The 110,208-nt window shown below is 63.8% G+C and carries 114 protein-coding genes, 2 tRNA genes, 1 pseudogene and 1 riboswitch (2 of these 118 cut by a window edge); of the genes and pseudogenes, 61 read left to right on the forward strand and 56 right to left on the reverse strand.

All coding sequences use genetic code 11. The features are described 5' to 3' along the window. Positions 1–337, forward strand: partial view of a cupin domain-containing protein gene (locus AC56QP_RS22140; RefSeq protein WP_497103660.1) — the 3' portion only. Its footprint begins 68 nt before the window's first position; only the last 337 of its 405 coding nucleotides appear in the window; the start codon falls outside the window, past its left edge; its stop codon occupies positions 335–337. 123 nt (positions 338–460) lie between these two features. Here AC56QP_RS22140 and AC56QP_RS22145 read toward each other — a convergent pair. Both AC56QP_RS22145 and AC56QP_RS22150 read right to left on the reverse strand, forming a co-directional pair. Then, positions 461–537: transfer RNA gene (locus AC56QP_RS22145), tRNA-Arg, on the reverse strand. Positions 538–621: 84 nt separating this feature from the next. Continuing rightward, complete coding sequence (locus tag AC56QP_RS22150) at positions 622–1,785, reverse strand: M20 aminoacylase family protein (RefSeq protein WP_489858053.1); 1,164 nt, start codon at positions 1,783–1,785, stop codon at positions 622–624. Positions 1,786–2,001: 216 nt separating this feature from the next. On the opposite strand from AC56QP_RS22150, the gene AC56QP_RS22155 reads away from it, so the two are divergent. Together AC56QP_RS22155 and AC56QP_RS22160 are read left to right on the forward strand one after the other, a co-directional pair. Beyond that, on the forward strand, positions 2,002–3,168 hold the full coding sequence (locus AC56QP_RS22155; protein WP_489858052.1) for a D-alanyl-D-alanine carboxypeptidase family protein: 1,167 nt from the start codon (positions 2,002–2,004) through the stop codon (positions 3,166–3,168). A gap of 89 nt (positions 3,169–3,257) precedes the next feature. After that, on the forward strand, positions 3,258–4,382 hold the full coding sequence (locus AC56QP_RS22160; protein WP_489858051.1) for a CobW family GTP-binding protein: 1,125 nt from the start codon (positions 3,258–3,260) through the stop codon (positions 4,380–4,382). Positions 4,383–4,389: 7 nt separating this feature from the next. On the opposite strand, the gene AC56QP_RS22165 is transcribed toward AC56QP_RS22160, so the two are convergent. From AC56QP_RS22165 to AC56QP_RS22185, 5 genes are all read right to left on the reverse strand, one after another. Next, entirely contained in the window at positions 4,390–4,632 is a 243-nt protein-coding gene (locus AC56QP_RS22165; RefSeq protein WP_489858050.1) for a sulfurtransferase TusA family protein, read from the reverse strand. A gap of 11 nt (positions 4,633–4,643) precedes the next feature. After that, entirely contained in the window at positions 4,644–5,942 is a 1,299-nt protein-coding gene (locus AC56QP_RS22170) for a L,D-transpeptidase family protein (protein ID WP_489858049.1), read from the reverse strand. Positions 5,943–6,160: 218 nt separating this feature from the next. Continuing rightward, positions 6,161–7,111: an acetyl-CoA carboxylase carboxyltransferase subunit alpha gene (locus AC56QP_RS22175; RefSeq protein ID WP_091584785.1), complete on the reverse strand. Its 951-nt coding sequence runs from the start codon at positions 7,109–7,111 to the stop codon at positions 6,161–6,163. A 99-nt stretch (positions 7,112–7,210) separates the two neighbouring features. Continuing rightward, positions 7,211–8,128 (reverse strand): site-specific tyrosine recombinase XerD, encoded by a 918-nt coding sequence (locus AC56QP_RS22180; RefSeq protein WP_489858048.1) that lies wholly within the window; start codon positions 8,126–8,128, stop codon positions 7,211–7,213. 17 nt (positions 8,129–8,145) lie between these two features. Next, complete coding sequence (locus tag AC56QP_RS22185; RefSeq protein WP_256751812.1) at positions 8,146–8,298, reverse strand: histidine kinase; 153 nt, start codon at positions 8,296–8,298, stop codon at positions 8,146–8,148. Positions 8,299–8,507: 209 nt separating this feature from the next. On the opposite strand from AC56QP_RS22185, the gene AC56QP_RS22190 reads away from it, so the two are divergent. From AC56QP_RS22190 to AC56QP_RS22210, 5 genes are all read left to right on the forward strand, one after another. Beyond that, positions 8,508–9,119, forward strand: coding sequence for a shikimate kinase (locus tag AC56QP_RS22190; RefSeq protein ID WP_489858047.1), 612 nt, complete (start codon positions 8,508–8,510; stop codon positions 9,117–9,119). After that, positions 9,116–10,252: a 3-dehydroquinate synthase gene (aroB, locus tag AC56QP_RS22195; protein ID WP_489858046.1), complete on the forward strand. Its 1,137-nt coding sequence runs from the start codon at positions 9,116–9,118 to the stop codon at positions 10,250–10,252. The genes AC56QP_RS22190 and aroB overlap by 4 nt, the downstream gene beginning before the upstream one ends. Position 10,253: 1 nt before the next feature. Then, positions 10,254–11,150 (forward strand): HlyC/CorC family transporter, encoded by an 897-nt coding sequence (locus AC56QP_RS22200; RefSeq protein WP_489858045.1) that lies wholly within the window; start codon positions 10,254–10,256, stop codon positions 11,148–11,150. A 1-nt stretch (position 11,151) separates the two neighbouring features. Beyond that, on the forward strand, positions 11,152–11,958 hold the full coding sequence (locus AC56QP_RS22205; protein WP_489858044.1) for an alpha/beta hydrolase: 807 nt from the start codon (positions 11,152–11,154) through the stop codon (positions 11,956–11,958). Positions 11,959–12,121: 163 nt separating this feature from the next. After that, entirely contained in the window at positions 12,122–13,675 is a 1,554-nt protein-coding gene (locus AC56QP_RS22210; protein ID WP_489858043.1) for an acetolactate synthase large subunit, read from the forward strand. Positions 13,676–13,703: 28 nt separating this feature from the next. On the opposite strand, the gene AC56QP_RS22215 is transcribed toward AC56QP_RS22210, so the two are convergent. Next, positions 13,704–14,006: a BolA family protein gene (locus tag AC56QP_RS22215; RefSeq protein WP_489858042.1), complete on the reverse strand. Its 303-nt coding sequence runs from the start codon at positions 14,004–14,006 to the stop codon at positions 13,704–13,706. A 180-nt stretch (positions 14,007–14,186) separates the two neighbouring features. On the opposite strand from AC56QP_RS22215, the gene AC56QP_RS22220 reads away from it, so the two are divergent. The 6 genes from AC56QP_RS22220 to AC56QP_RS22245 all read left to right on the forward strand — a co-directional run bounded on the left by AC56QP_RS22220 (position 14,187) and on the right by AC56QP_RS22245 (position 20,056). Then, positions 14,187–14,816, forward strand: coding sequence for a J domain-containing protein (locus AC56QP_RS22220; protein ID WP_091584801.1), 630 nt, complete (start codon positions 14,187–14,189; stop codon positions 14,814–14,816). Positions 14,817–14,939: 123 nt separating this feature from the next. After that, the gene (gene cobS, locus AC56QP_RS22225) at positions 14,940–15,926 is read left to right on the forward strand and encodes a cobaltochelatase subunit CobS (protein WP_091584803.1); all 987 of its coding nucleotides are present in this window, start codon (positions 14,940–14,942) and stop codon (positions 15,924–15,926) included. A 61-nt stretch (positions 15,927–15,987) separates the two neighbouring features. After that, positions 15,988–17,886, forward strand: a complete 1,899-nt coding sequence (gene cobT / locus AC56QP_RS22230; RefSeq protein ID WP_489858041.1) for a cobaltochelatase subunit CobT — start codon at positions 15,988–15,990, stop codon at positions 17,884–17,886. After that, positions 17,883–18,911, forward strand: a complete 1,029-nt coding sequence (locus AC56QP_RS22235; protein WP_489858040.1) for an esterase-like activity of phytase family protein — start codon at positions 17,883–17,885, stop codon at positions 18,909–18,911. Before cobT ends, AC56QP_RS22235 begins: the two co-directional genes overlap by 4 nt. Positions 18,912–19,205: 294 nt before the next feature. Continuing rightward, on the forward strand, positions 19,206–19,574 hold the full coding sequence (locus AC56QP_RS22240) for an ArsR/SmtB family transcription factor (protein ID WP_489858039.1): 369 nt from the start codon (positions 19,206–19,208) through the stop codon (positions 19,572–19,574). Further along, on the forward strand, positions 19,571–20,056 hold the full coding sequence (locus AC56QP_RS22245) for an SRPBCC family protein (RefSeq protein WP_489858038.1): 486 nt from the start codon (positions 19,571–19,573) through the stop codon (positions 20,054–20,056). Before AC56QP_RS22240 ends, AC56QP_RS22245 begins: the two co-directional genes overlap by 4 nt. 51 nt (positions 20,057–20,107) lie before the next feature. Here AC56QP_RS22245 and AC56QP_RS22250 read toward each other — a convergent pair whose 3' ends face one another. From AC56QP_RS22250 to rpmB, 3 genes are all read right to left on the reverse strand, one after another. After that, entirely contained in the window at positions 20,108–20,779 is a 672-nt protein-coding gene (locus tag AC56QP_RS22250) for a spermidine synthase (protein ID WP_489858037.1), read from the reverse strand. A gap of 28 nt (positions 20,780–20,807) precedes the next feature. Next, positions 20,808–21,488, reverse strand: a complete 681-nt coding sequence (locus tag AC56QP_RS22255; protein ID WP_489858036.1) for a queuosine precursor transporter — start codon at positions 21,486–21,488, stop codon at positions 20,808–20,810. Between the two features lie 159 nt (positions 21,489–21,647). Continuing rightward, a complete protein-coding gene (gene rpmB / locus AC56QP_RS22260) occupies positions 21,648–21,944 on the reverse strand; it encodes a 50S ribosomal protein L28 (protein WP_091585249.1) in 297 nt (98 codons plus the stop codon). Between the two features lie 256 nt (positions 21,945–22,200). On the opposite strand from rpmB, the gene AC56QP_RS22265 reads away from it, so the two are divergent. Genes AC56QP_RS22265 through AC56QP_RS22275 form a run of 3 tightly spaced genes read left to right on the forward strand, consistent with a single transcriptional unit; the run spans position 22,201 to position 24,623 of the window. Continuing rightward, a complete protein-coding gene (locus AC56QP_RS22265) occupies positions 22,201–22,989 on the forward strand; it encodes a DUF3108 domain-containing protein (RefSeq protein ID WP_489858035.1) in 789 nt (262 codons plus the stop codon). A 48-nt stretch (positions 22,990–23,037) separates the two neighbouring features. Then, positions 23,038–23,952 carry an aromatic amino acid exporter YddG gene (gene yddG / locus AC56QP_RS22270; RefSeq protein ID WP_489858034.1) on the forward strand — a complete coding sequence of 305 codons (915 nt, stop codon included), beginning with the start codon at positions 23,038–23,040 and terminating at the stop codon, positions 23,950–23,952. Further along, positions 23,949–24,623, forward strand: a complete 675-nt coding sequence (locus AC56QP_RS22275) for a lysoplasmalogenase family protein (protein WP_489858033.1) — start codon at positions 23,949–23,951, stop codon at positions 24,621–24,623. Before yddG ends, AC56QP_RS22275 begins: the two co-directional genes overlap by 4 nt. On the opposite strand, the gene AC56QP_RS22280 is transcribed toward AC56QP_RS22275, so the two are convergent. Both AC56QP_RS22280 and gloB read right to left on the reverse strand, forming a co-directional pair. Next, positions 24,598–25,038 (reverse strand): cupin domain-containing protein, encoded by a 441-nt coding sequence (locus AC56QP_RS22280; protein ID WP_489858032.1) that lies wholly within the window; start codon positions 25,036–25,038, stop codon positions 24,598–24,600. The two genes, AC56QP_RS22275 and AC56QP_RS22280, sit on opposite strands and share 26 nt — an antisense overlap. Positions 25,039–25,060: 22 nt before the next feature. Further along, a complete protein-coding gene (gloB, locus tag AC56QP_RS22285) occupies positions 25,061–25,828 on the reverse strand; it encodes a hydroxyacylglutathione hydrolase (protein ID WP_489858031.1) in 768 nt (255 codons plus the stop codon). A gap of 200 nt (positions 25,829–26,028) precedes the next feature. Between gloB and AC56QP_RS22290 the strand changes: the two genes are divergently transcribed. From AC56QP_RS22290 to AC56QP_RS22300, 3 genes and pseudogenes are all read left to right on the forward strand, one after another. Continuing rightward, a complete protein-coding gene (locus AC56QP_RS22290; protein WP_489858030.1) occupies positions 26,029–26,817 on the forward strand; it encodes a class I SAM-dependent methyltransferase in 789 nt (262 codons plus the stop codon). A gap of 128 nt (positions 26,818–26,945) precedes the next feature. Further along, positions 26,946–28,768, forward strand: a pseudogene (locus AC56QP_RS22295) (ABC transporter ATP-binding protein/permease). 84 nt (positions 28,769–28,852) lie between these two features. Continuing rightward, positions 28,853–29,656 (forward strand): DUF1194 domain-containing protein, encoded by an 804-nt coding sequence (locus tag AC56QP_RS22300; protein WP_489858029.1) that lies wholly within the window; start codon positions 28,853–28,855, stop codon positions 29,654–29,656. An 89-nt stretch (positions 29,657–29,745) separates the two neighbouring features. Here the strand turns inward: AC56QP_RS22300 and AC56QP_RS22305 are convergent, their stop codons facing one another. Further along, the gene (locus AC56QP_RS22305) at positions 29,746–30,660 is read right to left on the reverse strand and encodes a glycosyltransferase family 2 protein (RefSeq protein WP_489858028.1); all 915 of its coding nucleotides are present in this window, start codon (positions 30,658–30,660) and stop codon (positions 29,746–29,748) included. 376 nt (positions 30,661–31,036) lie between these two features. On the opposite strand from AC56QP_RS22305, the gene AC56QP_RS22310 reads away from it, so the two are divergent. Next, complete coding sequence (locus tag AC56QP_RS22310; RefSeq protein ID WP_489858027.1) at positions 31,037–31,423, forward strand: DUF1330 domain-containing protein; 387 nt, start codon at positions 31,037–31,039, stop codon at positions 31,421–31,423. On the opposite strand, the gene AC56QP_RS22315 is transcribed toward AC56QP_RS22310, so the two are convergent. From AC56QP_RS22315 to metX, 4 genes are all read right to left on the reverse strand, one after another. Then, positions 31,420–32,412: a glycosyltransferase family 2 protein gene (locus AC56QP_RS22315; protein WP_489858026.1), complete on the reverse strand. Its 993-nt coding sequence runs from the start codon at positions 32,410–32,412 to the stop codon at positions 31,420–31,422. The genes AC56QP_RS22310 and AC56QP_RS22315 overlap by 4 nt on opposite strands. A gap of 165 nt (positions 32,413–32,577) precedes the next feature. Next, positions 32,578–33,408 carry a Stf0 family sulfotransferase gene (locus tag AC56QP_RS22320; protein ID WP_489858025.1) on the reverse strand — a complete coding sequence of 277 codons (831 nt, stop codon included), beginning with the start codon at positions 33,406–33,408 and terminating at the stop codon, positions 32,578–32,580. Next, positions 33,357–33,971 (reverse strand): methionine biosynthesis protein MetW, encoded by a 615-nt coding sequence (metW, locus tag AC56QP_RS22325; protein ID WP_269907823.1) that lies wholly within the window; start codon positions 33,969–33,971, stop codon positions 33,357–33,359. Before metW ends, AC56QP_RS22320 begins: the two co-directional genes overlap by 52 nt. Then, positions 33,968–35,137, reverse strand: a complete 1,170-nt coding sequence (gene metX, locus AC56QP_RS22330; protein WP_489858024.1) for a homoserine O-acetyltransferase MetX — start codon at positions 35,135–35,137, stop codon at positions 33,968–33,970. The genes metW and metX overlap by 4 nt, the downstream gene beginning before the upstream one ends. Before the next feature lie 120 nt (positions 35,138–35,257). Continuing rightward, positions 35,258–35,335, reverse strand: a riboswitch (SAM riboswitch). A 135-nt stretch (positions 35,336–35,470) separates the two neighbouring features. On the opposite strand from metX, the gene hisC reads away from it, so the two are divergent. Together hisC and AC56QP_RS22340 are read left to right on the forward strand one after the other, a co-directional pair. Continuing rightward, complete coding sequence (gene hisC, locus AC56QP_RS22335; protein ID WP_489858023.1) at positions 35,471–36,580, forward strand: histidinol-phosphate transaminase; 1,110 nt, start codon at positions 35,471–35,473, stop codon at positions 36,578–36,580. A 6-nt stretch (positions 36,581–36,586) separates the two neighbouring features. Then, positions 36,587–37,522 carry a prephenate/arogenate dehydrogenase family protein gene (locus AC56QP_RS22340; RefSeq protein WP_489858022.1) on the forward strand — a complete coding sequence of 312 codons (936 nt, stop codon included), beginning with the start codon at positions 36,587–36,589 and terminating at the stop codon, positions 37,520–37,522. 176 nt (positions 37,523–37,698) lie between these two features. On the opposite strand, the gene AC56QP_RS22345 is transcribed toward AC56QP_RS22340, so the two are convergent. Then, on the reverse strand, positions 37,699–38,628 hold the full coding sequence (locus AC56QP_RS22345) for a sugar kinase (RefSeq protein ID WP_489858021.1): 930 nt from the start codon (positions 38,626–38,628) through the stop codon (positions 37,699–37,701). Between the two features lie 7 nt (positions 38,629–38,635). After that, entirely contained in the window at positions 38,636–39,634 is a 999-nt protein-coding gene (locus tag AC56QP_RS22350) for a DUF2125 domain-containing protein (protein ID WP_497101018.1), read from the reverse strand. A 133-nt stretch (positions 39,635–39,767) separates the two neighbouring features. Here AC56QP_RS22350 and AC56QP_RS22355 point away from each other — a divergent pair, with 133 nt between their 5' ends. The 3 genes from AC56QP_RS22355 (at position 39,768) to AC56QP_RS22365 (ending at position 42,068) form a co-directional block, all read left to right on the forward strand. Continuing rightward, positions 39,768–40,289: a gamma-glutamylcyclotransferase gene (locus AC56QP_RS22355; RefSeq protein ID WP_489858018.1), complete on the forward strand. Its 522-nt coding sequence runs from the start codon at positions 39,768–39,770 to the stop codon at positions 40,287–40,289. 114 nt (positions 40,290–40,403) lie between these two features. Continuing rightward, positions 40,404–41,351: an aldo/keto reductase gene (locus AC56QP_RS22360; protein WP_489858017.1), complete on the forward strand. Its 948-nt coding sequence runs from the start codon at positions 40,404–40,406 to the stop codon at positions 41,349–41,351. A 90-nt stretch (positions 41,352–41,441) separates the two neighbouring features. After that, positions 41,442–42,068, forward strand: a complete 627-nt coding sequence (locus AC56QP_RS22365) for a LysE family translocator (protein WP_489858016.1) — start codon at positions 41,442–41,444, stop codon at positions 42,066–42,068. An 18-nt stretch (positions 42,069–42,086) separates the two neighbouring features. Here the strand turns inward: AC56QP_RS22365 and AC56QP_RS22370 are convergent, their stop codons facing one another. Beyond that, complete coding sequence (locus AC56QP_RS22370) at positions 42,087–42,875, reverse strand: lysophospholipid acyltransferase family protein (RefSeq protein ID WP_489858015.1); 789 nt, start codon at positions 42,873–42,875, stop codon at positions 42,087–42,089. A 77-nt stretch (positions 42,876–42,952) separates the two neighbouring features. Further along, the gene (locus AC56QP_RS22375; protein ID WP_489858014.1) at positions 42,953–43,099 is read right to left on the reverse strand and encodes a hypothetical protein; all 147 of its coding nucleotides are present in this window, start codon (positions 43,097–43,099) and stop codon (positions 42,953–42,955) included. Positions 43,100–43,437: 338 nt separating this feature from the next. Here AC56QP_RS22375 and AC56QP_RS22380 point away from each other — a divergent pair, with 338 nt between their 5' ends. Together AC56QP_RS22380 and AC56QP_RS22385 are read left to right on the forward strand one after the other, a co-directional pair. Beyond that, positions 43,438–43,908, forward strand: coding sequence for a nuclear transport factor 2 family protein (locus AC56QP_RS22380; RefSeq protein ID WP_489858013.1), 471 nt, complete (start codon positions 43,438–43,440; stop codon positions 43,906–43,908). A 24-nt stretch (positions 43,909–43,932) separates the two neighbouring features. Further along, the gene (locus AC56QP_RS22385) at positions 43,933–44,565 is read left to right on the forward strand and encodes a pyridoxamine 5'-phosphate oxidase family protein (RefSeq protein WP_489858012.1); all 633 of its coding nucleotides are present in this window, start codon (positions 43,933–43,935) and stop codon (positions 44,563–44,565) included. Positions 44,566–44,572: 7 nt separating this feature from the next. Here the strand turns inward: AC56QP_RS22385 and AC56QP_RS22390 are convergent, their stop codons facing one another. The 3 genes from AC56QP_RS22390 to ftsE all read right to left on the reverse strand — a co-directional run bounded on the left by AC56QP_RS22390 (position 44,573) and on the right by ftsE (position 47,033). After that, on the reverse strand, positions 44,573–45,295 hold the full coding sequence (locus AC56QP_RS22390) for a YdcF family protein (RefSeq protein ID WP_489858011.1): 723 nt from the start codon (positions 45,293–45,295) through the stop codon (positions 44,573–44,575). A 96-nt stretch (positions 45,296–45,391) separates the two neighbouring features. Further along, a complete protein-coding gene (locus AC56QP_RS22395; protein WP_489858010.1) occupies positions 45,392–46,381 on the reverse strand; it encodes a cell division protein FtsX in 990 nt (329 codons plus the stop codon). Continuing rightward, a complete protein-coding gene (gene ftsE, locus AC56QP_RS22400; protein ID WP_023757234.1) occupies positions 46,374–47,033 on the reverse strand; it encodes a cell division ATP-binding protein FtsE in 660 nt (219 codons plus the stop codon). Before ftsE ends, AC56QP_RS22395 begins: the two co-directional genes overlap by 8 nt. A gap of 305 nt (positions 47,034–47,338) precedes the next feature. Here ftsE and AC56QP_RS22405 point away from each other — a divergent pair, with 305 nt between their 5' ends. From AC56QP_RS22405 to AC56QP_RS22420, 4 genes are all read left to right on the forward strand, one after another. Beyond that, entirely contained in the window at positions 47,339–47,983 is a 645-nt protein-coding gene (locus AC56QP_RS22405; RefSeq protein ID WP_489858009.1) for a hypothetical protein, read from the forward strand. Between the two features lie 183 nt (positions 47,984–48,166). After that, positions 48,167–48,709 carry a hypoxanthine phosphoribosyltransferase gene (gene hpt, locus AC56QP_RS22410; protein ID WP_489858008.1) on the forward strand — a complete coding sequence of 181 codons (543 nt, stop codon included), beginning with the start codon at positions 48,167–48,169 and terminating at the stop codon, positions 48,707–48,709. A gap of 75 nt (positions 48,710–48,784) precedes the next feature. Continuing rightward, positions 48,785–49,156: a response regulator gene (locus AC56QP_RS22415; protein ID WP_489858007.1), complete on the forward strand. Its 372-nt coding sequence runs from the start codon at positions 48,785–48,787 to the stop codon at positions 49,154–49,156. A 138-nt stretch (positions 49,157–49,294) separates the two neighbouring features. Then, positions 49,295–50,893 carry a tetratricopeptide repeat protein gene (locus AC56QP_RS22420; RefSeq protein ID WP_489858006.1) on the forward strand — a complete coding sequence of 533 codons (1,599 nt, stop codon included), beginning with the start codon at positions 49,295–49,297 and terminating at the stop codon, positions 50,891–50,893. A 10-nt stretch (positions 50,894–50,903) separates the two neighbouring features. Here AC56QP_RS22420 and AC56QP_RS22425 read toward each other — a convergent pair whose 3' ends face one another. Next, positions 50,904–51,854 carry a DMT family transporter gene (locus tag AC56QP_RS22425; RefSeq protein ID WP_489858005.1) on the reverse strand — a complete coding sequence of 317 codons (951 nt, stop codon included), beginning with the start codon at positions 51,852–51,854 and terminating at the stop codon, positions 50,904–50,906. A 222-nt stretch (positions 51,855–52,076) separates the two neighbouring features. Between AC56QP_RS22425 and AC56QP_RS22430 the strand changes: the two genes are divergently transcribed. Then, on the forward strand, positions 52,077–52,940 hold the full coding sequence (locus tag AC56QP_RS22430; protein WP_489858004.1) for a LysR substrate-binding domain-containing protein: 864 nt from the start codon (positions 52,077–52,079) through the stop codon (positions 52,938–52,940). Here the strand turns inward: AC56QP_RS22430 and AC56QP_RS22435 are convergent. The 3 genes from AC56QP_RS22435 to AC56QP_RS22445 form a co-directional block, all read right to left on the reverse strand. Then, complete coding sequence (locus AC56QP_RS22435) at positions 52,937–53,308, reverse strand: glyoxalase superfamily protein (protein WP_091585317.1); 372 nt, start codon at positions 53,306–53,308, stop codon at positions 52,937–52,939. The two genes, AC56QP_RS22430 and AC56QP_RS22435, sit on opposite strands and share 4 nt — an antisense overlap. Before the next feature lie 52 nt (positions 53,309–53,360). Next, the gene (locus AC56QP_RS22440; RefSeq protein ID WP_489858003.1) at positions 53,361–55,952 is read right to left on the reverse strand and encodes a TIGR02302 family protein; all 2,592 of its coding nucleotides are present in this window, start codon (positions 55,950–55,952) and stop codon (positions 53,361–53,363) included. A gap of 116 nt (positions 55,953–56,068) precedes the next feature. Continuing rightward, positions 56,069–57,010 (reverse strand): threonine/serine dehydratase, encoded by a 942-nt coding sequence (locus tag AC56QP_RS22445; RefSeq protein ID WP_489858002.1) that lies wholly within the window; start codon positions 57,008–57,010, stop codon positions 56,069–56,071. A gap of 50 nt (positions 57,011–57,060) precedes the next feature. Here AC56QP_RS22445 and AC56QP_RS22450 point away from each other — a divergent pair, with 50 nt between their 5' ends. Continuing rightward, positions 57,061–57,363: an ArsR/SmtB family transcription factor gene (locus AC56QP_RS22450; RefSeq protein ID WP_489858001.1), complete on the forward strand. Its 303-nt coding sequence runs from the start codon at positions 57,061–57,063 to the stop codon at positions 57,361–57,363. Positions 57,364–57,386: 23 nt separating this feature from the next. Here AC56QP_RS22450 and lysA read toward each other — a convergent pair whose 3' ends face one another. The 3 genes from lysA to argH all read right to left on the reverse strand — a co-directional run bounded on the left by lysA (position 57,387) and on the right by argH (position 60,399). Beyond that, positions 57,387–58,655, reverse strand: coding sequence for a diaminopimelate decarboxylase (gene lysA / locus AC56QP_RS22455; protein ID WP_489858000.1), 1,269 nt, complete (start codon positions 58,653–58,655; stop codon positions 57,387–57,389). Positions 58,656–58,722: 67 nt separating this feature from the next. Continuing rightward, the gene (lptM, locus tag AC56QP_RS22460; RefSeq protein ID WP_256751764.1) at positions 58,723–58,929 is read right to left on the reverse strand and encodes an LPS translocon maturation chaperone LptM; all 207 of its coding nucleotides are present in this window, start codon (positions 58,927–58,929) and stop codon (positions 58,723–58,725) included. 69 nt (positions 58,930–58,998) lie between these two features. Then, a complete protein-coding gene (gene argH, locus AC56QP_RS22465) occupies positions 58,999–60,399 on the reverse strand; it encodes an argininosuccinate lyase (RefSeq protein ID WP_489857999.1) in 1,401 nt (466 codons plus the stop codon). Between the two features lie 35 nt (positions 60,400–60,434). Between argH and tlpA the strand changes: the two genes are divergently transcribed. From tlpA to AC56QP_RS22495, 6 genes are all read left to right on the forward strand, one after another. Continuing rightward, positions 60,435–61,115, forward strand: a complete 681-nt coding sequence (tlpA, locus tag AC56QP_RS22470) for a thiol:disulfide interchange protein TlpA (RefSeq protein WP_489857998.1) — start codon at positions 60,435–60,437, stop codon at positions 61,113–61,115. A gap of 548 nt (positions 61,116–61,663) precedes the next feature. Next, positions 61,664–63,016 (forward strand): extracellular solute-binding protein, encoded by a 1,353-nt coding sequence (locus AC56QP_RS22475; protein WP_489857997.1) that lies wholly within the window; start codon positions 61,664–61,666, stop codon positions 63,014–63,016. A gap of 142 nt (positions 63,017–63,158) precedes the next feature. Next, the gene (locus tag AC56QP_RS22480) at positions 63,159–64,043 is read left to right on the forward strand and encodes a carbohydrate ABC transporter permease (protein WP_256751759.1); all 885 of its coding nucleotides are present in this window, start codon (positions 63,159–63,161) and stop codon (positions 64,041–64,043) included. A gap of 7 nt (positions 64,044–64,050) precedes the next feature. After that, the gene (locus AC56QP_RS22485) at positions 64,051–64,965 is read left to right on the forward strand and encodes an ABC transporter permease subunit (protein WP_489857996.1); all 915 of its coding nucleotides are present in this window, start codon (positions 64,051–64,053) and stop codon (positions 64,963–64,965) included. 13 nt (positions 64,966–64,978) lie between these two features. Then, the gene (locus AC56QP_RS22490) at positions 64,979–66,079 is read left to right on the forward strand and encodes a sn-glycerol-3-phosphate import ATP-binding protein UgpC (protein WP_489857995.1); all 1,101 of its coding nucleotides are present in this window, start codon (positions 64,979–64,981) and stop codon (positions 66,077–66,079) included. Between the two features lie 62 nt (positions 66,080–66,141). Beyond that, entirely contained in the window at positions 66,142–66,972 is an 831-nt protein-coding gene (locus AC56QP_RS22495; RefSeq protein WP_489857994.1) for a phosphodiesterase, read from the forward strand. A gap of 29 nt (positions 66,973–67,001) precedes the next feature. Here AC56QP_RS22495 and AC56QP_RS22500 read toward each other — a convergent pair whose 3' ends face one another. The 3 genes from AC56QP_RS22500 to AC56QP_RS22510 all read right to left on the reverse strand — a co-directional run bounded on the left by AC56QP_RS22500 (position 67,002) and on the right by AC56QP_RS22510 (position 70,843). After that, positions 67,002–68,084 (reverse strand): ABC transporter ATP-binding protein, encoded by a 1,083-nt coding sequence (locus AC56QP_RS22500; protein ID WP_489857993.1) that lies wholly within the window; start codon positions 68,082–68,084, stop codon positions 67,002–67,004. Further along, the gene (locus AC56QP_RS22505; protein WP_489863543.1) at positions 68,081–69,661 is read right to left on the reverse strand and encodes an ABC transporter permease; all 1,581 of its coding nucleotides are present in this window, start codon (positions 69,659–69,661) and stop codon (positions 68,081–68,083) included. Before AC56QP_RS22505 ends, AC56QP_RS22500 begins: the two co-directional genes overlap by 4 nt. 174 nt (positions 69,662–69,835) lie before the next feature. Continuing rightward, positions 69,836–70,843 carry an iron ABC transporter substrate-binding protein gene (locus tag AC56QP_RS22510; RefSeq protein WP_489857992.1) on the reverse strand — a complete coding sequence of 336 codons (1,008 nt, stop codon included), beginning with the start codon at positions 70,841–70,843 and terminating at the stop codon, positions 69,836–69,838. Positions 70,844–71,169: 326 nt separating this feature from the next. On the opposite strand from AC56QP_RS22510, the gene AC56QP_RS22515 reads away from it, so the two are divergent. The 3 genes from AC56QP_RS22515 (at position 71,170) to AC56QP_RS22525 (ending at position 74,506) form a co-directional block, all read left to right on the forward strand. Beyond that, complete coding sequence (locus AC56QP_RS22515) at positions 71,170–71,721, forward strand: sigma-70 family RNA polymerase sigma factor (protein WP_489857991.1); 552 nt, start codon at positions 71,170–71,172, stop codon at positions 71,719–71,721. 1 nt (position 71,722) lies between these two features. Then, complete coding sequence (locus AC56QP_RS22520; protein WP_489857990.1) at positions 71,723–72,361, forward strand: NrsF family protein; 639 nt, start codon at positions 71,723–71,725, stop codon at positions 72,359–72,361. Between the two features lie 222 nt (positions 72,362–72,583). Continuing rightward, positions 72,584–74,506, forward strand: coding sequence for a PAS domain S-box protein (locus tag AC56QP_RS22525; RefSeq protein ID WP_497103662.1), 1,923 nt, complete (start codon positions 72,584–72,586; stop codon positions 74,504–74,506). A 198-nt stretch (positions 74,507–74,704) separates the two neighbouring features. Here AC56QP_RS22525 and AC56QP_RS22530 read toward each other — a convergent pair whose 3' ends face one another. The 7 genes from AC56QP_RS22530 to AC56QP_RS22560 form a co-directional block, all read right to left on the reverse strand. Next, entirely contained in the window at positions 74,705–75,583 is an 879-nt protein-coding gene (locus AC56QP_RS22530) for a 3-hydroxybutyryl-CoA dehydrogenase (RefSeq protein WP_489857989.1), read from the reverse strand. A gap of 117 nt (positions 75,584–75,700) precedes the next feature. Further along, positions 75,701–76,630 carry an electron transfer flavoprotein subunit alpha/FixB family protein gene (locus tag AC56QP_RS22535; RefSeq protein ID WP_489857988.1) on the reverse strand — a complete coding sequence of 310 codons (930 nt, stop codon included), beginning with the start codon at positions 76,628–76,630 and terminating at the stop codon, positions 75,701–75,703. A gap of 24 nt (positions 76,631–76,654) precedes the next feature. Next, positions 76,655–77,404, reverse strand: a complete 750-nt coding sequence (locus tag AC56QP_RS22540; RefSeq protein WP_477318204.1) for an electron transfer flavoprotein subunit beta/FixA family protein — start codon at positions 77,402–77,404, stop codon at positions 76,655–76,657. Positions 77,405–77,585: 181 nt separating this feature from the next. Further along, complete coding sequence (locus AC56QP_RS22545) at positions 77,586–78,383, reverse strand: rhomboid family intramembrane serine protease (RefSeq protein WP_489857987.1); 798 nt, start codon at positions 78,381–78,383, stop codon at positions 77,586–77,588. Positions 78,384–78,414: 31 nt separating this feature from the next. Further along, complete coding sequence (locus tag AC56QP_RS22550; RefSeq protein WP_489857986.1) at positions 78,415–78,996, reverse strand: cob(I)yrinic acid a,c-diamide adenosyltransferase; 582 nt, start codon at positions 78,994–78,996, stop codon at positions 78,415–78,417. A 25-nt stretch (positions 78,997–79,021) separates the two neighbouring features. Then, entirely contained in the window at positions 79,022–79,213 is a 192-nt protein-coding gene (locus AC56QP_RS22555) for a twin transmembrane helix small protein (RefSeq protein WP_256751747.1), read from the reverse strand. A gap of 24 nt (positions 79,214–79,237) precedes the next feature. Then, positions 79,238–80,104, reverse strand: a complete 867-nt coding sequence (locus AC56QP_RS22560) for an SDR family oxidoreductase (RefSeq protein WP_489857985.1) — start codon at positions 80,102–80,104, stop codon at positions 79,238–79,240. Between the two features lie 59 nt (positions 80,105–80,163). On the opposite strand from AC56QP_RS22560, the gene AC56QP_RS22565 reads away from it, so the two are divergent. Beyond that, entirely contained in the window at positions 80,164–81,012 is an 849-nt protein-coding gene (locus tag AC56QP_RS22565; RefSeq protein WP_489857984.1) for a YihY/virulence factor BrkB family protein, read from the forward strand. On the opposite strand, the gene AC56QP_RS22570 is transcribed toward AC56QP_RS22565, so the two are convergent. Next, positions 80,982–81,890, reverse strand: a complete 909-nt coding sequence (locus tag AC56QP_RS22570; protein ID WP_489863419.1) for a DMT family transporter — start codon at positions 81,888–81,890, stop codon at positions 80,982–80,984. The two genes, AC56QP_RS22565 and AC56QP_RS22570, sit on opposite strands and share 31 nt — an antisense overlap. Positions 81,891–82,040: 150 nt before the next feature. Next, positions 82,041–82,916: a tRNA glutamyl-Q(34) synthetase GluQRS gene (gene gluQRS / locus AC56QP_RS22575; RefSeq protein WP_489863541.1), complete on the reverse strand. Its 876-nt coding sequence runs from the start codon at positions 82,914–82,916 to the stop codon at positions 82,041–82,043. A gap of 73 nt (positions 82,917–82,989) precedes the next feature. Here gluQRS and AC56QP_RS22580 point away from each other — a divergent pair, with 73 nt between their 5' ends. Together AC56QP_RS22580 and AC56QP_RS22585 are read left to right on the forward strand one after the other, a co-directional pair. Then, positions 82,990–83,631: a DNA-3-methyladenine glycosylase family protein gene (locus tag AC56QP_RS22580; RefSeq protein ID WP_489863418.1), complete on the forward strand. Its 642-nt coding sequence runs from the start codon at positions 82,990–82,992 to the stop codon at positions 83,629–83,631. A gap of 128 nt (positions 83,632–83,759) precedes the next feature. After that, positions 83,760–84,317: an HNH endonuclease gene (locus tag AC56QP_RS22585; protein ID WP_008874122.1), complete on the forward strand. Its 558-nt coding sequence runs from the start codon at positions 83,760–83,762 to the stop codon at positions 84,315–84,317. Between the two features lie 161 nt (positions 84,318–84,478). Here AC56QP_RS22585 and AC56QP_RS22590 read toward each other — a convergent pair whose 3' ends face one another. Both AC56QP_RS22590 and AC56QP_RS22595 read right to left on the reverse strand, forming a co-directional pair. Next, positions 84,479–84,997, reverse strand: coding sequence for a disulfide bond formation protein B (locus AC56QP_RS22590; RefSeq protein ID WP_489863417.1), 519 nt, complete (start codon positions 84,995–84,997; stop codon positions 84,479–84,481). Between the two features lie 90 nt (positions 84,998–85,087). Next, on the reverse strand, positions 85,088–85,675 hold the full coding sequence (locus AC56QP_RS22595) for a YqaA family protein (RefSeq protein WP_256751741.1): 588 nt from the start codon (positions 85,673–85,675) through the stop codon (positions 85,088–85,090). Positions 85,676–85,938: 263 nt separating this feature from the next. Here AC56QP_RS22595 and AC56QP_RS22600 point away from each other — a divergent pair. After that, positions 85,939–86,023 (forward strand) — tRNA-Leu (locus AC56QP_RS22600). A 25-nt stretch (positions 86,024–86,048) separates the two neighbouring features. Here the strand turns inward: AC56QP_RS22600 and AC56QP_RS22605 are convergent. The 4 genes from AC56QP_RS22605 to secA all read right to left on the reverse strand — a co-directional run bounded on the left by AC56QP_RS22605 (position 86,049) and on the right by secA (position 92,071). Next, positions 86,049–86,480, reverse strand: coding sequence for a YncE family protein (locus AC56QP_RS22605; RefSeq protein WP_489863416.1), 432 nt, complete (start codon positions 86,478–86,480; stop codon positions 86,049–86,051). Between the two features lie 59 nt (positions 86,481–86,539). Beyond that, on the reverse strand, positions 86,540–87,820 hold the full coding sequence (locus AC56QP_RS22610; protein WP_489863415.1) for a GNAT family N-acetyltransferase: 1,281 nt from the start codon (positions 87,818–87,820) through the stop codon (positions 86,540–86,542). Next, positions 87,820–89,220 carry a lipopolysaccharide biosynthesis protein gene (locus AC56QP_RS22615; RefSeq protein WP_489863414.1) on the reverse strand — a complete coding sequence of 467 codons (1,401 nt, stop codon included), beginning with the start codon at positions 89,218–89,220 and terminating at the stop codon, positions 87,820–87,822. The genes AC56QP_RS22610 and AC56QP_RS22615 overlap by 1 nt, the downstream gene beginning before the upstream one ends. Positions 89,221–89,338: 118 nt before the next feature. Further along, a complete protein-coding gene (gene secA, locus AC56QP_RS22620) occupies positions 89,339–92,071 on the reverse strand; it encodes a preprotein translocase subunit SecA (protein ID WP_489863413.1) in 2,733 nt (910 codons plus the stop codon). Between the two features lie 264 nt (positions 92,072–92,335). Here secA and AC56QP_RS22625 point away from each other — a divergent pair, with 264 nt between their 5' ends. Next, positions 92,336–93,277 carry a peptidylprolyl isomerase gene (locus AC56QP_RS22625; RefSeq protein WP_489863412.1) on the forward strand — a complete coding sequence of 314 codons (942 nt, stop codon included), beginning with the start codon at positions 92,336–92,338 and terminating at the stop codon, positions 93,275–93,277. Between the two features lie 79 nt (positions 93,278–93,356). On the opposite strand, the gene AC56QP_RS22630 is transcribed toward AC56QP_RS22625, so the two are convergent. Next, a complete protein-coding gene (locus tag AC56QP_RS22630; RefSeq protein ID WP_489863411.1) occupies positions 93,357–93,956 on the reverse strand; it encodes a TetR/AcrR family transcriptional regulator in 600 nt (199 codons plus the stop codon). A gap of 172 nt (positions 93,957–94,128) precedes the next feature. After that, the gene (locus AC56QP_RS22635) at positions 94,129–95,358 is read right to left on the reverse strand and encodes a caspase family protein (RefSeq protein ID WP_489863410.1); all 1,230 of its coding nucleotides are present in this window, start codon (positions 95,356–95,358) and stop codon (positions 94,129–94,131) included. A 166-nt stretch (positions 95,359–95,524) separates the two neighbouring features. On the opposite strand from AC56QP_RS22635, the gene argJ reads away from it, so the two are divergent. The 5 genes from argJ to AC56QP_RS22660 all read left to right on the forward strand — a co-directional run bounded on the left by argJ (position 95,525) and on the right by AC56QP_RS22660 (position 98,704). Next, complete coding sequence (gene argJ / locus AC56QP_RS22640) at positions 95,525–96,766, forward strand: bifunctional glutamate N-acetyltransferase/amino-acid acetyltransferase ArgJ (protein WP_489863409.1); 1,242 nt, start codon at positions 95,525–95,527, stop codon at positions 96,764–96,766. A gap of 29 nt (positions 96,767–96,795) precedes the next feature. Next, positions 96,796–97,545 (forward strand): GNAT family N-acetyltransferase, encoded by a 750-nt coding sequence (locus AC56QP_RS22645; protein ID WP_489863540.1) that lies wholly within the window; start codon positions 96,796–96,798, stop codon positions 97,543–97,545. Further along, positions 97,542–97,964 (forward strand): (deoxy)nucleoside triphosphate pyrophosphohydrolase, encoded by a 423-nt coding sequence (locus AC56QP_RS22650; RefSeq protein ID WP_489863408.1) that lies wholly within the window; start codon positions 97,542–97,544, stop codon positions 97,962–97,964. Before AC56QP_RS22645 ends, AC56QP_RS22650 begins: the two co-directional genes overlap by 4 nt. A gap of 132 nt (positions 97,965–98,096) precedes the next feature. Continuing rightward, entirely contained in the window at positions 98,097–98,414 is a 318-nt protein-coding gene (locus AC56QP_RS22655; RefSeq protein WP_489863407.1) for a hypothetical protein, read from the forward strand. A 110-nt stretch (positions 98,415–98,524) separates the two neighbouring features. Further along, positions 98,525–98,704, forward strand: a complete 180-nt coding sequence (locus AC56QP_RS22660; protein WP_091585376.1) for a Flp family type IVb pilin — start codon at positions 98,525–98,527, stop codon at positions 98,702–98,704. A 29-nt stretch (positions 98,705–98,733) separates the two neighbouring features. Here the strand turns inward: AC56QP_RS22660 and AC56QP_RS22665 are convergent, their stop codons facing one another. Beyond that, on the reverse strand, positions 98,734–99,597 hold the full coding sequence (locus AC56QP_RS22665) for a methyltransferase domain-containing protein (RefSeq protein ID WP_489863406.1): 864 nt from the start codon (positions 99,595–99,597) through the stop codon (positions 98,734–98,736). Positions 99,598–99,661: 64 nt separating this feature from the next. Here AC56QP_RS22665 and AC56QP_RS22670 point away from each other — a divergent pair, with 64 nt between their 5' ends. Genes AC56QP_RS22670 through AC56QP_RS22685 form a run of 4 tightly spaced genes read left to right on the forward strand, consistent with a single transcriptional unit; the run spans position 99,662 to position 102,059 of the window. Further along, positions 99,662–100,462, forward strand: a complete 801-nt coding sequence (locus AC56QP_RS22670; RefSeq protein WP_489863405.1) for a ComF family protein — start codon at positions 99,662–99,664, stop codon at positions 100,460–100,462. A gap of 27 nt (positions 100,463–100,489) precedes the next feature. Then, on the forward strand, positions 100,490–100,759 hold the full coding sequence (gene grxC / locus AC56QP_RS22675) for a glutaredoxin 3 (protein ID WP_269907762.1): 270 nt from the start codon (positions 100,490–100,492) through the stop codon (positions 100,757–100,759). 11 nt (positions 100,760–100,770) lie between these two features. After that, positions 100,771–101,637, forward strand: a complete 867-nt coding sequence (locus AC56QP_RS22680; protein WP_489863404.1) for a carbon-nitrogen hydrolase family protein — start codon at positions 100,771–100,773, stop codon at positions 101,635–101,637. Beyond that, entirely contained in the window at positions 101,634–102,059 is a 426-nt protein-coding gene (locus AC56QP_RS22685; protein ID WP_489863403.1) for a DUF1178 family protein, read from the forward strand. The genes AC56QP_RS22680 and AC56QP_RS22685 overlap by 4 nt, the downstream gene beginning before the upstream one ends. A gap of 4 nt (positions 102,060–102,063) precedes the next feature. On the opposite strand, the gene AC56QP_RS22690 is transcribed toward AC56QP_RS22685, so the two are convergent. Further along, on the reverse strand, positions 102,064–102,549 hold the full coding sequence (locus tag AC56QP_RS22690; RefSeq protein WP_489863539.1) for a MarR family winged helix-turn-helix transcriptional regulator: 486 nt from the start codon (positions 102,547–102,549) through the stop codon (positions 102,064–102,066). A gap of 98 nt (positions 102,550–102,647) precedes the next feature. Here AC56QP_RS22690 and AC56QP_RS22695 point away from each other — a divergent pair, with 98 nt between their 5' ends. Continuing rightward, positions 102,648–103,553 carry a DMT family transporter gene (locus tag AC56QP_RS22695; protein WP_489863402.1) on the forward strand — a complete coding sequence of 302 codons (906 nt, stop codon included), beginning with the start codon at positions 102,648–102,650 and terminating at the stop codon, positions 103,551–103,553. 12 nt (positions 103,554–103,565) lie between these two features. Here AC56QP_RS22695 and ubiG read toward each other — a convergent pair whose 3' ends face one another. Both ubiG and AC56QP_RS22705 read right to left on the reverse strand, forming a co-directional pair. Further along, positions 103,566–104,315, reverse strand: coding sequence for a bifunctional 2-polyprenyl-6-hydroxyphenol methylase/3-demethylubiquinol 3-O-methyltransferase UbiG (gene ubiG, locus AC56QP_RS22700; protein ID WP_489863401.1), 750 nt, complete (start codon positions 104,313–104,315; stop codon positions 103,566–103,568). Between the two features lie 86 nt (positions 104,316–104,401). Then, entirely contained in the window at positions 104,402–106,243 is a 1,842-nt protein-coding gene (locus tag AC56QP_RS22705) for a CHASE3 domain-containing protein (protein ID WP_489863538.1), read from the reverse strand. Positions 106,244–106,490: 247 nt separating this feature from the next. Here AC56QP_RS22705 and AC56QP_RS22710 point away from each other — a divergent pair, with 247 nt between their 5' ends. The 3 genes from AC56QP_RS22710 to prfA form a co-directional block, all read left to right on the forward strand. Continuing rightward, complete coding sequence (locus AC56QP_RS22710; RefSeq protein WP_256751723.1) at positions 106,491–107,744, forward strand: aspartate kinase; 1,254 nt, start codon at positions 106,491–106,493, stop codon at positions 107,742–107,744. Positions 107,745–107,826: 82 nt separating this feature from the next. Next, on the forward strand, positions 107,827–110,097 hold the full coding sequence (gene ptsP, locus AC56QP_RS22715) for a phosphoenolpyruvate--protein phosphotransferase (protein WP_489863400.1): 2,271 nt from the start codon (positions 107,827–107,829) through the stop codon (positions 110,095–110,097). Positions 110,098–110,107: 10 nt separating this feature from the next. Beyond that, on the forward strand, positions 110,108–110,208 hold the start of the coding sequence (prfA, locus tag AC56QP_RS22720; protein ID WP_489863399.1) for a peptide chain release factor 1. Its footprint extends 979 nt past the window's final position; only the first 101 of its 1,080 coding nucleotides appear in the window; it begins with the start codon at positions 110,108–110,110; its stop codon lies off the right edge, out of view.

Consider the following 110,208-nt stretch of genomic DNA (forward strand, 5'->3'; position numbering starts at 1 on the left):
GCCGCAATCCGGCCCGCCTCGCCACATCCACCACAATGAGGACGAGATCATCCACATCGTTGAAGGGGAAGCCCGTTTCTGGCTTGAAGGCGAGAGCTTCATGCGTCAAGCGGGAGATACGGTGTTCATACCCCGTGGCAAGGAACACGCCTTCCTCGTTACCAGCGACACGGCGGCCCGCTTCGTGACGTGCGTGACGCCCGGAGGATTTGAGGGTTTCTTTGCCAGCGTCGCCAAGCAGGGACTCCAGATACCGCAGCACAAGGCGGAGATAGATGCGCTGGCATCTGCCTTCGGATGCGAATTCACCGGGCCGCCAATCCAGGCTGCCGCGTAAAGAAGCTGGAAAGCTGGATGTGCCGAGGCTGTGGGCTCAAATGCTCGCAGCTTCAACTAACCTATGGACATGTCGATCGAATTTTCGAGCCGACTGCCCTCGGTCATCTTTGCTGTGAAACCATGGTGATCCCGACAGGAATCGAACCTGTGACCTACAGATTAGGAATCTGCCGCTCTATCCTACTGAGCTACGGGACCACGCGGCCCGACACATAGACGCTTCGGATCGTTTCGCCAAGAGCCGGCCGAACGCAAATCGGCCAGCCCTTTCGGCGGATGGCATCAGGCAGCGAGTGCGGTTTCCGCCAGTTTCACCCAATAGCTCATGCCGTGCGGGATGACCTCGTCGTTGAAGTCGTAGGCCGGGTGGTGGAGGCCGGCGGTGTCGCCATTGCCGATGAAGATGAAGGCGCCGGGGCGGGCTTCCAGCATGTAGGAGAAATCCTCGCCACCCATCACTGGCTGGATGCCGCGGTGCACATGGGCATCGCCGGCGACGTTTGCCGCGACGTCGCTGGCAAAGACCGTCTCTTCGGCATGGTTGAAGGTCACGGGGTAGTTTGCCTGGTAGTCGACCTCGATCTTGGCGCCAAAAGCGGTCGCCAGCCCGTCGCAAATGGCGCGGATGCGTTCTTCCGCCTTCTTGGCGATTTCCTTCCTTAAGGTGCGCACCGTGCCGGCGATTTCGGCGGATTCCGGAATGATGTTGTAGGCATCGCCGGCGTGGAACTTGGTCACCGACACCACCACGGCCTCGACCGGGTCGGTGCTGCGCGAGGCGATCGTCTGAAGTGCACCGACCAGTTGGCTGGCGATGACGATCGGGTCGATCGTGCCGTGCGGCATCGCCGCGTGGCCGCCCTTGCCTTTCACGGTGATGGTGAACTCGGCCGTCGCCGCCATGATTGGACCCGGGCGGATGGCGAACTGCCCGACAGGCAGGCCCGGCATGTTGTGCATGCCGAACACCTTGGAGATGTCGAAGCGTTCCATCATGCCGTCCTTGACCATCTCGTTGCCGCCGCCGCCACCTTCCTCGGCCGGCTGGAAGATGACCGCCACCGAGCCGGTGAAGTTGCGTGTCTCGGCGAGGTATTTCGCGGCGCCCAACAGCATCGCCGTGTGGCCGTCATGGCCGCAGGCATGCATCTTGCCGGGAATGGTCGAAGCGTAAGGCTTGCCGGTGATCTCGTTGAGCGGCAACGCGTCCATGTCGGCGCGCAGGCCGATGGTGGGGCCTTCGCCCTGGCGGCCGCGGATGATGCCGACGACGCCGGTCTTGCCGAGGCCGGTCACCACGTCGTCACAACCGAAGGCTTTCAGTTTCTCGGTGACGAAGGCGGCGGTCTTGAAGACGTCGAAGTTCAGTTCTGGCGTCTGGTGCAGATGTTGGCGCCAGCCGGCGACCTCGTCCTGCATTTCGGCGGCACGGTTCAGGATTGGCATGATAATTCCATCTCGCTGTTCGAGCAGGCGGGTATTGCCCACCACCTTGCAATTGTGATCGTCAGGCACTTTGCCATGTTGGCGTCACATAGGGTAAATAGCACCGCAACGATGCGGTCCGGGTTTTGAGGGTCGGACCCATTATGCTGGCGATCGTGTAACGAAATCTTACGGAGCCAGGGGCGACTACGGCAAGAGGCGATTTCGGATTTGATCATGCGGCACAGGCATTTCCTCAAACTATTCTCGGCTGGCGCAATCGTGCTCTCGGCCGTGGCCGGGCCGGCGCAGGCCAATCCAGTGGTTCTGTTCGACCTGAACAGCGGCAAGATCCTGCAACAGCAGGATGCCTTCAAGCGCTGGTATCCGGCGTCGCTGAGCAAGCTGATGACCGCCTATGTGACCTTCCGGGCGATCGCGGCCGGCGAGGTCCAGCTTGATTCGCCGATCAAGGTGACGAAACACTCCGCCGCCGAGCCGCCAAGCAAGATGGGCTTCAAGCCAGGTTCGGTGATGCGGCTCGACAACGCGCTGAAGATGATGCTGGTCAAGTCGGCCAATGACATCGCGATGGCTGTCGGCGAGAATGTCGGCGGCTCGCAGGCTGCCTTCGCCGACCGCATGAATGCCGAAGCGGCCCGTCTCGGCATGACCGGCACGCATTTCGTCAATCCGAACGGGCTCTATTCGCCCGACCAGTACACGACGGCGCGCGACCTTGCCGTGCTGGTAATGGCGATCCGCCGGGAGTTTCCACAATATGCGCCATGGTTCTCGATCGAGGGTCTGGCCGTCGGCAAGAAGGCGATCCCGAACTACAATCTGCTGATCGGCCGTTATCCCGGCGCCGACGGCATGAAGACGGGCTTCGTCTGTCCGTCCGGCTTCAACATGATCGGCTCGGCGACGCGCAACGGGCGCACGCTGGTCGCGGTGGTGCTTGGCGAGAAATCGGCGGTCAGCCGCGCCGAAACGGCAGCGAAACTGCTCGATCAGGGGTTTGACACGCCGGCTGCCGGCTCGGCGACCATTGCCACGCTGGCGCCGTACGGCGACACCGTCTCGCCCAACGATATGCATGACGAGATCTGCAGGAAGAAGGCGCCGGAAGAGCAGTCCGAGGCACCGCCGGCTGCCGCCCCAAAAAACGTGCCGAAGTCGCCCTATCAGGAAAAACTCGACCATGTGCCGACGCTGGTTGCCGTCGGCCTCGGCGGCGCCACCGGCCCGGCGCCGAAGGCCATGCTTGACCAAGGCGGCCAGGAATATGCCGACGTGCCGATCCCAAGCTGGCGGCCTGACCGGCCGGCACCTGCCGGCGGCGATCCGACTGTGACGGGCTCGGCGGCCCAGGGCGACCAGCCGGTCAAGGTCGCGAATTAGAGCATGATCCCGAACCGAAGGTCCGCACCAGCGAAACTTGGAATCCGGTTTTCGGAAGAGATCATGCTCAAACAAAAAGTCAGAGCCTAATGGCGGACTTCCCGATCCCCGTCTCGGTGCTGACCGGGTTCCTCGGCGCCGGCAAGACGACCCTGCTCAACCGGCTCTTGAAGGATCCGGCACTGGCAGACACCGCCGTCATCATCAACGAGTTCGGCGAGGTGGCGATCGACCATCTGCTGGTCGAGCAGGCTTCCGACGGCATCATCCAGCTTTCGGACGGTTGTCTTTGCTGCACGGTGCGCGGCGAACTGGTCGACACGCTGGCCGATCTGGTCGACCGGCTGCAGACCGGCCGCATTGCCCGTCTCGCCCGTGTCATCGTCGAGACCACCGGCCTTGCCGACCCGGCGCCGGTGCTTCAGTCGATCATGGCGCATCCGGCGCTGGTGCAGGCCTTCCGGCTCGACGGCGTCATCACGCTGGTCGACGCGGTCAATGGCAATGCGACGCTCGATGCGCATGTCGAGGCGGTGAAGCAGGTCGCCGTGGCCGACCGCATCGTGCTGAGCAAAGCCGATCTGGTCACCGATCCGCGTGAACTGGAACCGCTGCGGGTGCGCTTGCGGCAAGTCAATCCGGGCGCCGAGTTGCTCGATGCCGCCGACACGGGGACGGGCGTGGCGGCTCTGTTTGACTGCGGCCTCTACAATCCGGCGACCAAATCCGCCGATGTGCGGCGCTGGCTTGGCGAGGAAGCGGCGCATGATCACGACCATCATGACGGCCATGATCACGCGCATGGCCACGACCATGACCATGGCCATGACCATGGCCATCGCCACGATCAGCGCGTGCGTTCCTATTCGCTGGTCCATGATGGGCCGGTGCCGTTTTCAGCGATTGAGATGTTTCTCGACCTTTTGCGCTCGGCGCATGGCGAACGCCTTTTGCGCATGAAGGGCGTCATCGAACTCAGTGAAGACCCATCGCGACCGCTGGTGGTGCATGGCGTGCAGAAGATCCTGCATCCGCCGGTGCAATTGCCGTTCTGGCCGGATGGCCAGCGCGGCACGCGGCTGGTGCTGATCACGCTCGACATGCCGGAAGACTATGTGCGCCGGCTGTTCGCCGCCTTCACCAACCGTCCGTCGATCGACACGCCCGACCGCGCGGCGCTGGAAAACAATCCGCTGGCGATCGCCGGGCGCTAGCTAAATTCTACGATCGCTGTTCGCCGCGCTCGACCAGAAAACGATGACCGCCCGCGACCGCCGCCGTTTCGACGAGGCGGTGGCCGCTGTCGGAACAGAATGCGGGGATGTCGATGACGGCCAGCGGATCGGTGGTTTCGATCCATAGCCTGCTGCCCGGGTGCATCCCTGCCAGCCGCTTCTTCGCCTTGAGTACGGGCAAGGGGCAGTTCAGCCCCTTGAGGTCATAGACAGCATCGCTCTTGGTCACGGCGGGAAAACTCAGCCGCCGAACATGCCGAGCAGCTTGTTCTTCAGCTTTGTTACCTTGCTCTCATCGGCACTCGCGGCCTGCGTTTCGGCTGCCGGCCCGGCCTCGGTGGGAGCGGTAATGGTGGCGGTGGCGACAGGCGCTTCCTTGGCGGCCTTGGCCGCTTCCTTCTCGGCCAGGGCCTGTGCCTTGGCGGCTTCCTTGGCCGCCTTGGCGGCCTCTATGGCAGCCAGCCTCTGCTCCTCGGCCTTCTGCTTGGCGGCCTTCTCGGCCTCGAGTGCAGCCATCTTGCGGCCGGCCGGCGAATCGATGCGGCCCATGCGCGCCGTCTCGGTGACCGAACCGTCGGAATTGAGCGACGGCGGATCGATCGGCACGCGCTCACCGCGAGCGCGGCGCTTCGACCAGTCGGAGACGATGCTGGCTTCCTTGATGCCGGCGATGGTCGGCTTGGGCGGCGGCACGCTGGCCTTGATCGCGCCGTTGAACGCAGCGTCGTAGGTGCTCATGTAGGAGTTGTAGGCGCTTTTCAGCGAATCCGGCTGCGTGGTCGCCGGGCAGGGACCCGTCGGATCGAACGTCTGGCCGTCGGCGGCAACCTGGTTGAAGACATAGCGCTTCTCGCAGACGTCGACCTTCGGCGGCACCTTGGTGATTTCGAAATTGTCGTAGCCGACCTTGAGCATCTTCCAGAATTCATAATTCGGGTCGTTGCGGTAGCGCGCCATGTTGGCGGCGGTCATGCGGAACGGAAAGGCCTGGATCTGGAATTCGGTCTGGCCACCCTGGAAGGCGTCGCGGCCGAAGGCATAAATCTGCTCGATCTGCGCGTCGGTCATCGAATAACAGCCGGACGATGAACAGGCGCCGTGCACCATCAGATTGGCGCCGGTGCGGCCATTGGCCCGGTCATAGGCATTGGGAAAGCCGATGTTGAAAGACAAATGGTAGTTCGAGCGCGGATTCATCTGCGACGGGCGGACTGTGTAGAAGCCTTCAGGCGCCTGACGGTCGCCTTCGGTGTATTTCGGCCCGAGCTTGCCTGACCATTTGCAGATATCGTAGCTCGCCACCATGTCGTAGCGGCCGTTGGTCTTGGCCTTCCAGATTTCGAGCTTGCCCTCTTCCTTGAAGATGCGGGCCATCACCGACGAGGTGCGGACCATGCCCTTGGCCTTCATATCGGCGAGGATCTTGTCGGGCAGCGGCTTGTTGGCCTCGGGCGCGAAATCCTTCATCGACGAATCGTTGCACCCGGCAACGCCGAGGGCGGCGATCAGGATTCCGGTGCGGGCAAGCTTTGCGAACATGGCTGCGGATATCGTCTTTTTCTCTGGCTCCGGGGCAATTCATGCCACGGCTACTGCACTGTGCGTGGACGGACCCTAAGCCCGTTAACCTTGAAAATTCCTTACCGCAAGTATCGACGCGTCCCCATACGGCAGTCTCATTGAGCCGAATGCAGCGGCATTTTTGTGGCAAAAATGCTCCGCGCCGCCACATTGCGGCGGGGCAAGGGTGCTTGTGGTCAGAGACTGCGGCCCATCGCTAGGTATTTCTCGCGGCGCTGCTCGCGGAAATCGGTGTTGGCGCCGGAAAATTCCTTCATCGTCTTGGCGATGAGATCGCCGGTCGCGGCGATCACGGTTTCGGCGCCACGATGCGCGCCGCCGAGCGGCTCGGGGATGATGGCATCGATGATCTTCAGCTCCAGAAGATCCTGCGCGGTGATCTTCATGTTGGTCGCCGCGTCCTTCGATCGCGTCGTGTCGCGCCACAGGATCGAGGCCGCGCCCTCCGGCGAAATCACCGAATAGATGGCGTGTTCCAGCATGTAGACGCGGTTGGCGGTGGCGATCGCGATGGCGCCACCCGAGCCGCCTTCGCCGATGACCACCGAGATCGACGGCACCTTGAGGCCGAGGCAAGCCGAGGTCGAACGCGCAATGGCTTCCGCCTGGCCGCGCTCCTCGGCGCCGACACCGGGATAGGCGCCGGCGGTGTCGACCAGCGTCAGCAGCGGAATCTTGAACCGGTCGGCAAGCTCCATGAGCCGCACCGCCTTGCGGTAGCCCTCCGGCCGCACCGAGCCGAAATTGTGTTTCAGCCGGCTGGTCGTGTCGGAACCCTTTTCCTGGCCGATGATCGCCACCGGCTCGCCGCGAAAGCGGGCGAAACCGCCGACGATCGCCTGGTCCTCGCCAAAATTGCGGTCACCGGCGAGCGGCGTGAAATCGTTGAAAAGGCCCTTGATGTAGTCGACGCAATGCGGCCGGTCGGGATGGCGCGCCACCTGCACCTTCTGCCACGGCGTCAGCGCCTTGTAGGCGTCGCGCAGCGCATCGCGGGAGCGCTTCTCGAGACGGCTGATCTCGTCGCCGACATCGACCGCCTCGCCATTCTCGGCAAGCTTCTTCAGTTCGAGGATCTTGCCCTCGAGGTCCTGCACCGGCTTTTCGAAATCGAGGTAATTGTACATGCTTGAGCGGACCGATACGTCGGAAGGCAATGGCTGACGGAACCCTGAAATGCGAGGCTCCGGGCGGTGAAACGTCGTCCTCACATAGCGATATGAGGCCTAGTCGGCAAGCGGATGATGATCGTTGACAAGCCGCACCAGCCGCTCCTCCAGCACATGGGTATAAATCTGTGTCGTCGATATGTCGGCATGGCCGAGCAGTTGCTGCACGGCCCTGAGATCGGCGCCGTTCTGCAACAGGTGGCTGGCAAAAGCATGGCGCAGCACATGTGGCGATATCTTGGCCGAGGCGATGCCGGCCCTGGCGGCCAGTCCTTTCAGGTCACGGGCAAAGACCTGGCGCGAGAGATAGCCGCTGTCGGAGGCGGCCGGAAACAGAAACGGACTGTCGCCGAAGGCCGGCACCCTGGAGCGGGCGGCAAGCCAGATCTTCATCGCCGTGCGCGCCTTGGCCGAGAGCGGCACCATCCGCTCCTTATCGCCCTTGCCGCGCACCATGAAGAAACGATCGTCGCGCTGCGCCACCGTCACCGGCAGGCCAACCAGTTCGGAAACGCGTAGGCCGGTGGCGTAGAGCACCTCGACCAGCGCATGCAGGCGCAGTGCCGCCAGACTGTCGCTGTCGTCGAGTCCGGCATCGCCGGCTTCGGTCGCGGCGCGGTCGATCAGCCGGCCGGTGTCGGCCTCGCTCATCGTTTTCGGCAGCGGCCGGCCCTTTTTCGGACTGTCCAGCGTGCCGGTCGGGTCATCGCCGCGCAGGCCCTCGGCATAGAGGAATTTGAAGAACTGGCGGATCGCCGACAGCTTGCGCGCCTGCGAGGTTGGCGCAAAGCCGCGCGCGGCGATATCGTCGAGATAGGCGCGGATATCGGCGACAGCGGCACCGGCGAGCCCGCCAGCGATCTCGTTGGAAGCGTCCTCGAGGTCGCGGCGATAGGAGGAAAGCGTGTTTTCGGCAGCGCCCCGCTCGACGCTCATCATTTCCAGGAAGGCTTCGATGCGGGCAGCGCTGTTCATTCAGCTTTTCTTGTCATTCAACTTTTCTTGGGATTGAGCTTTTCCGGCGGGATGCGCACGCTCATTTCCGCCTTCTTGGGCTCGACGAACATCACCAGCGCGAACATCGTACCATAGGCAATGCCAGCCAGAATCGCGAGTGTCACGACAAAGCGAAACAGTGTCGGCATCAATTTTCGCCCGTCTACTTGTTCTGCGTTTCCAAACCCTGTCCCCTTATGGGACGCCAATCCGGCCAATTCAAGGAAGAAGCTGAGGCCTGTCAGCAACTTCCGATGCGGACCTTGCCAGCTCATATCAGGCTCGGGTGCTTGCCAAGCTTGACGCAAACGGGCTTTTCATGTCGATACGCCGGCAAAGAGGGCCCTGGAAACATCCGATGAACGCGCTACCGGCAAATCCTCCAGGCGAGAACCACGCCGCGCTGCTTGGCCGGCTGGGCAGCCGTTCCATCGTCTTTGTCGGGCTGATGGGCGCCGGCAAGACGGCGATCGGTCGCAAGGTGGCGACGATGCTGGCGCTACCGTTCATCGACAGCGACCAGGAGATCGAAAGTGTCTCGCGGATGACTGTTCCGGAGCTGTTCGAGCGCTACGGCGAGACCGAGTTCAGGGCCCTGGAGCAGCGCGTCATCCTGCGCGTTCTGGAAAACGGCCCGCAGGTGCTGTCGACGGGCGGCGGCGCCTTCATGAACGCGCAGACGCGCGAGGCCATCGCTGCCCATGGCGTGTCGGTATGGCTGAAGGCCGAGCTCGACCTTTTGATGGACCGCGTTTCCAAGAAGCAGAACCGGCCGCTGCTGAAAAGCGCCGATCCCCGCGCCGTGCTGGAACGGCTGATGGACGAGCGCTATCCGGTCTACGCGACATCGGACGTCACCGTGCCGACCCGCGACGACCGCAAGGAGGTTATCGCCGCCGAGGTGATCGAGGCGCTGTGCCGGCATTTCGGCATTGATGAAATTGCCGCCACAGGCGAGGTACGATCGTGAGCACCGATGAACCCGTTGTTGTCGAGGTCGGGCTTGGCGACCGGACCTACGACATCCTGATCGGCTCGGGGCTGCTGTTGCGCGCCGGTGCCGAGATTTCGCGCCGCCTGCCAGGCACGCGCGCCGCCGTCGTCACCGACGCCAATGTCGCGGCGGCACATCTCGACGCACTGAAAGCAGGTCTCGAAAAGAGCGGCATCCAGCCAGCCGTCATAACGTTGCCGCCCGGCGAGAAAACCAAGAGCTTTGCCCATCTCGAAGAAGTGGTGGACGGCGTGCTGGCCGCCAGGCTGGAACGCGGCGACATCGTCATCGCCCTGGGCGGCGGCGTCATCGGCGACCTTGCCGGCTTTGCCGCCGGCATCGTGCGCCGCGGCATGAATTTCGTGCAGATCCCGACCTCGCTGCTGGCGCAGGTCGATTCCTCGGTCGGTGGCAAGACCGGCATCAACAGTCCGCGCGGCAAGAACCTGGTCGGCGTCTTCCATCAGCCGAGGCTGGTGTTGGCCGATACCGAGGTGCTCGACACGCTGCCGATCCGCGAATTTCGCGCCGGCTATGCCGAGCTTGCCAAATACGGGCTGATCGACCGGCCAGAGTTCTTCGGCTGGCTGGAGCAGAACTGGGGCAAGGTGTTCGCTGGTGGACCGGAGAGGGCGCAGGCGATTGCCGAAGCCTGCCGCGCCAAGGCCGACGTGGTCGCCCGCGACGAGTTCGAGACCGGCGACCGCGCGCTGCTCAATCTCGGCCATACGTTCGGCCACGCGCTGGAAGCCGCCACGCACTACGATGGAACCCGTCTCGTCCATGGCGAAGGGGTCGCCATCGGCATGGCGCTGGCGCATCGGTTCTCGTCGCGGCTCAATCTGGCCAGCCCCGACGACGCGGTGCGCGTCGAGGCGCATCTGCGCGCCGTCGGCCTGCCGTGGCGGATGGCCGATATTCCGGGCGACCTGCCGGATGCCGAGGCGCTGCTGGCCTTCATCACGCAGGACAAGAAAGTGTCACGCGGCGCGCTGACGTTTATCCTGACGCGCGGCATCGGCCAGGCGTTCATTGCCAAGGACGTACCGGCTTCCGAGGTGCTGTCGTTCCTGAAAGAGAACCATCCGGGCAACAGGAAAGCCGGCTGAGATGAACAACGAGACCGGCTGGATCGTCGTTGCTGTCCTTGCCGTCCTCATCCTGCTGGCCGTTGCCTTGCGCACGCGCCTGCTCGCCATGTTCGGCTATGAGCTGCTGCGCATCGAGCCGCAGCGGTCGAGCCAGGACGAGCTGCGCGGCGCGGTCGACGATTTCCGCCGCGACGGCCAGGTGGTGCGCGAGGATCGCGACCGTGTCGGCAGCCTGTTCGACCTCGAAGAGCTCGAAGTCTCCGACATCATGGTGCACCGCACCAACATGCGTTCGGTCAATGCCGACAATCCGCCGGAAGCGGTGGTGCGCGAGATCCTGCAGAGCCCGCACACCCGCATGCCCCTGTGGAAGGGCTCGCTCGACAACATCGTTGGCGTGCTGCACGCCAAGGACCTGCTGCGCGCGCTCAATGAAGTCGGCAACGATTTTTCCAAGATCGATGTGATGAAGATCGCCTCGAGACCGTGGTTCGTGCCCGACACCACGACCTTGCAGGAACAGCTCAATGCCTTCCTGCGCCGAAAGGCGCATTTCGCCGTCGTCGTCGACGAGTATGGCGAGGTCGAAGGGCTGGTGACGCTGGAAGACATCATCGAGGAGATCGTCGGCGAGATCGCCGACGAGCACGATGTCGATATCCAGGGCGTCAAGCAGGAGGCCGACGGCTCCGTCGTCGTCGACGGCAATGTGCCGATCCGCGACCTGAACCGGGCGCTCGACTGGAACCTGCCGGACGAGGAGGCGACCACCATTGCCGGCCTCGTCATCCATGAGACGCAGTCGATTCCCGAGGAGAAACAGGCTTTTACGTTCCACGGCAAGCGCTTCGTCGTGATGAAGAGAGACAAGAACCGGATTGCCAGGCTGAGGATAAGGCCAGCCGGCGATGCCTAGGATGATCGATCGGCGAACCCTTTTTTTGGCTTCGATGGCGGCTTTTCTGCCAGCCACGGCTTTCGCGGCTGGGCGCCAGCCGGCACCATCTCCCAAAACCTTCGACTATGGCCCTGCCAAGCTCGACATCTATGCGCCTGATGGCGCACGCGGCCTGCCTGTGGTCTTCTTCGTCCACGGCGGCGCCTGGCGGCTCGGCAAACGCAGCCAGGTGAATGCCAAGCCGGCTTTCCTGCTCGCCAACGGTTTCTGCTTCGTCTCCATCGACTATCGCATGCTGCCCGAGGCCGATGTCGCCACCCAGGCCAGCGATGTCGAAAAGGCCTATGCCTATGTGCGCGCCAACATCGCGCAGCATGGCGGCGACCCCAACCGCATTGTCGGCATGGGCCATTCGGCCGGCTGCCATCTGATTGCATTGACCGGCATGCGCGGCGGGCTGCCTGGCGTCGCAGCACTCATTCTCGACGACACCAGGGCCTATGATCTTGCGGCGCTTTCCAGGAATGGCGGCATGGTCCGGGCCTATGCGCGGGTCTTTTCCGATCCCGCGCAATGGGCTGCCCTGTCTCCGGCCAGCTATGTCGACGGCCGCCGGCATCCGCCAACCTTCATCGCCTATTCGCGGGCGCCTGGCCGTGGCGAGGACTCGAAGGTCTTTGCCCAGCGCCTGCGCGCCACCGGCACAAAGGTCACGCTGTTCGACGGCAGCGCCTATACGCATATGTCGATCGACCGCGATTTCGGCGAGGGCGGCGACGCGCTGACCACTGCTGCGCTGGCGTTCCTGAAAGCGACGGTCGGCTGAGCGGATACAAGAACTGGATCAATCAAAGATGGCGGCGGGATATTGCCGCGCGGGCGTTCGCAGGTGCAATTGCTCCATCTATTTGTTTCATCGCAATTCCGACGGAAGACCGCTCCACACTTTTCCTGGAATTGCTCCTAATCGTCAGATGGGAGAGAATTTCATGAATGGCGCCGATGTCCTGTGCGACGTGCTGCTGGCCAATGACGTGACGGTCTGTTTCGCCAATCCCGGCACATCCGAAATGCATTTCGTTGCCGCGCTTGACCGCAAACCCGAGATGCGTTGCGTGCTCGGCCTGTTCGAAGGCGTGGTGACCGGTGCCGCCGACGGCTATGCGCGCATGACCGACCGCCCCGCGGCGACGCTGCTGCATACCGGCCCGGGCTTGGCCAATGGCCTAGCCAACATGCACAATGCCCGGCGCGCCTTGAGCCCGATGATCAACATTGTCGGAGACCACGCTTCCTACCATCTGGCGCTCGACGCTCCGCTGACCAGCGACATCGAGAGCCTGGCGGCGCCAATGTCGAACTGGGTCGGCCGCGTCGACGGTCCGGCTGATGTCGCGCCGGCGGCCGAGGCGGCCTTCCGCGCTGCGCTGACACCTCCGGGCGTCGCGACGCTGATCCTGCCGGCGGACGCGGCCTGGGGCGAAGTTGGCGCGGCCTCGGTCGGCAAGGTCAAGCTTGCGCCGCCGCCCGCCGTCGACATGGATGCCGTGCGAAAGGTGGCCGCTGCGATCCGTGCCGCTCCAGGCCGTGCCGGCATGATCGTTCGCGGCCGAGCGGCGCGGGCCGACGCGCTTGAAATCGCCGGCCAGATCTCGACAGCCGGCGATGTCCGCCTGCTCAGCGAGGTCCTAATCGCCCGGATGCAACGCGGGCGCGGGCGTGTCGCGCCGAGCCGCATCCCCTATCCGGTCGATGCGGCGACTGCGGTGCTCAGGGAGATCGACGTCCTGATCCTGGTCGGGGCGAAGGAGCCTGTTGCCTTCTTCGCCTATCCGGGAAAACCCGGACGGCTCGTTCGCGACGGCTGCCAGGTGCTGACGCTTGCCGGCCATGGCGACGATCTGCAGGCGGCGCTGGAAGCGCTTCGCGACGAGCTCGGCATAAAGCCGTCGCAACAAACGGTGTTTGCCACCGCGTTCCCCGACGAGGCAACGCCGAGTGGCAAGCTGACGGAAGATGCCATCGCATTGTCGGTGGCGCGAAAGCTTCCCGTGGATGCAATCGTTTGTGATGAGGCGATCACCTCGGCGCGGCGTTTCTTCGCGCTATCGGCCTTTGCCGCGCCGCACGACTACATGATGGGCACGGGCGGATCGATCGGCGGAGGCATTCCGATGGCTACCGGGGCGGCGATCGCCTGTCCCGGTCGCAAGGTGATCAACCTGGAGGCCGACGGCAGCGGCATGTACACGGTGCAGGGACTGTGGACGCAGGCGAGGGAAAACCTCGACGTGGTGACGATCGTCTTTTCCAACAGGACCTATGCGATCCTGCATGGCGAAATGCGCAATGTCGGTGTCGGCGCGATCGGCGAGAATGCCAGACGAATGCTCGACCTCGACCATCCGTCGCTGGACTGGGTTTCGCTGGCGAAAGGCATGGGCGTGGAGGCGGCCCGTGCCGACACGTGCGAACGGTTCGACAGGCTTCTGGACGGTGCCTTGTCGCGGCGCGGGCCGTTTCTTATCGAAGCAGTGCTCTGAGCGCCGCGGAAGGCGAGGGCGGCCTGGCCTACCAGCGGGTCTTTTCGCCGGGAGCCGCCGGTTCGATCGCCAGCGCATGCACGCCGGCCTTCAGTTCGTCGGCAAGCAACTCGTTGACGGCGCGGTGGCGGTCGATGCGGCTCATGCCGGCAAAGGCGGAAGCGACGACGCGGACGCGAAAATGCGTCTCGCCGGTGCCATCATAGGTGCCGTGATGATCGGAGCCAGAATGGTGATGGCCGGCATGGAGATGGCTTTCGTTGATGATGACCAGCCGGTCCGGCGAAAATGCCCTGTTGAGCTTGTCTTCCATGGTCGTCTGTATGGACATCGCTGTCTCCCTTCACCACATATGGCTGGCGAGCAGCCCATAAAACCGGAATCGCTTCTGACAAAAGCCGCTGACGCGCAACAAAATCCGCCATTCGCCCGCTTTATGCCGCGATTCAGCGGTTAGGGCGATCATCGCGAAAATGTCAATTCTTGTTTCGCATCTGCGAACGCCCCATAAATGGGTGAGATGAAGCCGTACCCCAAATATTTCGAGAAGATTCGCATCCGCCCGGAGAAGGATGCGGAGCTGAAGTCGCATTCGCCGATCTGCCAGTGGGACGGCTGCAAGGAGGCCGGCACCCATCGGGCGCCGGTCGGGCGCATGAAGGAGGGCGAGTATTTCCGCTTCTGCTTCGATCATGTGCGCGAGTACAACAAGGGCTTCAACTATTTCTCCGGCGTGCCGGACACCGAGGTCGCGCGCTTCCAGAAGGAAGCGATGACCGGCCACCGGCCGACCTGGAAAATGGGCGTCAACGGCGCCTCGACGCGTTCGTCGCCCGATATGGCGCAGATGCGTTCCGGCCGCGCCGGCTACTACAATCGCATGCGTGACCCGTTCGACCTGTTCAAGGGGCCGAAGGATCCGCGCGAGGCGCGTGAGCGCAAGGCCAAGCCGCTTGAGGCCAAGGCGCTGGAAACGCTTGGCCTTGATACAAAGGCGACTGGCAAGGAGATCAAGGCGCGCTATAAGGAACTGGTGAAGCGTCACCATCCGGATGCGAATGGCGGCGACAGAGGTTCGGAAGACCGGTTCCGCGATGTGCTGCAGGCCTATCGCGTGCTCAAACAGGCGGGCCTGTGCTGAGCGACCTTTCGGTCGGGGTGTTTTTCCAACTTTCATAAGATTGGAAAAGGCTCTAAGACCGCCCCCGAACAAAATCGATTGCCGGCGAAATCAGGCGTTTCGCCCGTGGAGACGTTGAGAGATATGAACAAGGTCGATCGCGACATCGCCAACCTGCCCGACACCACGGTGTCAGTGAAGGAAAAATTCGGTTTCGAGTCCAAGATGGTGGTGCCGGCCTATTCGGCGACCAGCGAACATGTGCCCGACATCGATCCGGACTATCTGTTCGACAAGAACACGACCATGGCGATCCTGGCGGGCTTTGCCTACAACCGCCGCGTCATGGTGTCGGGCTATCACGGCACCGGCAAGTCGACCCATATCGAACAGGTCGCCGCCCGCCTCAACTGGCCTTGCGTGCGCGTCAACCTCGACAGCCATGTCAGCCGTATCGATCTCGTCGGCAAGGACGCGATCGTCGTCAAGGACGGCTTGCAGATCACCGAGTTCCGCGACGGCATCCTGCCCTGGGCCTATCAGCACAATGTCGCGCTGTGCTTCGACGAGTATGACGCCGGTCGCCCGGACGTGATGTTCGTCATCCAGCGCGTGCTGGAATCGTCGGGCCGGCTGACGCTGCTCGACCAGAGCCGCGTTATCCGCCCGCATCCGGCGTTCCGGCTGTTTTCGACCGCCAACACGGTCGGGCTGGGCGACACCACCGGCCTCTATCATGGTACCCAGCAGATCAACCAGGCGCAGATGGATCGCTGGTCGATCGTCACCACGCTGAACTATCTGCCGCACGACAATGAAGTCGCCATCGTGCTGGCCAAGGCCAAGCACTATCGCGACGGCAAGGGCAAGGACATCGTCAACAAGATGGTGCGCGTCGCCGACATGACGCGCTCGGCCTTCATCAATGGCGATCTATCGACCGTGATGAGCCCGCGTACGGTCATCACCTGGGCCGAGAATGCCGAGATCTTCGGCAATATCGGCATGGCGTTCCGGCTGACCTTCCTCAACAAGTGCGACGAATTGGAGCGCTCGGTGGTGGCCGAGTTCTACCAGCGCGCCTTCGGCGAGGATCTGCCCGAGAGCGCCGCCAACGTGGTGCTGGGCTAAGAGCGCGATGCCGGAAGGTCATATGACTTGTCCGGCAACATCGTGCTCCAGGGAATAATCGATGGCGGGTCCGGGCGACAACACGCGCAACAAGTCGAAGACGGGTTCTGAAGCCGACAGCTTCAAGCGCGCCGTCACCGTCTGTATGCGCGCCATCGCCGGCGACAAGGACCTGGAAGTCGCTTTCGCCAAGGATAGGCCGGCACTCGCCGGCAGCCGCGCCCGCTTGCCCGAACTGCCAAAGAAGGCGTCGAAGACCGACATCGCCATCACCCGCGGCCTCGGCGATTCCATGGCGTTGAAACGTGCCTGCCACGATGCGCGCATCCACACCAAGCTGGCGCCGGAAGGCAAGCAGGCCCGCGCCATCTATGACGCGGTCGAACAGGCCCGTGTCGAGGCGATCGGCAGCAGAGCCATGCAAGGTGTGGCCGACAATATCGGCTCGATGCTGGAGGACAAATACGCCAAGGCCAACCTCGTCGACGTCAAGGACAAGGCCGACGCGCCGATCGAGGAAGCACTGGCGCTGATGGTGCGCGAGAAGCTGACCGGCCGCCCGATCCCGAAGAGCGGCGAGCGACTGGTCGAGCTCTGGCGCCCCTGGGTCGAGGAAAAGGCCAAGGCCGACCTCGACGGGCTTTCAGCCAAGCTCGACGACCAGCAGGCTTTCGCCCGCGTCGTGCGCGAGATGCTCGCTTCCATGGAAATGGCCGAGGAGCTCGGCGACGACCAGGAGACGGAAGACTCCGACGATAATGACGACAACCAGCCGCAAGGCGAGGAGCAAAGCGAGGAAGGCGGCGAAGAGGATTCCGGCTCCGAACAGTCGCAGTCCGAGGATGCCGAGGCTTCGGCCGATGACGAGCAGTCGGCCGAGACGGAGGCGTCCGACGCCACCGCCGACGACCTGTCCGACGATGATGATGCGGATGCCGAGACGCCCGGCGAGGCGCGCCGCAACGACAATCCGTTCGCCAATCTGCCGAAGGAAATCGACTACAAGGTCTTCACCACCGCCTTTGACGAGACGGTCGGCGCCGAGGAGCTGTGCGAAGAGGAAGAGCTCGACCGGCTGCGCGCCTTTCTCGACAAGCAACTTGCCAATCTGTCAGGCGTCGTCGGGCGGCTGGCCAACCGGCTTCAGCGCCGCCTGATGGCGCAGCAGAACCGGTCCTGGGACTTCGACCTGGAAGAAGGCTATCTCGACCCGGCACGGCTGGTGCGCGTCGTCATCGACCCGATGCAGCCGCTGTCCTTCAAGCAGGAGCGCGACACCAAATTCCGCGACACCGTGGTGACGCTGGTGCTCGACAATTCCGGCTCGATGCGCGGCCGGCCAATCACGGTCGCTGCCACCTGCGCCGACATCCTGGCGCGTACGCTGGAGCGTTGCGGCGTCTCGGTCGAGATCCTCGGCTTCACCACCCGGGCCTGGAAGGGCGGGCAGGCGCGCGAGAAATGGCTGAAGGACGGCAAGCCGCCGAACCCGGGCCGGCTCAACGACCTGCGCCACATCATCTACAAGTCGGCCGACCATCCGTGGCGGCGGGCACGGCGCAATCTCGGCCTGATGATGCGCGAGGGCCTGCTCAAGGAAAACATCGACGGCGAGGCGCTGCTATGGGCGCACAATCGCCTGATCGCCCGGCCGGAACAGCGCAAGATCCTGATGATGATCTCGGATGGCGCGCCGGTCGACGATTCGACGCTGTCGGTCAATCCGGGCAATTATCTCGAGCGCCATCTGCGCGCCGTCATCGAGTTGATCGAGACGCGCTCGCCGGTCGAACTGCTGGCGATCGGCATCGGTCATGACGTCACCCGCTATTACAGACGCGCCGTCACCATCGTCGATGCCGAGGAACTGGCCGGCGCCATGACCGAGCAACTGGCGTCGCTGTTCGCCGAGGAAAGCGCGCGCGACACGCGGCGCGGCGGCATGCGGCGCGCCGGATGATCTTTTCGCGGGGCGGCTTTCGGCAGACGTTTTTCGCCGCCATCGCCCTGCTTGCCGGCGCAGCTTCGGCGCCGGCCGGTTCGGCTGGGCCGGCCTCGGTCGAACCAATCGAGATCTCGGCTCGCCCGATCACCGATTTCCGGATTGGCCGCGCCGACAAGCAGTTCGGACCGCTCGAATTCGTCGGCGGGCTGGAGATGACCTCGCCGTCGCGCGACTTCGGGGCGCTGTCGGCCTTCCGCTTTCTGAAAGCCGGCGGCGATTTCGTCGGGGTGGCCGACACCGGCTTCTGGTTCTTCGGCACGGTGGTCCGCGACGCCGACCGGCGGCCATCCGGCGTCCGGAATTTTCATATGCAGCAGATGGTCGACGGATCAGGCCAGCCGATCGACAAGAAGTGGGAAGTCGACGCCGAAGGTCTTGCGGTCAAGGACGGCATCGCCACGGTCGGCTTCGAGCGCAACCACCGCGTCGCCCAGTTCAAGATCGACCCCAACGATATGAAAGCGCCGTTCAAACAGCTGGATTTCCTGGTTCCGGCCCGGGAACTGCGCCAGAATCGCGGCTTCGAGACCGTCACCCATGCCGGTGCCAACGGCCAGCATCAGGGTGGGCTGGTGGTGGTGTCTGAGAAGAGCCTGGACAAGGCCGGCAACATCTATGCCGCCATCATCGAAGGGCCGCACAAGGGCGTCTTCACCGTCAAGCGCAACGGCGATTTCGACATCACCGACGGCGCCTTCCTGCCGGACGGTGACCTGCTGCTCCTGGAGCGCAGCTTTTCAATGGCCTCCGGCGTCAAGATGCGGCTGCGGCGCATCCATGGCGAGAGCATCGAGAAGGGTGCCGTCGCCGACGGGCCAGTGCTGCTGGAAGCCGACATGGGCTACCAGATCGACAATATGGAAGGGCTCGACGTCTGGACCCGCGACGACGGCGCGCTGATGGTGTCGCTGATCTCCGACGACAACCACTCGATCCTGCAGCGCAACCTCTATCTGGAATTCATCCTCCACAAGGATTGAGCAGCGCTCCAACCCGCGAACCTGAAGTTGAGGGCTTTCAACTGCGGCTCCGATTCGAGCGGACGCCTTCCCCCACTCCGTCACCGCTTCGCGGCTCCACCTCCCCCCCTCCGGAGGGAGAGGAAGGGTGCCTCCCGGCACAAGCTCGCGCCCTTCCTCTCCCCCGTCGAACGGGGGAGAGGTGTCGAGCGCAGCTCGACGGAGTGGGGTCGACTGGTCATCACTCGGCTACGCGAGCAAAAACACTTTAGTCTTGACTTGACAATTGCCTCTACCGACGCAATACTCAAGTCCATGCTTAACTATTCCGAGATCGACAGCATCCTTCGCGCTCTTGTCGAGCCGACACGCCGGCAGATCCTGGAAAGGTTGAGTCGCGGACCGGCCACCGTCAGCCAGCTGGCGGAGCCGTTCGGCATGACGTTCGCCGCCGTGCTGCAGCATTTGCAGACGCTGGAGGCCTGCGGGCTGATCCGCAGCGAAAAGATCGGGCGGGTGCGCACCTGCCGGATCGAGCCAGGCGGGCTCGCTCCGCTCGCCGACTGGATCACGGAACGCCGCATACCGGCGGAGCGGCACCTCGACCGGCTCGGCCAGATTCTGGCCGAGGCAGATCAATCGCCCCCGAAAGTTCAAGATCAGGAAAAGGACGAACAGACATGAACCAGATCGCCCCCGTGAAAGACGAGCCTTCCGTCATCCACTCCACATTCACCATCGAGCGGACCTATCCGCAATCTCCCGAACGCGTCTTCCATGCCTTCGCCGACAAGGCGACGGTGCGGCGCTGGCGGGTCGAAGGCGATGGCTTTGCCATCGCCGAATTCAGCTTCGATTTTCGCGTCGGCGGTGGCGAGGTGTCGCGCTTCAGCTATGCCGGCGGCCCGGAGGTCAGGCTCGACGCGCAGTTCCAGGACATCGTTCCCGACCAGCGCATCGTGTTTTCCTACCGGATGGCAATCGGGCCGCAGCCGATGTCGGCATCGCTCACCACCGTCGAGCTGACGCCTTCAGGCAATAGCACGCGGCTGACCTATACCGAGCAGGGTGCCTTTTTCGACGGTGTCGATTCGGCGAAGGGGCGGGAAGAGGGGACGCGTGGGCTGTTGGAAGCCCTCGCCGCGGAGCTTCAGAAGTCGAAGTAAACCTGAACACCACCTACGGCCGGTCCGCTGCCCGGCTTCCGGTCTGGGTCGTCAGCCGTTGGTGGCGATCCAGATGACATGACGCGCGCCACGCTTGCCGTTGGCGCGCGTGTTGACCTCCTCGATCGCGAAGCCCGCCTGCTTCAGTCGCCGTGTGAAGCCACTGTCCGGGCCTTGAGACCACACTGCCAGCACGCCGCCCGGCTTGAGGGCGGCGCGTGTGGCTGCCAGGCCCTGCAGGCTGTAAAGCGCATCGTTGGATTTGTGGACGATGCCTTCCGGGCCGTTGTCGACATCGAGCAGGATGGCGTCATAGCTTGATGCCGGCGACCGTATCAACTGCCCGACGTCGGTCTCCCGGACGGTGACGCGCGGATCGTCGAGGCAACCGCCAAAAACCTCGGCCATCGGGCCGCGTGCCCAGGTGACGACGGCTGGCACCAACTCGGCGACAACAATCTGGGCATCGCCGCCCAACTCGCCCAGTGCGGCGCGCAGCGTGAACCCCATGCCAAGCCCGCCAATGAGGATTCTCGGTTGCCGATGGCTGGCAATCTTCTGGCAGGAGAGTTTTGCCAGCGCTTCCTCGGAGCCGCTGAGGCGGCTGTTCATCAGCTCGTTGGTGCCCAGCATGATCGAGAATTCGGAACCGCGCCGCTTGAGGCGAAGTTCCTGCGCGCCGTCAGGCGTCTTCGCAGAATCCAGCTGGACCCAGGGGATCACTGCCTGATTCCACTTTTCGGAATCATGACTATGCGGCCAACGCCGGCTGGCTCCAACGGGTGGCGAGCAGCCGGTAGGGGATAAGCGCCACCACGGCAATGATCAGCTTCACACTGAGGTCGCCAAGCGCCCACGAAACCCAACGCATGGCCTCGACATGGAAGACTCCCATCAGCGGTGCGGTTTCGAGCGCGAAACTGTCGTTCGGGCCAGCGAAGGCGAAAGCGGCCGAGAACGCGACGGTGAAGAACACGGCGGTGTCGAACACCGAACCGACCAGCGTGCCGACGATCGGCGCCCGCCACCAGCTCTGCCGGCGCAGCCGGTTGAACACGGTCACGTCGAGCAATTGCGCGCTGAGGAACGCCGCGCCGGACGCCGCCGCGATGCGCACCAGCCGGTCGGCGGCGGTTTCGAATTCGATCAGGCCGTGGCGGAACAGGAAGGGCGGGACAAGGATCGAGCAGACCACCGCCGTCATGAAGCCGACAAACACGATCCGGCGCGCCACGTCAGGCCCATAGCGGCGGTTGGCTAGGTCGGTGACCAGGAAGGAGAAGGGATAGGTGAAGGCGCCCCAGGTCAACAGATCGGCCAGCGACAGGCCCCCGATCTGTCCCTGCATCGGGAACTGCACGAGAATGTTCGACGCCACGACGACAAGCGCCATGGCGGCCACGAATGGCAGGTATCGCGAGAAGAAATTCATTTTTTTATCCTGGGTAATGGAACCAGCGGAGCATCATGCCCATCCGGGCGATGCTCGCTTCGTATTTGAGCACCGGATTGCCGAAACCCTTGGGCTCGATCCGATGCTCAAGGCCAACAAGAGGTTGGCCAGGGCGGTCGTCCCCCGCCTTAAACGATATCAGGCAGCGGGCTGATCAGCCAGCTTCTTGGCGATCTGCTTCTTCAGCAGGCGCGCGCGCTGCGACAATTCCTTGACGTCGGCCTTGGCCAGGAAAGCATCGAGACCGCCGCGATGTTCGACCGAACGCAGCGCGTTGGCCGAAATGCGCAGGCGCACATTCTGGTTCAGCGCTTCCGAAATCAGCGTCACATTGACGAGGTTCGGCAGGAAGCGACGCTTGGTCTTGTTGTTGGCGTGGCTCACATTGTTGCCGGACATGACTGCCTTGGCAGTGAGTTCGCAGGTGCGGGACATTGTTCTAACCTTCAGTTCTCGGGGCTTGCCAAACCTTTGTGCCCACGCCGGGTGGCGCGCGGTTCTGGTCAGGCGGCCTTATGGAAAAAGTTGGCGTTCCATAGTTGCATTTCGCCGGTGCGTCAAGCTCCGGCTTGGCCACGGAAGCGCCCGGCATTTCATATTAAGGCCGGATTTCACCCTATAAGCGGTCTCATAGGGACATGCCAGGCCGGAGTTGCCCGCCTCCGGTCGAAAATCGAGGATCGATCCCGCCATGCTTCGTTCGTCACACGCCCTCGCCATCGCGATCGCTGTCGCGCTGCCTTCGCCAGTCTTCGCCGCCTCACCCCAGTCCTTCAAGGGCGAGTACACGGTGTCGTTCCTTGGTCTCTCGATCGCGAGATCGACGTTCTCAAGCCGCTATGAGAACGGCGCCTACGCGATCGAAGGCAGCGTCAGCGCTGCCGGTCTGGCCAAGCTGTTCGACGATACGCGTGGCACGGTCTCGTCCAAAGGCACGATTTCGGGCAAGAAGATGGTGCCGCAGGCGTTCCGCGCCGACTACACCTCCGGCAAGAAGGCATCGGTGGTCGATATCCGCTTTGCCAATGGCTCGGTCGCCTCGACGCAGGTCATCCCGGCGCCGGGCAAGCGCGATCCCAAGAGCTGGGTGCCGCTCGGTGCCAGCGACCTGGCGTCGGTGCTCGATCCGATGGCGGCTACCGTTATCCATGCCGACAGCCTCGACCAGGTGTGCGGCCGCACGGTGAAGTTCTATGATGGCGAGATGCGCGCCGATCTGACGCTGACCTTCGATTCGAAAGGGGCGATCTCGGTACCGGGTTACAAGGGCGACACCGTCACCTGCCGGATGGGCTTCGAGCCGGTGGCGGGCTATCGCAAGGGCCGCAAGGCGCTGAACTATCTGAAGAACCGCAGCCGCATGATGGTGACGTTTGCGCCGCTCGGCCAAACCGGAGTATATGCGCCGATCCACGCTACGGTCGGTACGCAGATCGGCACCTTGACGATCAGCGCCGGGCGTTTCGAAGCGGTACAATAGGCAAGGCGCATCACTGGAGACAGGATGGGGCGTGCCACTGGAGACAGAATGGGGCGCGCAACATTGATCGGCTTTTCGGCGGTCGCCATGTGGGCGCTGCTGGCGCTGCTTACGGACGCGTCCGGCAGGGTGCCGCCGTTCCTGCTGTCGGCGATCACCTTCTCGATTGGCACCGGGGTCGGGCTGGCCGCGCGGCTGTTCATGCCGGCCTCCGACAAGAGCCAGAAGATACCGCCGCAAGTCTGGCTGATCGGCATTGCCGGCCTGTTCGGCTACCACTTCTTCTACTTCACCGCGCTGCGCAATGCGCCGGCGGTGGAGGCGAGCCTGATTGCCTATCTGTGGCCGCTGCTGATCGTGCTTGGTTCGGCACTGATGCCGGGCGAACGGCTGGCCTGGAACCATGTCGTCGGCGCGCTTCTCGGCCTTGCCGGCACCGTGCTGATCGTCACCAAGGGCGGCGGTCTCGCATTCGACGCCCGCTATGCCTTCGGCTATGCAATGGCCGCCGTCTGCGCTTTGCTGTGGTCGTCCTATTCGCTTTTGTCGCGGCGCTTCTCATCGGTGCCGACGAGCATCGTCACTTGGTTCTGCGCGGCCACCGCGGTGCTGTCGCTCGTCTGCCACCTGGCGCTGGAACAAACCGTGCTGCCTGACGGTGTCGGCCAGTGGCTGGCCGTGCTCGGGCTTGGCCTGATGCCCGTGGGGGCAGCTTTCTATGCCTGGGACATCGGCGTCAAGCGCGGCAACATCCAGGTGCTCGGGGCGGCAAGCTATGCGGCGCCGCTACTGTCGACGCTGGTGCTGATCGCGGCCGGCGTCGCCGAGCCGTCGCTGCGCATCCTGGCCGCCTGCGTGCTCATCACCGGCGGGGCGGCCCTTGCGGCAAAATCGCTGTTCCCGCGCAAGCCGGCAGCAGCCGCAAGTGGAGCCGGGGCATCCGAAAGCGGAGCCGGGGCATGACGCTGCCATTTGCAGGCGGCATCGACGCCAACGCCAATGCGACGCTGATCTTCTCGCTGGTGGCGGCGGTGATCTACGCCTTCACGCTTGGCATGGCGCCGACGCTTGCCCGCTCGGCGGCAAAGACGCTCGCGGTGGCGATGCTTGCCGTGCTGGCGGCGTTGCAGGGCGGCCCGCTTCTGCTGGTCGCCGCTCTTACGCTCAGCGCCGTTGGCGACGCCTTCCTGTCGCGCGATGGCGAAAAGGCCTTTCTCGGCGGGCTGGCCAGTTTTCTCGTTGCGCACATCGTCTATGTCGCGCTGTTCCTTCGCAGCGGCGGTGGGTTGGGATTGCTTGGCGCCGAACCGTGGCGCGGGGCGATCGCGCTGGCGATGTCCGTGTTTGCGATCGTCATGCTGGCGGCGCTCTGGCGCCGCGTCGGTCCTGGACTGCGTGTCCCGATCGCCGTCTATGTCGCGGCGATCCTGGCGATGGGCATTTCTGCCCTGACGACAAGCAATGTGTGGCTGATCGGCGGCGCCGTGCTGTTCATGGCATCCGATGGGCTGCTCGCCACCGAGAAATTCCTGGTGGCCGCCATCTCGCCGCATCGCGTCTGGATGCGCTTTGCGGTCTGGGCGCTATACTACGCCGCTCAGTTGGGGATCACCCTGGGTTTCCTGCTGAGGTAGGACTCCAGCCTGGCTCGGCCAGTTCGAAGGCGGCAAAATCAAAGCCCGGCGCGACGGTGCAGCCGACCAGCGTCCACTCGCCGAGGCTGCGCGCCGATTGCCACCAGCCCGCCGGCACGACGATCTGCGGCCGCTCGCCCGCTGCCAGCCCGACGCCAAGCACCTGCTCGATCATGGCGCTGCCTTCCTCCCACATCGACAGTGCCAGCGGGGCGCCGGCGTGGAAATGCCAGACTTCGGCGGCATCCTTTACCCGGTGCCAGGCTGACAACTGGTCTTGTTCCAACAGGAAGTAGATCGCCGTCGAATGGCCGCGCGCGCCGCCGGCGTGATCGCGAAAGGTCTCCGCGTACCAGCCACCTTCCGGATGTGGCTTCAAACCGAGGATGGCGATGATTTCCGCGGAGCTCGTCATGGTTTCGACGATACCACCGGTCTCAGAAATTGTCCTTGCGCTTGCGGATCTCGGCGAACACCTCGGCATCGCTCGCCTTTTCCATGCCCAGATGCTTGCGGATCGCAGGGTCATGCCAGCGCAGGAAGGGATTGGTCGACAGCTCCTCGCCGATCGTCGTCGGCAGGGTCGGCTTGTTGTCGGCGCGCAGCGCCTCGATCCTGGCAACCCGCTCCTTCAGCGCCGAATTGGTCGGGTCGACGGTCACCGCGAAACGGGCGTTGGCGAGCGTATACTCATGACCGCAATAGATCGCCGTCGCGGCGGGAAGCGCTGCAAGCTTCTTCAACGATTCATGCATCACCGGCGGCTTGCATTCGAACAGACGCCCGCAACCCAGCGCAAACAGCGTGTCGGCGGTGAACGCCACATTCGATCCCGGCAAGTAATAGGAGACATGGCCGGCGGTGTGGCCGGGCGTGGCGATCACCTCGATCCTCTCGTCGCCGAGATGGATGACGGAGCCCTCTTCGACGGTTTCGTCGATGCCGGGAATCTTGGCCTTTTCCACTTCTGGTCCGACGACGCGCAGCTTGAAGCGTTCTTTCAACGCCAGATTGGCCTCGACGTGATCGACATGGTGATGCGTGGTCAGGATCATCGTCGGCGTCCAGCCGGTGCGCTTGATCGCGGCCAGAATCGGCGCCTCCTCGGGCGCGTCGATGATCGCGGTCTGGCCGCTTTTGGGGTCATGCACCAGCACGCCGAAATTGTCGCTGCGGCACATGAATTGTTCGATTTCGACCGGCATTCTCGTCTCTCCGTTGTCGCCGCACACATAGGGCCCCGGCACGCGGATGTCATCCCAGGGTGACGAACGTCTTCAGGGTGACGAATGTCATCCCACTGAGGCGACGAATGTCATCCCAGCATGCCGAATGACATCCCGGAATGTCGGGCTCATCAAGGCCTTTTATTGAAACCCGGTGATATCACGGCTACATCCCTCGCATGCATTCCGACATCGTCGATCTCCGCTCCTTCTATTCGACAACGCTCGGCCGCTTCGCCGAGCGCTCGATCACCATGGCGCTGTCATCGATATGGGCTGTTGTGCCCAATGAGCGGCTGGTTGGCCTCGGCTACACCTTGCCCTGGCTGGAACGCTTCGGCACTGACGCCGAGCGGGTCTTTGCCTTCATGCCGGCGACGCAGGGCGCCGTGGTCTGGCCGGCGACGGGGCCGACCGCGACGGCACTGGTCTTCGATGAGGAACTGCCGCTGGTCGATTCCAGCATCGATCGCATGCTGCTCGTCCACTCACTCGAGCATGTCGAAAACCCGCGCGAAACGCTGAACGAGATCTGGCGCGTGCTGTCGCCGGCAGGGCGCGTCGTCATCGTCGTGCCCAACCGGCGCGGCGTCTGGGCGCGCTTCGAGCACACGCCTTTCGGCAATGGCCGGCCTTTTTCGCGCGGACAGCTCACCGAATTGCTGCGCGAGGCGAATTTCACGCCCGCGGCCTGGTCCGATGCCCTGTTCTTCCCGCCATCGCGGCGGCGCTTCATGATGCGCTTTCACAATGTGCTGGAACGCGCCGGCCGGCGGCTGTGGCCGATCTTTTCCGGCGTCATCGTCGTCGAGGCGCAGAAACGGCTCTATCAGGGCGTGCCGGTCGCTCAGCGGACGTCTCGCCGCGTCTTCGTGCCGGTGCTGTCGCCGCACGGCGCCACGCGGCTCGGCCGCCGGGCCGAGGCCGACGGGGCAATGTCGTCGGTTCGCCAGGTGACACCTTCGTGATCATGGTGAAAACTTGCGGCGCGCGGCTTTTCCCGACCTATCTGTCATGCGCGGCTCGTTGAAGGACCAATGCCGTCAAGTCTCTCCATCCGGTTTCAGCACCGCTTCTGAACGCAAGGACCTTGGCCATGGCTGATCAACCGGACTTCGACGTTTTCGCCCGGCCGGTTGCGGCGGTCGAAGCCAGCAGCCTGCGTGATCAGGTGGTGACGATCAAGCAGGCGCTGATGGGGTCACCGGTTCGCAAGTGGTTGATCTGGACCTCGGTTGGCATCGTGGCCGTCATCATCGCAACGTCGATCGGCCAGGTTCTGCTCAACCGCTGGAACCAGCCGTTCTACGATGCGCTTGCACGCCGCGACATGTCCGCCTTCCTGCACCAGCTTCTCGTCTTCGCGGCCATAGCCGGGGGACTTCTGGTGCTCAATATCGGCCAGACCTGGCTCAACCAGATGATCAGGCTGAAGCTACGTGAGGCGCTGACGCTCGACCTGATCGACCAGTGGACGCGGCCGGCGCGCGCCTTCCGGCTGGCCAATGCCGGCGCCATCGGCGTCAATCCCGACCAGCGCATGCAGCAGGACGCCGCGCATCTGTCCGACTTGTCGACGGACCTCGGCGTCGGACTGCTGCAGTCCTTCATCCTGCTGGTGTCCTTCGTCGGCGTGTTGTGGGAACTGTCTTCGGGCTTCGTGTTCCACATTGGCGGGACCTCCCTGGCGATCCCCGGCTACATGGTCTGGGCCGCCATCCTCTATGCCGGGACCGCCTCGTGGCTGAGCTGGCTGGTCGGCCGGACGCTGATCCGCCTCAACAGCGACCGCTACACGCGGGAAGCGGAACTGCGCTCCTCGATGGTGCGCGTCAACGAGAATGTCGATGCCATCGCGCTGTACCATGGCGAGGCCGACGCCAGGCGGCGGCTCGAACTCGACCTCGGCACGGTGCTCGGCGCCATGCGGCGCATCTACACCGCCCAGATCAACCTGTCCTGGGTCACCGATACCTATGGCTGGATCACCGTCGTGGCACCGATCCTGGTCGCCTCGCCGGTCTATTTTGCAGGTGATATCAGTTTTGGCGGGCTGATGATGGCGGTCGGCGCCTTCAATCAGGTCCATTCCTCCTTGCGCTGGTTCATCAACAACATCGGCAGCATCGCCGATTGGCGCGCCACACTGATGCGCGTTGCCGATTTCCGCATCGCGCTCGGTGAAACCGATGTGCTGCACGACACGGAAAAACGTATCGAGTTCGTTGAGAACCCTGGTGGCAGCCTGACCTTCGAGAAACTCGAAGTGGCGTCGCCGGAGGGGTGCACCAGGCTCGCCGACCAGCATGTCGAATCCGCGCTGGCGAGCGCGTCATGATTACCGGCGACCCTGGCGCCGGCAAGACGCTGTTCTTCCGCGCCATCGCCGGGCTGTGGCCATGGGGGCGCGGACGGATCGGCCTGCCGGCAGGGGAAACCCTCATATTCGTGCCGCGCGTCCCGTATTTCCCTGCCGGTACGTTGCGCGAGATCCTCGATCATTCGAACGGACCCGCGCCGGCGAGTGATGCCCAGATTTCGGAGGTGCTTGCCGAGGTCGGGCTCGAGCGCCTGGCGTCCTCGCTCGATCGTTCCGCGCGCTGGGAACACGAACTGGGCGATGACGAACAGCGCTCGCTGGCCTTCGCCAGGCTCGCCTTGCGACAGCCGAAATGGGTGATCATCGACGAAGCCATGGACGCGTTCGACGGACCCTCGCTGCGGCGGGTGCTGTCGATGCTGGAGAAGCGCTTGCCCGGAGCCGCGATCCTCAACATCGGACGCGGCCAGCACAACATCCGGTTCTTTCCACGCGCATTGACCATCATGAAGGATACCGCTGCACCGGCCCTGAAACCTGCCCGTATCAGGGCCGGCGCGATCGAACCGCCGCCGGTCGCCGCGCGCCGCAAGAGGTAGGCCGCGTCCGGGCCACGGCGCAGAGCTTTATTTCGCCGTGATCGCGAGGGAAGCTTCCCAGCAGAAACAACCTCGGCGCTGGCCATGCTTGATGCTCTCCGCCTGCTTGCCTGTCTTGCCTGCGCCCAGGCAGCTCCTGTTGCCTCGCCGCCCGATGCGCTGGCCGTGGACGTCGAGCTGGTGCTGGCTGTCGATATCTCGCTGTCGATGGACGAAAGGGAATTCGCCCTGCAGCGCGCCGGCTATGTCGAGGCGCTGCGGCATCCCGATTTCATCAAGGCGATCCGCGCCGGCAACACGGGCCGTATCGCGCTCGCCTATTTCGAATGGGCGGGCACGGTGCGCGATGACGGGGTCATCGGCTGGCAAATCATCGACAGCGCCGAAAGCGCCAACAGCTTTGCCGACAAGGTCGCGGCTCGCCCGTTCCGCAGCTTTCGCGGCACCTCGATTTCCGGGGCGCTTGCCTTCGGCGCAGAGCTTTTCGATCGGACTGCCTTCCGGGGCGAACGCAGCGTCATCGATATTTCCGGCGATGGCCCGAACAATATCGGGCCGCCGGTGACCACGACACGCGATGCCGCCATCGCCAAAGGCATCGTCGTCAACGGCCTGCCGATCCTGATCAGCCCGTCGCCCACCTTCAGCCATCTCGATCAATATTATGCCCAGTGCGTGACCGGAGGACCCGGTTCCTTCGTGCTGCCGATCCACGCGGCCGCCGAGTTTTCCACGGCCATCCGGCGCAAATTGATCCTCGAGGTCAGCGGTGTTCAGGATAGGGGCAGGGTCGTTCCCGTCGATGCCGCGGCTGCCATCGACTGTCTGCAAGGCGAACGGGACAGACGGTTCTATTCCGATCCGTTTTTTCCGGAACTCGACCGATGAGCTCGCGCCGTACCTGCTTGGGCATGTCGCTGTCCAAGGCCGCTGCCCACCCCCGGATCAGGCCCGAGGCACGCTTTCGGGGCCATGTATCAGGCCGGACGAGCACCAAGCCTTTTAAGATCACGGCGCCAGCGCCGGCCACGGACATAGCCGTGCATCAGTTCCGGCAGCGAGTAGCCGAGCGCTGTCGACGAGCGGTTGGCCATATAACCCGCAAATGCCTCCGGTATCCGGCCTCTGAGGATATCGGCAATGATCTGCCGCGAGATCATGTAGGGCGGAATGTGCGGGTAGGAGCGGGCAATATGCGGGTGTTTGCCCATCAGGTTCGCATAGGCTTCGACATAGCCGTCGCGGCGGCCCGAAATCGAATTCTCCGAATTGTATTTGGTCCAGTCCATGTCCTCGGACAATTGCGCGCCGAAGCGCCGGGCAAGACGCAACAGCAATTCCCGATCCTGCATCCGGGTGATGTCGCTGTCGTAGCCACCAATGCCCAGCAAGGCCTCGCGACGGGCCGTTATCGCTGAACCGGCAATGAAGATCGTCTGCGCGACCAGCGCCCGTTCCAGCATCGTCGGGCTCAGGAACACATCGCGGTTGACGCAGTTGGTGGCGCGATTGCCCTTCAGGGAGACAAACGAGCTGATCAGGACCTGAAGCACCGGATTGTCATCAAACCAGGCCAGGGTTCGTTCGAGCCGGTGCGGCAGGTAGACATCGTCGGAATCGAGGAATGTCACCACAGGCGCCCGCGCCCGCTCGATGCCGGCATTCCTGGCGGCGTTGGCGCCTCGCCATTTCGCGCCGACATAGATCAGCCGCGGGTCGCGAATGCGGGCTAGCGCGGCCTCGGTTCCATCGGTCGAGCCATCGTCGACGACAATATGCTCAAGTCTCGGCATGCTCTGGGAAAGCACGCTTTCCACCGCGCGCAGCACTGTTTCGCGCCGGTTGTGCGTTGGCGTTATGACCGTGATTAGGGGTTCGGTGATTCCGACCATGTCGCGTCAGCTGTTTCCCGCGCAAGGATGCGCGATCCAGGACTTTTCGATTTTCACAACGGTCGAATGGATCGGACTTCCCCCTCCGCCACACCTGAATCGTATTCGACGCGACGCTATATAAAACAGCCGCCCCTGTCACTCACCGCGCCGGTGCCCAACCCCGCGTGAAATGACGAATTCCTGCCCCTAGCGTTCCAATTGCAACAGCCTTGCCGGAAAAAGGGGGCGAATCACCAACGAAGAGGTCGGTCCACCCTCTGCCAGACCGCATGCAATTCCATTACCTCGGGCGTAATCGCCTTGGGGTCGGTGTTTCGGCACATTGCCCTTGCGAGGCCGGGCTGATCGGCCTCGATGCAGAGGGAGTACAGTCATGATCGCCTACGCCGTTGCCCATATGCGCCACGTCACGCCAGGACCGTGGATCGTCGAATATCTCGAGAAGATCGATGCCACGCTGGAGCCCTTCGGCGGTCGCTTCGTCGTCCATGGCGGCGAGTTCGAGGTCGTGGAGAACAGTTGGCCGGGACATCTGATCGTCATCGAATTCCCGGACAGACAACATGTGAGCGCATGGTACAAATCGCCCGCCTACCAGGCGATCCTGGGGCTGCGAACCGAGAATTCGGAATCCGACGTGATCTTCGTTACCGGCGTTGGACATCCGCACAGGGCCACGGATGTCCTGAAGCAGTCGGTTGCTCCTGGACCAATTCGACATTTGCAGGCGCAATTCGAAGAACCGCCGCAAAGCATCTAGCTGTGTCCGACATAGTCCGGCACGAGTTCGATTTCGTCCCGGACGATACCAGCTGCGAAACTGAACTGACCCCAAAACGCCAGGCCATAAAATGCCTGACCGACGACAAGGGAGAAGGGAATTTGCCAAAGGGGCATCCCTGTCTCGCGGGCATGGCCCACAATACGCCGCGTTGTACGCCAGGACATGGTGAACCAACGGCTGAATGACTTGACCACTCGTTGCATGCGGCTGGGTGAACTAAGCTCGACAAATTTCCGATCGGCATCGCGGCCGGTTACCAGCGCACGCCAGTAAAAGAATTTCCAGCCGCGCGGCGCGTAATGGTAGACACGCGCGTTGACGTTTTGAATTTCATGGCCTTCGCGTTGCAGTTTACGCATAAGCAAAGTGCAGGAAACCTTGAAGCCATTGTGCTTCGGAAAAGGGTTGTCTGTAATCCAGAGACGTCGAAAGGCTATATTGTTGGCGTTGATGGCCCGTTTCGACGCAAATCGCTTGTCTCCCCGCGCCATCGGGAAAAACCAAATCAAGGCAAACGTCCTTGAAAAGAAATCGTCGTACAAAAGATATGTGTAGCCGTTTACGCAGACAATCTCCGGGTCCTCAAAAGGTCCAAGGAGAGCCGAGAGCCACCCCGGCTCCGGAACCGTATCGGAATCGGTTAAGACAACCACATCTCCATCTGCCCTCAGGACTCCATTGTTCTTGAGGTCATAATATCGTCCCCCTGGGCAAGCGGCAAAGATCAGGTCGGCAACCTGTTCCAGTTGCGGCGCTTCCGCCGTGATGTCGTCAAGAAGAGATTTTGCATCCGTGTCACTGCCGCCGTGGGCAATGACAACCTTGGGTCTTGCCAAGCCGTTCGAAGAAACGACGGCAATTTCACGCGCCAAGGCCTTCAGCCCAACGCCGACCTCGGCCCAATCGATGGACCTGGCGTTCTCCATTTCCACGACGAGTGAATATGTTGTGCGTTCTTCAGCCATCTCTGCACCGACCAGTTATCAGTGCCTGGGTGGCTATAGTTCCCGCAACCCAATGTAAAGGCAACCCCTGCCAATCGAGCGACATCGTTTTCACATGGCGCTCCGCGATCAGGTGTACTCTGGCGGATTGCCTTTACGATCAAATCGGAACCTGAGCGCGGATTACTATCGAAAAACTCGAACACGACGATTGCTGGCCAGAAATCTCGAGGTGTCGGAATACTGCGACAAGAAACGCTCCCTCCATTCCGCATTGACGGTGTCTCGTTGAATTTCGAGACCAGAGTTGGGGACAGAGGTAGGCTCAAAGGTGATCTTGGTATCAGCCAGATATGCGATCTTCTCGAGACTCGCCCGTGGGGCCTCCAAGATTTCCTCGTATATCAATGACAGGAAGGGCAATCCGTTCTTCGCCAGCCAGACATCCCAGGCCAGATTTTCGAGCGCGATTTTTTCAAGCGACTCCGCGATCGCCGCACCGTCGTAGCGTGGGGCCTGCCGACTGGCCTCGGTCGAGCGGAACCGACCGGTTTGACGAGCGCGCGTCCACGAAATTGCCTGACCAAGCAGATCGCGGCGAGTCAGACGGACATAGCGCGATCTTGGAAGGCTGGCAGGGAGATCCACAGTCTTGGCCACCTGGGAAAACTGGCTGGCAAACAGTTTGACTGCGTAAACTCCGGATGTAGATCGCCCGTCCGTCAAGGCACGGAGGACCTGGGCACGGGGATCGCGAGGATAGTTCGGCAATTCGAGAACCCGGCGGCCGCCGAACCATTCCAGGGGGTTGCCAAGTCCGACGGCTGCCATCAACCCAGCGAGGTGATTGCTGCCGCTACGCGGTGAGGTGCAGATCAAGATTCCGGCTTTTATCCCAGCCAGGATGTCTGGCGGAATTTCAACTGGCAAAGGACGTTTGCGAAATAGGTTCATGGCGAACAAAGCTACCGTCTCAGCAAAAACACCGCCTGCTGGCCGAAGAAATTCCAGAACCACCACGGCATCGACAGACCGATCTTCTGGCCGTTGGCGTCGAGCGCGGTTGCCTTTTCCACCGTCGCGCCAAGCTCGTCGCACAGGTTGACGAAGTCGCGGATGGTGCAGAAGTGGATGTTGGGCGTGTCGTACCAGGAATAGGGCAGGTCCTTGGTCACCGGCATGCGGCCGTTGAGGAACAGTGACAGGCGCACCCGCCAGTGGCCGAAATTGGGGAAGGACACGATCGCCCGATTGCCGATCCTGAGCAGTTCGTCGAGCACCAGCTTCGGGTTGCGGGTGGCCTGCAGCGTCTGCGACAGCACGACGAAGTCAAAGCCCTTGTCGGGATAGAACTGGAGATCCTTGTCCGCATCGCCCTGGATGACCGAGAGGCCGCGCGCCACGCATTCGTTGACGCCGCGCTGCGACAGTTCGAGTCCACGGCCGTCGACCTGCTTGGTGTCCTGCAGCAGTTCGAGCAGCGAGCCGTCGCCCGAACCGACGTCGAGCACACGAGACTGCGGCGGGATGAGGTTGGCGACGACCTCGAGGTCGACACGCTGGTCGCGGTTGACGCTCATGATGCGAGCCCTCTCGCCCGTGCCGCAGAACCGATGAAGCCGTTGATGGCTGCAAACAGCTCCGGCTCGTCGAGCAGGAAGGCGTCGTGGCCACGGTCGGTCTCGATCTCGACGAAGGACACCGATGCGCCGGCGGCGTTGAGCGCGTGCACGATCGAGCGGCTCTCCTCCGTCGGAAACAGCCAGTCCGAGGTGAAGGACACCAGGCAGAAGCGGGTTTTCGTGCCGGCGAAAGCATCGGCCAATCGACCGCCATGGTCGGCAGCGAGGTCGAAATAGTCCATCGACCGAGTCATGTAGAGATAGGAATTGGCGTCGAAGCGGTCGACGAAGGTCATGCCCTGATGGCGCAGATAGCTTTCGATCTGGAAGTCGGCATCGAAGCCGAAGGTGAGCGCTTCGCGGTCCTGCAGATTGCGGCCGAATTTCCGGTGCAGGGCGGCTTCCGACAGATAGGTGATATGGGCGGCCATGCGTGCCACCGCCAGCCCCTTTTCCGGGCGTTTGCCATAGTCGAAATATTTGCCGCCATGCCAGTCCGGATCGGCCATCACCGCTTGCCGGCCAACCTCATGGAAGGCGATGTTCTGCGAGGAATGGCGGGCGCCGGTGGCGATCGGCAGTGCCGAGAAGACGCGCTCCGGATAGCTCGACGCCCATTGCAGCACCTGCATGCCGCCCATCGAGCCGCCGAGCACGCAAAACAGCTTTTCGATGCCGAAATGGTCGATCAGCATCTGCTGCGCGCGCACCATGTCGCGGATGGTGATGATCGGCAGGTCGAGCCCATAGGGCTTGCCGGTGGCGGGATTGGTCGAGGCTGGGCCGGTGGAGCCCAGGCAGCCGCCGATGACGTTCGAGCAGATGACGAAGAAGCGGTTGGTGTCGATGATCTTGCCCGGGCCGATCAGCACTTCCCACCAGCCCGGCTTGCCGGTCACCGGATTGGTGTTGGCGACGTGCTGGTCGCCGGTCAGCGCGTGGCAGACGAGGATGGCATTGGAACGCGCGTCATTGAGCGTGCCATAGGTCTGGTAGGCGATCTGGAACGGCGACAGCAGCGTGCCGGCGTCGAGCTTGAGCGGCTTGTCAGGTCCAAAACGCAACACTGGGCTCGACGGTTGGTCGGCCTCGTTGTTGGTCTTTCCAGCGCGCAGAGCGGCCATCACATCTCTCTACCATTCCGCATCATGCTTTTCGAAAAATCGCTGCCGATTTTCGGGCCGATGCGCTCATCCGCCCGGTCGCGGACAATAAAAAACCGGCAATGCCTTCGCAAAGCCGGTTACGTCACGCAAACGGCCCTTTAGCGAATTGTTTAACGTGGCTGCAAGCCGACCGGCCAAATCACCACGGAACTGTCGCTGCCCTTCTAGAACTCGCCCGCCTTGCCGTCAATGCCGGCCACTGGCACCACCGCCACCTCTCGACATTGCCGGTCATGGCTTGTATTTCCGCTGCGGCTCCCGCCGGGAGCCTTTCTCGATGGATATCTCGAAATGAAGCAGACACCGGATCAGGCACGTCCAACCCCGCGCGCGGGCATCATGGACATCGACGCCTATGTGCCGGGCAAGAGCACGGCGCCGGCCGGCGTCGCCAAGGTCTACAAGCTGTCGTCGAACGAGAATCCGCTTGGGCCCTCGCCGAAGGCGATCGAAGCCGCGCGGGAGATTGCCGGAAAGCTCGACATCTATCCCGACGGCACCGCCAGGCGGCTGCGCGAAGCGATCGCCGAGGTGCATGGCCTCAACGCACAGAACATCATCTGTTCCAACGGTTCCGACGAGATTCTGGGCCTGCTGGCGCAGACCTATCTGGCGCCCGGCGACGAGGCGATCTTCACCGAACACGCCTTCATGGTCTACAAGATCTATATCCAGTCGGCAGGTGCCGTCCCGGTGGCGGTCAAGGAGACCGATGAGCGCGCCGACATCGATGCCATCCTGGCCGCCGTCACGCCGCGCACGAAAATCGTGTTCCTCGCCAATCCCAACAATCCGACCGGCACCTATGTGCCGTTCCAGGAGGTGCGCCGCCTGCATGCCGGCCTGCCCAGGCATGTGCTGCTGGTGCTCGACGCGGCTTACGCCGAATATGTCCGCCGCAACGACTATGAAGCCGGCATCGAGCTGGTCGGCAGCGCCGAGAACGTCGTGATGACCCGTACCTTCTCCAAGATCGGTCTTGGCGGGGCGCGGATCGGCTGGATGTACGCGCCGATGCACATCGTCGACGCCATCAATCGTGTGCGTGGCCCCTTCAACGTCAATGCAACGGCGATCGAGGCCGGCATCGCGGCGATCCGCGACCGCGCCCATGTCGAGCGCAGCGTCGCGCACAACGAGACCTGGCTGGCCTGGGTCAGCGAACAGATGACGGGGCTTGGGTTGCGGGTGACGCCCAGCGTCGGCAATTTCGTCCTCATCCATTTTCCCGACGACCAGAAACACTCCGCAGCGGCGGCGGACGACTATCTCACCGCGCGCGGCTATATCTTGCGGCGCGTTTCCGGCTATGGCTTTCCCAACGCGCTGCGCATGACCATCGGCACCGAAGAGGCCAATCGCGGCGTTGTCGCCGCACTCACGACATTCCTGAAAAGCTAGAGCACCATGGCATCACCGATGTTTGAGAAGATCGCGCTGGTCGGCATCGGCCTGATCGGCTCGTCGCTGGCCCGCGTCATCCGCCGCGAGGGGCTGGCCGGTCACGTCGCCATCTCGACCCGCAGCACGGCGACGCTGGCGCGGGCGCAAGAGCTTGGGCTAGGCGATTCCTACACCACCGACGCGAAAGAGGCGGTCCGCGATGCCGATTTGGTCATCGTCTCGGTGCCGGTCGGCTCATCCGGCGCGGTGGCCGAGGAAATCGCGCCGGCACTGAAGCCGGGCGCGATCCTCACCGATGTCGGCTCGACCAAGGCATCGGTCATCGCGCAGATGCAGCCGCACGTGCCGGCCGGCGTGCATTTCATTCCCGGCCATCCGCTGGCGGGCACCGAGAAGTCGGGGCCGGATGCCGGTTTCGCCGACCTGTTCGACAATCGCTGGTGCATCTTCACGCCGCTGCAGGACACCGATCCGGATGCGCTGGAGAGGCTTTCCGAATTCTGGCGCCGCTGCGGCGCCAACATCGACACGATGGACCCCCAGCATCACGACATGACGCTGGCCATCGTCTCGCACCTGCCACACATCATCGCCTACAACATCGTCGGCACCGCAGATGATCTGCAGTCGGTGACCAAGTCCGAAGTCATCAAATATTCGGCTTCCGGTTTCCGCGACTTCACCCGTCTCGCTGCCTCCGACCCGACCATGTGGCGCGACGTCTGCCTGCACAACAAGGACGCCATCCTCGAAATGCTGGCGCGGTTCTCGGAGGATCTGGCGTCGCTGCAGCGGGCGATCCGCTGGGGCGACGGTGAAAAACTCTTCGATCTGTTCACCCGCACCCGGGCCGTGCGCCGCTCGATCATCGAGGCCGGCCAGGACATCGACGTACCCGACTTCGGCCGCCAGGCGATCGAGCACCCGGCCAAGAGCTAAGGTCTATTGAGATTCAGGTGAGGCCGGCCTGCAAACGGCGCTTTCCTGCGCTTCCGGTGCTCACGTACCCGAAAGTACGCTCCGCTCCGGCTCTCGGAATCCACCTTGTTTGGTCGCTTCGCGCCCGTCTTCGACTCCGACTCGGCCTGACCTGAATCTCAACAGACCTTATGACGCTATGGTGGCGCAGGCCAGGTCGCCGCAACCATGGCCAGCGTCTCGGCCCTGTCCGGGGCGCCGAGCCTGCCACCGAAGCGCAGGCATTTGAGCGCGGCGGCGGCACTGGCAAAACGCAACGCCTGCTCGACCGGCATGGCTTCCGCCAGCCCGACGGCAAAGGCACCGTGGAAGACATCGCCGGCGGCAAGCGTGTCGACCGCCTTGATCCTTGGCGCCGCCACATGACGGGTTGATTCCGCCGCGCGATCGAACCACCAGGTTCCCGCCGCGCCGCCGGTGACCGCGACAAAGGCGTCGGTGCGCCGGGCAAGTGCCTCGCAGGCCCGGCGCGGGTCGAGATCCTGTTTGCACAGAATGCGCGCCGCCGGCTCCGAGGCCACGACGTGGGACGCCAGCGGCAAGAGCTGCTCCAGCACATCGCTTGACGCGGTATCGGCATCGAGAATCGCCGGCCGGCCGATGGCACGCGCCGCCTTCAGTGCAAGCGCTGCTGCACCCGGCCAGCGCACGTCGACCAGCACGGCATCGAATGCGGAAAGGTCGGCCGCTGGCAGGGCCTCGGGATCGGCCTGGGCATGGCTGTCATAGAACGGCACGATGATGCGCTCGCCCTGCGCGTCGACCAGGATCGAGGCCAGCGCGGAGCGGGCGCCGCCGACACGGCGGACAAAGCCGCAATCGACGCCCTCGGCCTCGATCGCGGCAACCAGATGGTCGCCGACCGGATCATCGCCGGCACTCGCCCACAGCGCCACGTCGGCGCCCAGGCGATGCGCGGCGCAGGCGGCGCTCGTCGCCATGCCCGAGGCGATCTGGACGCCGTCGGAGGCGATGAATTTTCCCTGATGCGCCGGTAGTGTCTCGACACGCAGGATTGTGTCCAGCGTCAGCGCGCCAACACTCAGCAGCTTCACCGGTCTTGCCATGGAAGGGTTATTCAACCGGCTTGATCTTGCCCAGCGGGATGAAGCCGAGCGAGGCCTTGCCCTTGACCACCTTCAGCGGCATGGACGGTTCGTTGCCGAGCATCGCCAAAGCGCCAAAGCCCTGTTCGATCTGGCTTTTCTGCTCGGGGATGGCGGTGCCGAGGATTGCCGCCACGGCCTTCGGATCCTTCAGCCTGATCATCAGATCGGCATCGATCAGGCCGTCGGCATCGACCGACAGCGGTCCGGAAACCGTAACGCGCGCCGTCCCCGATGACAGGTCGAGGTTGCGGATCTCGATCTTCTGGCCGCGCAGGCTCTGCACGTGGGTGCCGATCAGCGCAATGCCGTTCTTCAACGTGGCGTCACCGCTGGCATCGAGGGGCGGCAGGACGCGCCCGCCGATTGCGTCGGGGTTGATCTCGAGATCGCCAAAGCTGCCGAGATAGTCGATATCGCCGCTGTTCGGCTGCAACTGGCCGGCCGCCTTGCCGGCGCTGAACAACTGCACCGGATCGGTGTCGTCGGCCGGGTCGGTCTGGCCTGACAGGCCCTCGGCCTGCAGCGAGATCCGTCGTGGCAGCGGCCATGACAGTTTGACCTTGGCTTGCAGATTGTCCCAGTCGATCCACAGCGGCACCATGCCCGGGACCGAGGTCCTGAGCGGACCACGCAGATCGGCGACCGGCGACAAGGGTTGGGTGATCTGGGCGACGGCATTGAAACTGCCGGCCGAGGCGGCGATGTTCCTGGCATCGTCCTCATAAGCGAGGTTGTCGCAAGAGATGACAAAGCTCAGGGGGTAGCCGCTGACCTGGAGATTGGCGCAGCCGGCCTCGACGCCACTCTTGTTGAGCGTGGCAACTGCCTTGTCGGCCTCGCTTCTGACCCGGTCCGCCAGATAGAACCAGCCGCCGCTGTAGATGGCGAACAGTATGACGATGAACGCCGCAAGCCACCACAGGCGGCGACGGTTACTCGGTTGGCGTTCGTCACTTGACGTCATGCTTTGGCTCTCATTAACGCATGGGTATTGGTGGACGGAGCTTCGATTCCGACAACAATAGGTAGACAGAGACGGGCGGAAAAAACACCGATTCGGTGCGGTGTTGGCATCTTTTGCAATCAGGCGCGGCGATATGGGCGATTTTTGGGTGTTTGGCTATGGTTCGCTGATCTGGCGGCCGGGTTTCGCGCATGTCGAGACACAGCGCGCCCGCCTGCACGGCTACCGGCGCTCGCTTTGCGTCTACTCCTTCGTGCATCGCGGCACGCGTGAACGGCCGGGGCTGGTGCTCGGCCTCGACCATGGCGGCTCCTGCGTTGGCCTGGCGTTCCGGGTTCCCGGCGAATTGCGCGCCGAGGTGATCGCCTATTTGCGCGAGCGCGAGCTGGTCACCAACGTCTATCTCGAGCGCACGCTCAAGATTCGCCTCAGCGGTGGCGGGATGGTCGAGGCGGTGGCATACATCGTCGACCGTGGGCATGAGCAGTATGCCGGTGCACTGGACGCAGCGCATGCGGCGGCCGTGGTGCGCGGCGCGGTGGGCCAATCCGGTAACAACGAGGACTATGTGTTCAGCACGCTGGAACACCTCGAGGCGCTGGGCATTCGCGACCACTGGCTCGAGGATGTCGCCAGGCGGGTCGCGCCTTTGTGAAGCGCTGGATCTGCGGAAAAGGCGGCCAGGCCTTTGACCTCGATGAGGCAAGACCTAGGTTAGGTCCCGAAGCTGGGCGGCCATCCGCCCGTCCAATCATCACGGAGATCCGTCTTGCAGAAACGCCGTCTCGGTCGTACCGACCTTTCCATCGCGCCGCTGGTTCTGGGGGGCAATGTCTTCGGCTGGACCGCCGACGAGAAAACCTCTTTCGATCTGCTCGACCGCTTTGTCGGCGCCGGCCTCAATGCCGTCGATACGGCCGACGCCTATTCGCGCTGGGTGCCCGGTAACAAGGGCGGCGAATCGGAAACGATCATCGGCAAGTGGATGAAGGACCGCGGCAACCGCGACAAGGTCATCGTGGTCACCAAGGTCGGTTCGGATATGGGGCAAGGCCACAAGGACCTGTCCGCCGCCTATATCGAAAAGGCGGTCGACGCGTCGCTGAAGCGGCTGCAGACCGACGTCATCGACCTCTATCTCTCGCACTGGCCGGATCCGGCTACCCCCTATGAGGAAACCCTTGGCGCCTACGAGAAGCTGCTCGCCAAGGGCAAGATCCGCTATGCCGGCTGTTCAAACCTCGATGCCGGGCAGTTGCGCGCGGCGCTCGACGTGGCGAGCCTGCGCGGCCTGCCGCGCTACGAGGTGCTGCAGCCGGAATACAATCTCTACGATCGCTCTTCCTTCGATGGGCCGTTGCGCGATCTGTGCGTGGCCGAGGAGATCGGCGTCATCACCTATTTCAGCCTGGCCAAGGGTTTTCTGAGCGGCAAATACCGCAGCGAGGCCGATCTTGGCCAAAGCGAGCGCGGCGGCGGGGTTAAAGACTACCTCAATGCGCGCGGCATGCGCATCCTCGCCGCACTGGATGCGGTATCGGCCAGGCATTTGGCCAAGCCGGCGGAAGTGGCGCTTGCCTGGGTTATCGCGCGGCCAGGTGTCACCGCGCCGATCGCCAGTGCCACCAAGCCCAGTCAGATGGACAGTCTGATCAAGGCGGCGTCGTTGAAGCTGACGGCCGATGACATGGCCGAACTCGACAAGGCGAGTGGCTGAGGTTTCGGCGAGCGCCACGCGCACGAACGTCCAAGACGACCCTCCTGTCTTGCCATAGCGTCCTGCGCTCGTGGCAAGACAGAGGGTGCAATGACTGAGCCGCTTCTCTCGCAACCGGAGTTCTGGCGACCGCTGCTCGCTCTGGTGCTGGCCGCCACTGTGGTCATGGGCAGTCCGGGTCCGGCAACGATAAGCGTTACCGCTGTTGGCGCGGCCTTCGGCCTGCGCGATTCGCTACGCTATACCTGCGGGATCGTTCTTGGCACGGCCGCGGTCTTGCTCGTTGTGGCGACCGGGATCGTGGCGATGCTCGGGTCGATGCCGATGCTGGCGCCGATGCTGGTTGTCGCGTCCGCTGCCTACATCCTCTATCTCGCCTTCAAGATCGCTACGGCACCGCCCTTGGCGGTGCGCGCGGCCGAGGCTGCGCGCCCGACATGGCTGGCCGGGTTTCTGCTGGCGGTCGCCAACCCCAAAGCCTATGTGGCGATCGCCGCTGTCTTTGCCGGAGCCTCTTCGAACCAGGGCGGAGCTGAGCTTGGCCCATGGCTGAAGCTGACGGTTCTGGCAGGGATGATCGTTGTCATCCACGCAGTGTGGCTTCTCGCCGGCGCGGTGTTCGCGCGCTTCCTGCGCAAGCCTGTCACTTCCCGGATCATCAACCTGGTTTTTGCCGCGACGCTGGTGCTGACCACGGTGCTGGCTGTTTACGGCTGATTGCCCGGCCGAGGGCCTTCACGGCTTCGCGCCGAGCTCCCGCAGCCGCTTCACCGCCGTTGGCGGCAGGGCAGGCGGGTTTGGGGCGCCGGATGCCTCGATGAGGAACTGGTCGCAGGCAGCCTCGGTCTCACCGATCAGCCGCGCCATGAATTCATCCTTGCTCAGGCCAGGCGGGATCGGCGGCAGGAAGCGCGCCTTGATGGTGCCGGGATAGCGCAGGAATTTGCGACGCGGCCAGTAGAGGCCGGCGACATGGGCTACCGGCACCACCGGGACGCCAAGCTGCGCATAGATTTCGACGATGCCGTATTTGTAGGCCGGCTCGTCGCCCGGCGCCCGGCGCGTGCCCTCGGGATAGATGATCAGCTGGCGCGGATTGCGCGCCATCTCTTCCTTGGTCGCGGCAACCACCGCCTTCAGCGCCTTGGAACGGCTGCCGCGGTCGACCGGGATCATGCGCATCTTCATGATGTACCAGCCGAAGAACGGGATCCAGGTCAGTTCCCGCTTGAGGATGTAGAGCGGATCCTGGAGGAAGGGGAAGAAGGCAATCGCGTCCCAGAACGACTGGTGCTTGGGCGCCAGGATGAAGGAGCCTTCAGGCAGGTTTTCCTGGCCGGTGATGTCGTTCTTCGTGCCGGCGATCTTGTCATAGAGCCACATCGAGGTGCGCGACCAGAATTTCGGCACGAACCAGGCGCGGTGACGGGGTGACAGGAAATAGTAGGGGGTCCAGAGGATCATCTGGACGATCAGATTGACGTAGAAGACGAAATTGAACGCCAGCGATCTGACATAGAGCATGGGGGAGGTCCGGTGAGGAGGTGTGCGTTGGTTACACCAAGCGCGGGCAAAAAGGAAACAGGGCGATACGGCTCATTCTACCAGCTTGCTTGCGCCAGACGTTCCCTCAGGCGTGGCGCCGCGAAATCGAGGAACGCGCGCAGTTTCACCGGCAGCCGGCCCTGGCCGGTGTGCACCCCTGACTGTAGAACGGCGACGATCTGGTCGGAAAGCACTCGCGTCATACCCCACGTCGGCAACCCCAGCATCGATCGGCTGACGCTCGCAAGCGGAATGCCCGAGCGGCTTGCGGCGGAAAGGCTGCCGGCCTCCACCGTCGCGGCGGCCCATCACTTCTTCCGGAAAATGGAATGGTTGATTGCAAATATGACGTCTACATCCATCAAATGGAAAGGTGCATATAACGCCGGCGTGTCGCTCTGAACACCTGGACCAACTCTATCAATGAGGTTGCCGGCACCGAAATCGATTTTCTGGTTATTTCTGTCCGCGATGCTGCCTGAATCCGGAGCGGGTCAGCGTTATTCTCCGGTCTCCACTTATTCATCGCAGAGGAGTTGCCATGTCCCAAGCCCGCCCACCGCTTCCGCCTTTCACCGCCGAAACCGCCGCGCAGAAAGCCCGCATGGCCGAGGATGCCTGGAATTCCCGCGACCCGGCACGCGTCGCGCTCGCCTACACGACAGACAGCCGCTGGCGCAATCGCGCTGAATTCCTGCAGGGGCGCGATGCCATCCAGGCCTTTCTGACACGGAAATGGAGCCGCGAGCTCGATTACCGGCTGATCAAGGAGGTCTGGGCCTTTCACGGCAACCGCATCGCCGTGCGGTTCGCCTATGAATGGCGCGACGACAGTGGTTCATGGTTCCGCAGCTATGGCAACGAGAACTGGGAATTCGACGAACATGGCCTGATGCGCCTGCGCATCGCCAGCATCAACGACCTGCCGATCGGCGCGGCCGACCGCAAATATCACTGGCCGCTCGGCCGCCGGCCGGATGACCACCCGTCGCTGTCGGAGCTCGGGCTTTAGCACCTTTCCCTAAGGAGGCTTTCGATGAACGCGCATGCTTTCACCAGCGACGTCGCCTTCACGCCGACCGTCAAGGCGATCCAGGCCCGCAAGGGCTCACGTCAGTCCTATGCCCGGGTCGAGGAGCGTGGCGGCTGGCAAGCTGATATCACGCCAGACCTTGCCGCCTTCATCGAGATGCAGACCAGCGTGTTCCTGTCGACGGCCAATGGCGATGGCCAGCCCTACATCCAGCATCGTGGCGGCCCTGCCGGCTTCCTCAAGGTGCTGGATGACCACACGATCGGCTTCGCCGATTTTTCCGGCAACAGGCAGTTCATCACCCAGGGCAATCTGGCCGACAATCCGCGAGCCTTCCTGTTCCTGATCGATTACGCCCACCGCCAGCGCATCAAGATCTGGGGCTCCGCGCGGGTCGTGGAAGGCGACGCTGAACTGATGGCAAGGCTGATGCCGCGGGATTACAAGGCGCGCCCGGAGCAGGTCATCCTGTTCACGGTTTCGGCCTGGGACGCCAATTGCCCACAGCACATTCCGCAACGGTTCGAGGCCGCCGATGTGGCGGCGGCACTTGCCGAGCGGGATCGGCGCATCGAACAGCTTGAACAGGAAATCGTGCGCCTTCGAGGCGCCTCGAAGGTCGGCGCCGGGGAATGAAACGGGTTTAGCCGCCGGCCGCTGTCTCGGCCAGCGCGATGCCGTCGGGTGTTGGCTTGACCGGCACGATACCCCGCGCCAGCGCCAGCAGATACTTGTTGTACTCGGTGAACAGCACGCGTAGCGCCCGTGGCTTGGTCAGCCAGCCGCCATTGTCGAGGTTGGAATTCACCACCGGATAGGGCTCGAGCTTGGCGCCATGCAGCAGCCGGCGCATTTCCAGCAGGCTGCGAGGCATATGATAATTGTTGGTGACGAGGATCACCGTGCCATAGGCATGGCTTTCAATCCATTTGGCGCTTTCCTCGGCATTGCCGATCGTGTCGAGCGCGGCGCGGTCGATATCGACGCAGCAGGAAAACAGCCTCTTGTCGCCGCCGGTCGCGGCCTGAAGCTGGCGGCGGCTGGCCGAGGGATGCACGCCGCTGATCAAGAGCCGCTCGCCTTTTCCGGACGCCAGCAGATCCATCGCCGCATCGAGGCGTGACTGACCACCGGTCAACACGATGATTGCATCGGCCTTGGCCGGGTTGGCGGGCGTCGTCAGATGGCTGACCTTGTTGGCGAACCAACCGAAACCGCCGGCAAACAATGTCGCGAGCACCAGCAGGGACAGGGCGGAAATGCGCAGGACAGTCTTCAAACGGCCGGCCTTGCCGTGGTCGTGCAAACAAGCAACCACTGGCATCTGTCCAGCCGTCCCGGTCGAATCCCGCGCGTCCATCTCCATATGGTTAACCCCGAAATGCGGCCTTTGGTAGGTAAAAGACGCACTTTGCGTTACGCCAATTCTCCATCCGTGATCACCCGAGCTTTTTCCATGTCGTCAGCCTGCATCCGGTTGCCGGACGTCGATGTCGCTGAGATAGGCGACGACGGTGGCGTGCGAGGTTGCCGCCGTCAGCGCGCCGATCACCAGCACCATCAGCACGACACCGAGATAACCTGCCGAACCGATGGCGAAATTGCCGAACAGGGCGGCTGCCTGGTCGGCCTGCGGTGTCGCGATGTTGCGCGACGACCACCAGGAAAAGACGATGAAGACAAGCACGGCCGCCGCCCCACCGGCGGTGGCGCCCTTCATGCCGGTGACCAGGAAATGCCGGCGGAATTCGCGCGCGATGAAGCGCGCCTCGGCGCCGACGAAATGCAGCACCTCGATGATGTGGCCATTGCCGGCCATGGCGCCGCGCGTTGCGAACACCACGGTCAGCACCGTCGCCGACAGCATCAGCGCCAGAACGGCGATGCCGATGGTCACCGTGGTGCGGGCCATGGCCACCAGCCGGTCGACCCAGGTGCGGTGATCGTCAAGCGACGCGCTCGGCAGTTTCGGCGTGATCGCGGCGCGCATGGCGGCGAAATCTGGCGGGCTGTTCTCGTCGATGGTGACGATGATCAGGCGCGGTACTGGTAGCTCGTCGATGTTGAGGCCGGAACCCAGCCAGGGTTCCAGCAGCCTTGCCGTCGCCTCGCGGTCGATGATTCGGGTCGCCTTCACGCCGGGAAACTCGCCGGCGATCTGCGAGGCCTGGGCAAGGGCCGCCTCCATGTCGAGGCCATCGGCCGGTTTGATCTGGATCGTCGCCTCGCGCGAGATCTGGTTCTCCCAGACCGAGGCGGTGTCGCGCACCAGCGTCACCGCGCCAAAAGTCAGGCAGGACAGGAAGGTCATGATGGCAATGACCAGCACCAGCGCTCGCCCGGCGATGTTCTGCGCCGGCACGATAGGCGCCATCTTGCGCTGGGCACGCGGTCTTGCCACGGCCGCTTCGGCGTCGTGGTCGTCAAGATGTTCGGCGGACAGCTCAGTCATAGATGTCCAGCCTTCCGCCAGCCAGGATCATGCGGCGTGCGTCGACCTGCTCCATCAGGCCGAGGTCGTGGGTCGCGATCACCACCGCCGTGCCGAGGCGGTTCAACTCGATGAACAGCCGCAGCAGGCGTCGCGCCAGCGGCGGATCGACGTTTCCGGTTGGCTCGTCGGCCAGCAGGATCTCCGGCTGTTCGATCAGCGCACGGGCGATCGCGGCGCGCTGTTTCTCGCCGCCGGACAGGACCGGCGGCAGCACATGCATGCGCTCGCCAAGGCCAACCCATTTCAACAGCTCGGTGACATCGGTGCGATAGCTTGCTTCCTCGCGCCCGCGCACGCGCAGCGGCAGCGCGACATTCTCGTAGGTGGTCATGTGGTCGAGCAAGCGAAAATCCTGGAACACCACGCCGATGCGACGCCGCAGATGCGGCAGTTCGCTTCGCGAGATGCGCGAGCGGTCCTTGCCGAAGATGGTGATCAGCCCGCGCGTCGGCTTCAGCGACATGAACAGCAGACGCAGCAAGGTCGTCTTGCCGGCGCCCGAAGGTCCGCTCAGGAACTGAAAGGAGCGCTCCGGGATGTGCAGGGAGATGTCGCGGAGGATTTCCGGACCCATGCCATAGCGGAGGCCGACATTTTCGAAGCGAATCACTTTCGACGACCTGAAATTTCTAGAGCATGATGCCGAAAAGTGTGAGGCGGTTTTCAGACGACATCATGCTCTATCTCTTAGTTTAGAGGCGGATTCAGATTTCAGGTCGATTTGACCTGAAATCATCCGGCTCTGGCGGCGGCAAGCCAGCCTGCTCTGGGAAAAGACCATCGGCCGGCATGGTTAACCGTCGGTTAATTCCTGGGCTCTTTCGGCTCGTCACGAGGGCTCCGGTGGGGAAGCGTTAACCATTTGCGTTTACGCAAAAGAAACGAAAAGCGAACACGTGCTGCAATGCTGGGGCCATGATGGCTGAGGATCGAACCGCGCGCCCGGTTTCCGGCGAAATCATGACCGATCCGCCGGCAAATGCCGTCGCGGACCGGATCATGCGCGGATCGGCGGCCGATATCATCGACGCCGACTATGAGGTGATGCCACGCCTTGTCCCTGCCGCTGAAAGCGCATCGCCACCGCCGCGGGCGATCATTCCGCCGTCCATCGAGGGCATGGACATGCTGCGCAAGCCCGAGGCCCCGGCTGAGCGGCCGCCGGCCGCGCGCGGCGGACCGATCTTCTGGATCGCCGGCATCGGCGCCGCCCTTGCCGCTTTCTGGGTCTCCGGCGGGCATGCGCTGGTGCGCCAGGCGCCGTTCCTGTCTGGAGGGCAAGTGTCCGCGCTGACCATTTCGGGGGTCACGTCACGCGTCGACGCCTCGGGGCCGAACCCCGTACTATTCGTCGACGGCGAGGCCGCCAATGACGGAACGAAACCGGCGCTGCTGCCGCCGCTCGAAATCCGGGTGACCGGCAATGACGGACGCTTGACCCGCTATACGTTGGGGACATCCGGCCGTTCGCTGGCATCGGGCGAAAGATTCGGCTTTGCCAGCCGCCTCGACGTGCCTAAGAACGGCGTAAGGACTGTATTGGTCACCTTCGCCCAATAGCATGTGTCGATATTCAGGTGAGGCCGGCCTGCAAACGGCGGTTCCCTGCGCTTCCGGTGCCCACGTACTTTAAGTACGCTCCGCTCCGGTTCTCGGAAACCGCCGTTCTCGGCTTGGCTGACCTGAATCTCACACACGCAGGGCGTGAAGGCGTCTTGGGTAAAAATCTTGAGGGGGCGAAAAATGCCAGTTGTACGCGGCAAGGACATCGAAGTCCTGTTCTCAGCATCGGCGATCGCACGCCGCAATCTCGAACTCGCCAAGGAGATCGCAGAGCATGACTATCACGACCTGCTAGTGATTTCGGTGCTGAAGGGCTCGTTCATCTTTGCCGCCGATCTCATCCGCGCCATGCATGATGTCGGCCTGTCGCCGGAGGTCGAGTTCATCTTCATCTCCAGCTACGGCGCCGGCACCACCAGCGGTGAGGTGAGGGTGCTGCGCGATATCGACAATGAGGTTGCCGGCCGTGACGTGCTGCTCATCGACGACATCCTCGAATCGGGAAAGACGCTGAGCTTCACCCGCGACCTGATGCTGTCGCGCGGCGCGAAAAGCTGTTCCATCGCCGTGCTGCTCGACAAGCGCATGCGCCGCCAGACCGCGCTCACCGCCGACTATGTCGGCTTCGACTGTCCCGATTATTTCGTCGTCGGCTACGGCATGGACGTTGCCCATGCCTTTCGCGAACTGCCGTTTGTCGGTGTCGTCAAAGGTGACGTCTGAGCGACTTCCAAAAAGGCTCGTCGACCCGCCGCGCCTTCAGGAAAAGTCAACTTTTCGCCGCCAAAAATGCCGGCCATGGCAAAGCTTCTGATCGTAGAGGACGATGAGTCCGTCCGCACTCTCGCAGCCCGCGCGCTCGAACGCGCCGGGCACACAATCGATATCGCCGCGGACGGCGCGCAAGGGCTTTCGCTGATCCAGGCCGCGCATGGCCGCTACGATCTCGTCGTCTCCGACATCCGCATGCCGGAGATGGACGGCATCGAGATGGCGATTGCGGCGGCAGCGCTGTTCCCGTCGATGAAGATCATGCTGATGACCGGCTATGCCGACCAGCGCGAGCGTGCCGAGGAGTTGAACGGCATCATCCTCGATGTCGTGCAAAAGCCTTTTACACTCGCCGAAATCCGCGCTCGGGTTGAAAAAGCGATCGCCTGCTTCGCTTAGGGCATGCTCGCGCATCCAGGTCGGCGGTGTCTTCGATCCGGACGGGGCGCTAACCACGTCGCCGCAAAAAAACCGGACCACGTGACAATCTATCTTCGCATCCCCTAATATGCTCTGGGGCAGATTGGGGTGGGCGGCATGACGCGGCAGCGTCGCAAGGTGGAATCGACGGGCGAGCAGCCTGCAATGGCGGGAATTCCGGTATCGCCGCCGCCGCGACCACGCCGTCTGCACGAGCGATTTTCGCTTGCCGGTTTCGACACGTGGTCGACGACAGTCCGCAGCATCTTCCTGAATGCGCTCTTCTTGGTCGCGGTCATCATTGTCTTCCCGGTGCTGGTGAGCCAATTTCGCCGTGACGAGGTGGTCATCGAGCCGGTCGCCGTGCCGGACGCGCTTGCCAAGGAAGGGTTGACCGCCGATGTCGCTGCAAGCCGTGTTTGGGACGGCCTGCAGGACGTCACAGCCAAGGCCAAGACCAGCAAGGCAAGCATAAGTGCCATCCCACAGTCTCGCCGCGTCGAGTTTTCCTTCCCCGATTCCGGCTTCTCGATCGAATCGCTGATCTTTCACGTGCGCCGGCTGTTCAACGCCTATGAGACGCGCATTTCGGGAGAATTCGTCTGTTCCGACAGCGAGTGCGCCCGCGCGGGCCTGCGCTTGCGGCTGAGGGTCGTGCGCGACGCGGTCGAGATCATTGATCTGCCAGCGATCGGCGACCAGGCCGAGCGGCAATATTTCACCGATGCGGCCTCCAGCATCATGGCAAGCCTTGATCCGTTTATCGCCATCGCGGCTGATGCCGAAAAAGAGCCGCTGCGGGCGACCACATTGGCGCGGCGGCTGATCCGCTCGCACCACAAGGATGCGAAATGGGCCTACAATCTCGTCGGCCTCATCCGCTACAACGCCAATGACTTGCCGGCGGCGATCGAGGACTTTCGGGCTGCCATAGCGCTCGATGCCGGTTTTTTGCCGGCGCGCCTCAATCTGGGGAATGTTCTGCGCGTCTCCGGCGACCTCGATGGGGCGCAGGCGGAGTTCAACGAGGTGCATGGCCGCGACACGAACAACGCCCTTGCCATCGAAGGCTTCTCCGACATAGCGACGGCCCGCAAACAGCCCGACGAGGCGATAAAGTTCCTGGTCGAGGCGGCGGATCTCGATCCGGAAAATCCACGCTACTATGCCAAGGCCGGCAAGATCGAACTCGATCGCGCCCACAAGGAGCAAGGCGTCAGCCTGCTGCGCCGTTCGCTGGAACTCGATCCCGGCTATCTCGTTGCCTTCGCCTATCTGGCTTCCATGTATATCGGCGATGGCAACTACGAAGAGGCGGAAAAGGTTTTCCGCGACGCCGCCGACTATTCGCCGTCAAATGCCGAGGCCCAGGCGCAGGATGCCAATCTGCTCGCCTTGTTGCATAAATGGGATGCCGCTGCCGAGCGATATGACCGCGCCAAGACCATCGAGCCTGGCAACGCCGCGTATTGGCTGGAATATGCCCGTTGCCTGCAGGCGCTAGGCAAGCAGAAAGAGGCGTTGAAGGCGCTGGACGCAGCCGTGAAACTGGCGCCGGACAAGGCCGAAATCTACAGCGCGCTCGGCGACAGCTATCGCGACGCCAACCGCAAACCCGATGCGATCGCTGCCTACAAGAAGTTTCTCGAACTGGACAAGACGAACTCGCCCACTCGCCCTATCATTCAGCGCTTCATCGAAATTCTCTCCGGCTGATCAACCGGCTTCACGCGGTGTCTCTGGTTACGGCCAGCACCGGCGCGGCGCCCTTGCGCGGTTCCGTGCTCAGCGCCAGCAGTCCGGCGCCGATGATGAGGGCGGCACCGATTACGGTCGTCGATCGCGGTACCTCGGCGAAGAACAGGAAACCCCACAGCGGCGACCACAGGATGCCGGTGTATTCGAAGGTGGCAACGCGATTGGCCGGCGCCATCCGGTAGGCCTGCGACAACAGGATCATGCCGGCGGAGGCGACGAAGCCGCAGGCCGCCATCTTGAGAAAATCCGGCAGCGTCGGCCACAGCCACGGCCGCACCAGGAATTCCAGGCTCGGATGGACGGCGTGGGTTATGCCGGCAAGGTGAAACGCGCTGGCAACCACGGCAGCGCCGACCAGATAGGCGCCGTTCTGATAGAAGGCCATGACGGTGGACGATTCGGTATCGCCGATCTTGCGCGCCATCAGCTGCGAGAAACCGTAGAGCGCCGCCGAGCCCAGTGACAGCAGCGCCGCCCAGTCGAACAGTCCGGCGCCGGGGCGCAACATCACGACGACGCCGAGCAGTCCGATCAGCACGGTCGCCAGCGTCCGCCAGGAGACGCGCTCGCCAAGATACGGTCCGGCAAGCGCCATGATGAACAGCGGCGCCATGAAATAGAGCGCCACCGCGTCGGCCAGCGGCAAGGCGGCGATGGCCAGATAGTAGACCGTGTAGGAGGTGAACTGGATGAAGGCGCGCATCGTCAGCAGGCCGAACCGCCGCGACAGGATTGCATGCAGCCCGACATCGGCGTGGACGAGAAGGATCAGGATCGGCAAGGCGACGATCGAGCGGATCGCCATCACTTCGGTCACCGGATAGCCGCTCGACACGGCCTTGACGAGCGGATCCTGCAGCGAGAACACCAGCACGCCCAGGCACAGGCTCAGGATGCCGAGCACCATCCGATTCCGCATGAGGATCCAGGCTCCAGTACCAGGGCCGCAAGCGCGCTTGCCGCAAGCTAAAAAGAACCCGCCACCGTTTCGGGCAGCGGGCACGAGTGAGGACTCTTGATTGGTCCGCGGCTGATTTCACAGCCGCATATCCAATGGGTGCAGCGACTATCATCCGGCGTTTGACATGTTGCAAACGAATTGGAATGATACCAGTGATCAAATTTCCTTATGGCGGATAGAATGCGGCCAACCCTCGACAGTGATCTCCTGCGCACCTTCGTGGCCATTGCCGAGGCCGGCAATTTCACCAAGGCGGCGGAGCTCGCCGGCCGCACCCAGTCGGCGGTGTCGATGCAGATGAAGAAGCTCGAAGGCCTGGTCGGCGACAGCCTGTTCGAGCGCGGTTCACGCGGCGTCGCGCTGACGCGGCGTGGCGGCGAACTCATCGTCAATGCCCGCCGCATTGTCTCGCTGCTCGATGAGACGGCTGCCTCGATGACGGCAGCGCCGCTCGGCGGGCCGGTGCGCATCGGCATCCCGGAGGAATATGGCCAGGCCATCCTGTCGCGCGCGCTGGGTGCATTTTCGAAACGTCACACAAAGGTCGAGGTCACCGTACGCTATGCGCATTCGGGGGCGCAATTGGCGGCGCTCGCCGCCGGGGAACTCGATCTCTGCGTGGTGTTCGAATGGCAGGATCCCGCCGGCGGCGAAGTGCTGATGCACGACCCGACCGTATGGGTGACATCGAACCTGCACCACATGCATGAGGAGCGGCCGGTGCCGATCGCGCTCTACAACCGGGCCGGCTGGTGCAAGGACTTCGCCATCAAATCGCTGGAGCAACTCGGTCTTGCCTATCGCGTCGCCTATACGAGCGACACCACTGGCGGGCTCAAGCTCGCCGTCACCTCCGGCCTGGCGATCGCGCCGATCTCGCGCAGCAACATTCCGGCCGACTGTCGGGAACTGACTTCGGCGGACGGGTTCGGCCACGTCGATTCCTCGAATGTGGTGATGCATCGCAACCCGAATGCCTTCGGCGAGGCGATCGACGGCATGGAAGAGGCGATCCGTGAGGCATTCGTCAACAGGCAAGGCTAGCCCGCCGCTTCCTCATGGAAATGCAGCCGGTTGCCGAACGGGTCGCTCACCGATATTTCGCGGGTCTTCCACGGCGTCTCCTCCAGGCCTGGCCTGGCGAAACGGTACTTCTTGGCCGTCAGTTCGCGATGCAGGGCCGCGATGTCCTCGACCTTGATGCGCACGGCAATGCCGGGTGCGCCGTCGCCGTGATGCTCGCTGAGATGCAGGACGCAGTCATCGCGGCCGACCGCCATGTAGAGCGGCGCATTGTCGTCGAAGCGATGTTCCCATCGCACGTCGAAGCCGAGGAAACCGACATAGAATTCGCGTGCCTTGGCAATGTCGAAGATGCGCAGGATGGGCGTGACAGTGCCAAGTTTCGGCATGGTGCAACCGTTCGGGAAGTCTTCGGGTGAGGTCGGAAGCGGGCGGCGATCCCTATTTCAGCTCGAGCAGCCGTTCCAGGTAGCTGCGTTCGATGTCGGGGCTGAGCGCGTTGCCGAGCCGCTTGCGGATCGCTTCCAGGATCTGGCGCGCGCGCTGCACGTCGATCTCGTCGGGTACCTTCACCGAATCGCCGAAATCCGGGCCTTGGCTGGCGCGCGGCCGGCCGAGCGGGTCACGATCGGCGTCCTGCTGGCGCCCACCGTCCTGGCTGCCGCCCTGGTCGCCCTGCATGGCCTGCATCTGCTTCATCATGTCCTTGGCGCCCTTGCGCAGCGCCTCCAGAGCCCGGCCCTGGTGGCCAACGGCCTCATCGCCCTGGCCCTCGCCGAGCGCCTGTTCGGCGTTGCCCATGGACTTGCCGGCCTCGCCAAATCCTTCATTGGGCTCCATGCCCATGCCTTCGAGCCCCTTCTTCAGCTGCTCGAGGTCGCTTTTCAACTGGCCCTGACCCTGCTGCAGCTGTTTCAGCGCATCGGCGAATTCCTGTGGCGTCATCGGCTTCGGCCGCGCAAGCGGATCGCGGTCCTGGCCCACACCCGGCAGGTTCTCATCCTGGCCGCCACCAAGCTGCTCATCCCGGTTCTGTCCGCGCTGACGCTCGCCGCGCTGCATCTGGTCCATGCGGAAGGTGTCGTTCATCATCTCCTGCTGGCGCCGCAGGATCTCGCCGAGCTTGTCCATCTGCTGGCGCATCTGGCTGTCCTGCTCGCCGCCTTGCTGCTGACGGCCGGCCTGCAGATTGTTCATCATGTCCTGCAGTTGCGACAGCAATTGCTGCGCCTTGTCACGATCGCCCGACTTCGCCAGGTTTTCGATCTGGTCCATCATGCGGTCGATGTCGCTCTGGCGCAGTTCCTGGCCGTTCTGCTGCATCTGCGGTGCGTTCGGGTTCTGCTTGGCGCGCTCGGCGAATTCCTGCAGGAACTGGTTCATCGCCTCGCGCAGTTCCTTCATCGCCTTCTCGATTTCCGCGTCGCTGGCGCCATTCTTGATGGCGTCCTGCAGCGCTTGCTGCGCCTGGCGCAGCCGCTTTTCCGCGGCCGAGAGATTGCCTTCCTCGATGCCGAGCGCGATTTCCCAGAGATAGGAAACCTCATTGCGCAACTGATCGTCGCTGGCGGCCATCTTCAGCCGGCTGCGGGCGCTCGTGATGGCGAGGTAGTGCGCCATGTTGTCGAAGGTATCTTCGGGCCGCAGCGTGATCGCGTCCATCAGGTCGAGCACACGCGGCTTGGCGTTGGCGTCGAGCGCCAGCAGGCGGCGTTGCTCGATCACCGCCCGCGCCAGCGGGTTGGCGAACGGCCGCTCCGGCATCGTCAGCGTCTTGGTCTCGCTCGACGCGGTGTGTCCGGCATCGTCGGTGGCGACGAGCGTCAGCTTGATGCTGCTGCCGGCCCAGACATGCTCGGTCAAGTCCTTCGACGTCCTGGCGGCATTCGACTTGCCGCCGCGGCGCGGCAGCGTCAGCGGCATCTCGGGCGGACCATAGAGCGGATGCGCATTCGGCGCCTGCGGATCAGCGAGGGCGAAAACCGCCTTGGCGGTGGCGGCGCCATAGTCGTCGTCGATCTGGTAGTTGAGTTCGAAGGCGCCGTTGGCGGCGCGCTTCGGCTCGCCGACGAAGCGGATCTGCGGCGGCTTGTCGGGCACGATCGCGAAGGCCCAGCGACCAAGCTCGTCATCGCCCGACTTCAGGGTCAGCGTGCCGTCGCCGGTCAGCTTGCCGGTGAATTGGCGCACTTTGGATGGCGTCGCCTGGCTTGCCGCCGGCTTGGCCGTGGCGGCGGCCTGCGGGCCGGCCGGGTCGATGGGACGGGAATTGCCATCCTTGCCGGCATAAGCCAGCGTTTCCTCGCCCGAGCCGCCGGTAACGCGCAGCGAGACGTCGCTGCCATCGGGAACGGTGAAGGTCGGCGTCATCTGGTTGGCATCGGCGGTCAGGAAGATCGGCGGCTTGCCGGTGTAGGCCGGCGGCGTCACCCATGCGTCGATGCGCGGCGGCACGGCATCATGCGCGCCGTGGGCATTGAACCCGTCGCTCAGTTTGCCACCAGTCGGTCCGAAGGAGAAGGCAAAGGCGGTAACCAGCAGAAGTGCCGCTACCGCGCGCAACCCCCAGGGGTCGCGCTCCGGCACGCGCGTGCGCGGCAGGTCGGCGCCGAGACTGTCGAGCTTTCCGGCCATGCGCTTCTGGTGTTCTCGCCAGAGCGCCCGCGAGAAGCTGCTTTCCCTGCCGCTTGGCCGGTCGGTCTGCACCAGCACCGGGCTGTGCAACAAATGATTGGCCGCCTCGATGCGGCGGTCGACCTCGGCGGCGCCGGGCATGCGGAAGAAGCGCAGCGGATAGAGCGCGGCCAGTGCCGCGATGCTGAATGCGGCGACCGCGCCGATGCGCGCGATGTCCGGCAACCGCGAAAAGATGCCGAACCAGGAGACGCTGAGGAAGAGGCTGGCGACGATGACAAGCGGCAGCAGCAACGGCCAGCCACGCTCGACCATCATCGAGACCCGCGTCGCCAGCCGGCTCAAGGCAAGGCGCCCGGCCAAGCCGCGATCGCTGCTGAAGGTGGGTCGTTCCGTCATCGGCCCTTCCATGGGGCGGGCAGGATAGCCCATGCCTCACGACTCGAAGAATACCAGCAAACACGGCAAAGGCGAGGCGGTTCCAAAAAACGTGAAGTCCGCCGCGGTGGTTGCGGTCAGAAGGTCGCGGGATTCGCGTTCGCGCCGCAGACCAGAACGGCGACCCGTTCACCGGGCTCCGGCGCGTAGCGTCCGGACAGAACGGCCGCGAAAGCGGCGGCGCCACCCGGCTCGGAGATGATGCGTACCCGGTTCCACAGTGCCTTCTGCGCGGCGATGATGTCGTCATCGCTGACCAGGATGGAGCGCTCGACAAAGGCCTCGGCGATCGGGAACATCATCTCGCCGACGCGCTTGGGTGCCAGCGAATCGGCGGCGATGCCCTCGGCCGGGGCGTCGACGGGCCGTCCGGCCTCGAAGGCGCGATGAAGCGTCGGCGCTCCTTCCGGCTCGACGGCGATGATGCGGATGCGGCCGGCAAACCAGGCGGCGATGCCGCCGATCAGGCCGCCGCCGCCGACGGCGACCAGCAGCGTGTCGATATCGGGCAGATCGCTCTCGATTTCCAGCCCAAGCGTGCCCTGGCCGACAAGCGTTTCCTCCTGGTTGAAGGCATGGATCTGCAAGGCACCGGTTTCCTCGGCGAAACGTTCGCTGGCGGCCAGCGCCTCGGCATAGCGAGCGCCGCCGACGACCAGTTCAGCGCCGTAGCTTCGGATCCGCTCCAGCTTGGCCGGCGGGCTCACCTCGGGAACGAAGATGGTCGCCTTGTGGCCCAGCCGCATGGCGGCATAGGCAACGGCGGCGCCATGGTTGCCGCCCGACGCGGCGACGACGCCGGCCTCGGGAACCGGCCGTTCCAGGAGGTTGGTGAAGGCACCGCGCGCCTTGAACGAGCCGGAATGCTGCAGGCATTCGAGCTTCAGGTCGACCGCGAGCGGCGCGCGGTCGAAGTCGGCCATGTCGACGCGCAGCACCGGCGTGTGGCGCACATAGGGGCGGATGCGCGGTTCCATCGCGGCAATGCGTTCGCGTGTGATCGTGTTGCCCTGCGACATGGGTATCTCCCTGGGATTGACAGTAATTAGTAACTTGGCAAAATGACTAAATGCAAGAGGTCGATGTCCTCAAGGCGATCGCCAACGAACGCAGGCTGCAGATCCTCGATTGGCTGAAGGATCCGCGCGCGCATTTCCCGCGCCAGGTCGACGGCGATCTGGTCGAGGATGGCGTTTGCGCGCTGTTGATTGCCGAGAAGCTCGGCATCACGCAAGCAACGCTCAGCGAGCATATGCGCGTGCTCACCCAGGCTGGCCTGCTGCGAACCAGGCGCATCAAGCAATGGACGTTCTACCGCCGCGACGAGGACAGGATCGCCGACACAAGGGCGCTCATCCAGAGCCGGCTGTAGGTGCGTTCCGGACTGAACAGCTTTTATGCAAGCCAGTCGGGCACGGAATCCAGCCCGATCAGATCGTCATAGGTCAGGCGCGGACGCACGACGTGGAAACGGTCGCCGTCGACCAGCACCTCGGGCACCAGCAGGCGGGTGTTGTAGGTGCCGGCCTGCACCGCGCCATAGGCGCCGGCGGTGGAGACGGCAATCAGGTCGCCGGCCTTCAGCCTTGGCAGATCGCGGTCGAGGCCGAGATAGTCCCCGGTTTCGCAGACCGGGCCGACCACATCGACCATCATGCGCGGCGTGTCGCCTGGCGGCTGCACCACAGGGCGGATGTCGTGGAAGGCGTCGTAGAGCGTCGGCCGGATCAGGTCGTTCATCGCGGCGTCGACGACGAGGAAGTTCTTGGCGTCGCCTTCCTTCACGAAGATCACTTCCGAGACGAGGATGCCGGCGTTGCCGACGATCAGCCGGCCTGGCTCGAACATCACCTTGAGCCCGAGCTTGGTGACATGCTTCCTGACGATCTGGGCATAGGCGTCGGGGAGCGGAGGCGGGTTGTTGTCGACGCGATAGGGAATGCCGAGGCCGCCGCCGAGATCGACATGCTCGATGGCGTGACCATCGGCGCGCAGCGTATCGACCAGATCGACAAGCAGCGCGAAGGCATCGTCGAAGGGCTGCAGTTCGGTGATCTGGCTGCCGATATGGGTGTCGATGCCAGTGACCCTGATGCCCGGAAGCTGTGCCGCGCGGGCGTAGACCTGCCGCGCCCTCTGCCACGGGATGCCGAATTTGTTCTCGGCCTTGCCGGTGGAGATCTTCTTGTGGGTCCTGGCGTCGACGTCGGGATTGATGCGCAGCGAGATCGGCGCCACCTTGCCAAGTGCCGCGGCACGCGCCGACAAGAGCTCGAGTTCGGGCTCGGATTCGACGTTGAAGCAGAGGATGCCGGCGGTCAGCGCAAAGTCCATTTCGCGCGCGGTCTTGCCGACGCCCGAGAACAGGATCTTGCCGGCCGGAATGTCGGCGGCCATCGCCCGGCGCAATTCGCCCTCCGACACCACGTCGGCGCCGGCGCCGAGCCTGGCCAGCGTTCTCAGAACCGCCTGGTTGGAATTGGCCTTCATGGCGTAGCAGACCAGCGCGTCGAGCCCGGCAAAGGCCTGGGCAAAGACCCGGTAGTGCCTGGTCAAGGTGGCCGTCGAATAGCAGTAGAACGGCGTGCCGACCTGTGCGGCGATATCAGGGATCGCCACGTCCTCGGCATGCAATACGCCGTCGCGGTAGTCGAAATGGTTCACGAGGATGGTTCCGGAAAGTTGGAGCACGATGAGATCGGGTTCAGAAGGAAACCCAGTCTCATCGGCGCTAGATCAGCGGGTCGAGGATGAACTTCTTGTCCTGGACCGGTTTTTCCGGCTCCGGCGGCACGGGCTGATGGGCCTTCGAGGCATCCTTGCGCGCTTGCACGGCGGCCTCATAGGGCGTGTCGAGAGCGCCCCTCCGGCCGCAGGCCGAGACGGCCGCAATCGCCACCAGCAGCGTCAGCGTCACCAAAATCCTGCTTCCGGTCATCGATCCATCCGTCCGAAACTTTTGCCAGCCGCCGCTTTTAGCCGAGTTCTCTGCGTATTGCACCCTAGCTCACGCCTTCGTCAGCCGCTTTTTCCAGGCGCGGATTTGCTTCCGCACTTCCGACGGCGCCGTGCCGCCGAAACTGGTGCGGCTCTTGACCGAGTTCTGCACCGCCAGCACCGAAAATATGTCCGCGGTGATGCCAGGATTGATCGACTGCAAATCCCCCAGCGAAAGCTTTTCCAGCCCGACCTTCTTCTCTTCCGCCAGCGCCACCGCCCGGCCGGTGACATGATGCGCCTCGCGGAACGGCAGGCCGAGCGTCCGCACCAGCCAGTCGGCGAGGTCGGTCGCGGTCGCGTGGCCGGAGCCAGCGGCCTTTTTCATCGCCGCTGCGTTCACCGTCATGTCCGAGACCATGCCGGTCATCGCCGCCAGCATGAGATCGAGCGTCTCGGCGGCGTCGAACACCGATTCCTTGTCTTCCTGCATGTCCTTGCCATAGGTCAGGGGCATGCCCTTCATCACCGTCAGCAGGCCGACAAGATGGCCGGTGACGCGGCCGGTCTTGCCGCGCACCAGTTCGGCGGCATCGGGGTTTTTCTTCTGCGGCATGATCGAGGAGCCGGTGGAGAAGCTGTCCGAGAGCCTGACGAAGCCAAATTGCGGTGTCGACCAGATGATGATCTCCTCGGCCAGCCGCGACAAATGCGTGGCACAGATCGCCGCCATGCCAAGGAACTCCAGCGCAAAATCGCGATCCGAAACGCTGTCCAGCGAATTGCGCATCGGTTCGCGGAAGCCGAGCGCCTTGGCGGTTCTGTGACGGTCAATGGGGAAGCTGGTGCCGGCAAGCGCGGCCGCACCGAGCGGGCTCTCATCCATGCGTTCGATCGCGTCGCGGACGCGCGACAGGTCACGCGAAAACATCTCGACATAGGCCATGCAGTGATGGCCGAAGGTCACCGGTTGCGCCGCCTGCATATGGGTAAAGCCCGGCATCACGGTCGCCGCATGCTCCTCGGCCCGCTCCAGCAGCGCCTTGATCAGTCCTTTCAGCGCCTCGGCGACGCGAAAGCATTCGTCCTTGACCCACAACCTCAAGTCGACAGCCACCTGGTCGTTGCGCGAGCGGGCGGTGTGCAGGCGGCCGGCCGCCGGACCGATCAGGTCGGCGAGGCGAGCCTCGATGTTCATGTGAATGTCTTCCAGCCGGGTCGAGAACTCGAACGTGCCGGCTTCGATCTCTTTCAGAATCGTGTTCAGCCCGTGAGCGATTTTTTCTTGATCGGCCGCCGAAATAATGCCCGTTTGCGCCAGCATCTCGCTGTGGGCGATCGAGCCTCTGATGTCCTGCGCATAGAGTTTGCGGTCGAACGAGATCGACGCGTTGATCGCTTCCATGATCGCGGCCGGACCCGAGGCAAAACGTCCGCCCCACATCTGGTTGCTGGTCTTCGTGTCGCTCATCGCTATAACCCGTGCTTCGGAGCAGTTTTGAGAAAATGGCAGACGGTAATAGATTCTTCCCGGCCCCACGCCTGATCCTCGCCGCCTTGGTGGCGGGCGTGCTGGCCGGCGCGGTCGCGGTATATGTCAGCGAGAGCCGGTCTGGCAACAATGCCGCGAACCAAGTCGCGGTCGGCGACAGCAAGGACGATGTCGCCTGCGCCGCCAAGGGCGACCGTGCCAAGAAGATCGCGGCCGCGGCGACAGGCGAGGTCGCGGCACTTTTGCCGGCCGATCCGCCGCAATCCCTGAAGAACCTCGCCTTCAATGGCCCGGACGGCAAGCCGATGACGATCGCCGATCATGCCGGAAAGACGATGCTTCTCAATCTGTGGGCGACGTGGTGTGCGCCGTGCCGTGCCGAAATGCCGGCGCTCGACGCGCTGCAGAAGGAAAAGGGCAGCGACGCCTTTCAGGTGGTCGCCGTCAATGTCGATGCCGGCGACGATGTGAAGCCGAAGAAGTTCCTCAAGGACACCGGCGTCGAGACGCTCGGCTACTACCGGGACTCGACGATGGCGCTGTTCAACGACCTCAAGACGCGCGGCCTGGCGCTTGGCCTTCCCGTCACCATGCTGATCGACGGCGAAGGCTGCCTGATTGCCCACATGAACGGCCCGGCCGAGTGGTCGGGGCCGGACGCCAAACGGCTGGTCGAGACGGCGCTGGGCAGCTGAGGCAGGCTGGCCGTCGTCGGTATAGCCGCCGCGCCTCATTGTTCTTGGGACTGCTCGGCGATCTGATCGACGATTTGCTGGAAGGCCTCCATGTCGATCTTCCTCGGATAAGCGATCTCGTTCAGCGAAAAATCAACCGGCTGCCGACCGCTTGGTTGAAAGCGACGGCGTCGCCCTCACTTATTTTGATCGGCCAAAGCCTTGATCGGCCAAGCCTGGCTGGTGCTGTCTCGCATGGCCTGGCTGTCGGTGAGGGGAACATGTTCGGCCGCGGCACCAGCATTTCATCCATCCATTTCGGCTCGATATCCACGACCGCTTGCCTCTGGTCTCGCTCAGGCCTTTACGCCGAAGCACGACGCTCTAGCTACCCAGGGCGCCGATGTGACGGGTTCATTTCATGTTGGCGCAAGCTGTCGAGGGAGGAGAGATTGGCTGTCCACAGGCCTGAAAAGGCACAACAGAACTGTCACATACTTTCTCTAAGAGACGGCCGGGGACCTGCGCAACGATCCTTGAAACGAGCCACTCAACAGGGAATGAGATTCATGTCGATGATCAAAAATGGTCTGGCGGCTCTGGCCGCCGGCGCAATCAGCGTTTCCATGGCGCTGCCAGCGGTCGCCGCGCCCACCAAGTTCGACTTCTGGTTCGGCCTTTCGGGCGACCTCGCACGTGTCGTTGACACGCTGTGCAAGAACTTCAACGCCTCGCAGTCCGACTATGAGGTCGTTTGCACCAGCCAGGGCAATTACGACGCCACGCTGCAGAACACCATCGCCGCCTTCCGCGCCGGCAAGCAGCCCGCGATCGTCCAGGTCTATGACGTCGGCACCGCCACCATGATGCTGTCGGGCGCCTACAAGCCGGCCGACAAGCTGATGGAGGAAAACGGCTACAAGATCGACTACGCAGACTATTTCCCCGGCATCGCGCGCTACTACGCGACGTCGAAGGGCGAGATGCTGTCGTTCCCGTTCAATTCCTCGACGGCGCTGATGTACTGGAACAAGGACGCCTTTGCCAAGATCGGCAAGACCGAGGCGCCGAAGACCTGGGAAGATGTCGGCGCAGACCTCAAGGCGATGAAGGACGCCGGATACGACTGCCCGATGGCGATCAACATCTCGGCCAACGAAAGCTGGCAGTTGATGGAGCAGTTCTCGGCCCTCCACAACCAGCCGATCGCGACCAAGAACAATGGCTATGACGGCCTTGACGCCCGTCTTGAAGTCAACAAGACCAAGTTCGTGCAGTACGTCACCGATCTGAAGAAGTGGTATGACGCCGGCCTTATCAAGATCAAGTCCAAGGACCTTGGCCAGGACATGGTCCAGGCCTTCGCTTCCGGCACCTGCCAGGTGATCATGACCTCGGTCGGTGATCACGGCACCGTCGGCAAGACGCAGAAGGAAGGCATGAACTGGGATGTCGCCGAGCTGCCGGTCTATGCCGGCACCGAGCGCAAGAACTCGCTCGTCGGCGGTGCTTCGCTGTGGGTTCTCTCCGGCAAATCGGATGCGGAATACAAGGGCGCGGCCGCGTTCCTCAACTTCATCCACGACCCCAAGACCGCTTTGTTCTGGTCGACCAACACCGGCTACATCCCGGTGACCAAGTCGGGCTTCGAATACATGAAGTCCAATGGCTTCTACGACAAGGCGCCCTATAAGGGCCGTGAAACCGCGATCGCCAGCCTGACCGCGACGGAGCCGACCGAAATCACCCGTGGCATCCGGCTGGGCAACTTTACCCAGATCCGCGCCGAGTTCGGCACGCAGATGCAGGCGATCTTCGCCAACAAGGTCAGCGTCCAGGAAGGCCTCGATACGCTGGTCAAGAACGGCGACGCCATCCTCGATCGCTTCCAGCAGACCTATCCGGGCAAGACCTTGCCCTGATCGCTGAAAACTCCAGGGCCGCCCGTACGCTTGCGAGCATGATCACTTCCGAAAACCGGTTTCCACTTTCGGGATCATGCTTGGATCGACGGGCGGCCGTTTCATAATCTAGACTGCCGTGTGAACGGCGTCGGCGGGACCGATGGAAAAACGGGTAACCTTCAGCAGTTGGACGATCGGCATCCTCTTCGCGGTGCCGCAGATCCTCCTGATCTTCACGTTCTTCTACTGGCCGGCGGGCCAGGCTGTCTATTGGTCGCTGACGCTGCAGCAGCCATGGGGTGGCGGCAACATCTGGGTCGGGCTCGACAATTTCCGCTCGATCCTATCCAGCGCCGACTACTGGAACTCGATCACCGCCAGCCTTGTCTTTGCCGGCATCAGCACCGGTCTTGCGATGTTCATCGCGCTGGTGCTCGCAGCCTTGACCGATCGCCAGCTCACTGGCTCGCGTCTTTACCGCGTGGTGCTGATCTGGCCCTACGGCATCGCCGCGCCCGCGCTGGCGATGGCGTTCCGCTTCATCCTGGCGCCTGAAGCCGGCTTCATGGCTGTTGTCAACCAGATCTGGCCCGGCTTCTGGGACCCCGGCCTCGACGGCGCCGATGCCATGGCTTCGATCATTGCCGCCTTTTCCTGGAAATATGTCGGCTACAACTTCATCTTCTTCCTCGCCGCGTTCCAGGCCATCCCGCGCTCGCTGATCGAGGCGGCTGCGATGGACGGGTCCGGCGTCATCAGGCGTTTCTGGGACATCCAGTTCCCGCTGATCACGCCGACGATCTTCTTCCTGTTGGTCATCAACATCACCGAGAGCTTCCAGGATTCCTTCGGCATCGTCGACATCATGACCGCTGGCGGCCCGGCGAACGCCACCAATTTGATGGTCTACAAGATCTATTCCGACGGCTTCAAAGGCCTCGACTATTCAGGTGCCGCCGCACAGAGCATCATCCTGATGCTGCTCATCATCGTGCTGACCATCTTCCAGTTCCGCTTCATCGAGCGGCGCGTGCACTACCGGTGAGAATGACATGGTCGAGCGCACCCCAATCCTCGATTTCTTCACGCATCTGATCCTGTTCGTCGGCTTCGTCTTCTGCGTCGCGCCGTTCGTGGTCGTGGCGATCGCCGCTTCGCATAATCTCAGGGATGTCAACGATGTGCCGATGTCGCTGCTGCCGGGCCGTGACTTCTGGGTCAACATCAAGACCGCCTGGACGACGGCCGACCTCGGTCCCAAGCTGCTCAACAGCTTGATCATGGCGACCGGCGTCGCCGCCGGCAAAGTGATCATCTCGGCGCTCACTGCCTTCTCGATCGTGTACTTCCGCTATCCCGGCCGCATGCTGATCTTCTGGCTGATCTTCATCACCCTGATGCTGCCGCTCGAAGTGCGTATCGTGCCGACCTACGCTGTGGTCGCCAACGTGCTCGAGCCTTATCAGGCGATCCTGGACCTGACCGGGCTTTCCTGGCTGATCGAAAAAGTGTCGGGTGTGCAGGTCTCCCTCAGCCTGGGACTGCTCAACTCCTACAGCGGCCTGATACTGCCGCTGGTCGCCACCGCGACCGGCACGTTTCTCTACCGCCAGTTCTTCCTGACCGTGCCGGACGAACTGACCGAGGCCGCGCGCATGGACGGCGCGGGCCCGCTGCGGTTCTTCATCGATGTGCTGCTCCCGCTGTCGCGCAACAACATGGCCGCGCTCGGGACCATCATGTTCCTGTGGGCCTGGAACCAGTATCTGTGGCCGCTGCTCATCACAACCGACCAGTCGCATGCGATGGCGGTGACCGAGCTCAAGCAGCTCATCCCCAATGTCGGCGGTGCCCCTGAATGGCATATCGCCATGGCCGGCACGCTGATCGTCATGCTGCCGCCGCTGGTCGTCGTGGTGCTGATGCAGCGCTGGTTCGTGCGCGGCCTGATCGCCACCGAGAAATAACAGGAGACGAAAAATGGCCTCCATCGCGATACGCGGCGTCAAGAAGAACTATGCCAAGACCCAGGTCGTGCACGGGGTCGACCTCGATTTCGCGTCGGGCGAATTCGTCGTCATCCTGGGACCGTCCGGCTGCGGCAAGTCCACGCTTCTGCGAATGATCGCCGGGTTGGAAGAGATTTCCGATGGCGAGATCGCGATCGACGGCACCGTGGTCAACAAGCTTGAGCCGCGCGAGCGCGGCTGCGCGATGGTGTTTCAGAACTACGCGCTTTATCCGCATATGAGCGTGGCGCAGAACATCGGCTATTCGCTCAAGGTCGCCGGAGTTCCCTCGGCTGAGCGCACGCAACGGATCCAGGCGGTTGCCCGCACGCTGGAACTGGAACATCTGCTCGACCGCAAGCCGATGGCGCTTTCCGGTGGGCAGAGGCAGCGCGTCGCCATGGGCCGCGCCATGATCCGCGAGCCGAAGGTGTTCCTGTTCGACGAACCGCTGTCCAATCTCGACGCCAAGCTGCGCGTCCAGATGCGCTCGGAAATCCGCAAGCTGCATCGCCGGCTGAACGCCACCTCGGTCTTCGTCACGCATGACCAGGTCGAGGCGATGACGCTCGCCGACCGGCTGGTGGTGATGAATGGCGGACGCGTCGAACAGGTCGGTACTCCCGGTGAAATCTATACCCGCCCAGCCAGCCGCTTCGTCGCCACTTTCGTCGGCGCGCCGGCGATGAACATTCTGGAAGGCACGGTCGAACTCGACGGGTTGTCGTTGCTCGGTGGCAGCGGGCGCCTGGCCATGACACGTGCCGGCCTGCCGGTCGGCACGAAGGTCGCGATGGGCATCCGGCCCGAAGCCGTCCGGCTGGTGACACCTGGCACGGCCGGCGCGCTCAAGGCCACCGTCGACCTGGTCGAGGAACTGGGCGCGGGGCGGGTCATCTATGTCGATCTCGACGGCGCGCCGTTTTCGGTGATGACGTCGGAGGCGGTCCATCCCGAGCCCGGCAGTGCCGTCGGCCTGAAGATCTTGCCCGAGGATATGCATTTCTTCTCGTCGGAGACGGGAAGCCGCCTCGATGTCTTCAAAGCATCCGTACCCGAGCCGGCGCTCTGATCCCGACCCCCCAACATCGCGGTGATGAATCCGCTGGCCCTCGGCAAGTCCAGGAAAGCATCATGAAAATCATCCAGGTCACCGATGTGCATCTCGACCAGCGCGGCGAGCGCCGCTTTGGAGCCGACCTGCATCAAAGGCTGGCGTCATGCATCGCGCACATCAATGCGCATCACGCCGATGCCGCGCTTTGCGTCTTCACCGGCGACCTGACCGAGACCGGCGCGCCGGAGAGCTATGCCGATCTTCGCGCTGCCCTGAGCACGCTGTCGGTGCCTTACAGGCTGTTGCCGGGCAACCATGACCGGCGGGCCAATCTTGTCGCGGCGTTCCCGGAAAATCCGGTCGACGAGAATGGCTTCGTGCAGTCGGTCCATGACACCGGCAACGAAGTGCTGCTGTTTGTCGACTGCCTGGCGGAAGGGCGCATCGAAGGCGAATTGTGCGAAAGGCGGCTTGCCTGGCTCGATGCCCGGCTCGAACAATCCGCCGGCAGGCCCGCTTATATTTTCCTGCATCATCCACCGGTCGAGCTCGGCCTGCCGCAGCTCGACCCGCTGGGTCTCGAGGATGCTGAGCGGTTGCTCGGCCGGCTTCGGCGCCACGGAAACGTCCGCCATATCTTCTTCGGTCACGTCCATCGCGACATCGCAGGCTCGGTCGCCGGCATCCCGTTCTCGGCGCAGCGCGGCCTGCATGCGAGGTTCGCGCTTGCCCTCGAGAGATCGAGCGAGATCGTCGAGCAGGCACCGCCATCCTACGCGGTCATCCTCATCGACAGCGCAGGCGGGCGCGTGGTGGTGCATGGCTGCGATTTTCTTGAGCAGTGGCCGGCCTATTCCGCCGAAACCGGTGAACGCATCACCGCGGACATGGCAGCCGACCGAGCCTGAATCCACAAATGTGTTAACGCGCGCGGGATTCAGGCGAACACGTGAGCCTTGCCCAACACGGTCAACCGGACAATTTCGCCGACCGCAGGGGCATCCATGCCCGGCTTGCGCAGGATCAGCGGCGTGTTGCCGATCGCGGCCGCATCGGGCGGGTCGGCATTGTTCAGGAGCCGCACCGCGATCATGCACATCGAGCCGCCGAATTCCAATTCGGTCACTTCGCCGAACAGCATATCAGGCGTGCCCGACATGCCCTCGCGCGACGTTCTTTTCAAGGCGATCTGCTCCGGCCGCAGCATGATGCGGGCCACGTCGCGATTGTCGGCGGTGTCAACCGGGATGCGGCCGAGCGGCGAGTTGGCGAAACCGCCCGATATCTTTGCCGGCAGGATGATGGCGTCGCCGAGGAACTCGGCGATCATCCTGTCCCTGGGTCTGAGATAGAGCTCGCGCGGCGTGTCGACCTGCGAGAACTTGCCGTCGCGCATTACCGCCACCTGGCTGGCGAAGGAGAGCGCTTCGGCCTGGTCGTGCGTCACCAGGATGGTGGTGATGCCGGCCGCTTCCAGAAGCTCGGCCACCGCCTTGCGCATCGAGGCGCGCAGGCCGGTGTCCAGCGCCGAGAACGGTTCGTCGAGAAGCATCAGCCGAGGCTTCATCGCCATGGCGCGAGCCAGGGCCACACGCTGCTGCTGGCCGCCGGAGAGCTCATGCGGGCGGCGTTTGAGGATCGCCTTGTCCAGTCCGACGATGTAGGCGAGCTCGACGATGCGCTCGGAGCGCTTGTCGTCGCCGCGGCTGATGCCGAAACCGATGTTGTCGCCGATGGTCAGATGCGGGAACAGGGCGCCGTCCTGCGCCACCACGCCGATGCCGCGGCGATGCGCCGGCACGGCATTGCCGCCATTGGCCAGCACTTCGCCGTCCAGCGCGATGCGGCCCTGGTCAGGCGCCTCGAAACCGGCGATCAGCCGCAGCAAGGTCGTCTTGCCGCAGCCGGACGGGCCGACGATCGCCGTGCGGCTGCCGCTGGCGACACTCAGATCGACACCGGCAAGTGCCGCGACCGGGCCATAATGCTTGTGCAGGCCACTGATTTCGAGAAAGCTCATCGTCCGGCCATCCGCTTCGACTGGACATAGAGCAGCCAGGTCAGGGGCAGCGACATCGCCACCATGATGAAGGCGTAAGGCGCCGCCGAGGCATAATCAATCTCGCCGCTGTAGGACCAGAACGCCATCGCCAGCGTGCGGGTGCCGTTCGGCGCCAGCATCTGGGTTGCGGTCAGCTCGTTCATGATGCCGAGCGCCACCAGCGCCATGCCGGCCGCGGCACCCGGCGCCGAAAGGCGGATCGTCGTCGACCACAGCGCATTGAGCGGCGGCCGGCCGAGACTTGAGGCGGCGCGTTCGAGCTCGACCGGTGCCTGGGCGATCGAAGCCCGCAGGCTGACCAGGGCACGCGGCAGGAACATCAGCGCATAGGCAACCAGGATGGTGAACAGGGTCTGGTAGAGCGGCAGCGCGATGCGCACGGTGATGGTGACCAGCGCCAGCGCAATGACGACCCCGGGCAGCGAGCCGACAATGTAGTTGCAACTCTCCAGCAGGCGCTGCAGCGGTCCCGGCGCGCGGATCGAGATCCAGGCCATCGGCATGGCGGCAACGGTGGCCAGCAACGCACCCGCAACCGCCAGGAACAGCGTCTGGCCGAGCGCCAGGCCAATCTCGTCGAAGCGCCAGACTTCCATGCCGCCGGCGACAAGCCAGCGGCCGATGGTGACGAACGGCACGCCAAGTGCCAGCAGTGTGGTGGCGAAGAGCAACAACAGGCTGGGGATGGTGGCGCGACCGAGACGCACGCGCTGCTGATAGCGCGCGGCGCCGGAGCCGACGCGGGCATAGCGCTCTTCGCCGCGCACGAGCACTTCGATACCGAGCAGCACGAAGCAGCAGCTCACCAGCACCCCGGCCAGCATGTTGGCTGCCGGTCCGTTGAAGGTCGACTGGAACTGGTCGACGATCGCCGTGGTGAAGGTATCGAAGCGGATGAAGACATAGAGGCCATACTCGGCCAGCAGATGCAGTCCGACCAGCAGCGAGCCGCCGCATATGGCGAGACGCAGTTGCGGCAGCACGACGCGCAGGAAGACACGCCAGGGTCCAAGGCCGAGCGCCGCCGCGGCGTCCTCCAGGGCGGGATCGAGACGGCGCAGAGCCGCCGATATCGTCAGATAGAGGAACGGGAAATAGGCGATGACGGAAACAAGCACGCCAGCCCAAAGACCATGCAGCCGGGGCACCATGGTGATCCACGCATAGCTGTGCACGAAAGCGGGGATGGCCAGCGGCGCCACGCACAGCCAGGACCAGAGCCGGGCGCCAGGCAGATCGCTGCGTTCGGTCAGCCAGGCCAGCGCAACCGACAGCACGATGGCGATCGGCACGGCCAGCAACACCAGCAGGCCAGTGTTGACCAGAAGCTCGCCGACGCGTGGCCGAAAGACCAGCGCCGAGACGGTTTCCCAACCGGTTTGCACCGCGATCCAGACAATGAAGGCAAGCGGCAGCAGCGACAGCAACGAAACGAAGACGGCAGCGATGACTATCCATGGCGCCATGCGCCGCAGCGTTCTTTGGCCTGTGCCCGAAGGCAGGCCCGAGCGCGCGAGATCGACCGCGGACTGCATCAGTTCAGGCGCCGCGCCGCTGCCGCCCGGTGGCAGCAATTGAAGGACCGCGATTGCGGTCGGGAACACAGCGTGTCGTCATGGACGAATGCCATCTCGAAAAACAAAGCACTCCCGCGGAAGGTGAATTCCCCGCGGGAGCGCGGTCGGTTGTCCTTTTAGGACGAACGGCAACTAAAGCAAGCCGGCTGCGGTCATCAGGTCGGTGACCTTCTTGGAGTTCAATGTCGTTGCGTCGACCTTCGGCGCCTGCAGATCGGCCAGCGGCACCAGCTTCGGATTGGACTCGGCACCCTTGCCGACCGCGTATTCGAAGGAATCGCCGGTCTTCAGGATGTCCTGGCCACCCTTGCCGGTAACCCATTTCAGGAAGGCCTGGGCTTCCTTCGGATGCTTGCTCGAGGCCAGCACGCCGCCGCCGGAAATCGAGACAAAGGCACCCGGGTCCTGGTTCTTGAAGTAGTGCAGTTCGACATTCTTGCTGTTTTCGCCCGTCTTGGCCTGATCGCCGAAGTAGTAATAGTGATAGATCACGCCGCCTTCGATCTCGCCGGCATTGACTGCCTTCATCACCGTGCTGTTGCCCTTGTAGGCGGTGAAATTCGTTTTCATCGCCTTCAGCCAGCCCGCCGTGGCGGCCTCGCCCTTGAGCTGAAGAAGCGCGCTGACGATGGCCTGGAAATCGGCACCCGATGGCGAGGCGGCCCAGCGGCCTTTCCAGCTTGGGTCGGCGAGATCGAGCAGCGACTTGGGCAACTGATCGGCGTTGAGCTTGGTCTTGTTGTAGGCGAAGACGGTGCTGCGCGCCGCGATGCCGACCCATTTGCCGCTGGCCGGCTGATAGTCCTGCGGAACCTGCGCCAGCGTGTCGGCGTCGACGGGTGCGAACAGGCCGGCACTCTCGACCAGCACCATGGCCGGCGAGTTTTCCGTCAGGAACACGTCGGCCGGCGAGGATGAGCCTTCGGCGACGATCTGGTTGGAGAAGTCGCTGTCGCCGCCATTGCGCACGGTGACCTTGATGCCGGTTTCCTTGGTGAAGCCTTCGGCCCACGCCTTGGTCAGGTTTTCGTGCTGGGCGTTGTAGACAATGATGCCATCGTCTTCCGCCATCGCCGGGCCGGCGATCAGGCCGATTGCAAGCGCTGCCGCGCCGGCAAGGGTGGAAAGAGCGTATCTCATGGCGTCGTCCTCGGTCTCGTTGGTCTTGGTCTCGCAGGCTGCACCTATCGATACCTGACAGCGATAGTCAAGATTGATGATCTGCTTCAATCGGTCGCTGAGGCGCAAAGGCCGGTGCCAGAGGGACAATTCCGCGTGATGCCAGCTCGGCGGATTGGCGCGTGATGTGCCCGCGAAGCTGTTGCCGGTGGAGGGCGAAGCGGTTTGCGGTCGCCGCTAAAGAACCCGCAAACTTTCGTGATTTGCCCGTAGTTTGCCTTGGACATTATTTCGCCGGCCACGTAACAAATCAGCGCCGAGACGCGAAAACCGGGGGAGTAACTCTTGTGAGCGGCAAGGACGAGGCCGAGCTTTCCCGGCTGATGCGAGCCGCGATCGCGGGAGACGAAAAGGCCTATGGCGACTTTCTGCGCCGGATCGCCGCGCTGGTCCGCGGTTTTGTCAGGCGCAAGATCGTACAGGGCGGGGTCGATCCCGAGGATGTCGTGCAGGAAACCTTGCTGGCCATTCATGTGAAACGGCATACCTGGCGCCAGGACGCGCCGGTGTTGCCGTGGATCTATGCGATCGCCCGCTTCAAGCTGATCGATGCCTTCCGGCGGCGCGGACGACGTATCGAGATCGATGTCGACGATATCGCCGAAACTTTCGCCGAGCCGGAAACGGAGACCGTCAGCGAGCGCGATATCAACCGGGCCCTGGACGGGCTGTCGCCGGCACAGCGTTCCGTGGTTTCGGCCGTATCGGTGGAAGGACGGTCAATCGGCGAGACGGCGGCGAAATTCGGCATCAGCGAAACGGCGGTGCGGGTGTCGCTGCATCGGGGGCTTGCCGCGATAGCGAAGCGATTTGGGCAGGGGCGGTTCGGGCGGGAATGACATGAGGACGGACGATCTCATCAAGGCGCTGGACGCCGATGCCCGCGGCAGGGCGATGCCGCTGAGCTCGGCCTGGTGGCTGGCCGCCGGTGCGGCCGCCATCGTCGCGGCAGTCGTTTTCCTGCTGACGATCGGCCCGCGCCCGGACTTCATGACAGCGATGCACACGATGCGCTTTGTCTCAAAGTTCCTTTTCACCATCGTGCTTGCTGTCAGCGCCTTCGCGCTGATCCGTGTCTTGTCGACGCCTGGCGCGGCCACCGGCCGGGCGATGGCCTGGATGATGGCCGCTCCACTGCTGGTCGCTGTGGCGGTGGTTCTGGAGCTTTTCGCTGTGCCGGAAGCCGACTGGGGAACGCGCCTTGTCGGCTCCAACATGATGATCTGCATGGGTTTCATTCCGCTGATCGGCATCGGCCCGCTTGCCATCTTCCTGTGGATGCTGCGCTACGGCGCGCCGACACGGCCGGTGCTTGCAGGGGCGGTCGCCGGCCTGCTCGCCGGCGGACTGGCGGCGACCTTCTACGCCGCGCACTGCTTTGACGATTCGCCGCTTTTCGTCGCCACCTGGTACACTATCGCCATCGCGGTGCTCGCGCTGCTCGGCGCGCTCGGCGGGCGGCTATTCGTGCGCTGGTAAGTGCCCGTCGCGATCACGCTGCGCGCACACTGATTCTTAATCATGCCGGCAATGTTTGTCGGTTGGCGATGGCGCCGGCGTGCCCTACGCAACCTTTCCTTAAAGCCAATCCATCAGGGTCAGCGCGACAACATCGGCTTGCGCACGGGGGTGGCACGTATCGCGATGTGGCGAGGATTGATCGGCCGACGATTTTTTGGGCACGCAGGGTCGGCGCTGCTTGTGGCCGGCCTCTGTGCCGCGGTTGCCTCGATGGTGTTGTCGCGACTGGATCCCGGTGCTGACGCGCTGAAACTCGGCTTGCGGATATCGGTAGCGGTGGCGGTGGGTGGCCTCTTCCTCGCCGCCCTGTTCGCTCGCCGGATCACCAAGGACCGCCGGCAGATCGCGCAGAGCGAAGAGCGCTTCCGCCGCGCCATGAAGGATTCGGCGATCGGCATCGCCGTTGTCGGTCTCGACGGGAGCATTCTCGAGGCCAATCCGGCCTTCGCCGCCATGCTTGGCTACAGCCGCGAGGATATCGAGGCGCTGACCTTCTTCCAGATCACCCATCCCGACGATCTGCAGATCGGGCGGGAAACGATGGACGGTCTGAAGGCGGGCACCGTCGACGCCTTCCAATTCGAGAAGCGTTACCTGCGGAAGGACGGCACGCCCGTCTGGGCCCATCTCGCCGGTTCCGTCATTCGCGACGAGAAAAGCGGCCGTCCACTCTATCTCGTCTCGCAGATCGAGAACATCGACGCACGCAAACAGGCCGAGGCGCGTGTCGCCGAAGCGGAAACGCGCTGGAATTTCGCTCTTGCCGGCGCCGGCCAAGGCGTCTGGGACCTGGACATGCGCAAGGGCGGCACGACCTATTCCTCGACCTGGGTCAGGATGCTTGGTTATGCGGATGGCGAGCTCGATGGCGATCCCGACCATTGGCTGACGATGATCCATCCCGACGATCGCGAGACCGTCGCCGAGGCGGATCGGGCCCATCTCGACGGCAAGACGCCATTCTTCGAAGCCGAGTTCAGGATGCGCCACAAGGACGGCCACTGGATGTGGATCCTCGACCGCGGCAAGGTCATCGAGCGTGACGCCGAGGGGAGGCTGATCAGGGCCATTGGCAGCCTGACCGACATTACCCGGCGCAAGGAGGTCGAAGAGCGCCTCGCTGTGTCGGCGACAATGCTCGCCGATGAGAAGGAGCGACTCAGAGTGACGCTCCAGTCGATCGGTGATGCCGTTATCTGCACCGATGCCGCGAACCGCGTCACCTTCATGAATCCGGTCGCTGAAAAGCTGACCGGAGTTTCCGGCGGCGAGGCCCTCGGCAAGATGCTCGGCCATGTCTACTGGGCGGTAGACGAGGAGACGGGTCACAGGATCGGTGTAACCCGGCCGGTGATCGGCAACCAAGCCCCCTCCGATCAGAACAGCCGCGCCGTCCTCATCCGGCGCGACGACACGCGATGCAGCATCCGTCAGGTCGTGTCGCCGATCATCAACGAGCGGAACGAGTTCTGCGGACTGGTCATCGTCTTCCAGGATTTCACCGATGCGCGCGCGCTGCAGCGACAGCTTGCCCACGCCGCCGCGCATGACGCGCTGACCGGCCTGGCCAATCGCTCGAGCTTCATCCGCACGATGGAGGAACTGGTCGATCAGGCGCGCAAGGACGGCACGACAGTGTCGGCCGGAGGCGGCGGACATCAGTTCATGTTCATCGACCTCGATCACTTCAAACTGGTCAACGACACCGGTGGCCACGCGGCTGGGGACGCCTTGCTCAAGCGGGTGGCCGAGGCTATCCGCGGCGTCCTTGGTCTCGAAGACATCGTCGCGCGTCTGGGCGGCGACGAATTCGCGGTCATCCTGAAATCGGGTTCGGCTGCCCGGGCCAAGATCGTGGCGCGATCCATCATCGATGCGATAGCCGGCCTGGATTTCACCTGGGATGGCCGTCCCCACCTGATCGGCGCCAGCGTCGGATTGGCTGCGATCGGCGCCAATTGTGGCGAGGTCGACGAAATCATAGCGAGTGCCGACGCTGCTTGCTATGCCGCCAAGGCGGCCGGCCGTGGATGCGTTTCCGTGGCGCCGGACAGGGTCGACAACAGGACAGAACCGTCCGAGCCGCGGGCTGCCGCGTCCTGACCAGGGTCAATCGGCCGGCGGCCTGTTCGCTGACGCGGACCTGACCAGAGCTCTTTGTTTTCACGCAATTCCCAAGAGCAGTTCACCGTTTCACGGAAACGGCAAACCGCTCCAACTCTTTGTTTTGACGCAATTCCCAAGGGAAAGCGCTGTGCGCTTTTCCCGGGAAAACCGTTTCACACTTTTCCTGGAATTGCTTTAGCGCGTCGGAACGGGCTGTTCGCCGCGATAGTCGTAGAAACCACGCCCGGTCTTGCGGCCGAGCCAGCCGGCCTCGACATATTTGACCAGCAGCGGGCAGGGGCGGTATTTCGAATCCGACAGGCCGTCATGCAGCACCTGCATGATCGACAGGCAGGTGTCGAGGCCGATGAAATCGGCGAGCTGCAGCGGCCCCATCGGATGGTTGGCGCCGAGCCGCATGGCAGTGTCGATGGCGTCGACCGAGCCGACGCCCTCGTAGAGCGTGTAGATCGCCTCGTTGATCATCGGCAGCAGGATGCGGTTGACGATGAAGGCCGGAAAATCCTCCGAAACGGTGATCGTCTTGTCGAGCTGCTTCACATAGGTCTTTGCCGCCTCGAAGGTCTGGTCCTCGGTGGCAATGCCGCGCACCAGCTCGACCAGCTTCATCAGAGGCACCGGATTCATGAAATGGATGCCGATGAAACGCTCCGGCCGGTCGGTCTGCGCGGCGAGCCGCGTGATCGAGATCGACGAGGTGTTCGTCGCCAGGATGGCTTCGGGATTGAGCAGCGGACAGAGCTGCGCGTAGATCTTGCGCTTGACCGTCTCATCTTCGGTCGCCGCCTCGATCACGAGATCGGCGCCGGCAAGGTCGGCCATGGCCGGTGCTGCCGAAATGCGCGCCATCGCGTCGTTGCGCACCTTCTCGTCAAGCTTGCCGGACCCGACCTGACGGGCCATGTTGCCGCTGATGGTGGCGATGCCCTTCTCGATACGGTCGGGCGATATGTCGTAGATCAGCACCTTGTAGCCCGAAAGCGCGGAGACATGGGCGATGCCGCCGCCCATCTGGCCCGCGCCGATGATGCCGATCGTCTCGATCTTGCTCATTACACCGATCCCGTCAAAAGGCCTTTGCAGCCTGCTTTTTGTGCGGTGCAAACTAAAAGGGCGGGGCGACTTCGTCTACCCCACCCCTCACAATTTAATACGGTTTGGCAGAAAGCGTCAAAGCGCCTTTTGCAGTTCCGGCAGGATGACGAAGAGGTCGCCTACAAGGCCGTAGTCGGCGACCTGGAAGATCGGTGCCTCCTCGTCCTTGTTGATGGCGACGATGACCTTGGAATCCTTCATGCCGGCAAGGTGCTGGATGGCGCCGGAGATGCCGACCGCGATGTAGAGATCGGGCGCCACCACCTTGCCGGTCTGGCCGACCTGCCAGTCGTTCGGCGCATAGCCGGCATCGACCGCTGCGCGGGAAGCACCAACGGCGGCCCCGAGCTTGTCGGCGACCGGCAGGATGACCTCCTGGAACTTCTCCGAGGAGCCGAGCGCGCGGCCGCCCGAGATGATGATCTTGGCCGAGGTCAGTTCCGGACGGTCGGTCTCCGAGAGCCTGTTCTCGACGAAGGTCGACAGGCCCGGATTGGCCGCCGCCTTGATCGTCTCGACCGCCGCCGAGCCACCCTCGGGAGCCGCCTGGAAGGAGGCCGTGCGGACAGTGATGACCTTCTTGGCGTCGGTCGACTGCACCGTCTGGATGGCGTTGCCGGCATAGATCGGCCGCTTGAAGGTGTCGGGCGACACCACTTCGATGATCTCGGACACCTGCGCGACATCGAGGAGCGCGGCCACGCGCGGCGCGACATTCTTGCCCGACGAGGTCGCCGGCGCGATGATCGTGTCATAGGCGCCGGCCAGCGACACAACGAGCGCGGCCATCGGTTCGGCGAGACGCTCGGTGAGTTCGTCGGCGTCGGCGAGCAGCACCTTGCTTACGCCCTTGAGCTTGGCGGCGGCATCCGCTGCCGGCTTGGCGCCCTTGCCGGCAACCAGCACATGCACGTCCGAACCGATCTGCAGGGCCGCAGAAAGCGCCTTGGCGGTCTGCTCGGAAAGGGTGGCGTTGTCGTGTTCCGCGATGAGGAGAATTGCCATTTTATCTGTTCCTTTCCCGATCGCTTACAAAACGCCGGCTTCGTTCTTGAGCTTGTCGACCAGTTCGGCGACGCTCTTGACCTTGACGCCCGCCTTGCGGCCGCTTGGCTCCTCGGTCTTGATGACCTTCAGCCGCGGCTTGACGTCGGCGCCGTAGTCGGCCGGGGTCTTTTCGTCGAGCTGCTTCTTCTTGGCCTTCATGATGTTGGGCAAAGAGGCATAGCGCGGCTGATTGAGGCGAAGGTCGGCGGTGACGATTGCCGGCATCTTCAACTCCACTGTCTGCAGGCCGCCGTCGACTTCGCGCGTCACCTTGGCCTTGTCGCCGTCGATCACCACCTTGGAAGCGAAGGTGCCTTGCGCCCAGCCGAGCAAAGCCGCCAGCATCTGGCCGGTCTGGTTGGAATCGTCGTCGATCGCCTGCTTGCCGAGGATGACGAGGCCAGGCTGTTCGGCGTCGACGACGCCCTTCAGCACCTTGGCGACGCCGAGCGGCTCGGTCTGCTCATCGGTCTTGACCAGGATGGCGCGGTCCGCGCCCATGGCGAGCGCGGTGCGCAGGGTTTCCTGCGCCTGCTGCGGGCCGATCGAGACGACGATGATCTCCTCGGCCTTGCCGGCTTCCTTCAGCCGGATCGCTTCCTCGACCGCGATCTCGTCGAACGGGTTCATCGCCATCTTGACATTGGCGAGTTCCACCGCCGAACCGTCAGCCTTCACGCGAACCTTCACATTCGCATCCACAACCCGCTTCACGGGCACAAGGATCTTCATTTGCCTGTCACCTCTTCACGATAGTTGGGCGCGCTATAACAGCCTGCGCCCCTTCTGAGTTGTCGAAAGCCGACATTCCGGATGGAAATTCTGGTCTTTGACCGCCTTGGGCTCAGACGGAGACGTTTCCGTAGTTGCGGCAACCCTGCACGTCAATACGCCGCAAGCCGGTCAAATCGGTTCAGTCGGGACTGGAAGTGTTTCCTCGCCCCCAGCGCGGCGGCGCGGCGGGCGGCTCGGGCGTCACCGGAGCGGAAACCGGAGACTGCTCGGGACGGGCAACGGCGCCATCCTCGTCAGCGGGCGCAAACAGCGGCACGCCGCGGCTGCGCAGGACAAGCACCAGCACGGCTCCGGCGATGATGCCGCCGATATGGCAGGCCCAGGAAATCTGGTCCTCGCCCCCGGCGACGAACATCACCACCTGGAAAAGCACCCACAGGACGAGCGGGATGAAGGCTGGAATGCGCAGCGGGATGCGGGCAAAGGCCAGCACCCATACCTTCACGCGAGGATAAAGGATCAGATAGGCGACGACCACGCCGGCAATGGCACCCGACGCACCGATCAGCGGCACCTGCGAGTCCCATCCGACGAGCCCCTGGAAGGCAGCTCCGGCGATGGCGCACAAGACATAGAAGATGAGGTAGCGGAAATGGCCGAGCGCGTCCTCGACATTGTCGCCGAACACCCACAGGAACAGCATATTGCCGCCCAGGTGGAAGATGTCGGCATGCAGGAAGGAATAGGTGAGATAGCTCAGGCTCTCGGGGATGACGACAAAGCGGGGGTCGAGTTCGGCGGTGTCATGAACGACCGACGGGATGAAGCCGAGGCCGAGCACCGCCGCATTGGTGAAGTTCTCGCCGCCGAGCGATGTGATGAGATAGACCACGGCGTTGACCACGATCAGGCCGATCGTCACATATTGCAGCCTGATATGCCGCAGCCTGTTGGTGTCGTAAAGCGGGATGAACATCGATCCCCGGCCCCTTCCGCTTTCGGACAGTTCAGCGGTTCTTGCCGGGAACCCATAGCACGTCGGCATTTCCGTTGTCATTGACCGCACGGGCGGCGACAAACAGGAAATCCGAGACACGGTTGATGTATTTCAGCGCGTCGCGGTTGACGTGCTCGCGCGGGTCCTGGGCCAGGGCCACGATCAGCCGTTCGGCCCGTCGCGCCACGGTGCGGGCCAGATGCAAGGCGGCGGCCGCCGGCGAGCCGCCGTTCAGCACGAAGGATCTGAGCGGCTGAAGGTCCTTGTTGAGCAGGTCGATATCCTTTTCGATCCGGTCGGTCTGCGCGGCGATGATGCGCAGCGGTTCATAGCCGAGCGGCTTGCCGTCGTCGGGCACGGCGAGATCGGCGCCGAGATCGAAGAGATCGTTCTGGATGCGGGAAAGCATGGCGTCGATCGCCTGATAGGTCTGCGCGGTGTGGACGCGGGCCATGCCGATACAGGCATTGGCCTCGTCGACCGTGCCATAGGCGTCAACCCGCAGATCGGATTTCAGCCGCCGTTCGCCGGTTCCGAGACCCGTGGTGCCATCGTCGCCGGTGCGGGTGTAGATCTTGTTGAGCTTGACCACGTCGCCTCCTGGACGGCCGGTTTCCTCACTTGCGGGTGAAATACACCGCCAGCAGAATCAGCGCCAGCGCCATGGCCTGCAGGAGAACGCGCGCCTGCATCAGCTTGTTCGAGGTGACGCCGGAACCGCCACGCATCATGTTGATGAGACCGCGAATGAGCACGATCACCACGGCGACCATGACCAGAATGGCGAGGATGTTGAAGGTGGTGGCCATTGTTGCGTTCCCAGTTCCCTTGCGTCAGGCGCGTTTGGCGAGCAGGCGGTAGAGCATCGATGCCGGCAGGATGCGCTTGAGCACGACGCCGATTCTGGCCGGCACTGTTACCACATAGTGCGGACGCGGGCGCCGCGACAGAAGTGCATGGCGCAGGGCTTTGTGAACCACTTCCGGCCCGGGCTTCAGCCGTGATCGGCTGCCGCCGGCCCTCAGCCGTTGCAGCTGCGCCTGGTAGTCCGCACGATGCACGGAATTCTCGTGGTCGATGTTCTTCAAGAACCACACCAGGCCGTTGCTGGCGATCTTCGATGTCACCGGCCCCGGTTCGATCAGCGAGACATGGACGCCGCTGCCGGCCAGTTCCTGGCGTTGGCAAAGCATCAAGGCCTCCAGCGCGTGTTTCGACGCCGAATAGGCGCCGCGAAAGCGCACCGGCGTCAGGCCGAGGATCGACGAACAATGGACGATGCGGCCATGACCCTGACGGCGCATCACCGGCACCAGGCGGCGGGTCAGGTCATGCCAACCGAAGAAATTCGCCTCGAACTGCTGCTTGAGCGCCGCAACGGCCAAGTCCTCGACGGCGCCGGGCTGAGCGTAGGCGCCGTTGTTGAACAGGGCATCGAGCTTGCCGCCCGTGCGCTCCAGAACCGACGCAACCAGCGCCTCAATGGATGCGGCTTCGCTGTAGTCGAGATAGAAGGCCTCGATGCCGTCAGCCTCGAGCGCGGCGATATCCTCAGGCTTGCGCGCCGTCGCGAACACCCGCCAGCCTTCGATCTTCAACGCACGCGCGCAGAAGGCGCCTATTCCCGAGGATGCGCCGGTGACGATGATCGAGCGCAATTCTCGCGCCTGACTGCTCGTGGTTTCGCCAAGGGTTGCCATTTGCCGCAATCCCTTCCCATATTCCCGGCGTGGAGACAATTGGAGGGACGCGGTTCTCAATGCGGAAGATCGTAGCCCTCAAGCGCGTTCTCTATGACGCGCTCGGCCATTTCAACACCGATGACGGCTGGGCGATGGCCAGCCATCTGGCGATCACCTCGTTGATGGCGCTGTTCCCGTTCCTGATCTTTGCCACGACGCTCGCCAGCTTCCTTGGCGCGCAGGCGTTCTCCGACACGGCGGTGCACCTGGTCTTCGACACATGGCCCGAGCAGATCGCCAAGCCGATCGCGCGTGAAGTGCTCAATGTGCTGACCGTCAGGCGCACCGACCTTTTGACCTATGGCGTGCTGCTGGCCGCCTACTTTGCCTCGAATGGCATCGAGGCGCTGCGCACCTCGCTCAACCGCGCCTATCGCGTCTCGGAAACACGTGGCATCATCTATCGCCGGGTGCAGAGCATCGTCTTCGTGCTGATCGCGACGGCCGGGTTCCTGGCCATCAGCGTGCTTCTGGTGTTCGCGCCGCTGCTGGCGCGGCTCGCCGAAGCCCATATCGAAGGTATCAAGCCCTATATGGGCACGATCACGCTATGGCGTTACGTCATCGCCTCGGTGGTCATTGTCGGCGGGCTGTTTGCCGTGCATTTCTGGCTCCCGGCGGGCAAGCGCCGCTTCGTGTCGATCGTACCCGGCATCATCTTCACCTTGGCGGCATGGCTTGTCGGCTCGACCGTCTTCGCTTCCTACCTCGATCATTTCTCGTCCTATGTGACGACCTATGCCGGCCTTGCCTCGATCATGATCGCGGTGGTTTTCCTCTATATGATCTCGGCGATCTTCATCCTCGGCGGCGAGCTCAATGCCGCGATCAGCCGCTACCTGGAGGCGCGCGCCCGAGTCGGCTGACCCTGTGCCTTGGTCTGTCGAGCTGTTGCCAGGCCAACCCCGAAGGTCGTGATCGCCATGCCGACAATCTGCAGCGCATTGAGCTGCTCGTCGAACAGGGCCCAGGCGATGATGGCCGTCACCGCCGGCACCAGGTAGAACAGCGAGGCGACCTTCGACATCTCGCCGTCGCGGATCATCACCATCAACAGGAAGATGGCGCCGAGCGACAGCACCAGCACCAGCCAGGCCATGGCGAAGATCAATTCGCCGTTGATGACCACGGTGCGTGTTTCAAAAGCGAGCGAGGCCAGTATCATCAGCGAGGCGCCGCCGACATACTGCCACATGGTCGCCGCGACGAGGTCGCCGCCGGAGGCGAAGCGCTTCTGCCAGATGGTGCCGGCGCTCATGCCGAGCACTGAGACCAGCGAGGCGGTGAGCGTGGCCGCCGTCACGCCGCCGCCTAGCGCACCAAGCTTTGGCCACAGCACGATGACGATGCCGACGAGGCCGATACCCAGGCCAAGCCAGTGGCGCGGCAGGATCGCCTCGCCGAGAAACTTGCCGGCAAGAACGGCCGTGATCAGCGGCTGCAAGCCGACGATCAGGGCCGAGAACCCGGCCGGCATGCCCCTGTGGATGGCCCAGAAGACGGCGCCGAGATAGACGCCATGCATGAGGATGCCGGCGCCGGTGGCATGCAGCGCTTCCTTGCGCGTGGCTCGCTTCGAGCCCAGCACGGGCATCAGGACAGCCAGCAGGATGGCAGCTATGACGAAACGCGCGGCGAGGAAGGTGAACGGCTCCGCCCATGGCATGGCGTAGCGCGCGCCGATGAAGCCGGTTGCCCACAGGACAACGAAGGTGGCGGGGATGAACCGCTTGATGCTGTGCATTTTCCGGAGACCGCCGCGCTGGTGAGAATTGACCTGGCGATGCTCTAATGCGGTTCAACCCGGCGCGCAAAACGAAACGATTGATCCATGCATCACCGGAATTCAACGGGCGGCGAATTAGACGCGTGGTTTGTTCGAACCGCGCAGGGATCAAAGCCCGACCATCCGCCTGACGTCCTCCGGGGACGCGCCGGCATCGCGCAAGGCGGCAAGGCCCGTGTCCTTCAGGCTCTTCGACAGCTTTCGTCCGTCCGGTCCGAGGATGAGACGATGGTGGAAATAGGCCGGCCGCGGCAGTTCCAGGATTTCCTGAAGCAGGCGCTGCACGCCGGTGGCGGAAAACAGGTCCTGTCCGCGCACGACATGGCTGACGCCTTGCAGCGCATCGTCCATGACGACCGCGAGGTGGTAGCTGGTCGGGATATCGCGGCGCGCCACGATCACGTCGCCCCAGTCCTGCGGACGGGCTTCGACGGAGCGCGTCGCGGAAAGCGTCTCATCAACGAATTCGGCCCATGCGAGGTCGTGGCCCGCACGCGCCATGGCGGTGCCGACATCAAGCCGCCAGGCGAAGGGCGCGTTCTCGGCGATCCGCCGCTTGCGTTCCTTGACCGGCATCGCCTTGTCGGCCGGGGGATAGAGTGGCACGCCGTCGGGATCGCGCGGCCAGTCGCGCCCACGCTGTTCGCTATCGGTGATGAAAGCGCGGATCTCGGCACGGCTCATGAAGGCGGGGTAGACGAGTTCCTCCCGGATCAACCGGTCAAGCGTCGCCCCATACTCGGCGAAATGCTCGGACTGGCGGCGCGCCGGCTGTTCCCAGACAAGCCCCAGCCACTTCAGATCGGCTAGCATGCCGGCCTCGAATTGCGGCGTGCAGCGCGTCGTGTCGATGTCCTCGATGCGCAGCAGCAGCCGGCCGCCGGCGGCGCGCGCCAATTTTTGATTGAGCAGCGCCGAATAGGCATGGCCGAGATGCAGTTCGCCGTTGGGGCTGGGAGCGAAGCGGAATGTCAGGAGTGTCATCTGTCCGGCGGCAATCATGTTTTGCGGCGCTTCGCCAATTGCTACCTTGTAGAGGATCAAGGAACAAGAATGCATGCAACGCATCGCCACGCTCGACGACATTGCACGGGGGCTCGACGCGCTTTGCGTGATCGACCCGCGGCTGGAAAAGGTGCGTGGCATGGCAGGCGAAGTGCCGCTGCGGCTCTCCGAGCCAGGGTTCAGGAGCCTCGCCTCGATCGTCGTCTCACAGCAAGTGTCCCGCGCCAGCGCCGATGCCATCTTCGGACGGCTGACCAGGCTCGTCGATCCGTTGACGCCGCAGGCGATCCTTGCCGCCGGCGAGGACATGTTTCGCGAGGCCGGCCTGTCGCGGCCGAAGCAGCGTGGTCTGGTCGCCGTTGCCCAGGCCGTGGTCGGCGGCCTCGACCTTCACCACCTCTGTTCGCTCGACGCCCAGGAGGCGATCACGACGATGACGGCGGTGCCCGGCATCGGTCCCTGGACGGCGGAAGTGTATCTTTTGTTCGCCGCCGGCCACCCCGATATCTTCCCCGCGCGCGACGTCGCCTTGCAGAGCGCGGTCGGCCACGCGCTAGGCATCGATCCGCGTCCGCCGGAGAAAACGCTGATCGCATTGGCCGAATCATGGAGCCCGTGGCGAGGTGTCGCATCGCGGCTTTTCTGGTCCTACTACCGCGAAACCAAGGGGCGGGATGCCGCGCCCCCGGCCTGAATCCGCGAAAAAGCATAAAAATCATACATTTTTGGCGCTTCAGCGACGCGACAATCCGCTTCACATCCCTGTCATGTCGGGCTTACAGTATCCGCGCCGTTCGGTCCTAGAACGAAGGAGGTCAACACGTGACGGTTGCCGTATCTCCGGATGGGCTTCCAGCGCTGGTGCTGAATGCGGATTACCGTCCGCTCAGCTATTACCCCTTGTCGCTCTGGTCGTGGCAGGACGCCATCAAGGCGGTGTTCCTCGACCGGGTGAATATCGTCGCCGAATACGAGCACGCCGTATCCTCGCCGACCTTCTCGATGAAGCTGCCGAGCGTCGTCAGCCTGAAGGCCTATGTGAAGCCGTCCAGGCATCCAGCCTTCACCCGCTTCAATGTCTTCCTGCGCGACCGCTTCCAGTGCCAATATTGCGGCACGCCGGAGGATCTGACCTTCGATCACGTCATCCCCCGCCATCGTGGCGGCGCGACGACGTGGGAGAATGTCGTCGCCGCCTGTTCGCCATGCAATCTCAGGAAGGGCGGCATGATGCCGGCGCACGCCAAGATGTGGCCGCTGCAGAAGCCCTACCAGCCGACGGTGCACGACCTGCACAACAACGGCCGCCTGTTCCCACCCAACCATCTGCATGAGAGCTGGATGGATTATCTCTATTGGGATGTCGAACTGGAACCCTGAGATCGTCCGAGAATTCGGGAGGCTGGCCGTCTGGAGCGATTGTCTGCGCTTCCGATGCTCACGGACCAAATGTCCGCTCCGCTTCGGTTCTCGACAATCACCCCAGACGACTCAGCCTGCCGAATTCTTGAACGATCTCGGATCGGCTCAGTTCTGGTGAGTTAGTCGCGGGTGAGGGCGCCGCGGAAGGCGACGGCGGCGAGGACAAGGCTGGCGATCGCGTTCCAGCCGGCCAGCGACAGGCCGAGGATGCGCAGCGCCGCCTTGTCGCAGGAGGGCGGCACGAATTTGTCGAGCGCGTCGAGCACGCCCTTGCCGCCGGTATCGACCGGCCCTGCGCCCGCGGTGCAATCGGTCGGGCCTGCCCACCACGCCCATTCGACGCCGGAATGGTAGACGCCGAGATAGAGGCCGTAGAGCATCAGCAGGCCGCCGATGGCCAGCAGGCCGCGCGTCACCCATGCGGGCGCTTGCAGCGTTGATGCAAGCACCGCCAGTACCATCAACGGCACGCCGACATAGTAGGGTGTGCGCTGCTCGAGGCAGAGGTGGCAGGGGATGTATCCGCCGAGATATTGGAAGCCCAGCGCCGAGCCGACCGTGGCGGCCATGGCGACTGCGAGAAACAAGGCGGTCCGCGTTCGCTGGCGTCCGGTGTCGGCATTCATGGTCGCTGTCATGGGTCTTTCGTCCGTTGCGTTCGCCGCCCGCTCAGTCTCGTTTCAATCCATGTGTCCCAAAGCCGCCGGGCACTTTTTGGGCGACATGGACTAGAGGGCGTATTTGACCAGGATATAGAGCAAAATCAGGGCAGCCGCCGCGGCACCCGCGATCAGGCCAAGGCGCTTTTCGATGAACTCGCGGATCGGCTCGCCGTAACGGCGCAACAGCCAGGCCAGCAGCAGAAAGCGGGCGCCGCGCGCCACGATCGCCAGCACGATGAACAGCGCCAGATTGACGCCGATGACGCCGGACAGGATGGTCACCACCTTGATCGGCGGCAAATGGGCAGCGCCAGAAGTGATCAGCATCAGGATGATGAAGCCGACGCCTGACGAGGTGCGCAACTGTTCGAATTCGTCATATTTGCCATAGAATTCGAGGATGGGCCTCGCCACCGCGTCATAGGCGTAGTGGCCGATGAACCAGCCGGCGATGCCGCCCAGCACCGAGGCGACGGTGGCGATCAGCGCGTAACGATAGGCGCGATCCGGCCGCGACAGCGCCATCGGCAAGAACAGCACGTCGGCCGGCACCAGAAACACCGAGCTTTCGACGAAAGCGATGAAGGCCAGCCACCATTCGGCGGATTTCCTGGCCGCCAGCGACAAGGTCCAGTCGTAAAGTCCGCGAAGCATCGGCACTCCTAATGCGTGTCGCCCAAAAGTGCGCAGCGGTTTCGGGACAAGACAAGGAACCCAAAGCACGCCATCCGTCCTTTCAGACACGCCGCGCCTTGATGCGCCGCCTGTCTAGAAAGATTTTCCGCGCTGCACAATGGCAGGGCCATCACGAAATCGAAAGGCGCAGTTTGGTCGCATCCGGGGCACCTGAGAATTGGCCTGTTGACGAACAGGCCTCCGACCGTATAGTCCGCGCCCATCCAGGCCGCCCGGCCTGAGCCCCTATGGCGGAATTGGTAGACGCGCTCGACTCAAAATCGAGTTCCGCAAGGAGTGCTGGTTCGATCCCGGCTAGGGGCACCATTTCATTTTATCGAGCCGTCGGCGCTCAGCGCATGTTGCCGGTATGGCCCTGCGAATATCTGCCGGGCTGAGGCCAGACCGTCAGGCCGTGAGGCTCAAGGCCGACCCGGATTTTCGTCACGGCGCCCGAGGTCGTGTCGATCATGTAGACTTCGCTGTCAAAGCGGCCGGACAGCCACAATTGCTTGCCGTCGGCGCTGACGTTGCCCATGTCGGAGCTGCCGCCGCGAGGTATGGGCCATTGCGCGACAACCGAGCGGGTGGCGAAATCGATGACGGTGACGCTGCCCGGCCCCTTCGAACGGCCTTGCTCCATCTTGTGCGAGCCGCGGTTCGAAACGGAGAGCTTTGTCCCGTCACGGCTGACGACAAAACCGTGCGTTCCGATACCGGTGGCGATGAAGCCGATCTCGGAAAAGGTGTCTGCGTCGATCAGGAACACGCCGTCGTTCATCATGTCGGCGACATGGAAGACCTTGCCGCGTCCATTCAGCCGCGGAAGGTCGAGGTCATGGTCTACCGCCGTTTCAACAAGCTCTTCATCCGGTTGCGCAACAGGCGGGCCATGTTGCGGGTCTCGCGGTAGAGATGCAGTTGCGAGGCGGCCTGGCGGGTGAGCCGGTCGGCATCGGGCGTCAGTCCTATCACCAGCGTGCCCATCGGCTTGCGCTCGGTCCACAGCCGGCTCATCACCGGATGGTCGGGCACGGCGCAGGAATCGGTCATCATGATGTTGGGATCGTCGAGATGCTGCTTCGTCACCTCGATCATCAGCAGCGTGCCCGGCGAATAGGCCGACAGCGTCTCGTCATAGGCCGTCTTCCAGGTGTAAGCGACGCCAGCTTCGACGAAGACGATCAGGCAAGCGATGGTGCGGCCGTCGAGCGTCAGCGAATGGATGCGGCACATGTCCTGCTCGGCCAGCCGGTGCACGGCTTCGCGGGCAAAGGCAGCACGGTAGCGGTCGATCGCCATGGCGGTGCGTTCGCGACCTTTCCAGCCGGCCGCTTCCAGCGTCAAGAAGCTTTCGATGGCATGGCGGATGTCTTCGGGCCCGCGCGCCACGATATGGTCAAGCTTGCCGAGGTCGCCAAGGCGCCGCTTCAGGCGGCGGAACTCGCGATAGTGGTGCGAGCGCAGCGAGACCTTCAGATACTCGTCGCCGTCGAGCGCGCTCTCCAGCACGGGGCGCTGGGTCTCACCGGTGGTGACCAGCATCAGGCCGCGCGTCTCGGCCACGGTGGCCAGCAGGCTCGCCACCTGGCCGTCGAGCCTGATGTCGGGCAGGACGAACACTTTCGGCAGCTTGAGGTGCGGGCGTGACAGCATCGCGAAGAAATCCTCGACGACGCCGACCGGGTCGTCGCGGTCGACCAATGGCGTGCCGAGCGGGCCGAACGGGCTCGACCATGTGCGCATGACCGGGACACCGAGCGGCGTCACCGGCCGCTCAACCGAGAGCGGCACCAGCAGGCGCAGCCTGTTGCGGTATTCGTCGCCGTCGCGGATGACCGCCAGCCGCACCTCGCGATCCTCCAGCCGGGGCATGGCGGGCGCCAGGAAGCGCGGATTGAAGAAAACGTTCGGCTCGATCGTGCGGGCGCACAGATAGTCGAGTTCCTCGACCAGGTCGAAGCCGGCCGATGCTGGGTAGATGGCCAGCTTGCGCTCGGGCCGGTTGTTGGCGAGGATTTCGATATGGGCGGGATCGGCGTCGCGGGTCAGCCCGGCAAGGCCGGACACCATCGCGCCGGCCGTGCCGCCGCTGGTTTCCTCGAGCAACGGGACGGCGGCCATCACGCGGCTCCTTTCGCGGGCACGAAGATGAGCATGACGATGCCCAGCTTGCGCCAGACCGTGAAGGACAGCGCGCTGGCCTCGAAGATCATGGCAAAGGCGGTGGCCATCGCCGCGCCCCACAGGCCGAAAAGCGGAATCAGCACCACGTTGAGAGCGATGTTGAAGGCCAGCGTCATGGCATAGACGGCGGCGCAGATGTTCTGGTTGCCGCTCATCGTCAGCAGGCTTTCGCAAGGGCCGACGGCGGCCCGCGCCACGACGCCGAAGACGAGCAGGAACAGCAGCGGATAGCCGCTGGTGAATTCGGGGCCGAACAGCACCAGCATCGGCTCGCCCAGCGCCAGCACCAGCATCGCCATCAACAGCGACGGCCAGAATGTCCACGACACCGTCTCGCGGGCGAAGGCGGCAAGTTTCTCCGGCTCGCCATGGGTGAACTGCGCATAGCGCTGGGCAACGCCGGCCTTGACGGCGAAATAGACGAAATGCACCAGCGCCAGCGTCTTGACGGTGGCGAAATAGATGGCGACGTCGTTGGGATCCATATAGGCGCCGACCATCAGCACGTCGGCATTGGTGAGCAGGAAGAAGAAGCTCTCGACCAGGAAGATCGGCAGCGAGACGACGAACCATTCGGCGAAATGCACCTTCATCGGTCCCGCCGGTATCCGCTTTTCCAGCCGATGGGTGACGCCGATGAGTTGACCGAGCGTGGTGACGTAGGTGGCGGCGATCGAAGCGAATATCGCCGTCCTGGCATCGGGGGCGTAACCCGCCAGCAGCATCAGCGCCATGAACAGCAGGATCAGCACCGGCCGCACCAGATAGGTCGGCGACAGGGCAAACAACGCCCAGCTATTCGCCCTGGCCTGGCCTTGCAACAGATCCGAGAGCGCGATCATCGGCAGGCAAATGACGCCGAGGATGAACGGTATCACATAGTAGTTCTCGATCCACGGCGAAGCCAGCCAGACGCCGAGCGCGCCGAGCCCGGCGATGATGGTGGAGGCGATCAGCACGAACAGGCGGCTGGCCAGCACGATGCCGCGCAGTTCGTCCATCAAGCCGCGCTCGCGGTATTCGGGGATGAAACGAATGACCGAGGTATGGAAGCCGAGGCAGGCGAGGTTGCCGACGATGACCATCGTCACCCAGACGAGGACGAAGATGCCGTACTCGAACGAGCCGATCCAGCGCGCCATCAGCACCTGGCTGACGAAGGCGATGACGGCGCTGATGATGCGGATGGAGAAGGCGATGACCGACATGCGGCCGGCCTCGCCGCGCTCGTCGGCGGTGAACAGCACGGCATCGATGCGGTCAAGCAACGGCCCGATGCGCAGCGCCAAACGCTGCGGCAGGAACCGCCCGGCTGTCGTGGCCGCGGAAAAGCGCACCCCGATTACTCTCCGTTTTCCGCCTCTTTTTCAGGCGTTGGTGTAGCGGAGACACCTTAAGAAACGGTTGGGTGGGTTCTCCCTTCGCCCCGTTCACGGGGAGAAGGGAAGAAGCGCCTTACGCGAACGCGCCGTGGCAGTGCTTGTACTTCTTGCCTGACCCGCACGGGCAGGCTTCGTTACGGCCGACCTTGCCCCAGGTCGCAGGGTTGTTCGGGTCGCGGTCCTCGGGAGCAACGATGGCGGCCGCATCCGGGCGGACCAGAAGGGCGGTCTCGCCGCCTTCAAAATCGTTCTCGCCGGTGGTGCCGTCGATATGCGTGCCGAACATGTCGGGTGCCTCCGGCGGCGGCGCCTCGGCGGCCTGGCGGACCAGCTCGACGCGCATCAGCTGCGCGGTGACGGCCTGGCGCAGATTGCCGAGCATCGCCTGGAAGAGCTCGAACGCCTCGCCCTTGTATTCCTGCAGCGGATCGCGCTGGGCGTAGCCGCGGAAGCCGACGACCGAACGCAGATGGTCGAGATTGACGATGTGCTCGCGCCACAGATGATCGAGTGTCTGCAGCACCACCGAACGCTCGACATAGGTCATCACCTCGGGGCCGAAACGATCGGCGCGTTCCTTGGCGGCGGCGTCGGCGGCCTGGGTGATGCGCTCGCGGATGTCGTCCTCGGCGATGCCCTCTTCCTTGGCCCACTCGTCGACCGGCAGGTCGAGGTTGAGGAATTCGGCGACCTCGGCCTTCAGGCCCGCGACATCCCACTGCTCGGCATAGGCGTTTTCGGGAATGGCCTTGGCGACGATCTCGTCGATGACCCCCTCGCGCATCTCGGCGATGATCTCGGGCAGGCCCTCGCCGTCCATCAGCTCGATGCGCTGCTCGAACACCACCTTGCGCTGGTCGTTGGAGACGTCGTCATATTTCAACAGGTTCTTGCGGATGTCGAAGTTGCGCGCCTCGACCTTCTTCTGCGCCTTTTCCAGCGCCTTGTTGATCCACGGATGGATGATCGCCTCGTCTTCCTTGAGGCCGAGCTTCTGCAGCATGCCGTCCATGCGCTCGGACCCGAAGATGCGCATCAAATCGTCCTGCAGAGACAGGAAGAATTTCGAGCGGCCGGGATCGCCCTGGCGGCCGGAGCGGCCGCGCAGCTGGTTGTCGATGCGGCGCGATTCGTGGCGTTCGGTGGCGAGCACATAGAGGCCGCCGGCGGCCAGCGCCTTTTCCTTCAGCCTGGCGACGTCGTCACGGATCGCCTTTTCCATGGCCTCGCGCTCGGGCCCTTCAGGCATGTCGCCCAGCTCGTCGGCGATGCGCATGTCGGCATTGCCGCCGAGCTGGATGTCGGTGCCGCGGCCGGCCATGTTGGTGGCGATGGTGATGGCGCCCGGCTTGCCGGCCTGGGCGACGATCGCCGCCTCGCGCTCGTGGTGGCGGGCGTTCAGCACCTCGAAATCCTTGAAGCCTTCCTTGCGCAGGCGCTCGGCCAGCTGCTCGGACTTCTCGATCGAGGTCGTGCCGACCAGCGTCGGCTGGCCCTTGGCGCTGGCTTCGCGGATCTCCTTGACGATCGCCTTGTATTTTTCCTCGACCGTCCGGTAGACCTCGTCGTCCTCGTCCTTGCGGATGACCGGCAGGTTGGTCGGGATCTCGGTGACGTCGAGATTGTAGATGTTGCCGAATTCCTCGGCCTCGGTCAGCGCCGTGCCGGTCATGCCGGCGAGCTTCTTGTAGAGGCGGAAATAGTTCTGGAAGGTGACGGAGGCCAGCGTCTGGTTCTCCGGCTGGATCGTCACGTGCTCCTTGGCCTCGAGCGCCTGGTGGAGGCCTTCCGAATAGCGGCGGCCGGGCATCATGCGGCCGGTGAACTCGTCGATGATGACGATCTCGTCGTTGCGGACGATGTAATCCTTGTCCTTCTGGAACAGGCGGTGCGCCTTGAGCGCATTGTTGACATGGTGGACGATGGCGACGTTCTCGACGTCGTAGAGCGACTCGCCCTTCAGCAGGCCGGCGTCGCGCAGCAGGTTCTCCAGCTTCTCGGTGCCTTCCTCGGTGAAGATCGAGGTCTTCTGCTTTTCGTCGATCTCGTAGTCCTGCGGCTGCAGCTGGATGATGAAGGTGTCGATGGTGTTGTACATTTCCGAGCGGTCCTCGAGCGGACCGGAAATGATCAGCGGCGTGCGCGCCTCGTCGACCAGGATTGAATCGACCTCGTCGACGATCGCGTAATTGTGGCCGCGCTGCACCATCTGGGCGCGCTCGTACTTCATGTTGTCGCGCAGATAGTCGAAGCCGAGCTCGTTGTTGGTGGCGTAGGTGACGTCGGCGGCGTAAGCGACGCGACGTTCCTCGTCGGACAGGCCATGGACGATGACACCGACCGAGAGGCCGAGGAACTTGTAGACGCGGCCCATCCATTCGGAGTCGCGGGTGGCGAGATAGTCGTTGACGGTGACGACATGGACGCCGTTGCCGGCGAGCGCGTTGAGATAGACCGGCAGCGTCGCGACCAGGGTCTTGCCCTCGCCGGTGCGCATCTCGGCAATGCCGCCATTGTGCAGCACCATGCCGCCGATCAGCTGGACATCGAAGGGGCGCATGCCGAGCACACGGCGCGCCGCCTCGCGGGCGGTCGCAAAGGCAGGCACCAGCAGGTCATCGAGCGTGGCGCCATTGGCGATGTCCTGGCGGAATTTCGCGGTGCGGCCGACCAACTCCTCGTCGGAGAGCGCCCGCATCTCGTTTTCCATGGCGTTGATCGCCTCGACACGGGGCCGGGTCGATTTGACCCGACGGTCGTTGGAGGAACCGAAAACCTTACGGGCGAGACCGCCGAGACTGACCATCCAATGGTCCTTTCGATAGAATTCTCAATCTTGAGACGGGCGCCGGCCGGCCCCATCAATTCCACGTGAACGCACCGCCTGAATACGGGCAAACACAAAAAGCGCCCGGAAAACGGTTCTGGACGCAAAGTCGTTGGACAGATAAGAGGGGGCTCAACTGATGTCAACGCCGCGCTGGCCCTGCCGGTCGCGCCAAATTCCGCCACAATCTGGCTGATCTGGAAGCCACCCCGCTCTTTACAATCCCTTACCGGAGTTATCTTCATGTCCTTGTTGTTCCGCCGCGCGTCGCTCGCCAGCCTTGGCTTGGCATTCGGCCTGTCGGCTCTTTCGCTGTCGCCGCTGAGGGCGCAGGAAGCCGCTCCCGCCCCGGCCGATGCCGCAGCACCTGCCCCGGCGGATGCGGCAGCACCTGCCGCGAAACCTGTCGACCCGAACGCCGTCGTCGCCACGATCAACGGCCAGCCCTTGACCGAGGCCGACCTCGTGCTCGCCGAAGGCGAGCTGTCGCAGCAATTCGCGCAGCTGCCGGCCGAGCAGCGCCGCGCCGCCGCGCTTTCGGCGGCCATCGAAATCCGCGTCATGGCCGCCCAGGCGGTCACCACAGGCCTCGACAAGGATCCCGACTTCCAGCGCCGCATGGCCTTCCTGCAGCAGCGCGCGCTGCATGGCGAGATGGTCGAGAAGGGCGTCGTCGACAAGGTCACCGACGCCGAGGTGCGCGCCCGCTACGACCAGGAAATCGCCAACACGCCACCGGTCAACGAGGTGCATGCCCGTCACATCCTCGTGAAGACGAAGGAAGAGGCCGAGGCCATCATCAAGCAGCTCGACGGCGGCGCCGATTTCCAGAAGCTCGCCAACGAACACACCAGCGACCCGAGCGGCAAGACCAGCGGCGGCGATCTCGGCTGGTTCGGACCTGGCCAGATGGTGCCGGAGTTCGACAAGGCAGCTTTTGCGCTCGAGGTTGGCAAGTACACCGAGCAGCCGGTGCAGTCGCAGTTCGGCTGGCATGTCATCAAGCTCGAAGACAAGCGCACCAAGCAGCCGCCGGCCTTCGACGAGGTCAAGGACCAGGCCAAGCAGGCGGTCATCCGCGACAAGTATTTCGCGCTGGTCAAGTCGCTGCGCGGCGGCGCCAAGGTCGAGATTCCGGACGCCAACCTGAAGAAGGCGGTCGATACGCTGGAAAGCGCCAAGTAAGCCTGGAATAATTTTTGGAAGGGGCGCGGCAGCCAAGGGTTGCCGCGCCCTTTTTTGTCGACCCGGTGCCAGTCGTGTATTATTTGCCGGACGCGGCTATGCCTCGCATCACGTAGTGGACCGCCTTGCGCATCGTCGCTTCGTCCTCGTCGAGACGATTGGTCAACAGATGCGTCCAGGCGAACGACGCGATCAGGTCGGCGACCAGCGCGGAATCGACATTGTCGGCAATTTCGCCCCTGGCCTTGGCACGCTCCACCATCTGGCCGGTATGAGCCCGGCGGCCCCTGGCATAGTCGGCAAGGGCCGCGGCCGCGATTTCGTCCGACTGCGCCTCGGCGATCAGCGACCTGAACACGCTGCCCGACGATGTCTCGCGCCAGTGCGAGAACAGGTTCTTCAGGAAGCCGACGAGATCCTCCTCCAGCCTTCCGGTATCGGGAATGTCGACGCGCTTCTGCCGCTGGTAGACTTCGAGCAGCAGTGCCGCCTTGCTCGGCCACCAGCGGTAGATGGTGGGTTTGCCGGCGCGGGCCCGCCGCGCCACGGCCTCGATCGAGAAACCGGCGTAGCCAGCCTCGACCAGCACCGCTTCGGCTGCATCGAGAATGGCGCCGGCGCTGTCGGGGTTGCGCCGTGCACCGATCGATTTGCGCGCCGGATCGACGTCTTCGGCCATTCCTGTCGTCCTCGCCAACAATTTCGTCGGCAATCATAGGTGAGCTTGCGACGAAACGAAACGGCCCGTTTTCAGGACTGTTTCCACAAGCAGGCGATCAGCACAGTGGATTGCCACCGGGGAGGTCGCCAATGATGGCGGGGCGGCCCACCCCGCCGCCGACGGCCGGTGTTCAATTCATCGCTTCCGATGTCTCCGAGACGATGCGCCAGCCGTCGTCTGCCTTGACCAGCCCAAGCGTGACGCGCGCCTTGCCGGTCAGCCGTACCGCTGACTTGTCCTTCGGCACATAGTCATAGCGCATGGCAAAGGCGGCCTTGGTGCGATCCTCGCCAAGCGGGGTGACCTCCAGGCTGCCGGGCTCAAGGCCGAGCGACCAGGAGGCCCATTGCGCAAACCAGTCGGTCTTGACCTTGGCGATGGCATCGGCGTCGTAGCGCGTGCCGAAAATGGTGGCCGACGGGGCATAGAGCCGCTTGACGGTCTCGGCCATCGCCCTGGTATCTGGCACCAGGTAGTCCTGGCGCAGGAATTTTTCGATCGATCCCTTGTCGTCGCCGACGGACCGTTCCAGCGCCGCCACCTGCGTGGCCGGCGCCGGTGTGGCCGCCGGCTTGGCTGGCAGTGCCGGCTCGCCGCCGGGCACAAACTCGAAACGCTCGAGCAGCGAGCCCTGTTCCCAGGGGCGCTGGGCCTCGCGCGTCTGCGAGACCACGTCGCGGCGCACCGCGATCATCATGTCGTTGATGCTCTGGCCCGGCTCGGCGATGTGCCGGAGCAGGGCGGCGGCGAAGGGCGAGTTGCGGCCGCTTCCGTCCATGGCGACGGCGCCAGGCGCGGTGGAGAAGGCAATGAACGAGCCGCGCGTCGAATCGAATTGCGCGAGCCCGGCCAGCGCCGTCGCCGAGCGGGTTGTGGCGTTGCGGCTCAGGCCGCGGGCAAACGGATTGTTGCGGCAGGCATCGAGGAACACCAGGCTGACCTTGGTCTGCTGTTCCATGATGTCGAGGACTTCGTCGATCGGCACGGCCTCGAGCTGCAGCTTCACCGGCATGTCGAGCCTGGCGTCGACCGGCACGATGTAATTGCGCCCCTCGACCTGCAGGCCATGGCCGGCATAGTAGAAAAGCCCGACGCCCGCGCCTTCAAGCGCATCGGAAAACGCACCGATGCTGCGTTCGAGCTCGCGCTTGCCGAGATCGTTGCCTTCGATGACCTCGAAGCCGATGGAGCGCAGCTTGTCGGCGATATCGAGCGCATCGTTGACCGGATTGGCCAGCGTCCCGGCTTCGGCATAAGTGCCGTTGCCGATGACGAGCGCCACGCGGCGCTGCGGCTCAGCGTCGGCGCTCAGCAGCAAAAGTCCCAGAAATGCCCAAGCGAGGATCGCAAGCCTGCCCATGGGGCAGGATCATAATGCCATGGCCCCCGGCAACGCCAACAGATTTGAAATGCAAGCTTAATCCCGGGCGAGCTCTGCCTTGCCGCAGCGACGAAAACGCCCTTGCGCCCGCGCGGCGTATCGGGCAAACCGGCCTTCCCTTGCGATTTTTGCCGCCCGAGGTCCCATGTCCACGACGATTTCGCCGCTCGCGCCGAAGAAATACCCCAAGATGCCGGCCATCGAGGGGGTGCGCATCGCCACCGCCGAGGCGGGGATAAAGTACAAGAACCGCACCGACCTCTTGACCATGGTCTTCGACGCGGGCACCGCGGTCGCCGGTGTTTTCACAAAATCGAAATGCCCTTCGGCCCCGGTCGATTTCTGCCGGCAGAATCTCGGGGCTGGCACAGCGCGGGTGCTGGTCGTCAATTCCGGCAACGCCAATGCCTTCACCGGCAAGAAGGGTCGCGAGTCCACCGCAGTGACGGGCGAGGCGGCGGCGAAGGCGGCCGGCTGCAAGGCCAGCGAGGTTTTCCTGGCCTCGACCGGCGTCATCGGCGAGCCGCTCGACACCACCAAGTTCAGCCATCTGCTGGCTGGATTGGTCAGCAACGGCAAGCCTGACCTGTGGACCGAAGCGGCAAAGGCCATCATGACCACGGATACCTATCCGAAAGTGGCGACCGTGACCGTCAAGCTCGGCGACACCGATGTCACCATCAACGGCATCGCCAAGGGCGCCGGCATGATCGCGCCCGACATGGCGACGATGCTCTCCTTCATCGCCACCGACGCGCCGATCGCGGCCCCCGTGCTTCAGGATCTCTTGTCGCGCGGCACCGCCAAGACCTTCAACGCGGTCACCGTCGACAGCGACACCTCGACCAGCGACACGCTGCTGATCTTCGCCACCGGCAAGGCCGCCAGTCGCGGCGCGCCCGCGATCTCCGATCCAAAGGATGCGCGCCTCGGCGCATTCCGCCGGGCGCTCGGCAAGGTGCTGAAATCGCTGGCGCTGCAAGTGGTGCGCGACGGCGAGGGCGCCCGCAAGCAGGTCGAAGTCACCGTCACCGGGGCGAAATCGGCAAGATCGGCCAAGCGCATCGCGCTGTCGATCGCCAATTCGCCGCTGGTCAAGACGGCGGTCGCCGGCGAGGACGCCAATTGGGGCCGCGTCGTCATGGCCGTCGGCAAGGCCGGCGAGCCCGCCGACCGCGACCGGCTGTCGATCTGGTTCGGCGACAACAGGCTGGCGCACGAGGGCGAGCGCGACCCCGGCTATTCCGAGCAAGCGACGTCGGCTTACATGAAGCGCGACGATATCCGCATCCGCGCCGATATTGGTATTGGTCGCGGCAAGGCGACGGTGTGGACCTGCGATCTCACCAAGGAATACGTCGCTATCAATGGCGATTATCGGAGCTGATGGTTTTGGCTTCCAAGCATCCGGCAAGCATGCTCGCGATCGTACGCCGCTATGAGGCGGCCGGCTTTCGCGCCTGGCCGGCAGCCGCTGTCCATTATGACGGCACCTGGGTGGTGCGGCTGACCGCCGGCCATCCGGCCAAGCGGCTGAACTCGGTCAATCCGCTAGATCCGGGCGACATCCAGCACATTGCCGATCGTATCGGCCGCGCCAGCCGCCGTTTCGATGCCTATGGCAGGCCGCTGACCTTCCGCATGTCGCCGCTGTCCGGTCCCGATCTTGCCAGCCATCTCGACAAGGAGGGCTGGAGCAAATTCGACGAATCGCTGGTCATGCGGCTGCCGCTGGCCGATGCCCAGCTCGATGCCGCCATGGACCAGATCCCGCTGAAGGATATCAGCCGCTTCATCGGTGCCTCGCTCAAGGTCAGTGGTTCGGATGTTTCGCTGCGGCCTGGCCTGTCGGAGATCATCGGCGCCATCCAGCCCGAGGCAGGGCTGTTCGCGCTCGAAGACGGGGCCGAACCGCTGGCGACGCTGATCTGCGTGCACGACGGCGATCTCGCCGGTCTGTTCGAGGTCGCCACCGACAAGTCGGCGCGCAACAAGGGCCATGGCCGCAACCTGATCCTGTCGGCGCTGAAATGGGCGCGGCTGCGTGGCGCGCGCGAAGCCTGGCTGCAGGTCGAGGCCGGCAATGCGCCGGCGCTGGCGCTCTACCGTTCGCTCGGCTTCGACGAAGTCTATCGCTATCATTATCGCCGGCCGCCTGGCGCATGAGTGGCGTGACGATCGCCGGCAAGCGCCTGCTCCTGGTCGCCGCCTGTGCGCTGGTCGATGCCGATGGCCGCGTGCTGTTGGCGCAGCGCCCGCAGGGCAAGCAACTCGCCGGCCTGTGGGAATTTCCCGGCGGCAAGGTCGAACCTGGCGAGACGCCCGAACAATGCATCATTCGCGAACTGCATGAGGAAATCGGCATCGAAACCGACATTCCTTGCCTGGCGCCGCTCACCTTCGCCAGTCACTCCTACGACGAGTTCCATCTGCTGATGCCGCTGTTCGTCTGCCGCCGCTTCCGCGGCATCGCTCAGCCCAGGGAGGGGCAGGCGTTGAAATGGGTGCGGCCAAAGCAGATGCGCGACTATCCGATGCCGCCGGCCGACGCTCCGCTGATCCCGTTCCTCATCGATCTTCTTTGAGGGCGCCCTCCCGGCCGGCTGCCGGTCGAGGTGGTCGTATCAGCCAGCGTTAATGGAAGATTTATCTCGTCATGAAAAATTGAAGCAAGGCCGTGTCGCGGCCGCGCCACCGATTCGCTGGGGAGCGATAGCATGAGCCTAGACAGGGATTGGGACTCGATCCGGCCCGACCGCAGCTTTCGTGTCGCCGACGCTGGCATGGGCATATTGCGCATCACGCTGCTGTTCGGCTCGGCCGCGGTGGCGCTGGCGCTGATCGCGGCCCCGTTCCTCGAGAGCCAGACGCGCTCGCTGGCTGCCCGCAATGATTTTCCTGGCGGGCTCGACATGACGGCCACCGGTTCAGTCAGCCGTCGCGACACCTACACGGTGCGCCGCAGCGTGCTGCAGCCGCAGCCCGATTCGGTTTGCATTATACGGTCCGATGGCAAGCGCAGCGGCGACTGCTGACATGGTTAAGGCATTGGCGAAAACGCGGCGGTTTCACCGCCTGTTAAGCCTTTGCCGTTAACCTTTCTTAACAGATCGAGGGTAGAGTCATGGCAAGAGGGATCGAGGTCATGAAAACAGTGCTGCAGCGTTTTCTGAAGGACGAGAACGGCGCCACGGTCGTCGAATATGCCCTGATCGTCGCGGTGCTGTCGTTGACCATCATCGGCGGCATCGGGCAGGTCTTCAACTCGATCACATGGCTGTTCAGCGACAACACCAGCAGGCTTTCGAACGCCTTCGCCCCCTGACCCTGGCGCGTCCGCGCCTCCGGTTGCCCTTAGTGGCCTTCCAGTATCTGCTTCAGCGAGACCTTGGCCGAACCCGGTTTCAGCGGTTTTTGCTGCGAGGCGTCAGGCGCCCAGCCGGACATCCAGACGATCGAGAAACTTGCCCTCACGCGACCGTCGGAGTCGGAAAACCGCTCGGCGTAGATTTCCGCCGCGCGGGCAAACAGCTTGCGTGCGCCGGGCCGCCGGCTGCGATCGGTGAGCGCGCTGGTTTCGCCCATGGCACGCAGGTCCGCCATCAGGCCGAACAGGTTGGCATAGCGGACCGTCACCGTCTCGACGTCGGCGACCGGCAGTGCGAGACCGGCGCGCTGCAGCAGCGCACCGGCATCGCGCACGTCGGTGAACGGGGTGACGCGCGGACTGGCGCCTCCATAGAGCTCGGTCTCGGCCGCGAGCAGGCTCTCGCGCAATTCACCGAGCGTGCCGGCACCCGCGAAGGCGCCGAGAAAAAGCCCGTCCGGCCGCAGCGCGCGGCGGATCTGGATCAGCATGCCGGGGATGTCGTTCACGGCTTGGAGCGACAGAAGGGAGACCGCCAGATCGAGGCTTTCCGGCTCGAAGGGCACGGTTTCCAGCGGCGCGATCAAGCCGGCGGCGCCATTCAGGAAGGCGGCGTCCGTCTCGACGCGGACAATCTCCGCTACCTTGCCGCTCTCGCCAAGCACATTGGCCGCCGCCGGCGTCTGGCAAAACAGCACCGCTGCCTTGCCGAACTTGCGCTCGACGGCACCCAGCCGATCGGCGAGATCCCCGGCGGCGCGGTTCATCAGGAAGTCCGCGCCGTCAACCGGATCGGCGAGCGCGCGCCGCTTGCGCGCCAGCCAGAGAGAGGTGTCCATTATAGGCTGCAACGGGCGGATCCTTGTTTGTCCACGCTCTGATATAGTTGATATAGTGGCGCCGAAGACCAACCACGTGGCCGATCCGATGCCCAAGATCAAGCCCATCGCGATCAGCAACTTCGCCCGATCGGCGCTCTCCTGGCCGGCGCGCATCCTGTTTCCGCCGGTCTGTGCCGGCTGCCGCCGGCATGTCTCGCAGCCCGGCGTGCTGTGTGGCTCCTGCTGGCCGAAGCTGCGGCTCCTGGAACGGCCATGGTGCCCGGTGATGGGCACGCCGTTCACCCATCATATGGGCGATGGCTTTCTGTCGGCCGAGGCGATTGCCGATCCACCGCCATTCGAGCGGGCGCGGGCCGCGGTGGCGTATTCGGGCGTCGCGCGCCAGATGGTGCAAGGGCTGAAATACCAGGACCGCACGGATCTCGCGCCATGGATGGCGCGCTGGATGGTTCGCGCAGGCGCGGATCTCATCGCCGAGGCGGATGTGGTGGTGCCGGTGCCGCTGCACTGGCGGCGCTTCTTCAGGCGGCGGTTCAACCAGTCGGCGGAACTGGCAAGGGCGGTCTCGCTGCTCAGCGATCTCCCCTTCGCCCCCTCCGCGGTGCGGCGCGTGAAACTCACCCGCCAGCAGGTCGGCTTGGAGCGAAAGGAACGCGAGGAGAATGTGCGAGCCGCCTTTCGGGTGCCGGCCGAGGCGGAAATCGAGATTGCCGGCCGCAGGGTGCTTCTGATCGACGATGTCTACACCACGGGCGCCACTGTCCGCGCCGCCACCAAGGCACTGAAAAAGGGGGGCGCCGGCGCTGTCGACGTGCTGACCTTTGCGCGTGTGTTGCCGGGGGACTTCCGGGCGGACGAGTCCGCGACTATATAAGTCGGCAACGAACAGCGGAAATTCGTCATGGTCGACGTCACCATCTACACCCGCATGATGTGCGGCTATTGCACGGCAGCCAAGCGGCTGCTTGAGCGCAAGGGCGTCGCTTATACCGAGCACGACGCTTCCTTCTCGCCCGAGCTGCGCCAGGAGATGATTTCCCGCGCTCATGGCCGCTCGACCTTTCCGCAGATTTTCATCGGCGACACGCATGTCGGCGGCTGCGACGACCTCCACGAGCTGGAGGCCGAGGGCCAGCTGGACAGACTGCTCGCCAACGGCGCGACGATTTGAGGAATATGACGATGGGTGTTTTCAAGGCCGCTGCGATCCAGATGCGTTCAGGCGAGAGCCCCGAGCGCAACGCGATCGATCTCGAACGGCTGGTGCGCGAAGCGGCGGCTCAAGGTGCGACCTACATCCAGACGCCGGAAATGACCGGAGCGCTGATCCGTGACAAGGAAGCGCGCGCCGCTTCCTTCACCTCCGAGGACAAGGACGTCATTGTCTCGACGGCGCGCGGACTGGCGAGCGAGCTCGGCGTCTTCCTGCATATCGGCTCGACCGCCATCCTGCGCGCCGACGGCAAGCTCGCCAACCGGGCGCTGCTGTTCGGCCCCGATGGCGCCACGCTCGCCAGCTACGACAAGATCCATATGTTCGATGTCGATCTCGACAATGGCGAGTCATGGCGCGAATCCGCCGCCTATGAGCCGGGCACCGAGGCCGTGGTGACCGGGGTCGCAGGCGCGAAACTGGGTTTTGCGGTCTGCTACGACCTGCGCTTCCCGCAATTGTTCCGCGCCGAGGCGCTGTCCGGCGCCGATCTGCTCTCCGTACCCGCCGCCTTCACCCGTCAGACGGGCGAGGCGCATTGGCATGTGCTGCTCAGGGCGCGCGCCATCGAAAACGGTGCCTATGTCATTGCCGCCGCGCAAGGCGGTCTGCATGAGGACGGCCGCGAAACCTATGGCCATTCGTTGATCGTCGATCCGTGGGGCCGCGTCATCGCCGAAGCCGCGCATGACGAGCCTGCGGTGATCGTCGCCGAGATCGACCCGGCGCAGTCGGCCGCGGCGCGCAAGAAGATCCCCAACTTGAAAAATGCGCGGGATTTCACCGTCAATGCCGGTTCGCCGGAGGCGCCGCGACTCAGGGGTGCGGCGTCTTGATACGCTTTGCGCTGATCTGCGAGCACGAGCACGAATTCGAGGGCTGGTTCCGCAGCAATGATGATTTCGACACCCAGAAGAAACGCGGCTTCGTCGATTGCCCGAACTGCGGCTCGCACAAGGTGCAGAAAGCGCTGATGGCGCCGGCCGTCTCCACGGCGCGCAAGCAGGAAACCATCGCGCTCGCCATGGGCGAGGCGCAGAAGCAGGCCCTGGCGCAGCTCAAGGCGATGGCCGAGAAGGTGCGTGAGAATGCCGACTATGTCGGCGACAAGTTTGCCGAGGAAGCGCGCAAGATCCATTTCGGTGAAAGCGATGCGCGCGGCATCTATGGCGAGGCGACGTTGGAAGAGGCCAAGAGCCTGGCCGAGGACGGCGTCGAGTTCATGCCGATCCCGGTGTTTCCGGACGACCGCAACTGACCAGTCAGGTCACGGTCCCGATCAATTTCTCCAGCAGGCGAGAGAGCGTTTCCCGTTCGGCCTGCGTCAGACCGGACAGGATCTGATGCTCATTGGCCACATGGGCGGTAACAGCCTCGTCGATCAGGGCGAGACCCTTTTCGGTCAGCCGCACGACAATGCCGCGCCGGTCGTTGGGGTGCGGGCCGCGCAGGATCAATCCAGACGATTCGAGCCGGTCGAGCCGGTTGGTCATGGCGCCCGATGTCACCATCGTCGCTTCGTAGAGCGCGGTTGGCGTCAGCGCGTAGGGTGATCCGGAGCGACGCAGCGTCGCCAGGACATCGAATTCCCCGGACTGCAATCCGTAACGGGCAAACAGCGGCGCGAGGCGTTCGCGGGCGACCAGGGATGCGGCCTCGTTCAGCCGTCCAAGCACGGCCATCGGCGAGACATCCAGATCGGGCCGCTCCCGTTTCCATTGCTCGATCGCTCTTGCCGCCCTGTCCAATTGTCTCACCATCATGTATCTTGATGTTAAGAATCTTTCCATTATCTTATCGCAAGATGCAATGCTGGCCAAGGGGCCGCGCACGACAGGGCTCGACCATGAAATTTCTCTGGGATTCGGCGCTCGGCCTGCTGGTCGTCACCGGCGGCCTGCTCGGCCTGACGCTGCCGTTTGGCAAGCTTGCCACGGCTGCCGGCGTTCCGGCCATGGTCTGGGCTTTCGTCATCTCGCTCGGCGCCGGCGGCGTGCTGCTGTGCTCGTTGCTGCTGCACGGCCAGCGCATCCGGCTTACGACACACAAGTTGCGCTACTTCTTCGTGACCGCGGCTGTGTCCTATGCCGTCCCCAATCTCCTGATGTTCTCGGCCATACCGCATCTTGGCGCCGGCTACACCGGCATCATGTTCACGCTGTCGCCGGTGATCACGCTGGTGTTCTCGATCCTGCTGCGTGTCCGGCGCCCGAACATGCTGGGCATCGTCGGCATCGCCGTCGGCTTCGTCGGTGCGGTCATGGTGGCGGTGACTCGCGGCGAGGCCGGTCAGCCGGCCGAACTGTTCTGGGTGGTGATGGGCCTGCTCATTCCGGTCAGCCTTGCCGCCGGCAACATCTACCGCACGGTCGACTGGCCGGAAGGCACCGGCCCGATCGAGCTTGCCGTCGGCAGCCATCTGGCATCGGCGGCGCTGCTGCTAGCCGGTATTCTCGCCTTGCTGGGCGTGGGGGCCTTCGCTCCGCTTGGCGGGGTGCCGCTGGTGGTCGTCGCGCAGGTCGCCTCGGCGTCGGCGATGTTCGCCTTCTTCTTCCGGCTGCAGGCGGTCGGCGGCCCGGTCTATCTCAGCCAGATCGGCTATGTGGCGGCAGGCGTCGGCTTGTTTGCCGGCACCATCTTCCTCGGCGAGCATTATCAGTTGCTGACCTGGACAGGCGCGATCATCGTCACCGCCGGCGTGTTCATCACCACCATGGCGCAAAGTCAGAAGGCTAGGACATCCAATGCCTGAATGGATTCAGGGTCAGACCGATCCCTTTTCCGCCAGCACCATGTAGTTGACGTCCATGTCCTTTGACCGCGTCCACCGGTCGGCAAGCGGGTTGTAAGTGACGCCGGTACGGTCAATGACGGTCAGGCCGGCCCCGCCAAGCGCCTTTTCGAGCTCTTCCGGGCGCACCAGCTTGCCGAATTGATGCGTGCCGCGCGGCAGCCAGCGCAGCACATATTCGGCGCCAATGATGGCGAGGCCCAGCGCCTTCAGCGTGCGGTTGATGGTGGCCACGAACATGATGCCGCCGGGCCGAACCATCTCGCCGCACTTGGCGACGAACAGATCGATGTCGGCGACATGCTCGACCACTTCCATGTTGAGGATGACGTCGAATTTCTCGCCGGCGTCGGCCAGGTCCTCGGCCGTCGTGGCGCGATAGTCGATGCTCACATTGCCCTCGGCCGCGTGCAGCTTCGCCACTTCGATGTTTGTTTCGGAGGCATCCGCTCCCACCACCTCGGCGCCAAGCCGCGCCATCGGCTCGCACAAAAGGCCGCCGCCGCAGCCGATGTCGAGGATGCGCAGGCCCTCGAAAGGCCGTGCCGCGCGTGGATCACGGCCAAAGCGCGTCGCTATCTGGTCGCGGATATAGGAGAGCCGGACCGGGTTGAACTTGTGCAGCGGACGGAACTTGCCGTTGGGATTCCACCATTCGGCGGCAAGGGCGGAGAAGCGTTCCACTTCTCCGGCATCGATCGTCGATCGTCGGGGCTCTGGCATCGGTTGGTCTCCTCAAGCGCTAGGAAGTCGGGCGTGAGGCCGCGAATGTCAAGGCGGCAATTTTGAATGCTGACAAGTGCCAGACCTCAAGTGCTGGCGTCGAGCACTTCGCGCAGCTTGGCCTCGAGTTGCTCGATCGTGAAGGGCTTGGCCAGGAAGTGCACGTCATGGTCGAGCACGCCGTTGTGGACCACGGCGTTCCTGGTGAAGCCGGTGGTGAAGATGACCTTCAGCCCGGGCCGGCGCGACACGGCCTCTTCCGCGAGCTTGCGGCCGTTCATCCCCGGCATGACGATGTCGGTGAACAGGAGCGCGACAGTGGGGGTTTCCGCCAGCTTTCGCAACGCTTCCTGACCGCTCGCCGTATGGATGACGGTGTAGCCGAGTTCACGCATGGCATCCGTGGTGGAAGCACGCACCCGGGCGTCGTCCTCGACGACGAGAATGGTTTCGGTAACAGACGCTGGACGCTCGCCTCTCCCTGGCGGCAAGGCGGCTTCTTCGGTCCCAAAAAAGCGCGGCAGGTAGATCTTGATCGTCGTGCCTTCGCCGGGCTCGGAATAGATCTTGACGTGGCCACCCGACTGTTTGACGAAGCCGAACACCTGGCTCAATCCCAAGCCGGTGCCCTTGTTGACCGGCTTGGTGGTGAAAAACGGCTCGAAGGCCCTGGCCATGACTTCCTGCGACATGCCCTCACCGGTGTCGCTGACCGCGATCATGACATACTGGCCGGCTGTGACCTCCGCATTGGTGGCGGCGTAGTCGTCGTCGAGGTGGCTGTTGGCGGTCTCGATGGTCAGCTTGCCGTCGTCGCCCATGGCGTCGCGCGCGTTGACCGCGAGGTTGAGAATGGCGTTCTCGATCTGGCTCGGGTCGGCGTGAGTCTTCCACAAGCCTCCCGCCAGCACGGTTTCGATACGGATGGTTTCGCCGAGCGCCCGCCGAAGCAGATCGGACATTCCGGTCACCAGACGGTTGGTGTCGACGATCTGCGGCGCCAGTGGCTGCTGGCGCGAGAAGGCAAGCAGCCGGGCCGTCAGGTTGGCGGCCCGGGTTGCCGCGTCGGTCGCGGCTTCTATGAATTTCGCGATGTCGTTCTCGCCACGCGCCAGCTTGCGCTGGGCGAGGTTCATGGCGCTGATGATCACCGCCAGCATGTTGTTGAAGTCATGGGCGATGCCGCCAGTCAGTTGACCGACGGCCTCCATCTTCTGCATCTGGCGAATCTGGGATTCTGCCTTTTCGCGCGTTTGGATTTCATTGCCGAGCGCGATGTTCTTGCGCATCAGCTCCTCCTGGGCAACGGCCACCTCGCGGAAGCGGCGTCGGGATTCGCGGATGGTGTAGGCGCCAAGCAGGAAGATCGCCAGCAGGGCCGCCAGCGAGCCGATGCGCAGCCAGGCCTCGACCTGGTCGGTATGCTCGTCGCGGGCGGCGATGGTGGCGGCGCCGATACGCCGGATCGTGTCCATGCTGGCCCGGATCTCGTCCATGGCGGCCTTGCCCTGGCCGCCGCGCACCAGCTCCAGCGCCTTCGTTGCATTGCCTCGGTCGTACAGGGCAATTGTTTCCGCCAGTTCGGCCTGCTTTTGCGAAAGCGCCTCTTTGATATGGCTGATCTGCAGGGTGAGTTCGTCGTCGGAAGCAGTCATGCTGTCGATGCGGGCAAGTTGCCCCGGGATGGCCTCGACGGCCTGCCGATAAGGCTCGAGATAGGATTTCTCACCAGTCAGCAGGTAACCGCGCTGACCGATTTCCGCATCCTGCGCCAGCGAAAGCAGTCCGGAAAGCGCGTCCTGATACTCAATTGCCTGGCGCGCGGCGGCGCGATTGGCCCTCTGGCTCTCGACGAGCACGGCTCGGGTGCCAACGATCAGCGCCAGCACCGCGAAGCCGACGACGAGCGGCAGCGATTGCCGTCGCATGGCACGCCGAAGACGAGCAATCATCTGTTATGCCGAACCAAAAGGAACTTCCCACACGCAGCATTTGGTAAGGGCCGCCGCCGCGGAACGCAATATGCCGTCGTCTTGAACTCGGCAATCCGCCGCCAGCCTTGCGAAACCTTCATCATTTGGCTAAGGAGGCCGCGCATTCAGCGGCCGGCGTCAGCCGGGCGTTCTCTTCCGCTTTCGGCTTCGGGCCGGCTTCAGTCAAAGGCATTTCGCTTCCATGGCGCGCATCGTGATGAAATTCGGCGGAACCTCCGTCGCCGACATCGCCCGCATCCGCAATGTGGCGCGTCACGTCAAACGCGAGGTCGATGCCGGCCATGAGGTGGCGGTCGTCGTTTCGGCGATGGCCGGCAAGACCAATGAACTGGTTGGCTGGACGCGCGAGGCCTCGCCGATGCACGACGCACGCGAATATGACGCGGTCGTTGCCTCCGGCGAGCAGGTCACGGCCGGCCTCCTGGCGATCACCTTGCAGAATATGGGCGTGCATGCGCGTTCCTGGCAGGGTTGGCAGATCCCGATCAAGACCGACAACGCCCACGGCGCGGCGCGCATCCTCGACATTGACGGCGCGTTCCTGATCAAGCGTTTCGGCGAGGGCCAGGTGGCGGTGATCGCCGGATTCCAGGGCATCGGCCCGGACAATCGCATCTCCACGCTTGGCCGCGGCGGCTCAGACACCAGTGCCGTGGCCATCGCCGCTGCGGTCAAGGCCGATCGTTGCGACATCTACACCGACGTCGACGGGGTCTACACCACCGATCCGCGCATCGAGCCCAAGGCGCGGCGTCTGGCCAAGATTTCCTTCGAGGAAATGCTTGAAATGGCCTCGCTCGGCGCCAAGGTTCTGCAGGTGCGTTCGGTCGAGCTTGCCATGGTGCACAGGGTGCGTACCTTCGTGCGGTCGTCCTTCGACGATCCCGATGCGCCCGGAATGGGGGATTTGCTCAATCCACCCGGAACGCTCATTTGCGACGAGGAAGAGATCGTGGAACAGCAGGTCGTCACCGGAATTGCCTATGCCAAGGACGAAGCGCAGATTTCGCTGCGCCGTGTCGGCGACCGGCCGGGCGTCGCCGCCGGCATCTTCGGGCCGCTGGCCGAGGCAAACATCAATGTCGACATGATCGTCCAGAACATTTCCGAGGACGGCAAGTACACCGACATGACGTTTACCGTCCCTTCGGGGGATGTCGACAAGGCGCTTGCCGTGCTCGAACGCCTGAAGGCCTCCATCGGTTATGACGTCGTGCAATCGGAAGCCGGAATGTCCAAGGTCTCGGTCATCGGCATCGGCATGCGCAGCCATGCCGGCGTCGCCGCCACCGCTTTCAAGGCGCTGGCCGACAAGTCGATCAACATCCGCGCCATCACGACGTCCGAGATCAAGATTTCGATCCTTATCGACGGTCCGTACACTGAACTCGCGGTTCGTACTTTGCATTCGGTCTACGGTCTGGATAAGCAGTAGCAAGACTGAATCAGTTGTTGCGTGAGCGCCGGCCGCAGCCGAAACTGCGGCGGGCAAAATGCCCATTGGAGAAGAAGCCGCGATGCGTGATCAGGCCAGTGGCCCGCGCGTTTTGCTGAAACGGCTCCGCGAGCTCATGCAAGAGCCGCTGGAGCCGCAGGAGCGGCTTGACCGCATTGTGCGCGACATCGCCTCCAACATGGTCGCCGAGGTGTGCTCGCTCTACGTGTTGCGCGCCGACTCGGTGCTCGAACTCTACGCCACCGAGGGTCTGAACCCGAACGCCGTCCACCTGGCGCAGTTGCGGCTGGGGCAAGGTCTGGTCGGCACGATCGCGGCAAGCGCGCGGCCGCTGAACCTCTCCAACGCGCAGGAACATCCAGCCTTCGCCTACCTGCCGGAGACTGGCGAAGAAATCTACAACTCCTTCCTTGGCGTCCCGGTGCTGCGGGCAGGGCGCACGCTCGGCGTTCTGGTTGTCCAGAACAAGACCATGCGCCATTACCGAGACGACGAGGTCGAGGCGCTGGAAACCACGGCGATGGTCATTGCCGAGATGATCGCCACCGGCGATCTGGCGCGGCTGACCCGGCCCGGGCTCGAACTCGATTTGCGCCGCCCGGTCAGCTTCACTGGCCTGTCGTTCAATGAAGGCGTCGGGCTTGGTCACGTCGTGCTGCACGAACCGCGCATCGTCGTCACCAATCTGTTCAACGAGGACAGCGAGGAAGAAGTTCGGCGGCTCGAAAGCTCGCTCGGCTCGCTCCGGCTCTCCATCGACGACATGCTGGAGCGCCGCGACGTCGCCTTCGAGGGCGAGCATCGCCAGGTGCTTGAAGCCTATCGCATGTTCGCCAACGATCGCGGCTGGGTGCGCCGGCTGGAAGAGGCGATCCGCAACGGCCTGACGGCCGAGGCCGCCGTGGAAAAAGTGCAGAGCGACATGCGCGCCCGCATGCTGCACATGACCGATCCCTATCTGCGCGAGCGGATGAGCGATTTCGACGACCTCGCCAATCGGCTGCTGCGCCAGCTGATGGGGCGCGGGCCGGAGGATGTCGCCGCCTCGTTGCCGAAGGATGCCATCATCGTCGCCCGCTCGATGGGGGCCGCCGAACTGCTCGACTATCCCAGGGAGAAGATGCGCGGGCTGGTGCTCGAGGATGGTGCCGCCACCAGCCACGTCGTCATCGTCGCGCGCGCCATGGGCATCCCCGTCGCCGGCCAGATGAAGGGCGCCGTTTCTATGGCGGAAAATGGCGACGCCATCATCGTCGATGGCGAAGAGGGCGTGATCCATCTGCGGCCGCAGCCCGATCTCGAGGCCGCCTATGCCGAAAAGGTGCGTTTCCGGGCTCGCCGGCAAGAGGTTTACCGCGAGCTGCGCAAAAAGCCGTCGATGACCAAGGACGGGGTGCAGGTCGACCTTCTGATGAATGCAGGGCTTGCCGTCGACCTGCCGCAGCTTGCCGAGGCCGGAGCGGCCGGCATTGGCCTGTTCCGCACAGAACTGCAGTTCATGGTCGCTTCGACGTTTCCCCGTGCCGAGGCACAGGAGCGGCTCTATCGCGACGTGCTCGACGCGGCGCGCGACAAGCCGGTCACCTTCCGCACCATCGATATCGGCGGTGACAAGGTGCTGCCCTATTTCAAGGGCTCCATCCAGGAAGAGAACCCGGCGCTCGGCTGGCGGGCGATTCGTCTCACCCTCGACCGACCGGGGTTGCTGCGCACCCAGATCCGCGCCTTGCTCAAGGCCAGTGGCGGGCGTGAGCTCAAGCTGATGCTGCCGATGGTGACCGAGCTTGGCGAGATTGCCCAGGCGCGCGAGATCATCGACCGCGAGGTGCGGCATCTGTCGCGTTTTGCGCACCATCTGCCGACCAGCCTCAAGCTAGGCGCCATGCTGGAGGTGCCGTCGCTTCTGTTCCAGCTCGACGAATTGATGAAGGCGGTCGACTTCGTTTCGGTCGGTTCGAACGACCTCTTCCAGTTCGTCATGGCCGTCGACCGCGGCAACACACAATTGGCCAACCGCTTCGATACGCTGTCGGCGCCTTTCCTGCGCGTCCTGAAGCAGATCGCCGATGCCGGCGTCCGTAACCACACGCCGGTGACGCTGTGCGGCGAACTCGCCGGTAAGCCGATCTCGGCGATGGCGCTGATCGGTCTCGGTTTTCGCTCGATCTCGATGTCGCCGGCCTCGATCGGCCCCGTCAAGGCGATGCTGACGGAACTGCCGCTGGAGGAATTGGAGGCGTTCTTCGACGACAATCTCATGGCGCCGGCGCAGGGGCTGCCGATGCGGGCGCTGCTGCAGGCCTTTGCCGACGACCGCTCGATCCCATTGTAGCGCCCTGATCATGGTCAATTTGCCCCGCGATCGTATGGATCAAGTCGTCAAGCGTTTCGAGATGCTCGAAGCGCAGATGTCGGCCGGGCCGGCGCCGGATGCCTATGTGCG

Source organism: Mesorhizobium sp. RCAM 05104 (assembly GCF_059683645.1).

What these genes read in the sequence shown, in the direction of transcription:
- AC56QP_RS22305 (WP_489858028.1), bottom strand. Translation starts at nt 30,660, where the DNA reads ATGGTCGGAATCACCGAACCCCTAATCACGGTCATAACGCCAACGCAC.
- metX (WP_489858024.1), bottom strand. Translation starts at nt 35,137, where the DNA reads ATGGCCGCTCTGCGCGCTGGAAAGACCAACAACGAGGCCGACCAACCG.
- AC56QP_RS22480 (WP_256751759.1), top strand. Translation starts at nt 63,159, where the DNA reads ATGGAAAAACGGGTAACCTTCAGCAGTTGGACGATCGGCATCCTCTTC.
- AC56QP_RS22475 (WP_489857997.1), top strand. Translation starts at nt 61,664, where the DNA reads ATGTCGATGATCAAAAATGGTCTGGCGGCTCTGGCCGCCGGCGCAATC.
- AC56QP_RS22680 (WP_489863404.1), top strand. Translation starts at nt 100,771, where the DNA reads ATGGGTGTTTTCAAGGCCGCTGCGATCCAGATGCGTTCAGGCGAGAGC.
- AC56QP_RS22445 (WP_489858002.1), bottom strand. Translation starts at nt 57,010, where the DNA reads ATGTCGCAGGGCAACACGATCACACGCGAACGCATTGCCGCGATGGAA.
- AC56QP_RS22240 (WP_489858039.1), top strand. Translation starts at nt 19,206, where the DNA reads ATGCTTAACTATTCCGAGATCGACAGCATCCTTCGCGCTCTTGTCGAG.
- AC56QP_RS22175 (WP_091584785.1), bottom strand. Translation starts at nt 7,111, where the DNA reads ATGTACAATTACCTCGATTTCGAAAAGCCGGTGCAGGACCTCGAGGGC.
- AC56QP_RS22245 (WP_489858038.1), top strand. Translation starts at nt 19,571, where the DNA reads ATGAACCAGATCGCCCCCGTGAAAGACGAGCCTTCCGTCATCCACTCC.
- AC56QP_RS22590 (WP_489863417.1), bottom strand. Translation starts at nt 84,997, where the DNA reads ATGACAGCGACCATGAATGCCGACACCGGACGCCAGCGAACGCGGACC.
- AC56QP_RS22345 (WP_489858021.1), bottom strand. Translation starts at nt 38,628, where the DNA reads ATGGCAAGACCGGTGAAGCTGCTGAGTGTTGGCGCGCTGACGCTGGAC.
- AC56QP_RS22560 (WP_489857985.1), bottom strand. Translation starts at nt 80,104, where the DNA reads ATGGCAACCCTTGGCGAAACCACGAGCAGTCAGGCGCGAGAATTGCGC.
- AC56QP_RS22570 (WP_489863419.1), bottom strand. Translation starts at nt 81,890, where the DNA reads ATGCACAGCATCAAGCGGTTCATCCCCGCCACCTTCGTTGTCCTGTGG.
- yddG (WP_489858034.1), top strand. Translation starts at nt 23,038, where the DNA reads ATGGGGCGCGCAACATTGATCGGCTTTTCGGCGGTCGCCATGTGGGCG.
- AC56QP_RS22485 (WP_489857996.1), top strand. Translation starts at nt 64,051, where the DNA reads ATGGTCGAGCGCACCCCAATCCTCGATTTCTTCACGCATCTGATCCTG.
- AC56QP_RS22370 (WP_489858015.1), bottom strand. Translation starts at nt 42,875, where the DNA reads ATGCTCTATGTCAGATCGCTGGCGTTCAATTTCGTCTTCTACGTCAAT.
- AC56QP_RS22555 (WP_256751747.1), bottom strand. Translation starts at nt 79,213, where the DNA reads ATGGCCACCACCTTCAACATCCTCGCCATTCTGGTCATGGTCGCCGTG.
- AC56QP_RS22580 (WP_489863418.1), top strand. Translation starts at nt 82,990, where the DNA reads ATGCAACGCATCGCCACGCTCGACGACATTGCACGGGGGCTCGACGCG.
- AC56QP_RS22500 (WP_489857993.1), bottom strand. Translation starts at nt 68,084, where the DNA reads ATGAGCTTTCTCGAAATCAGTGGCCTGCACAAGCATTATGGCCCGGTC.
- gluQRS (WP_489863541.1), bottom strand. Translation starts at nt 82,916, where the DNA reads ATGACACTCCTGACATTCCGCTTCGCTCCCAGCCCCAACGGCGAACTG.
- AC56QP_RS22610 (WP_489863415.1), bottom strand. Translation starts at nt 87,820, where the DNA reads ATGGCCGCCGTCCCGTTGCTCGAGGAAACCAGCGGCGGCACGGCCGGC.
- AC56QP_RS22630 (WP_489863411.1), bottom strand. Translation starts at nt 93,956, where the DNA reads ATGGCCGAAGACGTCGATCCGGCGCGCAAATCGATCGGTGCACGGCGC.
- AC56QP_RS22540 (WP_477318204.1), bottom strand. Translation starts at nt 77,404, where the DNA reads ATGAAGATCCTTGTGCCCGTGAAGCGGGTTGTGGATGCGAATGTGAAG.
- AC56QP_RS22695 (WP_489863402.1), top strand. Translation starts at nt 102,648, where the DNA reads ATGAAATTTCTCTGGGATTCGGCGCTCGGCCTGCTGGTCGTCACCGGC.
- AC56QP_RS22200 (WP_489858045.1), top strand. Translation starts at nt 10,254, where the DNA reads ATGAACAACGAGACCGGCTGGATCGTCGTTGCTGTCCTTGCCGTCCTC.
- rpmB (WP_091585249.1), bottom strand. Translation starts at nt 21,944, where the DNA reads ATGTCCCGCACCTGCGAACTCACTGCCAAGGCAGTCATGTCCGGCAAC.
- AC56QP_RS22505 (WP_489863543.1), bottom strand. Translation starts at nt 69,661, where the DNA reads ATGCAGTCCGCGGTCGATCTCGCGCGCTCGGGCCTGCCTTCGGGCACA.
- tlpA (WP_489857998.1), top strand. Translation starts at nt 60,435, where the DNA reads ATGGCAGACGGTAATAGATTCTTCCCGGCCCCACGCCTGATCCTCGCC.
- AC56QP_RS22385 (WP_489858012.1), top strand. Translation starts at nt 43,933, where the DNA reads ATGAACGCGCATGCTTTCACCAGCGACGTCGCCTTCACGCCGACCGTC.
- AC56QP_RS22190 (WP_489858047.1), top strand. Translation starts at nt 8,508, where the DNA reads ATGAACGCGCTACCGGCAAATCCTCCAGGCGAGAACCACGCCGCGCTG.
- ptsP (WP_489863400.1), top strand. Translation starts at nt 107,827, where the DNA reads ATGCGTGATCAGGCCAGTGGCCCGCGCGTTTTGCTGAAACGGCTCCGC.
- AC56QP_RS22420 (WP_489858006.1), top strand. Translation starts at nt 49,295, where the DNA reads ATGACGCGGCAGCGTCGCAAGGTGGAATCGACGGGCGAGCAGCCTGCA.
- AC56QP_RS22405 (WP_489858009.1), top strand. Translation starts at nt 47,339, where the DNA reads ATGATGGCTGAGGATCGAACCGCGCGCCCGGTTTCCGGCGAAATCATG.
- AC56QP_RS22655 (WP_489863407.1), top strand. Translation starts at nt 98,097, where the DNA reads ATGAGCCTAGACAGGGATTGGGACTCGATCCGGCCCGACCGCAGCTTT.
- AC56QP_RS22495 (WP_489857994.1), top strand. Translation starts at nt 66,142, where the DNA reads ATGAAAATCATCCAGGTCACCGATGTGCATCTCGACCAGCGCGGCGAG.
- AC56QP_RS22635 (WP_489863410.1), bottom strand. Translation starts at nt 95,358, where the DNA reads ATGGGCAGGCTTGCGATCCTCGCTTGGGCATTTCTGGGACTTTTGCTG.
- AC56QP_RS22510 (WP_489857992.1), bottom strand. Translation starts at nt 70,843, where the DNA reads ATGAGATACGCTCTTTCCACCCTTGCCGGCGCGGCAGCGCTTGCAATC.
- cobS (WP_091584803.1), top strand. Translation starts at nt 14,940, where the DNA reads ATGAACAAGGTCGATCGCGACATCGCCAACCTGCCCGACACCACGGTG.
- AC56QP_RS22275 (WP_489858033.1), top strand. Translation starts at nt 23,949, where the DNA reads ATGACGCTGCCATTTGCAGGCGGCATCGACGCCAACGCCAATGCGACG.
- AC56QP_RS22365 (WP_489858016.1), top strand. Translation starts at nt 41,442, where the DNA reads ATGACTGAGCCGCTTCTCTCGCAACCGGAGTTCTGGCGACCGCTGCTC.
- cobT (WP_489858041.1), top strand. Translation starts at nt 15,988, where the DNA reads ATGGCGGGTCCGGGCGACAACACGCGCAACAAGTCGAAGACGGGTTCT.
- secA (WP_489863413.1), bottom strand. Translation starts at nt 92,071, where the DNA reads ATGGTCAGTCTCGGCGGTCTCGCCCGTAAGGTTTTCGGTTCCTCCAAC.
- AC56QP_RS22180 (WP_489858048.1), bottom strand. Translation starts at nt 8,128, where the DNA reads ATGAACAGCGCTGCCCGCATCGAAGCCTTCCTGGAAATGATGAGCGTC.
- AC56QP_RS22520 (WP_489857990.1), top strand. Translation starts at nt 71,723, where the DNA reads ATGAGGACGGACGATCTCATCAAGGCGCTGGACGCCGATGCCCGCGGC.
- metW (WP_269907823.1), bottom strand. Translation starts at nt 33,971, where the DNA reads ATGAGCGTCAACCGCGACCAGCGTGTCGACCTCGAGGTCGTCGCCAAC.
- AC56QP_RS22300 (WP_489858029.1), top strand. Translation starts at nt 28,853, where the DNA reads ATGCTTGATGCTCTCCGCCTGCTTGCCTGTCTTGCCTGCGCCCAGGCA.
- AC56QP_RS22395 (WP_489858010.1), bottom strand. Translation starts at nt 46,381, where the DNA reads ATGACTGAGCTGTCCGCCGAACATCTTGACGACCACGACGCCGAAGCG.
- AC56QP_RS22155 (WP_489858052.1), top strand. Translation starts at nt 2,002, where the DNA reads ATGCGGCACAGGCATTTCCTCAAACTATTCTCGGCTGGCGCAATCGTG.
- AC56QP_RS22280 (WP_489858032.1), bottom strand. Translation starts at nt 25,038, where the DNA reads ATGACGAGCTCCGCGGAAATCATCGCCATCCTCGGTTTGAAGCCACAT.
- AC56QP_RS22605 (WP_489863416.1), bottom strand. Translation starts at nt 86,480, where the DNA reads ATGATGAACGACGGCGTGTTCCTGATCGACGCAGACACCTTTTCCGAG.
- AC56QP_RS22210 (WP_489858043.1), top strand. Translation starts at nt 12,122, where the DNA reads ATGAATGGCGCCGATGTCCTGTGCGACGTGCTGCTGGCCAATGACGTG.
- AC56QP_RS22705 (WP_489863538.1), bottom strand. Translation starts at nt 106,243, where the DNA reads ATGCGACGGCAATCGCTGCCGCTCGTCGTCGGCTTCGCGGTGCTGGCG.
- AC56QP_RS22545 (WP_489857987.1), bottom strand. Translation starts at nt 78,383, where the DNA reads ATGTTCATCCCGCTTTACGACACCAACAGGCTGCGGCATATCAGGCTG.
- AC56QP_RS22595 (WP_256751741.1), bottom strand. Translation starts at nt 85,675, where the DNA reads ATGCTTCGCGGACTTTACGACTGGACCTTGTCGCTGGCGGCCAGGAAA.
- AC56QP_RS22660 (WP_091585376.1), top strand. Translation starts at nt 98,525, where the DNA reads ATGAAAACAGTGCTGCAGCGTTTTCTGAAGGACGAGAACGGCGCCACG.
- AC56QP_RS22440 (WP_489858003.1), bottom strand. Translation starts at nt 55,952, where the DNA reads ATGACGGAACGACCCACCTTCAGCAGCGATCGCGGCTTGGCCGGGCGC.
- AC56QP_RS22340 (WP_489858022.1), top strand. Translation starts at nt 36,587, where the DNA reads ATGGCATCACCGATGTTTGAGAAGATCGCGCTGGTCGGCATCGGCCTG.
- AC56QP_RS22430 (WP_489858004.1), top strand. Translation starts at nt 52,077, where the DNA reads ATGCGGCCAACCCTCGACAGTGATCTCCTGCGCACCTTCGTGGCCATT.
- AC56QP_RS22710 (WP_256751723.1), top strand. Translation starts at nt 106,491, where the DNA reads ATGGCGCGCATCGTGATGAAATTCGGCGGAACCTCCGTCGCCGACATC.
- AC56QP_RS22425 (WP_489858005.1), bottom strand. Translation starts at nt 51,854, where the DNA reads ATGCGGAATCGGATGGTGCTCGGCATCCTGAGCCTGTGCCTGGGCGTG.
- lptM (WP_256751764.1), bottom strand. Translation starts at nt 58,929, where the DNA reads ATGACCGGAAGCAGGATTTTGGTGACGCTGACGCTGCTGGTGGCGATT.
- AC56QP_RS22530 (WP_489857989.1), bottom strand. Translation starts at nt 75,583, where the DNA reads ATGAGCAAGATCGAGACGATCGGCATCATCGGCGCGGGCCAGATGGGC.
- AC56QP_RS22645 (WP_489863540.1), top strand. Translation starts at nt 96,796, where the DNA reads ATGCTCGCGATCGTACGCCGCTATGAGGCGGCCGGCTTTCGCGCCTGG.
- AC56QP_RS22435 (WP_091585317.1), bottom strand. Translation starts at nt 53,308, where the DNA reads ATGCCGAAACTTGGCACTGTCACGCCCATCCTGCGCATCTTCGACATT.
- AC56QP_RS22235 (WP_489858040.1), top strand. Translation starts at nt 17,883, where the DNA reads ATGATCTTTTCGCGGGGCGGCTTTCGGCAGACGTTTTTCGCCGCCATC.
- AC56QP_RS22565 (WP_489857984.1), top strand. Translation starts at nt 80,164, where the DNA reads ATGCGGAAGATCGTAGCCCTCAAGCGCGTTCTCTATGACGCGCTCGGC.
- AC56QP_RS22170 (WP_489858049.1), bottom strand. Translation starts at nt 5,942, where the DNA reads ATGTTCGCAAAGCTTGCCCGCACCGGAATCCTGATCGCCGCCCTCGGC.
- AC56QP_RS22350 (WP_497101018.1), bottom strand. Translation starts at nt 39,634, where the DNA reads ATGACGTCAAGTGACGAACGCCAACCGAGTAACCGTCGCCGCCTGTGG.
- AC56QP_RS22380 (WP_489858013.1), top strand. Translation starts at nt 43,438, where the DNA reads ATGTCCCAAGCCCGCCCACCGCTTCCGCCTTTCACCGCCGAAACCGCC.
- AC56QP_RS22450 (WP_489858001.1), top strand. Translation starts at nt 57,061, where the DNA reads ATGCAAGAGGTCGATGTCCTCAAGGCGATCGCCAACGAACGCAGGCTG.
- AC56QP_RS22310 (WP_489858027.1), top strand. Translation starts at nt 31,037, where the DNA reads ATGATCGCCTACGCCGTTGCCCATATGCGCCACGTCACGCCAGGACCG.
- AC56QP_RS22290 (WP_489858030.1), top strand. Translation starts at nt 26,029, where the DNA reads ATGCATTCCGACATCGTCGATCTCCGCTCCTTCTATTCGACAACGCTC.
- AC56QP_RS22150 (WP_489858053.1), bottom strand. Translation starts at nt 1,785, where the DNA reads ATGCCAATCCTGAACCGTGCCGCCGAAATGCAGGACGAGGTCGCCGGC.
- AC56QP_RS22355 (WP_489858018.1), top strand. Translation starts at nt 39,768, where the DNA reads ATGGGCGATTTTTGGGTGTTTGGCTATGGTTCGCTGATCTGGCGGCCG.
- gloB (WP_489858031.1), bottom strand. Translation starts at nt 25,828, where the DNA reads ATGCCGGTCGAAATCGAACAATTCATGTGCCGCAGCGACAATTTCGGC.
- ubiG (WP_489863401.1), bottom strand. Translation starts at nt 104,315, where the DNA reads ATGCCAGAGCCCCGACGATCGACGATCGATGCCGGAGAAGTGGAACGC.
- AC56QP_RS22205 (WP_489858044.1), top strand. Translation starts at nt 11,152, where the DNA reads ATGATCGATCGGCGAACCCTTTTTTTGGCTTCGATGGCGGCTTTTCTG.
- AC56QP_RS22315 (WP_489858026.1), bottom strand. Translation starts at nt 32,412, where the DNA reads ATGGCTGAAGAACGCACAACATATTCACTCGTCGTGGAAATGGAGAAC.
- AC56QP_RS22650 (WP_489863408.1), top strand. Translation starts at nt 97,542, where the DNA reads ATGAGTGGCGTGACGATCGCCGGCAAGCGCCTGCTCCTGGTCGCCGCC.
- argH (WP_489857999.1), bottom strand. Translation starts at nt 60,399, where the DNA reads ATGAGCGACACGAAGACCAGCAACCAGATGTGGGGCGGACGTTTTGCC.
- AC56QP_RS22415 (WP_489858007.1), top strand. Translation starts at nt 48,785, where the DNA reads ATGGCAAAGCTTCTGATCGTAGAGGACGATGAGTCCGTCCGCACTCTC.
- hisC (WP_489858023.1), top strand. Translation starts at nt 35,471, where the DNA reads ATGAAGCAGACACCGGATCAGGCACGTCCAACCCCGCGCGCGGGCATC.
- hpt (WP_489858008.1), top strand. Translation starts at nt 48,167, where the DNA reads ATGCCAGTTGTACGCGGCAAGGACATCGAAGTCCTGTTCTCAGCATCG.
- AC56QP_RS22185 (WP_256751812.1), bottom strand. Translation starts at nt 8,298, where the DNA reads ATGCCGACACTGTTTCGCTTTGTCGTGACACTCGCGATTCTGGCTGGC.
- AC56QP_RS22160 (WP_489858051.1), top strand. Translation starts at nt 3,258, where the DNA reads ATGGCGGACTTCCCGATCCCCGTCTCGGTGCTGACCGGGTTCCTCGGC.
- AC56QP_RS22535 (WP_489857988.1), bottom strand. Translation starts at nt 76,630, where the DNA reads ATGGCAATTCTCCTCATCGCGGAACACGACAACGCCACCCTTTCCGAG.
- AC56QP_RS22265 (WP_489858035.1), top strand. Translation starts at nt 22,201, where the DNA reads ATGCTTCGTTCGTCACACGCCCTCGCCATCGCGATCGCTGTCGCGCTG.
- AC56QP_RS22375 (WP_489858014.1), bottom strand. Translation starts at nt 43,099, where the DNA reads ATGACGCGAGTGCTTTCCGACCAGATCGTCGCCGTTCTACAGTCAGGG.
- AC56QP_RS22390 (WP_489858011.1), bottom strand. Translation starts at nt 45,295, where the DNA reads ATGGAGATGGACGCGCGGGATTCGACCGGGACGGCTGGACAGATGCCA.
- AC56QP_RS22255 (WP_489858036.1), bottom strand. Translation starts at nt 21,488, where the DNA reads ATGAATTTCTTCTCGCGATACCTGCCATTCGTGGCCGCCATGGCGCTT.
- grxC (WP_269907762.1), top strand. Translation starts at nt 100,490, where the DNA reads ATGGTCGACGTCACCATCTACACCCGCATGATGTGCGGCTATTGCACG.
- AC56QP_RS22215 (WP_489858042.1), bottom strand. Translation starts at nt 14,006, where the DNA reads ATGTCCATACAGACGACCATGGAAGACAAGCTCAACAGGGCATTTTCG.
- AC56QP_RS22220 (WP_091584801.1), top strand. Translation starts at nt 14,187, where the DNA reads ATGGGTGAGATGAAGCCGTACCCCAAATATTTCGAGAAGATTCGCATC.
- AC56QP_RS22625 (WP_489863412.1), top strand. Translation starts at nt 92,336, where the DNA reads ATGTCCTTGTTGTTCCGCCGCGCGTCGCTCGCCAGCCTTGGCTTGGCA.
- argJ (WP_489863409.1), top strand. Translation starts at nt 95,525, where the DNA reads ATGTCCACGACGATTTCGCCGCTCGCGCCGAAGAAATACCCCAAGATG.
- AC56QP_RS22490 (WP_489857995.1), top strand. Translation starts at nt 64,979, where the DNA reads ATGGCCTCCATCGCGATACGCGGCGTCAAGAAGAACTATGCCAAGACC.